This is a genomic window from Spirosoma flavus (assembly GCF_054778555.1).
In genome coordinates, this window is record NZ_BAAGZL010000002.1 from 1,384,116 (window position 1) to 1,499,458 (window position 115,343).

The 115,343-nt window shown below is 47.8% G+C and carries 112 protein-coding genes and 1 tRNA gene (2 of these 113 cut by a window edge); 60 read left to right on the forward strand and 53 right to left on the reverse strand.

The features are described from left to right. Both ACYVF1_RS14560 and ACYVF1_RS14565 read right to left on the reverse strand, forming a co-directional pair. Positions 1-1,232: the 5' portion of a sugar porter family MFS transporter gene (locus ACYVF1_RS14560; RefSeq protein WP_461079924.1), read on the reverse strand. Its footprint begins 151 nt before the window's first position; only the first 1,232 of its 1,383 coding nucleotides appear in the window; it begins with the start codon at positions 1,230-1,232; its stop codon lies off the left edge, out of view. A gap of 26 nt (positions 1,233-1,258) precedes the next feature. Then, positions 1,259-2,086 carry a phytanoyl-CoA dioxygenase family protein gene (locus ACYVF1_RS14565; RefSeq protein ID WP_461079926.1) on the reverse strand — a complete coding sequence of 276 codons (828 nt, stop codon included), beginning with the start codon at positions 2,084-2,086 and terminating at the stop codon, positions 1,259-1,261. Between the two features lie 124 nt (positions 2,087-2,210). On the opposite strand from ACYVF1_RS14565, the gene ACYVF1_RS14570 reads away from it, so the two are divergent. Continuing rightward, positions 2,211-3,089, forward strand: coding sequence for an AraC family transcriptional regulator (locus ACYVF1_RS14570; protein ID WP_461079928.1), 879 nt, complete (start codon positions 2,211-2,213; stop codon positions 3,087-3,089). A gap of 226 nt (positions 3,090-3,315) precedes the next feature. Here ACYVF1_RS14570 and ACYVF1_RS14575 read toward each other — a convergent pair whose 3' ends face one another. From ACYVF1_RS14575 to ACYVF1_RS14605, 7 genes are all read right to left on the reverse strand, one after another. After that, positions 3,316-5,055 (reverse strand): RagB/SusD family nutrient uptake outer membrane protein, encoded by a 1,740-nt coding sequence (locus ACYVF1_RS14575; protein ID WP_461079930.1) that lies wholly within the window; start codon positions 5,053-5,055, stop codon positions 3,316-3,318. A gap of 12 nt (positions 5,056-5,067) precedes the next feature. Further along, positions 5,068-8,340 (reverse strand): SusC/RagA family TonB-linked outer membrane protein, encoded by a 3,273-nt coding sequence (locus ACYVF1_RS14580; protein ID WP_461079932.1) that lies wholly within the window; start codon positions 8,338-8,340, stop codon positions 5,068-5,070. 720 nt (positions 8,341-9,060) lie between these two features. Next, positions 9,061-10,503 (reverse strand): efflux transporter outer membrane subunit, encoded by a 1,443-nt coding sequence (locus tag ACYVF1_RS14585; RefSeq protein ID WP_461079934.1) that lies wholly within the window; start codon positions 10,501-10,503, stop codon positions 9,061-9,063. After that, the gene (locus ACYVF1_RS14590) at positions 10,503-13,688 is read right to left on the reverse strand and encodes an efflux RND transporter permease subunit (RefSeq protein WP_461079936.1); all 3,186 of its coding nucleotides are present in this window, start codon (positions 13,686-13,688) and stop codon (positions 10,503-10,505) included. The genes ACYVF1_RS14585 and ACYVF1_RS14590 overlap by 1 nt, the downstream gene beginning before the upstream one ends. 60 nt (positions 13,689-13,748) lie before the next feature. Beyond that, positions 13,749-14,924 carry an efflux RND transporter periplasmic adaptor subunit gene (locus tag ACYVF1_RS14595; RefSeq protein ID WP_461079938.1) on the reverse strand — a complete coding sequence of 392 codons (1,176 nt, stop codon included), beginning with the start codon at positions 14,922-14,924 and terminating at the stop codon, positions 13,749-13,751. Between the two features lie 410 nt (positions 14,925-15,334). Further along, positions 15,335-15,904 carry a dihydrofolate reductase family protein gene (locus ACYVF1_RS14600; protein WP_461079940.1) on the reverse strand — a complete coding sequence of 190 codons (570 nt, stop codon included), beginning with the start codon at positions 15,902-15,904 and terminating at the stop codon, positions 15,335-15,337. A gap of 39 nt (positions 15,905-15,943) precedes the next feature. Beyond that, the gene (locus ACYVF1_RS14605; protein ID WP_461079942.1) at positions 15,944-16,078 is read right to left on the reverse strand and encodes a hypothetical protein; all 135 of its coding nucleotides are present in this window, start codon (positions 16,076-16,078) and stop codon (positions 15,944-15,946) included. A 68-nt stretch (positions 16,079-16,146) separates the two neighbouring features. Here ACYVF1_RS14605 and ACYVF1_RS14610 point away from each other — a divergent pair, with 68 nt between their 5' ends. From ACYVF1_RS14610 to ACYVF1_RS14635, 6 genes are all read left to right on the forward strand, one after another. Next, the gene (locus ACYVF1_RS14610) at positions 16,147-17,226 is read left to right on the forward strand and encodes a sensor histidine kinase (protein ID WP_461079944.1); all 1,080 of its coding nucleotides are present in this window, start codon (positions 16,147-16,149) and stop codon (positions 17,224-17,226) included. Positions 17,227-17,238: 12 nt separating this feature from the next. Beyond that, on the forward strand, positions 17,239-17,958 hold the full coding sequence (locus ACYVF1_RS14615; protein WP_461079946.1) for a LytR/AlgR family response regulator transcription factor: 720 nt from the start codon (positions 17,239-17,241) through the stop codon (positions 17,956-17,958). A gap of 213 nt (positions 17,959-18,171) precedes the next feature. After that, positions 18,172-19,467 carry an alpha/beta hydrolase family protein gene (locus ACYVF1_RS14620; protein WP_461079948.1) on the forward strand — a complete coding sequence of 432 codons (1,296 nt, stop codon included), beginning with the start codon at positions 18,172-18,174 and terminating at the stop codon, positions 19,465-19,467. Between the two features lie 557 nt (positions 19,468-20,024). Further along, positions 20,025-23,234 (forward strand): SusC/RagA family TonB-linked outer membrane protein, encoded by a 3,210-nt coding sequence (locus ACYVF1_RS14625; RefSeq protein WP_461079950.1) that lies wholly within the window; start codon positions 20,025-20,027, stop codon positions 23,232-23,234. 93 nt (positions 23,235-23,327) lie between these two features. Next, positions 23,328-24,767 carry a RagB/SusD family nutrient uptake outer membrane protein gene (locus tag ACYVF1_RS14630; RefSeq protein ID WP_461079952.1) on the forward strand — a complete coding sequence of 480 codons (1,440 nt, stop codon included), beginning with the start codon at positions 23,328-23,330 and terminating at the stop codon, positions 24,765-24,767. A 634-nt stretch (positions 24,768-25,401) separates the two neighbouring features. After that, positions 25,402-26,748: a tyrosine-type recombinase/integrase gene (locus ACYVF1_RS14635; RefSeq protein ID WP_461079954.1), complete on the forward strand. Its 1,347-nt coding sequence runs from the start codon at positions 25,402-25,404 to the stop codon at positions 26,746-26,748. A gap of 155 nt (positions 26,749-26,903) precedes the next feature. Here ACYVF1_RS14635 and ACYVF1_RS14640 read toward each other — a convergent pair whose 3' ends face one another. The 9 genes from ACYVF1_RS14640 to ACYVF1_RS14680 all read right to left on the reverse strand — a co-directional run bounded on the left by ACYVF1_RS14640 (position 26,904) and on the right by ACYVF1_RS14680 (position 35,255). After that, a complete protein-coding gene (locus tag ACYVF1_RS14640; protein WP_461079956.1) occupies positions 26,904-27,791 on the reverse strand; it encodes a S1 family peptidase in 888 nt (295 codons plus the stop codon). A gap of 52 nt (positions 27,792-27,843) precedes the next feature. Further along, positions 27,844-28,149, reverse strand: a complete 306-nt coding sequence (locus ACYVF1_RS14645; RefSeq protein ID WP_461079958.1) for a hypothetical protein — start codon at positions 28,147-28,149, stop codon at positions 27,844-27,846. Positions 28,150-28,317: 168 nt separating this feature from the next. Beyond that, the gene (locus ACYVF1_RS14650; protein WP_461079960.1) at positions 28,318-29,328 is read right to left on the reverse strand and encodes a hypothetical protein; all 1,011 of its coding nucleotides are present in this window, start codon (positions 29,326-29,328) and stop codon (positions 28,318-28,320) included. A 128-nt stretch (positions 29,329-29,456) separates the two neighbouring features. Further along, a complete protein-coding gene (locus ACYVF1_RS14655) occupies positions 29,457-29,834 on the reverse strand; it encodes a L,D-transpeptidase (protein ID WP_461079962.1) in 378 nt (125 codons plus the stop codon). Positions 29,835-29,900: 66 nt separating this feature from the next. Continuing rightward, complete coding sequence (locus ACYVF1_RS14660) at positions 29,901-31,622, reverse strand: hypothetical protein (protein ID WP_461079964.1); 1,722 nt, start codon at positions 31,620-31,622, stop codon at positions 29,901-29,903. A 65-nt stretch (positions 31,623-31,687) separates the two neighbouring features. Continuing rightward, complete coding sequence (locus ACYVF1_RS14665; protein ID WP_461079966.1) at positions 31,688-32,899, reverse strand: hypothetical protein; 1,212 nt, start codon at positions 32,897-32,899, stop codon at positions 31,688-31,690. Positions 32,900-32,945: 46 nt separating this feature from the next. After that, positions 32,946-33,722 (reverse strand): hypothetical protein, encoded by a 777-nt coding sequence (locus ACYVF1_RS14670; protein WP_461079968.1) that lies wholly within the window; start codon positions 33,720-33,722, stop codon positions 32,946-32,948. A gap of 15 nt (positions 33,723-33,737) precedes the next feature. Further along, the gene (locus tag ACYVF1_RS14675) at positions 33,738-34,232 is read right to left on the reverse strand and encodes a hypothetical protein (RefSeq protein WP_461079970.1); all 495 of its coding nucleotides are present in this window, start codon (positions 34,230-34,232) and stop codon (positions 33,738-33,740) included. Between the two features lie 72 nt (positions 34,233-34,304). Continuing rightward, positions 34,305-35,255 carry a hypothetical protein gene (locus ACYVF1_RS14680; RefSeq protein WP_461079972.1) on the reverse strand — a complete coding sequence of 317 codons (951 nt, stop codon included), beginning with the start codon at positions 35,253-35,255 and terminating at the stop codon, positions 34,305-34,307. A gap of 50 nt (positions 35,256-35,305) precedes the next feature. Here ACYVF1_RS14680 and ACYVF1_RS14685 point away from each other — a divergent pair, with 50 nt between their 5' ends. The 16 genes from ACYVF1_RS14685 (at position 35,306) to ACYVF1_RS14760 (ending at position 44,473) form a co-directional block, all read left to right on the forward strand. Then, complete coding sequence (locus tag ACYVF1_RS14685) at positions 35,306-35,560, forward strand: hypothetical protein (RefSeq protein WP_461079974.1); 255 nt, start codon at positions 35,306-35,308, stop codon at positions 35,558-35,560. 4 nt (positions 35,561-35,564) lie between these two features. After that, positions 35,565-36,344 (forward strand): phage antirepressor KilAC domain-containing protein, encoded by a 780-nt coding sequence (locus ACYVF1_RS14690; RefSeq protein ID WP_461079976.1) that lies wholly within the window; start codon positions 35,565-35,567, stop codon positions 36,342-36,344. A 12-nt stretch (positions 36,345-36,356) separates the two neighbouring features. Further along, complete coding sequence (locus ACYVF1_RS14695) at positions 36,357-36,575, forward strand: hypothetical protein (RefSeq protein ID WP_461079977.1); 219 nt, start codon at positions 36,357-36,359, stop codon at positions 36,573-36,575. A gap of 5 nt (positions 36,576-36,580) precedes the next feature. After that, positions 36,581-36,769 (forward strand): hypothetical protein, encoded by a 189-nt coding sequence (locus tag ACYVF1_RS14700; RefSeq protein WP_461079979.1) that lies wholly within the window; start codon positions 36,581-36,583, stop codon positions 36,767-36,769. Next, complete coding sequence (locus tag ACYVF1_RS14705; RefSeq protein ID WP_461079981.1) at positions 36,766-37,107, forward strand: helix-turn-helix domain-containing protein; 342 nt, start codon at positions 36,766-36,768, stop codon at positions 37,105-37,107. Before ACYVF1_RS14700 ends, ACYVF1_RS14705 begins: the two co-directional genes overlap by 4 nt. A 197-nt stretch (positions 37,108-37,304) precedes the next feature. Next, positions 37,305-37,505 (forward strand): hypothetical protein, encoded by a 201-nt coding sequence (locus ACYVF1_RS14710; protein WP_461079983.1) that lies wholly within the window; start codon positions 37,305-37,307, stop codon positions 37,503-37,505. A gap of 147 nt (positions 37,506-37,652) precedes the next feature. Continuing rightward, positions 37,653-38,441 carry a hypothetical protein gene (locus ACYVF1_RS14715; protein ID WP_461079985.1) on the forward strand — a complete coding sequence of 263 codons (789 nt, stop codon included), beginning with the start codon at positions 37,653-37,655 and terminating at the stop codon, positions 38,439-38,441. A 14-nt stretch (positions 38,442-38,455) separates the two neighbouring features. After that, positions 38,456-39,100 carry a DUF551 domain-containing protein gene (locus ACYVF1_RS14720; protein ID WP_461079987.1) on the forward strand — a complete coding sequence of 215 codons (645 nt, stop codon included), beginning with the start codon at positions 38,456-38,458 and terminating at the stop codon, positions 39,098-39,100. A gap of 21 nt (positions 39,101-39,121) precedes the next feature. After that, positions 39,122-39,487: a hypothetical protein gene (locus ACYVF1_RS14725; RefSeq protein WP_461079989.1), complete on the forward strand. Its 366-nt coding sequence runs from the start codon at positions 39,122-39,124 to the stop codon at positions 39,485-39,487. 12 nt (positions 39,488-39,499) lie between these two features. Beyond that, positions 39,500-39,997 (forward strand): DUF4494 domain-containing protein, encoded by a 498-nt coding sequence (locus ACYVF1_RS14730; RefSeq protein ID WP_461079991.1) that lies wholly within the window; start codon positions 39,500-39,502, stop codon positions 39,995-39,997. A gap of 34 nt (positions 39,998-40,031) precedes the next feature. After that, positions 40,032-40,619 (forward strand): PDDEXK family nuclease, encoded by a 588-nt coding sequence (locus ACYVF1_RS14735; RefSeq protein ID WP_461079993.1) that lies wholly within the window; start codon positions 40,032-40,034, stop codon positions 40,617-40,619. A 25-nt stretch (positions 40,620-40,644) separates the two neighbouring features. Further along, positions 40,645-41,571, forward strand: a complete 927-nt coding sequence (locus ACYVF1_RS14740; RefSeq protein ID WP_461079995.1) for a hypothetical protein — start codon at positions 40,645-40,647, stop codon at positions 41,569-41,571. Continuing rightward, entirely contained in the window at positions 41,456-42,343 is an 888-nt protein-coding gene (locus tag ACYVF1_RS14745) for a hypothetical protein (protein ID WP_461079997.1), read from the forward strand. Before ACYVF1_RS14740 ends, ACYVF1_RS14745 begins: the two co-directional genes overlap by 116 nt. A gap of 79 nt (positions 42,344-42,422) precedes the next feature. Continuing rightward, entirely contained in the window at positions 42,423-42,962 is a 540-nt protein-coding gene (locus ACYVF1_RS14750) for a hypothetical protein (RefSeq protein ID WP_461079999.1), read from the forward strand. Between the two features lie 12 nt (positions 42,963-42,974). Next, positions 42,975-44,276 carry a DNA-methyltransferase gene (locus ACYVF1_RS14755; RefSeq protein WP_461080001.1) on the forward strand — a complete coding sequence of 434 codons (1,302 nt, stop codon included), beginning with the start codon at positions 42,975-42,977 and terminating at the stop codon, positions 44,274-44,276. 17 nt (positions 44,277-44,293) lie between these two features. Then, positions 44,294-44,473 (forward strand): hypothetical protein, encoded by a 180-nt coding sequence (locus ACYVF1_RS14760; protein WP_461080003.1) that lies wholly within the window; start codon positions 44,294-44,296, stop codon positions 44,471-44,473. Positions 44,474-44,481: 8 nt separating this feature from the next. Here the strand turns inward: ACYVF1_RS14760 and ACYVF1_RS14765 are convergent, their stop codons facing one another. Next, positions 44,482-44,730 (reverse strand): hypothetical protein, encoded by a 249-nt coding sequence (locus ACYVF1_RS14765; protein ID WP_461080005.1) that lies wholly within the window; start codon positions 44,728-44,730, stop codon positions 44,482-44,484. A 140-nt stretch (positions 44,731-44,870) separates the two neighbouring features. On the opposite strand from ACYVF1_RS14765, the gene ACYVF1_RS14770 reads away from it, so the two are divergent. The 4 genes from ACYVF1_RS14770 to ACYVF1_RS14785 are packed head-to-tail and all read left to right on the forward strand — an operon-like array spanning position 44,871 to position 46,121. Next, positions 44,871-45,050: a hypothetical protein gene (locus ACYVF1_RS14770; protein WP_461080007.1), complete on the forward strand. Its 180-nt coding sequence runs from the start codon at positions 44,871-44,873 to the stop codon at positions 45,048-45,050. After that, the gene (locus tag ACYVF1_RS14775; protein ID WP_461080009.1) at positions 45,047-45,355 is read left to right on the forward strand and encodes a hypothetical protein; all 309 of its coding nucleotides are present in this window, start codon (positions 45,047-45,049) and stop codon (positions 45,353-45,355) included. Before ACYVF1_RS14770 ends, ACYVF1_RS14775 begins: the two co-directional genes overlap by 4 nt. 5 nt (positions 45,356-45,360) lie before the next feature. Beyond that, entirely contained in the window at positions 45,361-45,942 is a 582-nt protein-coding gene (locus ACYVF1_RS14780) for a hypothetical protein (RefSeq protein WP_461080011.1), read from the forward strand. Further along, a complete protein-coding gene (locus ACYVF1_RS14785; RefSeq protein ID WP_461080013.1) occupies positions 45,939-46,121 on the forward strand; it encodes a hypothetical protein in 183 nt (60 codons plus the stop codon). The genes ACYVF1_RS14780 and ACYVF1_RS14785 overlap by 4 nt, the downstream gene beginning before the upstream one ends. A gap of 1,431 nt (positions 46,122-47,552) precedes the next feature. Here ACYVF1_RS14785 and ACYVF1_RS14790 read toward each other — a convergent pair. Next, positions 47,553-47,753, reverse strand: a complete 201-nt coding sequence (locus ACYVF1_RS14790) for a hypothetical protein (RefSeq protein WP_461080015.1) — start codon at positions 47,751-47,753, stop codon at positions 47,553-47,555. A gap of 63 nt (positions 47,754-47,816) precedes the next feature. Here ACYVF1_RS14790 and ACYVF1_RS14795 point away from each other — a divergent pair, with 63 nt between their 5' ends. The 6 genes from ACYVF1_RS14795 (at position 47,817) to ACYVF1_RS14820 (ending at position 49,447) form a co-directional block, all read left to right on the forward strand. Then, entirely contained in the window at positions 47,817-47,999 is a 183-nt protein-coding gene (locus ACYVF1_RS14795) for a hypothetical protein (protein WP_461080017.1), read from the forward strand. A gap of 47 nt (positions 48,000-48,046) precedes the next feature. Beyond that, positions 48,047-48,235, forward strand: a complete 189-nt coding sequence (locus ACYVF1_RS14800) for a hypothetical protein (RefSeq protein ID WP_461080019.1) — start codon at positions 48,047-48,049, stop codon at positions 48,233-48,235. Next, the gene (locus ACYVF1_RS14805) at positions 48,232-48,429 is read left to right on the forward strand and encodes a hypothetical protein (protein WP_461080021.1); all 198 of its coding nucleotides are present in this window, start codon (positions 48,232-48,234) and stop codon (positions 48,427-48,429) included. Before ACYVF1_RS14800 ends, ACYVF1_RS14805 begins: the two co-directional genes overlap by 4 nt. Beyond that, positions 48,426-48,560: a hypothetical protein gene (locus ACYVF1_RS14810; RefSeq protein WP_461080023.1), complete on the forward strand. Its 135-nt coding sequence runs from the start codon at positions 48,426-48,428 to the stop codon at positions 48,558-48,560. Before ACYVF1_RS14805 ends, ACYVF1_RS14810 begins: the two co-directional genes overlap by 4 nt. 383 nt (positions 48,561-48,943) lie before the next feature. Next, positions 48,944-49,210: a hypothetical protein gene (locus ACYVF1_RS14815; protein WP_461080025.1), complete on the forward strand. Its 267-nt coding sequence runs from the start codon at positions 48,944-48,946 to the stop codon at positions 49,208-49,210. A 3-nt stretch (positions 49,211-49,213) separates the two neighbouring features. Beyond that, on the forward strand, positions 49,214-49,447 hold the full coding sequence (locus ACYVF1_RS14820) for a hypothetical protein (protein ID WP_461080027.1): 234 nt from the start codon (positions 49,214-49,216) through the stop codon (positions 49,445-49,447). Here ACYVF1_RS14820 and ACYVF1_RS14825 read toward each other — a convergent pair. From ACYVF1_RS14825 to ACYVF1_RS14870, 10 genes are all read right to left on the reverse strand, one after another. Further along, a complete protein-coding gene (locus ACYVF1_RS14825; protein WP_461080029.1) occupies positions 49,444-51,186 on the reverse strand; it encodes a hypothetical protein in 1,743 nt (580 codons plus the stop codon). The genes ACYVF1_RS14820 and ACYVF1_RS14825 overlap by 4 nt on opposite strands. Before the next feature lie 5 nt (positions 51,187-51,191). Continuing rightward, positions 51,192-51,392 carry a hypothetical protein gene (locus ACYVF1_RS14830; RefSeq protein ID WP_461080031.1) on the reverse strand — a complete coding sequence of 67 codons (201 nt, stop codon included), beginning with the start codon at positions 51,390-51,392 and terminating at the stop codon, positions 51,192-51,194. Beyond that, the gene (locus tag ACYVF1_RS14835; protein WP_461080033.1) at positions 51,389-52,789 is read right to left on the reverse strand and encodes a phage portal protein; all 1,401 of its coding nucleotides are present in this window, start codon (positions 52,787-52,789) and stop codon (positions 51,389-51,391) included. Before ACYVF1_RS14835 ends, ACYVF1_RS14830 begins: the two co-directional genes overlap by 4 nt. After that, positions 52,786-54,381, reverse strand: coding sequence for a hypothetical protein (locus tag ACYVF1_RS14840; RefSeq protein WP_461080035.1), 1,596 nt, complete (start codon positions 54,379-54,381; stop codon positions 52,786-52,788). The genes ACYVF1_RS14835 and ACYVF1_RS14840 overlap by 4 nt, the downstream gene beginning before the upstream one ends. Continuing rightward, the gene (locus ACYVF1_RS14845; protein ID WP_461080037.1) at positions 54,378-55,091 is read right to left on the reverse strand and encodes a terminase small subunit; all 714 of its coding nucleotides are present in this window, start codon (positions 55,089-55,091) and stop codon (positions 54,378-54,380) included. The genes ACYVF1_RS14840 and ACYVF1_RS14845 overlap by 4 nt, the downstream gene beginning before the upstream one ends. A gap of 126 nt (positions 55,092-55,217) precedes the next feature. Next, a complete protein-coding gene (locus ACYVF1_RS14850) occupies positions 55,218-55,937 on the reverse strand; it encodes a CHAP domain-containing protein (RefSeq protein ID WP_461080039.1) in 720 nt (239 codons plus the stop codon). Positions 55,938-56,086: 149 nt separating this feature from the next. Then, entirely contained in the window at positions 56,087-56,686 is a 600-nt protein-coding gene (locus ACYVF1_RS14855; RefSeq protein ID WP_461080041.1) for a hypothetical protein, read from the reverse strand. Then, positions 56,683-57,051, reverse strand: a complete 369-nt coding sequence (locus tag ACYVF1_RS14860) for a hypothetical protein (protein ID WP_461080043.1) — start codon at positions 57,049-57,051, stop codon at positions 56,683-56,685. The genes ACYVF1_RS14855 and ACYVF1_RS14860 overlap by 4 nt, the downstream gene beginning before the upstream one ends. Before the next feature lie 39 nt (positions 57,052-57,090). Next, on the reverse strand, positions 57,091-57,708 hold the full coding sequence (locus tag ACYVF1_RS14865; protein WP_461080045.1) for a hypothetical protein: 618 nt from the start codon (positions 57,706-57,708) through the stop codon (positions 57,091-57,093). Beyond that, positions 57,705-58,190 carry a hypothetical protein gene (locus tag ACYVF1_RS14870; RefSeq protein WP_461080047.1) on the reverse strand — a complete coding sequence of 162 codons (486 nt, stop codon included), beginning with the start codon at positions 58,188-58,190 and terminating at the stop codon, positions 57,705-57,707. The genes ACYVF1_RS14865 and ACYVF1_RS14870 overlap by 4 nt, the downstream gene beginning before the upstream one ends. Before the next feature lie 409 nt (positions 58,191-58,599). Here ACYVF1_RS14870 and ACYVF1_RS14875 point away from each other — a divergent pair, with 409 nt between their 5' ends. The 10 genes from ACYVF1_RS14875 (at position 58,600) to ACYVF1_RS14920 (ending at position 65,732) form a co-directional block, all read left to right on the forward strand. Continuing rightward, positions 58,600-59,235 (forward strand): hypothetical protein, encoded by a 636-nt coding sequence (locus tag ACYVF1_RS14875; RefSeq protein ID WP_461080049.1) that lies wholly within the window; start codon positions 58,600-58,602, stop codon positions 59,233-59,235. Positions 59,236-59,262: 27 nt separating this feature from the next. Further along, on the forward strand, positions 59,263-59,841 hold the full coding sequence (locus ACYVF1_RS14880) for a hypothetical protein (protein WP_461080051.1): 579 nt from the start codon (positions 59,263-59,265) through the stop codon (positions 59,839-59,841). 15 nt (positions 59,842-59,856) lie between these two features. After that, on the forward strand, positions 59,857-60,957 hold the full coding sequence (locus tag ACYVF1_RS14885; protein ID WP_461080053.1) for a hypothetical protein: 1,101 nt from the start codon (positions 59,857-59,859) through the stop codon (positions 60,955-60,957). Between the two features lie 15 nt (positions 60,958-60,972). Then, entirely contained in the window at positions 60,973-61,296 is a 324-nt protein-coding gene (locus tag ACYVF1_RS14890; RefSeq protein ID WP_461080055.1) for a DUF6706 family protein, read from the forward strand. After that, on the forward strand, positions 61,290-61,613 hold the full coding sequence (locus ACYVF1_RS14895; protein WP_461080056.1) for a hypothetical protein: 324 nt from the start codon (positions 61,290-61,292) through the stop codon (positions 61,611-61,613). The genes ACYVF1_RS14890 and ACYVF1_RS14895 overlap by 7 nt, the downstream gene beginning before the upstream one ends. Further along, on the forward strand, positions 61,604-62,077 hold the full coding sequence (locus tag ACYVF1_RS14900) for a hypothetical protein (protein WP_461080057.1): 474 nt from the start codon (positions 61,604-61,606) through the stop codon (positions 62,075-62,077). Before ACYVF1_RS14895 ends, ACYVF1_RS14900 begins: the two co-directional genes overlap by 10 nt. Then, positions 62,074-62,487, forward strand: coding sequence for a hypothetical protein (locus ACYVF1_RS14905; protein ID WP_461080059.1), 414 nt, complete (start codon positions 62,074-62,076; stop codon positions 62,485-62,487). Before ACYVF1_RS14900 ends, ACYVF1_RS14905 begins: the two co-directional genes overlap by 4 nt. 14 nt (positions 62,488-62,501) lie before the next feature. Beyond that, entirely contained in the window at positions 62,502-63,002 is a 501-nt protein-coding gene (locus ACYVF1_RS14910) for a hypothetical protein (protein WP_461080060.1), read from the forward strand. A 72-nt stretch (positions 63,003-63,074) separates the two neighbouring features. Continuing rightward, a complete protein-coding gene (locus ACYVF1_RS14915) occupies positions 63,075-65,162 on the forward strand; it encodes a chitobiase/beta-hexosaminidase C-terminal domain-containing protein (protein WP_461080061.1) in 2,088 nt (695 codons plus the stop codon). A 33-nt stretch (positions 65,163-65,195) separates the two neighbouring features. Beyond that, a complete protein-coding gene (locus ACYVF1_RS14920) occupies positions 65,196-65,732 on the forward strand; it encodes a hypothetical protein (RefSeq protein WP_461080063.1) in 537 nt (178 codons plus the stop codon). 544 nt (positions 65,733-66,276) lie between these two features. Here ACYVF1_RS14920 and ACYVF1_RS14925 read toward each other — a convergent pair. Then, on the reverse strand, positions 66,277-66,594 hold the full coding sequence (locus ACYVF1_RS14925; protein WP_461080065.1) for a hypothetical protein: 318 nt from the start codon (positions 66,592-66,594) through the stop codon (positions 66,277-66,279). Positions 66,595-66,600: 6 nt separating this feature from the next. Between ACYVF1_RS14925 and ACYVF1_RS14930 the strand changes: the two genes are divergently transcribed. Continuing rightward, positions 66,601-67,182, forward strand: a complete 582-nt coding sequence (locus ACYVF1_RS14930; RefSeq protein ID WP_461080067.1) for a hypothetical protein — start codon at positions 66,601-66,603, stop codon at positions 67,180-67,182. Between the two features lie 494 nt (positions 67,183-67,676). Here ACYVF1_RS14930 and ACYVF1_RS14935 read toward each other — a convergent pair whose 3' ends face one another. The 4 genes from ACYVF1_RS14935 to ACYVF1_RS14950 form a co-directional block, all read right to left on the reverse strand. After that, on the reverse strand, positions 67,677-68,693 hold the full coding sequence (locus tag ACYVF1_RS14935; RefSeq protein WP_461080069.1) for a hypothetical protein: 1,017 nt from the start codon (positions 68,691-68,693) through the stop codon (positions 67,677-67,679). Between the two features lie 67 nt (positions 68,694-68,760). Beyond that, positions 68,761-69,357 (reverse strand): hypothetical protein, encoded by a 597-nt coding sequence (locus ACYVF1_RS14940; RefSeq protein ID WP_461080071.1) that lies wholly within the window; start codon positions 69,355-69,357, stop codon positions 68,761-68,763. Continuing rightward, positions 69,345-69,695: a YegP family protein gene (locus ACYVF1_RS14945; RefSeq protein ID WP_461080073.1), complete on the reverse strand. Its 351-nt coding sequence runs from the start codon at positions 69,693-69,695 to the stop codon at positions 69,345-69,347. The genes ACYVF1_RS14940 and ACYVF1_RS14945 overlap by 13 nt, the downstream gene beginning before the upstream one ends. Positions 69,696-69,707: 12 nt before the next feature. Beyond that, complete coding sequence (locus tag ACYVF1_RS14950) at positions 69,708-70,382, reverse strand: HEPN domain-containing protein (RefSeq protein ID WP_461080075.1); 675 nt, start codon at positions 70,380-70,382, stop codon at positions 69,708-69,710. Positions 70,383-70,577: 195 nt separating this feature from the next. Between ACYVF1_RS14950 and ACYVF1_RS14955 the strand changes: the two genes are divergently transcribed. The 4 genes from ACYVF1_RS14955 (at position 70,578) to ACYVF1_RS14970 (ending at position 73,305) form a co-directional block, all read left to right on the forward strand. Continuing rightward, positions 70,578-70,790 carry a helix-turn-helix domain-containing protein gene (locus ACYVF1_RS14955; protein ID WP_461080077.1) on the forward strand — a complete coding sequence of 71 codons (213 nt, stop codon included), beginning with the start codon at positions 70,578-70,580 and terminating at the stop codon, positions 70,788-70,790. A 170-nt stretch (positions 70,791-70,960) separates the two neighbouring features. Further along, positions 70,961-71,365, forward strand: coding sequence for a hypothetical protein (locus ACYVF1_RS14960; RefSeq protein ID WP_461080078.1), 405 nt, complete (start codon positions 70,961-70,963; stop codon positions 71,363-71,365). 252 nt (positions 71,366-71,617) lie between these two features. Continuing rightward, positions 71,618-71,983, forward strand: coding sequence for an HNH endonuclease (locus ACYVF1_RS14965; protein ID WP_461080080.1), 366 nt, complete (start codon positions 71,618-71,620; stop codon positions 71,981-71,983). Then, entirely contained in the window at positions 71,971-73,305 is a 1,335-nt protein-coding gene (locus ACYVF1_RS14970) for a GIY-YIG nuclease family protein (RefSeq protein WP_461080082.1), read from the forward strand. Before ACYVF1_RS14965 ends, ACYVF1_RS14970 begins: the two co-directional genes overlap by 13 nt. A gap of 58 nt (positions 73,306-73,363) precedes the next feature. Here the strand turns inward: ACYVF1_RS14970 and ACYVF1_RS14975 are convergent, their stop codons facing one another. The 3 genes from ACYVF1_RS14975 to ACYVF1_RS14985 are packed head-to-tail and all read right to left on the reverse strand — an operon-like array spanning position 73,364 to position 74,183. Beyond that, positions 73,364-73,567, reverse strand: coding sequence for a hypothetical protein (locus ACYVF1_RS14975; protein WP_461080084.1), 204 nt, complete (start codon positions 73,565-73,567; stop codon positions 73,364-73,366). Positions 73,568-73,599: 32 nt separating this feature from the next. Continuing rightward, the gene (locus ACYVF1_RS14980) at positions 73,600-73,911 is read right to left on the reverse strand and encodes a hypothetical protein (protein ID WP_461080086.1); all 312 of its coding nucleotides are present in this window, start codon (positions 73,909-73,911) and stop codon (positions 73,600-73,602) included. Positions 73,912-73,919: 8 nt separating this feature from the next. Then, on the reverse strand, positions 73,920-74,183 hold the full coding sequence (locus tag ACYVF1_RS14985) for a hypothetical protein (RefSeq protein WP_461080088.1): 264 nt from the start codon (positions 74,181-74,183) through the stop codon (positions 73,920-73,922). A 414-nt stretch (positions 74,184-74,597) separates the two neighbouring features. Between ACYVF1_RS14985 and ACYVF1_RS14990 the strand changes: the two genes are divergently transcribed. From ACYVF1_RS14990 to ACYVF1_RS15025, 8 genes are all read left to right on the forward strand, one after another. Further along, a complete protein-coding gene (locus ACYVF1_RS14990) occupies positions 74,598-78,965 on the forward strand; it encodes a tape measure protein (RefSeq protein ID WP_461080090.1) in 4,368 nt (1,455 codons plus the stop codon). Between the two features lie 11 nt (positions 78,966-78,976). After that, positions 78,977-79,636 carry a hypothetical protein gene (locus tag ACYVF1_RS14995; RefSeq protein WP_461080092.1) on the forward strand — a complete coding sequence of 220 codons (660 nt, stop codon included), beginning with the start codon at positions 78,977-78,979 and terminating at the stop codon, positions 79,634-79,636. Next, positions 79,618-81,516, forward strand: a complete 1,899-nt coding sequence (locus ACYVF1_RS15000) for a hypothetical protein (protein ID WP_461080094.1) — start codon at positions 79,618-79,620, stop codon at positions 81,514-81,516. Before ACYVF1_RS14995 ends, ACYVF1_RS15000 begins: the two co-directional genes overlap by 19 nt. 4 nt (positions 81,517-81,520) lie before the next feature. Next, positions 81,521-83,998, forward strand: coding sequence for a hypothetical protein (locus ACYVF1_RS15005; protein ID WP_461080096.1), 2,478 nt, complete (start codon positions 81,521-81,523; stop codon positions 83,996-83,998). A 1-nt stretch (position 83,999) separates the two neighbouring features. Next, positions 84,000-85,067 carry a carbohydrate-binding protein gene (locus tag ACYVF1_RS15010; protein ID WP_461080098.1) on the forward strand — a complete coding sequence of 356 codons (1,068 nt, stop codon included), beginning with the start codon at positions 84,000-84,002 and terminating at the stop codon, positions 85,065-85,067. Between the two features lie 12 nt (positions 85,068-85,079). Then, positions 85,080-87,314, forward strand: a complete 2,235-nt coding sequence (locus tag ACYVF1_RS15015; RefSeq protein WP_461080100.1) for a hypothetical protein — start codon at positions 85,080-85,082, stop codon at positions 87,312-87,314. Positions 87,315-87,318: 4 nt separating this feature from the next. Then, positions 87,319-90,039 (forward strand): hypothetical protein, encoded by a 2,721-nt coding sequence (locus tag ACYVF1_RS15020; protein ID WP_461080102.1) that lies wholly within the window; start codon positions 87,319-87,321, stop codon positions 90,037-90,039. A gap of 146 nt (positions 90,040-90,185) precedes the next feature. Then, entirely contained in the window at positions 90,186-91,829 is a 1,644-nt protein-coding gene (locus ACYVF1_RS15025) for a hypothetical protein (protein ID WP_461080104.1), read from the forward strand. Between the two features lie 163 nt (positions 91,830-91,992). On the opposite strand, the gene ACYVF1_RS15030 is transcribed toward ACYVF1_RS15025, so the two are convergent. From ACYVF1_RS15030 to ACYVF1_RS15040, 3 genes are all read right to left on the reverse strand, one after another. Then, positions 91,993-92,256 (reverse strand): hypothetical protein, encoded by a 264-nt coding sequence (locus ACYVF1_RS15030; protein WP_461080106.1) that lies wholly within the window; start codon positions 92,254-92,256, stop codon positions 91,993-91,995. 225 nt (positions 92,257-92,481) lie between these two features. Then, a complete protein-coding gene (locus ACYVF1_RS15035) occupies positions 92,482-92,751 on the reverse strand; it encodes a hypothetical protein (RefSeq protein WP_461080108.1) in 270 nt (89 codons plus the stop codon). A gap of 366 nt (positions 92,752-93,117) precedes the next feature. Then, positions 93,118-93,191, reverse strand: a tRNA-Arg gene (locus ACYVF1_RS15040). 220 nt (positions 93,192-93,411) lie between these two features. Here ACYVF1_RS15040 and ACYVF1_RS15045 point away from each other — a divergent pair. The 3 genes from ACYVF1_RS15045 to yiaA all read left to right on the forward strand — a co-directional run bounded on the left by ACYVF1_RS15045 (position 93,412) and on the right by yiaA (position 95,508). Beyond that, positions 93,412-94,419, forward strand: a complete 1,008-nt coding sequence (locus ACYVF1_RS15045; RefSeq protein WP_461080110.1) for an ankyrin repeat domain-containing protein — start codon at positions 93,412-93,414, stop codon at positions 94,417-94,419. Between the two features lie 12 nt (positions 94,420-94,431). Continuing rightward, positions 94,432-95,040 carry a CbrC family protein gene (locus ACYVF1_RS15050; RefSeq protein ID WP_461080112.1) on the forward strand — a complete coding sequence of 203 codons (609 nt, stop codon included), beginning with the start codon at positions 94,432-94,434 and terminating at the stop codon, positions 95,038-95,040. Between the two features lie 78 nt (positions 95,041-95,118). Beyond that, positions 95,119-95,508 carry an inner membrane protein YiaA gene (gene yiaA / locus ACYVF1_RS15055; protein WP_461080114.1) on the forward strand — a complete coding sequence of 130 codons (390 nt, stop codon included), beginning with the start codon at positions 95,119-95,121 and terminating at the stop codon, positions 95,506-95,508. Positions 95,509-95,614: 106 nt separating this feature from the next. Here yiaA and ACYVF1_RS15060 read toward each other — a convergent pair whose 3' ends face one another. The 10 genes from ACYVF1_RS15060 to ACYVF1_RS15105 all read right to left on the reverse strand — a co-directional run bounded on the left by ACYVF1_RS15060 (position 95,615) and on the right by ACYVF1_RS15105 (position 109,687). Continuing rightward, positions 95,615-96,907, reverse strand: coding sequence for an enolase C-terminal domain-like protein (locus ACYVF1_RS15060; protein WP_461080116.1), 1,293 nt, complete (start codon positions 96,905-96,907; stop codon positions 95,615-95,617). 97 nt (positions 96,908-97,004) lie between these two features. Beyond that, positions 97,005-98,120, reverse strand: coding sequence for a mannonate dehydratase (locus ACYVF1_RS15065; RefSeq protein WP_461080117.1), 1,116 nt, complete (start codon positions 98,118-98,120; stop codon positions 97,005-97,007). Positions 98,121-98,138: 18 nt separating this feature from the next. Beyond that, positions 98,139-99,005, reverse strand: coding sequence for a 2-hydroxy-3-oxopropionate reductase (locus ACYVF1_RS15070; RefSeq protein WP_461080118.1), 867 nt, complete (start codon positions 99,003-99,005; stop codon positions 98,139-98,141). Between the two features lie 89 nt (positions 99,006-99,094). Then, positions 99,095-100,522, reverse strand: a complete 1,428-nt coding sequence (locus tag ACYVF1_RS15075) for a GntP family permease (protein WP_461080120.1) — start codon at positions 100,520-100,522, stop codon at positions 99,095-99,097. Positions 100,523-100,597: 75 nt separating this feature from the next. Next, entirely contained in the window at positions 100,598-101,365 is a 768-nt protein-coding gene (locus ACYVF1_RS15080; protein ID WP_461080122.1) for an HpcH/HpaI aldolase family protein, read from the reverse strand. 29 nt (positions 101,366-101,394) lie between these two features. Then, positions 101,395-102,924: a SusD/RagB family nutrient-binding outer membrane lipoprotein gene (locus ACYVF1_RS15085; RefSeq protein WP_461080124.1), complete on the reverse strand. Its 1,530-nt coding sequence runs from the start codon at positions 102,922-102,924 to the stop codon at positions 101,395-101,397. 45 nt (positions 102,925-102,969) lie between these two features. Next, the gene (locus tag ACYVF1_RS15090) at positions 102,970-106,470 is read right to left on the reverse strand and encodes a SusC/RagA family TonB-linked outer membrane protein (protein ID WP_461080126.1); all 3,501 of its coding nucleotides are present in this window, start codon (positions 106,468-106,470) and stop codon (positions 102,970-102,972) included. Between the two features lie 119 nt (positions 106,471-106,589). Further along, positions 106,590-107,705 (reverse strand): FecR family protein, encoded by a 1,116-nt coding sequence (locus ACYVF1_RS15095; protein ID WP_461080128.1) that lies wholly within the window; start codon positions 107,703-107,705, stop codon positions 106,590-106,592. A 38-nt stretch (positions 107,706-107,743) separates the two neighbouring features. Beyond that, on the reverse strand, positions 107,744-108,340 hold the full coding sequence (locus tag ACYVF1_RS15100) for an RNA polymerase sigma factor (RefSeq protein ID WP_461080130.1): 597 nt from the start codon (positions 108,338-108,340) through the stop codon (positions 107,744-107,746). Between the two features lie 171 nt (positions 108,341-108,511). Then, positions 108,512-109,687: a glycosyltransferase gene (locus ACYVF1_RS15105; RefSeq protein WP_461080132.1), complete on the reverse strand. Its 1,176-nt coding sequence runs from the start codon at positions 109,685-109,687 to the stop codon at positions 108,512-108,514. Positions 109,688-109,862: 175 nt separating this feature from the next. Here ACYVF1_RS15105 and ACYVF1_RS15110 point away from each other — a divergent pair, with 175 nt between their 5' ends. Then, the gene (locus ACYVF1_RS15110) at positions 109,863-110,819 is read left to right on the forward strand and encodes a nitrilase family protein (protein WP_461080134.1); all 957 of its coding nucleotides are present in this window, start codon (positions 109,863-109,865) and stop codon (positions 110,817-110,819) included. Positions 110,820-110,949: 130 nt separating this feature from the next. On the opposite strand, the gene ACYVF1_RS15115 is transcribed toward ACYVF1_RS15110, so the two are convergent. Continuing rightward, positions 110,950-114,720: a PVC-type heme-binding CxxCH protein gene (locus ACYVF1_RS15115; RefSeq protein WP_461080136.1), complete on the reverse strand. Its 3,771-nt coding sequence runs from the start codon at positions 114,718-114,720 to the stop codon at positions 110,950-110,952. 18 nt (positions 114,721-114,738) lie between these two features. Further along, on the reverse strand, positions 114,739-115,343 hold the 3' portion of the coding sequence (locus ACYVF1_RS15120) for a Gfo/Idh/MocA family protein (RefSeq protein ID WP_461080138.1). The gene runs 508 nt beyond the window's last position; 605 of the gene's 1,113 nt are visible here — the last part of the coding sequence; its start codon lies off the right edge, out of view — the gene reads right to left on this strand; the stop codon is at positions 114,739-114,741.

The window sequence follows — 115,343 nt, forward strand, 5'->3', positions numbered from 1 at the left end:
GGAAACGAAGCCGTTGTGAAGAAGTTCGCAATCCATAAAGCCAGCGTCGACAACGCCATCGCATTCCCGCGAATTCGATTTGGAAAAATTTCGGAGAGAGCAACCCACGTAACAGGTCCCAACGTAGCAGCATAAATGGCAATGAAGCCCAGTACGAAGGTCAGAATCCAGTAGCCCGGCCACCCAAAATAAAAAGCCGTTGCCAAGGCCAGCGCATCCACACAAAGCAGCGCAGAGCCGTATAGCAGCAATTTCCGACGACCAATTTTATCAATTGCCCCAATGGCAAAAAAAGTGAAAGCAAAGTTGATCAATCCAAGAATCACCGATTGCAGAAAAGCGGAATCTTCGGCCATACCGGCTTGCTGAAAAATAGCTGGAGCATACGAAAACAAGGAATTTTGCCCGTCTGCCTGCGAAAAAACCGCGATTCCGACGCCCAACATGACAATTCCAAACAATTCTTTACTGAACAGGTCGCGAATATTTTCTTTGATTTCCTGCGAAAAACTTTGCCGAATCGCTTCGCTTTCCTGGTTGGCGTAACCACTGCCCCCGATCTTGGTCAGCACCTGATTGGCGAGTTCGTTACGTTGTTTGCGGATGAGCCAACGAGGGCTTTCGGTTACCAGAAACAAGCTGCAAAAGAAGAAAATCGCGGGTAGTGACTGCGATGAAAACATCCAGCGCCAGTTGTTTTCGCCAGTATCCAGCAGCAGGTAATTGGCGAGATACGCCAGCAAAATACCTGTTGTAATCGCCAGTTGATAAACGGTAACCAGCCGACCCCGAAAACGAGCGGGCGCCGTTTCGGCGATGTACATAGGGCAAACCAACGCTGCCGCCCCGACCGCTACGCCACTCAACAAACGGAAGAAAATAAACGTAGTGAAACCTGTTGCCCAGCCCGTACCTACCCCCGAAACGGCAAACAAAAGTGCGCAGAGAATCAGCGTTTTCTTACGCCCCAACGTATCACTTAACTTCCCGGCAACCAATGCCCCAACCGCAGAACCGAGGTTAATACAGCCGACAGCCCATCCGGTTTCGATGTTATCCAGACGGAAATAGTCGCTGAAAAAGCGCACGGTTCCCGAAATGATAGCCATATCAAAGCCAAACAGCAGTCCGCCGAGGGCCGCTACAGTGCTGACCAGATAGATGTACGTGAGATTGTAAACGTGCGTACCACGGCTTACGGTGTCGAGTTGAGTAGGAATAGCGATTGCCATACGGTTAATGTTATTTAGGATACCTGCTACGTCAAGGATACGTCATTTTCCTTGTTTAGAAAATCCGTCTGGTCAGTTATTCCCGAAACTTGCCAGGTTAAAAGAGCCTCGTCCGGAACGGTTTCCAACGGCGTAACGCAGGACGTAGAGGGCTCATTATAAGGAATATTCCCCTGTCGATTGTAACAGGAAATAAGCGACCACCGGGCATTTTCAGACAAGTTTGCTTCGGAGCGATGCAGCAGGTTACTGTGAAAAAATAAGGCGTCGCCCGGCTTTAACTCCACGTAAACAAGGTCCATCGTTTTCAGCGCCAGATCAACGTAGTGCTGTGAAGCACCGACCTGCTCGCCCGCAAAACCATGCTCAACCCGACCCATTTTGTGAGAGCCTTTAATGACCTGTAAACAGCCATTTTCTTTCGTCGCTTTCGTGATCGCTACCATGACCGAAAACATCTGATCAGGTAGGAGAAACTCGTTTTTGTACCAATACCCATAGTCCTGATGCCACTCCCAGGCCCCGCCCACGCGCGGTTCTTTCTGCATCAGTTTCGAGTGAAAATGACAGACCGGCGACGTATCATCCAGCAATTTGTCTACGGATTGCACGATACGTTCGCTACGAGTTACCAAGCTATATAAATCGTTTCCCGGCGTGAACCAGAGCGCGAGTTTGGTTTTTTTTCCAGACTGATCATTTAAATCGTATGAGTTCCGGGAAATGGTTTTGTCGTCAATGGCTACCTGATAAAGCCTGTCTATTTCCTCAGACGAAAACAAGTTCGAGACAATCAGATAACCATCCCGATGGTACTGCGCAATCTGCTCGTCAGACAACTGATATACTGACATAAGGTTGAGGGATTAAATTTCTTCACTTACTGATAAAATAGTATTTTGACAGTGCAAAATGACACTAAGAAAAGCCGAATTTCTACTAGTTTTGTCTCAGAAGGCGATACGATTTTAACAGGCTATGAAAGCGTTATTAGAGAAACTTCCTGCCACTGAGCGATCCTCGTTTAAACTGTATAATTTCCACTTTCCATACTTCCCGACCCCCTGGCATTTTCATCCGGAATATGAATTGGTACTGGTGGTAAAGAGTCATGGGCAGCGCATTATTGGCAACGGCATTGGCGATTTTACGGATGGCGATCTGGTGTTTATCGGCACCAACGTACCGCATATCTACCGAAACGATCCTGTTTTTTACCAAAATTCGCCTGACCACCGGGCTGAGTCGCTTATTGTCCATTTCCTGGAAGAGTTTCTGGGCGAACCCTTTATGGAACTCCAGGAAATGGCACCCATCCGACAACTGTTTCAGCGAGCCGCTTTGGGTCTCGAAATCCTGGGGCCAACCAAAGAATACGTCATTGCTCGCATGATGGAAATGCCGCAAACGGAAGGCATGCGTCGACTGCTCCTGTTGCTGGACATTTTAACTACCCTGGCCGAATCTCCTCATTTGCGCACCCTATCTACCCAAATTATTGAAGGAAGCAATCCGGTTGAAAGCGAGAAGGTAAACTTGGTTTTTGATTACATTTCCAGAAATTACCAACGCCGGATTGCCCTACACGAAATCGCCGATCTGATGAACATGTCCGTTCCGTCGGTCTGCCGGTTCATCAAACGGCGAACCCATAAAACGCTTGTTAATTTGATCAATGAATTTCGCATCAGTCATGCGTGTAAACTGCTGGCAGATACCAATTTATCCATTATTGAAATCTGTTACGATTGTGGTTTTCAGAACCTTTCCAACTTCAATCGACAATTTCGTCTATTGAAAAATTGTAACCCGCAAACATTCCGCAAGCAGCTCTGGAACAATAATTTGCAGGACTAGAAACTTAGGAATCTGGTTGAGTAAGCTAATCGTCGCGTAGCGACCCAATGTTTGTAGTCGGAAAGAATCCTCCTTTATCTCCCGTCGCGTAGCGACCTAACAATTGAATTGCAGTTTGGTCGCTACGCGACGGGATCTGATTTAGTCATTCCTGATTTCTATAAACATTGGGTCGCTACGCGACGATTGGCTATCTCGATACGCTCACTAAGAAAACATCTACATATCAATACCCCGGATTCTGCTTCAACACGTTGTTACTCAGGTCAATCTGGCGCTGCGGGAGGGGAAAATATTCGTTCTTCCCGGCGGTAAATTTCGAGCCGACCATATAGGTACGTAGCGTACTTTCATACTGGATATATTTGTTGATCGTCGCTTCAGCCTCGCCCCAACGTACCAAATCGAAAAAGCGGTGACCCTCCATGCCTAACTCCAATTTTCGCTCGAAATGCACCGCTTTCCGGGCCGTCGCCTGGTCCCAGTTTTGCTCATACAACCCAACTTTGTAATTGGCCGCGGGCGTCGTAGTCCCATCTTTCACGACCCAACTGCTTGGCTTGGCAGCCCGAGCCCGTACTTCGTTGACGTAGGCGCGCGCTTTGGCTAAATCACCGGCTTCTACTTCGCATTCGGCCAGCCATAAAATGACATCGGAAAAACGTATCAGATTTGTGTTGATAGCCGTTACGGTACTTGCCCAGAACGAGCCATCTGTTAATGTTCCTTTTTGGGCTTTGTAATACACGTTCTTTTTCGTGTTATACGGCCCCCCATAAGCCTGATCGCGCTGCCAGCTAATGCCCTGATGGGGGCCATAATCGAGGTAAGGAATACCCCGGCGACCAACGGTCCAGTCTAAACGCGAATCCACAGTGCCGGCATAGGGCGTAAACGGATCGGTGATCGCAACGCCTTCATCGCTGGTGACCGGATTGGTATTATACGTATCAAGATCGGGTAAACCTGTCGCACCGACTTTGTAGGAATTGACTAAATCCTGCGAAGGTTGAAAGAAGCCGCAGCAATCGAACGGGCCACCGTAGGGAGCATTCAATACGTCACCATAGTTGGCATTGGCCGCTGCGGCTCCATCGTTGACCGAACTTTGCGTTGCGAATACGGACTCCTTTGAATTCTTCGTAGCCGCGTTGAAATTATCCTGATACTTATCCAGCAGGCCGTATTTCATGCCCAACGGATTTGTGCCTCGTTGGTAAACCTGATCCAGCACGGCTTTTGCTTCGGCGTATTTTTTCTGAAAGAGCAGACATTTCCCCAACATAGCCCCCGCCGACCACTTGTTCGCCCGTCCGACAGCGCCCTGTATTTCAGGTAAATTATCGTAAGCATATTGAAAATCAGCCTGTATTTTCGGCCAGATATTTTGATCATTTGCTATGTTCACTTTGACGTTCGGAACGGTGAAATCGGTCATCGTTTCGTCGATAAACGGAACCATGTTCCACATTTTCTTGGCTTCAAAATGATAATGACCGCGTAAAAACCGAGCCTCACCTTCGAGCCGCTTGCGGTCGTCGGCCGTAATATCGGTTGCTCCAGGAATTGTTTTCAGGACAATATTAGCTCGCGTTACGCCTTCATAAACAACCTTCCATTTGTCATTTAAAAAGCCGTTTGTGGGAATCGGAATATAGGCTTCTATCGCATTGACTTCCGGCTGATCGGTGCCGGTGCTGCCTTTGTGGGCGTCGCCACCCGCTATGCTCCCGTAAACCCAGTTGGATGCCGCACTTGACCAGGAACCGAGCGTTGTCGTGCCGACACTGTAGCCATCGAGCATGGAATAAGCGCCAATCAACAGCGATTCAAGTCCATTTTTGTTGGCCAGGGAGGTAGCGTCGAGTGTACCGTATGTGCTTTTATCCAGATAGGATTTCTCACAGCTAATTAGCCCACCGACGCCCAGGCAAATAAGGGTAAATGTGTATAAGAATTTGCGCATTTGAGTAGGTAATTAAAAGTTAAGACTAGCGCCGATAAGATATTGCTTGACAGCTGGATAGGCGTTTGCATCGATACCCGCAGCCCGATCGTCGGTACTGATAATTTCCGGCTCGAGACCCGTGTAGCGCGTGATGGTGAACAGGTTCGTAGCCTGTACGTACACTCGCAGCCGGTCAACCCCAATCCTATTTAACAAGGGCGTTGGAAGCGTGTAGCCGAGACTCAGGTTTTTCAGCCGCAGGTAAGACGCATCTTCTTTATAATAAGAATTCGGAATCGCGTTGGTACTGAAATTCCCAACTGTCTCTTGGATGGGCACTGTAGCGCCCAGGTTGTCGGGCCGCCAGGAATTATACAGCGCATCTTTACTTTTGTTGGTGATGCCCTGCGAATAAAAATCCGTGGTGAACTTGGCATAATTAATAGCATCTCTACCCTGAACACCATAGAAGAAACCCGTCAGATCGAACCCTTTGTAAGACAGATTCAGGTTTAAGCCATAGGTGAATTTTGGGTTCGGATTCCCGAAGAAAACCCGGTCATTGGCGTCGATTCTCCCATCGCCATTAGCGTCACGATATTTAAACCGACCAGGAGCCGCGCTTTGCTGCGTCGGCGATTTTGCTACGTCGTCCGCGCTTTGAAATAAGCCAATTACATCGTAGCCAAAGTAAGCGTTGATCGGGTGCCCAACTGCATTCCGGGTGAACGCACCGCCAATCCGGTTCTGTTCATTGAGCGGACTGTTATAATCAAAATACGAAATACCATCGGCAATTTTCGTGATTTCATTTTGATACGTAGTGAGCGTTAACGTAGCGTCGAGCTTTACGTCCCGAAGGTTTGCCCGCTGCGAAATCGCCAAATCAATACCCGTATTTTTCATACTCCCTACGTTGAAGAACGGCGGGTTTTGGGCGGCAATTCCGCCTGCGGTAGCCAGCTGTTCAACTGTGTACAGGAGGTTATTGGTTTTCTTCTGATACCAGTCGAACGAGATGTCTGTTTTGCCGCCGAACAACGTAGCGTCGAAGCCTATATTGGTCGATACGTTGGTTTCCCATTTTCCTGCGCTGTTGCCAATAAATGACAGGTAATAGCCCGATTGGGGAGTCGTGCTCGTTCCGCCAATGTCGTAGGAGGCAGCTCCCTTGCTGGTCGAAAACTGGGTGAACTGGTTGGCCGGATCGATACGTTGGTTCCCCATCAAACCGTAACTCCCGCGCAGTTTCAAATCCGTTAACCACGTTACGTTCTTCAGGAACGCTTCTTCGGAAATACGCCAGCCTAACGAACCTGCCGGAAAAACGGCGTACCGATTATCAACGCCGAAGCGGGAAGAACCATCGCGCCGGACAATCGCACTGGCGAGGTATTTGTTTTTAAATTCGTAATCGACCTTGCCAAATACGGAGAATAAAGAGACTGGCGTATTTGGGAAACCACTCACCAGTTGATTGGACGTACCCGAACTGAGCGTAATCGCATTAATATTGGTGTACAGGAAGTAATTACTTCGCGACCCTTCAATGCGGTCACCAGCCTCGTCGACCGCTTCGGTTCCTGCCAATACCTGAAGGTTGTGATCGCCAAATGTATTTTTGTATGTTATCTGATTAGTCCAGGTCCACGACCGGTTCTTGAAAAAGCCAACGGCCAGCGTCGGGTTCCGGTTGTTTTCGGCCCCCTCGTATTCAATCGTTGGGTAGTTTGTATAGTCGTTCGTACCGTAGTTGCCGCCGAAACTGGTACGTGCCGTAAAGTGCTTCAGAAAGTCAACTTCGAGGTACATGTTCCCAAAAATCCCGAACGTATTGGCTCGGTTGTTTTTGGTACGTTCCCGAACGGCAACCGGGTTATCGGCTGTTCCTAATCCGTTACCTTTCGTTCCGGCGAAATCACCGTCACGTATTGTGTAGACCGGCACAATGGGCAGAATGTAACGAGCCAGGGCTAATTCGCTGGCTTCGGTATTGTTCGCTGCCGTATTGCTCTGTGACGTATAAACCTGTAAATTTTCGCCAATTCGAATGTTCTTTTTCAGCGTAAATTCGGTGTTGATACGTGCCGAATAGCGCTTGTAAAAGTTGTTAATAACAATACCATCCTGGTTGAAATAGTTGAGACTAAATAAGTACCGACTCCTGTCGGGCGCGCCACCCGAAACCGTGAGATTGTGGTTGGTAATGGGCGCGTTACGGGTTACCGCTTTCCACCAGTTCGTGCCTTGTTTATTGGCTTTAACAATGAGATAAGGCGCATAATTGGAGTTGGCCAGATTAGCATAGCTCAAATCATACAGAGCCGGATTTGTAGCCGGATCACCTTCCTTTACGCCGGATGCCGTACCTGCTAACAGGTAATCGGGTAATACAGGCGTAGCACCTTTGCCATACTGGACACTCGTCTGCGGCTGGTTGGAATTTTTCAGAGCTAACCAGGTCAGGTCGGCGTATTCCTGCGGATTCAGCATATTGGTCCAGCCTTTTCCAGGATCCTGAATACCATACGATACGTCGTAAGCTACTTTCGCACTGCCCGTTTTCCCCTTTTTTGTCGTGACCACAATGACGCCATTGGACGCACGGGCGCCGTAAATAGACGCCGAAGCGGCATCTTTCAGCACTTGCATCGACTCAACGTCACTAGGGTTAATGCCTAACAGAGAGCCCGTTGGAACACCATCCACAATATAGAGTGGATCATTGCCGGTAAACGAAGCGAATCCACGAATCCGGACGGTTGATACACTTCCCGGCTGATTATTACTAATCACAGTCACGCCAGCAGCGCGCCCCTGAAGCTGATTTTCAGCGGTCGACGCGGGCAACGCCTGGAGGTCTTTTACTTTAACAATGGCAACTGAGCCCGTAATGTCTTTCTTCTGCTGCGACGAATAGCCCGTTACAACAACCTCTTCCAGCGCCTTGACATCATCGGAAAGCACTACGTTCAGGATCGATTGATTGTTGAGCGGAACTTCCTTTGTGGTGAAGCCAATAAATGAAAAGACCAGCGTTACGTTCCCGTCTGGTACGTTGAGTGAGTAATCTCCATTTGCATCTGTAACCGTACCGGTTACAGACCCTTTAATGACAACGCTAACGCCCGTCAGAGGATCACCTTTGGCATCCGATACTTTCCCTTTGACGCCAATATCTTTATTCTGAGGAAATTGGACTGCTGTCGCAATTGGCTTTACTGGAAAGGGATGGGCAGTTGCTACGTTCGTAAGCAGGCATATGAAGAGCGCAGGGTACGCACTTCGGTCAACAAGTCGCATTAGGAACCTGTAAATATTGCTATTCATAGTATACTTGATTTAGGAAAACGCTTACTATTTATTGAGTGATACGAATACTGCACTCACGTTTGGGCATTGAAATTCATTATAGAATACACGAAGAGAGATGTTAATTTCATTCTGTTTAGCAGAATCATTATTTCAATAATGCAAATAGACAGCGATATAAGCCAAGAAGCCACTTGTTTTGTATCATAAGGCGATACGATTTTAACAGGCTAGTCAATCAATAATTTTTAATCAATAGCAAGGTATCAGCACAATGGTTGGACCGTGTGAAATTGAGGCAACTGTGTGCCAATGAAAACATCTTGCTTGGTTAATTCAGCTTAGCTAAACAATAGGTATACCCTTTTATGCCCTTGATTCGGACACTTCGTCAATTTGGCCTTAGGCGGAGCTACTTTAACCGAGGGCAGACGGCGTAAACGATTTTTAACGGCGGCTGGCCAGTAAGTGTAGCGGGCGATACGTTAACTCCGGATGGGATTTTGGCAGAGGCTTTTTGTTGACTAAATCGGTTGTGCCAGCAGATAAAGTAATACGTTAGTTTGATAATTCTCTCCTAGATTTGATTCAAACACTTAACGCCTAATATTATGAAGTTTATTGGCCGACAGGCTAAATTTTCCATTTGCAACAGACGTAGTGCCAGCATCTGTTCACAACCTTTAGCGTCAGCAATGTGGCGACTTAGCTTTACTGCCAACCGCCCCCCACTGCCCGGTACACGCTGACCAGAGCGCTCAGTCGCTGCTGTTTGATCTCGGCTAGAGTGAGTTCAGCCTGCAAAGCGCTACTTTGGGCGGTAATAACTTCGAGGTAATTGGCCATACCACTAGTAAACAGCAGACGGGCGTTGGCGATGGCCCCTTTCAGCACGACGACCCGATTGGCAGCTATTTGCTCCTGTTCGCGCCGTTTCTCGACCATAATCAGTGCGTCTGATACCTCGCGTACTCCGTTGGTAATCGCTTGCTGGAATTGAATTTGGGCCTGTTCGCGCTGAATCTGAGCTACCTCACGCTGGGTTTTGAGCTGGTGACGGGCAAAAATAGGCTGGGTCAGGCCGCCCGCAATGCTATAAAAAAGTGATCCCGGAAACATAAACCAGGTAGCTGCCCGGAAGGCGTTAATACCACTGCTGCCCGTAATCATCAGCGACGGATACAAATTGGCTTCGGCCACACCGACACGCGCATTGGCGGCTACCAGCCCAAGTTCACTGGCCCGAACGTCAGGACGATTGGCTAATAACTGCGTTGGTACGCCCGCCAGCAACTTTTCGTCAATAGGCATCTGATCCAGTTGAGCTGAGCGAGGTATTTCGCCCGGCATATCGCCTAAGAGCTGACGAAGTCCGTTTTCCTCCATCGCGATGGTTTGTTGCAGTTGCGATTGGAGCAAAGCCGCCGATTGCCGTTGTGCCTGCGCCTGTTCAACGGCCAGTTCGGTAACCTCACCCGCATCTTTCTGTAGCCGAATCACCTGCACAATCGAGTCGCTTAGGGCTAGATTCCGCCGGGCGATACCCAACTGAGCGTCGAGCAGCAGCAGGCGGTAGTAACCATTCGCTACGTCGGCAATCAGGTTGGTTCGTACAGCTTTGACGGCTTCCTCGGTTTGAAGGTAAGTCGCCCGCGTGGCTTCGTTCTGCCGACGAATTTTCCCCCAGATGTCGGCTTCCCACGACACCACTACGTTAGCCGAGTAGTCTTCGAGGTGGCGAGTGCCAAGAAAAGTTTCCAGACTGACTCCATTCAGGCTGTTCCGGGAGGGCGTGAGGGTCGAAGCCGTCACTTGCCCGCTGACTGACGGAAGCAAGGCATAACGTGTCTGCCGAAGGTAAGTCCGGCTCTCGTCGATACGTTTAAGCGCAATCTGTACATCAAAATTGCCTGTTAACGCTTTGCTGATAAGTTGCTGTAGCTCCACGTTCGGAAAGAAATCGCGCCAGGGCAGTCGGGCCACCGTGGCGGAGTCGGCCGTTGGTGCCGACCGAAATTGGGTCGGCAACGTAACGGCAGGCCGCTGGTAATTCTGTCCCACCTTACAGCCTGACACCAGCAGCATCAGAAGCATGAATAGGACGTAGTAACGACCCGCATTAGGTCGGGATTTAAATGAGTTGTTACGTATCATTAGTTGTGGATTGTAGCGTGATTGGCGACCAATTCGCGGTCTTGCTCAAGTGAAGCAATCGATTTACGGCCGCTTATTTTTTCGTGTAGTTTCTGAAAGACGACGTAAAGGACCGGGATGATGAAAATGCCCAAAATGACACCCGTAAGCATGCCCCCAGCTGTGCCGATACTGATGGAGTGATTCCCTTTAGCCGAAGATCCCGTCGCGCTCATGAGCGGCACTAATCCAGCAATGAAGGCAAACGACGTCATCAAAATTGGCCTCAGTCGCAGACGAGCCGCTTCCAGTGCAGAACTGATTAAGGCCATGCCCGCCCGGCGTCGCTGCACGGCGTACTCGACAATCAGGATCGCGTTTTTGGCGAGCAGTCCAATGAGCATAATCAGCCCGACCTGCACGTAGATGTTGTTGTCGATATCGGCCAGCCCGATGGCCCAGAACACACCCAGCACACCCGTTGGCACCGACAGAATGACGGCAAAAGGCAGCAGGTAACTTTCGTACTGAGCCGCCAGCAGAAAATAAATGAATACCAAACTCAGCAGGAAAATTATACCCGACTGGTTTCCAGCCGCGATTTCCTCCCGCGTCATGCCCGTCCATTCGTAGGTATAGCCGGTGGGCAGATACTTCTGCGCGACTTCATCCACCGCCCGTATGGCGTCGCCCGAACTGTAGCCCGGCTTAGGCGTTCCGTTGATAATCACCGCATTGAACAGGTTGTTACGTGTAACCACCTCCGGCCCGTATACCCGTTTCAGCGAAGCCACTGTGGTAATGGGTACCATCTGGCCGCTCTGGTTCTTAACGTACATGCCGTTTAGCGATGCAGCGTCGGCGCGGTAAGCTTGGTCGGCCTGAGCGATAACGCGGTAGAATTTGCCGAACCGATTAAAGTCGGAAGCGAACGTACTGCCGTAATAAACCTGCATGGTTTGCAGAATAGCGCCCGTCGAAACGCCCAACTGACTCGCTTTTTTGGCATCGATCTCGAGCGAAAATTGCGGAGTGCCGGTATCGAACGTAGTGAAGGCCGCGCCAATCTCCGGACGTTTGCGCAGTTCTTCGATAAACCGCGTCGTGGTGGCGCTCAGTTTGTCTAACTGGCCACTGGTTCGGTCTTGCAACACCATCTCGAAGCCGTCGACATTCCCGAAACCCGGCACCGTTGGAAACGTAAATACCTCCGCCTGACCTTCGCTGATTTTTCCAATCTCGCTTGTGATCAAACCCATTACGTCCTCAAGCCGCTGAACTGCCCCCCGGTCCTTATAATCTTTCAGGTTGATAAACCCAACCGCATACGACGGACTGATCGAGTTGGTGATGATGTTGAAGCCGCTGATTCCGTAATGACTATGAACCGCTGGCATTTGGCGCATCATTTGGTCAATGCGGTTTGAGACAGCCTGCGTTCGCTGGAGGGAAGCGCCCGACGGAAGTTTTAGCGAATACACAATAAAGCCCTGATCTTCAGATGGAATAAAGCTCGTAGGCGTTGTACGTACCAGCCAGAACGTAACAGCAATGACCAGCGCCAGACCGCTCATGCTTACCCATCGGTGGCGGATCAGCAGGCGGGAAATGTTGACGTAGCGTTTGGTGGCAATATTGAAGCCCGCGTTAAAAGCCGTGAAAAATCGATTCGCAAGTCCACTTTTCTTCGCCGAATGACCGTCTGCTACGTGGTTGTTACGTAACAGCAACGCACATAGCGCCGGGCTCAGCGTCAGGGCGTTAACGGCGGATATAGCAATGGCGATGGCTAACGTAAAGGCGAATTGCTGGTAGAACACGCCCGCTGGACCAGTCATAAAGCCTACCGGTACAAACACGGCCGCCATGATGAGCGTAATCGACACAATAGCTCCCGAAATTTCCTGCATCGACCGGAGTGTAGCCGCCCGTGCCGACTGCTGGCCCCCTTCCATACGCGTATGCACAGCTTCGACCACTAGAATGGCGTCATCGACCACAATACCGATGGCCAGTACCAGCGCGAAAAGCGTCAGCAGGTTGATCGTGAACCCGAACAATTGCATGAAAAAGAACGTACCGACAATAGCAACCGGCACGGCAATGGCCGGAATAAGCGTCGACCGAAAATCCTGCAAAAACAGGAACACAACTAGAAAAACCAGCAGGAAGGCTTCAATCAGCGTGTGGGTCACCTGGTCGATGGATTCATCGAGGAATTTCTTGGTGCTGTATTCAACTGCGTAGTGAATGCCTGACGGAAACGATTTGGTGGCCTTATCCATAATGGCCTGAATGGCAATCTGAATGTCGTTGGCATTCGAGCCCGCTGTTTGAAAAATGGCGATACCCGTAGCGGATTTTCCATTGACGCGCGTATTTCCGCTGTACGTAAACGAGCCAAATTCCAGTCGTGCTACGTCCTTGAGCAGAATAGTCGAGCCATCGGTGTTGGCTTTCAGCACAATCTGATCAAACTCTTCGGGTTTGTTAAACTTGCCTTTGTATTTAATCGTGTACTCAAAAGCCTCCGCGCTGCTCTCGCCCAAACGACCAGGAGCCGCTTCCAAGTTCTGGTCGCGAATGGCCGCCAGTACTTCCTGGGGCGACAGTCCGTAGGCAACCAGCCGGTCGGGTTTGAGCCAGACACGCATGGCGTAATCTTTCACCCCAAACACCAGTGCCTGACCAACTCCGTTAATCCGCTGCAATTCGGGAATGATGTTGATTTTGGCGTAGTTCTGTAAAAACGTCTCGTCGTATACGTCTTTCGTACTGATCAGGTCCAAGAACATGATCATGCTGTTTTGCTGCTTCTGAGTGGCAATACCGGCCTGCACCACTTCGGTCGGAAGCAGACTCGTAGCTTTGGCAACCCGGTTCTGGACGTTTACAGCAGCCAGATCGGGGTTGGTGCCGAGTTTGAAGAAAACGTTGATGGCTACTGAGCCATCGTTACCCGCCGACGAAGTCATGTAGGTCATGTTCTCTACGCCGTTGATGGCTTCTTCGAGCGGGGTCGCTACCGAACGAGCCACCACTTCGGCGTTAGCGCCGGGGTATGAGGCCGTTACCTGTACGCTGGGCGGAGCAATGTCCGGGAACTGCGTAACAGGCATGGTTACCAGGGAAATGAGTCCCAGAATAACCAATAGAATGGAGATGACCGTGGAAAGAACCGGTCGTTCTATAAATACCTTAAACATGATGAATAGGGATCAATCAAACCACGTAGGTAGTTTGACACTTTCTCGTAAGAAATTGATTTACAGTGCAGCCGTCGCCTGGCTACTATCGTTGTCAACTGGTTTAGGCGCAATAACATCACCATCGTGTAGCCGGTCGATGCCGTCGCGGACGATACGTTCGCCGGGTCGGATTCCCGCTTCAACGAGGTAGAAGTTACCACTTTTGCCCAGGATTTTAAGCGGACGACTCTCCACTTTGTTGCTGTCGGCGAGAGCGAAAACAAACACCCGGTCCTGCCGTTCGAAGGTAGCTTCCTGCGGTACGACTACGGTTGTTGCGTGAGGTTGCGGAAGTCGGACGCGTCCTGTAATGCCCGAACGTAACAGCCCTTGCGCATTGGGAAACACTGCCCGGAACGTAATAGCGCCCATGGCTTTGTCGAACTGACCGGCTGCCAGTTCAATACGTCCCTTCTGACCATAAGGATTGCCATCGGCCAGCAGGAGTTCTACCGGTAAAAAACGCTTAATTTTATCTGTCAGACTACGCCCGGGCGACTGTTGGGTGAATTGCAGAAAGTCGGCCTCGCTCATGGAAAAGTAAGCGTACAGTTGGCGAACGTCAGAGATTGTTGTCAGCGCCTGGGGTTCGACTCTACCGACCAAACTACCCGGTTTATAGGGAAGTCGGCCTATGTAGCCGTTCACGGGGGCGGTAATCAGTGTACGACTTAGGTTGGTTTTAGCGGTACTCACCAGCGCCTGTGCCTGATCAATACTGGCCACAGTCGCTTCAAAAGCCGACTGAGCCGCCTTCAGTTGAACGTCGCCAACTACTTTATTCTGCACTAAAGGTGTTAGGCGACTTACTTCCAGCGCAGCTTTGTCGCGATTGGCTTTCGCCATCGCCAGACTGGCCTGAGCATTGCTGAGTTGCTCCCGGTAACTACGTTCGTCAATGCGGAACAGCGGCTGCCCTTTCCGGACTGATGCGCCCTCGTCGACATATATTTTTTCCAAATAGCCTTCCACCTGCGGGCGGATATCTACGTTAATGGTTCCTTCGAGCGTAGCCGGAAATTCCTGATACGTTGTCCTCGAAGCCGTTTTCACCGCTACGACGGGGATTGACGGAATCGCTGTTGCAGTGCTAGCCTGCTCCGCCGACGTTTGGCAGCCGAACAGGGCCAAGGTTAAGAGAACAGCCAGTGCTGTAATGGACAAAATGGGTTGATTTCGCTTGGATTGGTTCATTGTGTTTTGTTGGGATGGTTGTATGTAGAGGATTGCTTGTTGAGTCGGGTATTCCGAAAAGAAAGCGGGCATGATAGCGGCCAACGACGATTACGGGCCATTGGGTGCGCAAAACAGCAGACAATCGACGGGGCGGGCAACTTAAGATGACGTACAGCGGAGAATACCGGACGAATGCAATTGGTCATTAAAACGTAGGTACTTATACACAATGAGGCCGCCAACATCTTTAGGAGATATACGGCGACCTCATAATTGGATTGATAAGCGATTTATTACTAGTAATCCCTATCAGTATTGGAGAACCGAGCTGGCACTACGTCGGTATTCAACTAAAATTAGCGTGAATAAGCCCTTAGCGTCAGCAATACAACGTAAACAAATTAGCTAATCTAACGCCATTCAAACACTTAGCTATTTACTACGTAGTGAAGCGCGACAACTCCTGATTCTAGTACGTTCGATTCTACTAACTTGAGTGCTACGTTGTCAGTGATGTTTTTAAAAACCGGAATACCCTTTCCAATCAAAACCGGGTTCACGAACAGCCAATACTCATCAATCAGGTTGTGCTGCATCAGCGAATGAGCCGCTGAGGGGCTTCCGAATATAACAATAGTTTTACCCGGCTCCTGTTTTAGCGCCTGAATCGGTGTTGCTACGTCACCGCCGATAAACCGAACGTTGGGGTTTTCACTCTGCTTTTGCGTATTCGATAACACAACTTTCGGCACCTGGTTATACCAACGTGCGTGGATTTTGTCGTGCTCAGATGCGTCTGGCTGATCACCGGCTGAGGGCCAGTAGCTTTCCATCATATCGTACGTAACGCGCCCGTAGAGGGCGGTATCCGACTCAGCAGTGATTCGGCTGGCGTACTCAAATAGCGGTTCATCAGCATGAATCCAGTCCATCTCGCCGTTTGGCCCAGCTACGAAGCCATCGAGCGAGGTATGCAGAAATAACACTAATTTTCTCATGCGTTTGCGATAAATTTTAGGCAAAAATAATCAGGCAACCTACCCGTAAATAGAACATTTCCGACAAGGGCCGACGTTACGTAGGATAGCAGTCGGTGCCGACACGTAGCGTGTTACCGGATAAAGCCGTTGATGACGTAGCATAGCAAAATCCGGACGAATGCAATTGGTCATAAAAACTTGGCCGTTCCAGTAAGTCGCTCTTACTTTGTTTGTTCACTGACTTTTAACCGCCTGGTTGTATGCTGCAAAACATGCAAACCTGCCCCCGACAGCGCTGGCTTCAGGAAGCGTTGCTGTTTCTGGGCTTTTTTACGCTTAATTCGATGACGTCGTGGGAGCTCCTTAATTCGGGCTACCCGATTGCGCAGGAGTTCGCGTATTTCTGCCTGCTCTACGGCCACGCGCAGATTCAGCGCTTTTTCGTGCTGCCTCACCTGCTCGACGGTCGGCAGGTACGTCGATACGCTGGCATATCAGTCGGTATTCTGCTGCTCTTTTCGGTCATTCTGATGCAGTTTAACGCCTGGCTGTGCACTGAAAAGGCCGTTCGGGACTTTTCGCTGGTCATGATTTATCTCTACGCGGTGGCCTGTGCCACAGTGAGTTTGCTGCTGTTCAACGTACCACTGCTGGTACATCGTTTTTATGAGCAGCGCCAGCAACAGGAGAGCTTCAGTCTGTGTATGAAAGAGATGGAACTGAGCACACTACGTTCGCAATTGAACCCGCATTTTTTGTTTAATACGCTCAACAACCTCTATGGCATAAGTCTGCACGAACCCGGTCGTACCCCCGATCTGATTATGCAACTCTCGCAATTGCTACGTTATCAGCTAGATAGTACTCGCCAGATGTGGGTCCCACTGGCCGATGAACTACTATTTCTGGAAAGCTACGTAGCGCTGGAAATGGAGCGGGTAGGCAGCCGTTGTCGGGTAAACTTCTCCGGCCTGACGCACCCAACCGACAACTACGTAGTGGCCCCCATGATGCTGATGCCTTTTGTAGAAAATGCGTTTAAGCACGGTACGGCTGGTATTGGTCTCTGCGAGGTGAATATTTCCATCAAACTTGCCGATGAAAAGCTGCACTTACGCGTGAGTAATTCCGTACCCCGACGGGCCAAAGCGCCCATATCGACGGGAGTTGGTCTAGAAAATACCCGCCAACGACTGGAAATGCTTTACCCCGATACGCACCAGTTAATTATTCGCTCGTGGCCTGATAATCACGTAGTTGATCTGATCATACCGCTGCAACCTTGTTTTAAACCCCAGCCAGTATCGGTGGAAATGAATGAAGTTCCTGCTGAACAGTAAACGTAATAACGAATGCCAGAATCCATCCGCTGCCTGATTGTAGACGACGAAATTGCTGCCCACTACGTATTGGAAAACTACATTGAGCGGGTGGATCGGCTGGTGCTGGCGGGCCAGTCGTACAATGCCCTTGATGCGCTCAATTTTATGCACCGCCAGCCGGTCGATTTGCTGTTTCTGGATATCAACATGCCCGAGCTGAGTGGACTGGAGTTACTCAGTTCACTCACCTACACGCCCCGAACTATTCTGACAACGGCATACACCGAATTTGCCCTCCAGAGCTATGATTACGGCGTAACCGATTATTTGGTCAAGCCAATTCCGTTTCCTCGTTTCCTGAAGGCAGTTGACCGGGTGCTGGCCCAACCGCCGGGGCTTGTCAGCCCATCGGCTACCACTGCGTCAGTGTCAGCTCCGCCGACTGATTCAATTATGGTGAAGGTTGACGCCGACTGGGTGCGGGTCAAATTAGACGAACTGCTGTACGCCCAAAGCTGGGGGAACTACGTCAAACTGTTTCTGCCGAGACGTATGCTGCTAACCCCGCTGACCACCGCTGAACTGGAAAGCCGGCTACCCGGCGAACAGTTTGTCCGAATTCATAAGTCGTACATTGTCGCCCTCAACAAGATCGACCGGCTGACTGGTAATACGTTGCATATCGGCGATACAGAACTACCAGTGGGCATCACCTTCCGGCGTGAACTTACCGACCGACTGCACAGGTAAGCGCTGATTACGTATTGGCGACAATTGATTGATGCTGAAGCATGGCAATACCTTGATCAAACATTCTGTAGTGGATATTGGCCATTTGATTGAATGTGGTTAGGGTAGGAAACTAGGAATAAAACGTTTAATAGCTGTCCAATCTAGTCCTTAGCATATGTCCTTTGGCATTGGCCTTAAGTTGGCTAACGCACATGCTTTCCCGAAACCTCCATGTACACCCGTTCGATACGTTTTGCGTTTGTCCTTCTGTTAATATCGGTCAGACTGGTAGTTGCCCAGTCCCCTGGCGATAGTTTCATCAATGGAGATCTGCTGCCCAACGCCCCTGAGCTGGCTGCGCGGGGGAGCTATGGCGTAGGGGTGCGGACGATAAAACTGGTTCACCCGGCCCAACCTGATGTGCTCCACGGCAAAGATGGCAAACTCCCGCTCTATGACCGCCCATTGACGGTTGAAGTCTGGTATCCGGCGCAGGTTCCGGCCAACAAACAGCCTACCGTTACCTATGAATCCACCCTGGGCCGGGCCAATGACCCCAAACGCCCGCTTATTCCGTTTACATTTTTGGGACGGGCCGCTCGCGACGCTCAGCCCGACCCTAATGGAGGAGCTTATCCACTGGTGATTGTATCGCACGGCTATCCCGGATCGCGACTATTGCTGACTTACCTGACCGAAAACTTGGCCTCCAAAGGCTACGTAGTGGCGGCCATCGATCATACCGAATCGACCTATGGCGATCTGGCTGGCTTTCCCAGCACGCTGCTGAACCGCTCTCTGGATGATGGTTTTGTGCTGAACGAAATGGCCCGATTATCGGGGAAAACCAGTGGAAGTTTTCTGGCGGGCTTGCTTAACGCAGACAATACCGCTTTGATTGGTTATTCGATGGGGGGCTATGGGGCGCTTAACGTAGCAGGAGCGGGCTACAGTCCCCAGGCGTTGAAACTATTTGGGCAGATGACGGGAGGAAGTACGGCTCTGGAGCCACGTACGCAGGCATCACCAGCTTACAAAGCGTCGCTGGACCCTCGTTTTAAGGCAATAGTTGCGTTTGCGCCCTGGGGTATGGAACGAGGAGTTTGGGATGCCACAGGTCTGGCGGGACTGACCCTGCCCACTCTTTTGGTCGCTGGCAGTAAAGATGATGTGTCTGGTTACGAAAAAGGTATCAAAGCGATTTATGAAGGCGCTATGAACGCGGATCGGTATTTGTTAACTTACATTAATGCCCGCCATAACGTAGCGCCCAATCCGCCCCCATTGGCTTCTCTGCAACCCGGTGTATCAGCGGATGAATACATGCATTATGCGGAGCCAGCCTGGAACGAGCATCGGATTAACAATATAAATCAGCACTTTGTGACGGCTTTTTTAGGCATTCACCTCAAGGCTATGGATTATAAAAAGTATTTGGATTTACCAGCGGCCGAAGCGGCTGAGGGGTGGCCTGGTTTCAAACCTCGCATGTCGGTAGGGCTGGAAATGCGCCACGCCAAACCTTAAACCCAACTGCCAGATATTTATGGGTAATAAGATTTCTTCCTGAAAGGTGGTATCGTCCTTCATTCGGACGTTTATAAGGTCGAATTGTAGCCTGTTTAGGCTTTTGCTTAGAGGTTTTTTGTCATTCCGACGGAGGAGGAATCTTAATGTATCCTAACATTCAAGTAAGGATACATTAAGATTCCTCCTCCGTCGGAATGACAAAATCACTCATTTCCAACTTTGTTCTAAAAGTTTAAACAGCTTCTTGGGTGATGAATTAAGAATTATGGACAACTGGCCATCAATTTTCTGTCGGTTTCATTTGTAGATTGAATTTGGTTCGCCATTTTTGCCAGACCCTTACGCATTTCTCTTTCTTAACCTTCCCAAAGACAAGTCAGCTACGTACTGGCTTATTTATTTTCGCCTTCAATCTACTTTCTAGATAGAATAAAACTAGTTTAATTGAATTTCAACCGACACTCGTAAATGGCTTTCTTCCATTCCGTTTAACACGTACCGCTAACCCTGATTCAAAGCAAAATCTGAGAAATTAACTTTTACAACCTGTCAATATGGATTATTTACTACTTACTCGTCTACGTAGCAGTCAACACAAGCGATGGCTGCTTTTTGCTCTTTTTTGTCTGCTGGCCATTACCAGCCGGGCGCAAACCATCCTGACTGGTACGGTTAAAGATGCTACGTCGGCTGAAACGCTGGCCGGCGCTACCGTGCAGATTAAAGGCACAACTACCGGTACTACCACCGACACACGTGGGCAATACCGAATCAGCCTGCCTCCAGACGTAGCGTCTCCCGTACTGGTGTTTTCGTTCATTGGCTATCAGCCTCTTGAACAGACGGTTGGCAACCGTACTGTTGTGGATGCGCAGCTAGTCGCCACCGACAATGCCCTCAGCGAAGTGGTGGTGGTTGGTTACGGGGTTCAGAATCGGCGCGACATCACTACATCTATTGGGTCGGTACGGGCGCGGGATATTGCCAATCAGCCCGTTGTGAGTTTCGACAATGCCATTGCCGCTAAAATTGCCGGTGTACAGGTGGTGCAAACATCGGGAGCGCCCGGTGCCGCTCTTCAGGTGCGGGTGCGGGGAACCGGTTCCATCAGCGCGGGGCTGGACCCGCTCTACGTTATCGATGGCGTACCGCTCTCGCGAGATACCAAGTTTGCTACGGGCAGCACCAATACGCAATTTCCCGACAACCCGGTCAACGTACTGAGTACAATCAACACCGATGACATTGAGAGTATTGAGGTGCTGAAAGATGCCTCAGCCGCAGCTATTTATGGGTCGCGGGGATCGAACGGCGTGGTGTTACTGACCACCAAACGGGGAAAAGAAGGCAAGACGACGATCAGCTACGACGCGTTTGTGGGCGTTCAGCAGGTGAGTAAAAAATTAGACCTGCTCAACGCCTACGAATACGCTACCCTGAATGCCGAAGCCAAAAACAACGCGTATCTCGAACGAAATCCGACTGGCAAAATCACCGACTCCAACGATATTCGGAATCGTGGTGTAGGCGCTCCCAGTACGTTGATTCCCCCGCAGGTAACCCCCTATCTGACAGGGCAGCCTGGACTAACCAACACCGATTGGCAGGACGAAATCTTCCAATCTGCACCTATTCATAACCACACACTGTCGATTAGCGGAGGCAACGCCAATGCGCGTTACTACGTATCAGGCAATTACCTCGACCAGCGAGGGACGGTTATTAATTCGGGCTATAAACGCTACAGCACACGCGCCAACCTTGATGTGAAAACGGGTCGTCTATCGGTGGGTTTCAACTTTAACCCTACGTATTCGTATCACGACCTAATCAAAGCCGAAGGGCCTTATCTGGCCGATGGTGTTATCGGGCTGGCGGTGCAGATGCCTCCCCTTTTTCCCGTTTATAATGCCGATGGCTCTTACAATTTCGATGCGAACGGCTGGGGATATGGTGCTACGTCGATATTGAACCCGGTGGCTGTAGCCAAAGAAGTGAAAGATAAATTAAGTCAGCTGCGGCTTCTGGGAAATGCCTACGCACAGTATGACATCACGAAAGGGCTTTCGTACCGGCTCAGTGTTGGAGTAGATCTAAACAGCTTTCAACGAGATTATTACCGACCATCCACCGTCGAAATCCGCGACCGCAAGGGGCCATCTATCCCGACTGGATTTTCGCGAACGCAGAATTATATCAACTGGCTAATCGAACATACGCTGAACTATAGCCGGAGTTTCGGCCAACATAATCTCGCGGTGCTGGCCGGTTTCTCAGCCCAGAAAGACCGTCGAACCGCCAGTGAATTAACCGCGACCAACTTCCCCAACGACCTCGTACAGACGCTCAATGCCGGGCAGGTTACGGCGGGAGGCACCGACCTTCAGGAGTGGTCGCTGCTGTCGTACATTGGTCGGGCGCAGTACGATTATAACGGCAAATACCTACTGTCGGCAGCAATCCGGGCCGATGGCTCCTCTCGCTTCGGCGCATCCAACCGCTGGGGTTATTTCCCGAGTGTATCGGCCGGCTGGAACGTATCACAGGAGGCTTTTTTGAAAAATGTATCGTGGCTCAGCGACGTAAAAGTCCGGGCTAGTTATGGATTAACAGGTAATTTTCAGATACCCAATTACGGCTCGGTGAGTCTGCTCAACTACCAGAACTACGTGCTTGGGCCAGAAAGCATTGTCAGCGGACTGGCTCCCGGCAACTCGGCCAACGACAAACTGAAGTGGGAAAAAACGGCCATGCTTGATATAGGTTTCGATGCGGCCTTTCTACGTAACAGACTGACGTTGACCGTTGATTATTACAACGCCAACACCTCCGACCTACTGCTGAACGTACCGGTGCCTCGTACCTCGGGCTTTAGCACGGAGTTGCAGAACATTGGAAAAGTAAATAACGAAGGGTTCGAATTTACGCTCGGTACGCAGCAAACTTTTGGGCGGTTTGGGTGGTCAGCCAACGCCAACATCGCCACGAACCGCAACACCGTACGGGCACTTGGCGCATCAGGCGACCCGATTATTGTGTCGGGTGGAGTGGCCGGAGCACAGTTTATCACCCGCATTGGTGAACCCATTGGGCAGTACTGGACGATGAAGTACGACGGTGTGTTCAAAAACCAGGCGGAAGTGGATGCGTACCCGCACACAAGTACCACCAAACCCGGCGATTTCCGGTTTATAGACACCAACGGCGACGGGAAAATCGATTTCAGCAGCGACCGGACCGTAACGGGCAGTTATTTCCCGAAATACACTTTTGGCTTCACAACCCGATTCACTTTCGCTGGTTTTGACCTCGGCGCTACGTTGCAGGGTGTACAGGGTAACCAGATTATGAACCTGATCCGGCGGTATATTTATAACTCGGAGGGTAATGGTAATCAGTTCCGGGGGGCTTTGAATCGCTGGCAATCGCCGGAAAACGTTGGGAATGGCTTAGTGAACCGCGCCAACCGATTGGCAACCGGCTCGAACGGCGAGATTTCGACATGGCATATTGAAAGCGGTTCATACGTTCGCATCCGTACAATTACGCTGGGCTACACGCTCCCAACGGCCCTGTTGCAACGGCTCCGTTTGAGTCGGGCACGTATTTACGCCACTACGCAGAATCCGTTTACATTCACAAAGTATACCGGCTATAATCCAGATGTAAGCGCCCGCCCCGACAATGCGCTTTCGCAGGGCGAAGACTATGGAACGTACCCACTGGCACGTACTACGTCGATTGGAGTTAACCTCAGCTTCTAGATTTAAAGAGCGAAAGAATGAAAGAGTGAAAGAGTGATTTAGTCACTTCTACTTTCGCCTTTCGTTTTGCTCATTCATAAATTTCTATTTGACATGATACAATTACTCTCTTACTTTACCATACCTAAGCGACTCGCGGTTCCGCTAGCGGCACTCTTTCGCTCTTTCACACTTTCACTCTTTATCAGCTCCTGCCAGTCTGATTTTCTGAATCTGACGCCACAGTCGCAGCCGAACGCGGATAATTTTTATAAAACTGCCAACGATTTTAACAACGCCGTTAACGGAGCCTACGATGTATTGCAGTCGAGCAATCAGTATGGGGGTGATTTCAATACACTGCTCGAAGCACGTAGCGACAATGTGCTCGACAATGACCCATCATCCAACGCCGGACTACGGTATAACATAGACCGGTTCATTGAGCCAACTACCAATACCATTCTGCGCGATACGTGGGGTAGTCTGTATACAGGTATCAATCGCACGAACCTGATTCTGGATAAGATTGACGCGGTCAGTTTCGATGCGACGCTGAAAGCCCGTTACAAAGGAGAAGCCCAGTTTATCCGGGCGTTGTCCTATTTCAATCTGGTACGTCTGTGGGGCAAGGTGCCGCTGGTGCTGAAGGCAGGTAATACAACGGAGTCGCGTTCGTACATACGTAACGAAGTAGTTGACATTTATACGGCCATCGAAAAAGACCTGACCGATGCAGCCGCCAACCTACCCGCCAGCTATACCGGCGCCGATGTAGGCCGTGCTACGTCAGGGGCCGCCAAAGCATTGCTGGGCAAAGTGCTGGTGACCGAGAAAAAATTTAGTCAGGCCATAGCCCCGCTACGTGAGGTTATTAGCAGCAATACGTATCGGCTTCTGCCTAACGTAGCGGATGTGTTTTTGGTGAGCAATAAAAACAACGCCGAGATCGTATTTGCCGTTAAGTTTAAAAAAGGCGTGGGTGGTGCGCTGCCCGAAGGTCACGGCTTGTGGTACGGCACCAACATCGGCGACAATATTGAACCTTCGCTACGTGCGGCCTATCCAACTGGCGATAAACGGCAACCACTAACGGTGCAGATTCCGGTGCCGAGCAATGTGAACGTAGTACCGCGTAAGTGGTACGACGAGGTGTCTGCCACCAATGACGTAGGAAATGATTTTCCCGTGCTACGTTACGCCGACGTACTATTGCTGTACGCCGAAGCTTTAGGGGAATCGTCCATCCAGTTCAACGGTGAAGCGTTGGCATCGCTGAATCAGGTGCGAAGCCGGGCGGGCGCGCCACTCTACACCGAAGCGCAAGTAAATACTCAGGCTGCGTTTCGCAACGCTGTGATTGCCGAACGGCGGCTGGAACTGGCGCTGGAAAATGACCGCTGGTTTGATCTGGTACGTACCGGAACGGCCATCGATGCGCTAAAACTGACAAACATCACTGTTCCGGCCAACCGGCTTCTTTACCCGATCCCGCAGGCTGAAATCGATACGTATAACAACCCAACAGCTTTCCCACAAAATCCGGGATATTGAGCCTGCTTCTACTACGTTATACTGGACACTTTACGAACAAAGTGTCCAGTATAACGTAGTAGAAGCAATTTCATTAATAGTCGCAAAATTGACCAGATCTTTCACAAAATAAATCTTTTCTTTTTACCCGCATCTGTCCACTTCAGGCTGACAATGTACAGGATAGGGATGTGGAAGTTGTTCTAAGTATACGCAACCGAAATTCCATATCATGCTAAAATATAACGATATGACAAATATGTCCATTATTCTTAATTAAGTTACCTTACCAAAGGCATTACTTGTGTATGCTCAATAAACTTATCTCAGGTGTCTAGAAGTAACTCATTAGAAAGGTTGCTAAGAAACCCATTCCCTTTTGTAAACCATAACGTACACCAACAAAAAAGAGTTACACCATCTTTTAGTGTAACTCTTTGATTCCCTGAGTGATCCCGAAGCGACTCGAACGCTTGACCGTCTGCTTAGAAGTCACATGAGACGCCTTTTTGACTTATAGGTGTTTGTCTATAATTCCCTCATAAATAACCCCTTTACGATAAAAAAAGGAGGGTTTTATATAAACTCCGATAAACTATTTTTTCGGGAGTTTATGTATATTCGGGCCATTCTTCGGGCCATTTTATAGCTCCTTATGAACCCCCATCAGGCCAGTCTCCAGCTCAGTTACAATCAGACCAAAGATAAGCTCTACAGCGTTAAAATCCGCGTGTCGTATCAGGGTACCCGCATCCGGTTTGCGCTGCCCGAAAAAAAGGGAGTTATTCTCAAGCCCTCTGATTTTAACCGGATCCTGAACTGGCATAAAAACAAACCCAAAAATACGGGGGATGATATACGCAACCTGTACCGGGATAAGATCAAACCGCACCTGGAGCGGGCCGAGCGGATCCTGGCCGAACTAAAACCATTTAGTTTTGAGGCCTTCAAGGCCGCTTTTCAGGCGCCCGAAGGTCAGCTGTACCAAAAAACGGATGCCATTGCCATGCTGGACCATAAAGCCGAGCGGCTCAAAGCGGAAGATCGGGTCGGCAATTCCAAAAATTACACGACCACGGCCCGTTCCTTCGAGCGGTTTATGGCTAGTCTGACGCCAAAAGATCACAAAGACATCTGGGGCCAGCTTCAGCCCCTGGAGGGCCTGCCCTTTGCCCTGATTACGCCCAAACTGCTTCGGCGCTACGAGCAGTGGATGCTGCTTTACGGCATGGCCCCGAGGAGTAAACACTCGGCCCCTACCCCGGCTACGCTCACCTCGATCAGTATTTACTGCCGGAACCTACGCGCTGTTTACAATGAGGCAATACTGGCCGGTGTTATTGCGGCCGACGGGTACCCGTTTGGCAAAAAAGGCTACGTCATTCCGGCCAGCGTCAATACCAAAAAAGCCCTTTCCAAAGAAGAGGTACGTAAAATCATTGATTACGCCGTCGAGCCGGATTCCATGGCCGCCCGCAGTAAAGACTTCTGGGTCTTTTCATATCTGTGCAACGGGATGAATTTTGCCGATATGCTGCACCTTCGCTGGAAGGATCTGGATCTGGAAAACAAAACCCTGACGTTCGTTCGCCAGAAAACCACCCAGACCCGCAAAGCCAAACAGGTTAAAATTACGGCCAGTTTATTTGAGGAAAGTTTGGCCATTCTGGAGCGATGGGGTAATAAACGCCGGAGTGGGTCGGATTACGTATTTCCGTACCTTGAGCCAATCATGGACGCCACCCGGCAGCGATCCGTGATTAATTCAATCACCAAACTCACCAATAAGTACATGGCCGAGATTGGCCAGCAATTAGGCATCCAGAGTGAAATCACCACCTATGCCGCCCGTCACTCCTTTGCCACCATCCTGCTACGTAGTGAAGCGCCTTTAGCGTTTATCTCCCAATCACTGGGCCATACCAGCATCAAGACAACCCAGGATTATCTGGGTAGCTTTGAGGATGAGCAAACCAAGAAGTACTTGAGTAATTTATTGTAGATATTGCAAATAGTTGTTTTACTAACAATATTTGTATGACCCTCCGGGGTTTCGGGCCTGGGGTTCCAGATCGGCAGAGGGCCGGGCGACTGGATTCTTTAGCAATAAAATCTTTCAAAATAACCTATCCTGAACATTATAGCGAAGGCCGTTATTTACCTCTTGGAAGGACCAATAAATCGAACTAAATAGTCAATTGAAACGGCCCCACTTACCCCAATCGAATTAGCAGCTAAAGCATTGGCCAATGTATTAAATGTTTGCATCTGGCTAAACCCCTTATCTTTTTCATCAAAACGAAATCGGATATCATATCGGCTACCATAAATCTGGGATTCGTAAGATGCCCTCTGAAGCAGTTGTGCATAAGGAACTATAATAAACGTAGCTATTCCAATCACTAAATCTTCAGTTGCCGTTTTACCAAATTTTAGAACAGGTCCACCTGAATTTCCCTTATTCATTGTCAAGTCAAGTAAAGCGGATTGACGCAAAATTTTCTGTCCGTTTAATCCATTTAAGGTATCGACTGTCTTTACTGAAAACATACCTTGCGTGGGCACCTGATGCTCAATAGCTAATGGATAACCAGAAGAGTAGATTAAATCGCCTTCATTTATATCCTTCCATCTGCCAAGCTTTAACGTCACAAACGGAGTTTTGGGCTTTGTTTTTAATTTTAACAGGCAGTAATCTTTAGACTCAACTTCAGTAAAAGCACTTTGCGTATTAACTAAGCTTGCAGGTATTTCGGCCTCTATTCGCTCTTTTGAGGTTAATTCAATATCAATTTTCCTTACTTCACCGCGAAAAACTCCAAGTGAATCTAAGACAATAGCAGGCTGAATGACATGCCAACAAGTGGCTACCCATCCATTGCCATCATCAAGAACAAAAAAACCAGTCCCTGAACTTTGGCCATTAACATGAATTCGTACAACCGAAGATTTTAGCCGATCTATTCTGGCTTTGCCTAAAGGTATTTGCGCAAAAGAAAAATGAATAGTTAACAGTAGTAAAAAGAGAATTACAGAATGCTTCATTTTATCATTTATATAATTACCTAATTACTCATTTACATACCGAACTCAAATATTAACCTAGTTCGATTTCCTTCAAATTATACCACTGTGCTCCATCATACTCTGCTACGAATACAGAGTAATCCCTCCCCGTTACATCGGCAACCTCCCGTATCGCCTTACATGCTTCAGGAATAGTCAAATCTGAATAAGCCATGTACAGGCCAGGAGGCAGTAAATACCCTTTTTTCGTTATATTTTCATCGATTACAAATTTGAAAAATTTTATTTTAGCCAATTGTGCATCCAGGAAATCGTAATCAAATACAGGTACAATAAGCTCTCTATGAAATGTGTGGAGATGTACCGTCGCTATCATTCTAACCATTTGATTGTATTTATATAATTACTTCTTTATTTACCGCCCTTCCAGCTTCTCAATCCGCTTCTGCTGCTCAATCACATATAGCGTCAGCTCCTCCACTGCTGAAGCAGCAGCACATTCATTTTGATTAGAACTAATTCTGCATTAAACATTTACAGTTTATTATAGTATCCAAAGGCCTAAAATAATAGGAAGGCAAATGATTGATATTAAGAAAAACACACCCAATACTTTAACAACCTCATATAAGGAGTTTATCGAACCTAATTCTGGCGGCTTCTTGCCTTTAAAATTATTCCAAAATTTTGTTTGTGATCTTAATAAACGTGGATTTCTTTTAATTACTCTTGTGTCTATTAGATAGACTTCTCTAGGAATTCCGTTTAAGTAATCTTCAACATTTTCTGAATCGACAAAATCTATATATCGATCATAATATCTCCACCTCCAAAATAAGTATACCACATAAGGAAACAATTCACCAACAAAAACGTAAAGAGTAGTTAAAATAAATAATATAGAGGCAAATCCAATTCCCATAAATCTCAACATACCATTTAGTGGATTAGCTATAATATAATCAAGCATAGATTGATTTACTTTATTTTTATTTTGATTTTCAGTCAAATCAACTACTTTGATATCACCATCTTTTAATACACGTTCAGTTTTTGGTATTAATTGTACATCTTTTTGATTAGATTTGATGTACATAGAATATAATCCAAACTCATTCTTTCTCCATTGCTTAAACGAAAGAGACAGCTTATTGCTATCAATACGTATTAATTTATGATCGGGGAAATTATTTTGTTGCAAACTTATTTTATCCAAAATTTGAATACTTTTAGAAAACTCAAAAACGATACTTGAATCGATCAAGTTTTGGTTTGAACCTGCATGTGTTATTGTCTCATCTCCTGTATTTACCAATTTAAATCTAATAAGCCATAAGTTTTTTACAGGTATATCTGAATACTCATAATTAGCTTTTAATCCAGGTATATTGTTACTAGATGTTAAGTAATCCTGAGATATAATTTGATATTCTACTTGAGTGGTTTTAGATTGTAATTGAATGAATAAGCCAATTGCACCAATGATACCTGTTAATGCACCTATGACAATTGCGGTTCGTTCAAAATGTTTCCATGGTGTGTTTTTATCTTCCATTCAAATTAATTATTTCTGTGTTTTTGGGAATTTTCTTGTTACCTGCCGCTTCAACTGCTCAATCTCCTTCTTCATCTCAATACTGTACAGCGTCAACTCCTCCACCTTCTGAAGCAGTAACGCATTCATTAACTTTTCACCTCGACTTGCGTGCCTATTTCAGCCCAGTCAAAGAGCGTAGTGGCATCGGGAACAGATAATCGAACACACCCATGGGAGCCGAAAAAATCAGCACCACCAACTTTTAAATAGGAAACTAAACCAACCATTTGCGCTTCATGAATAGCTATACCGTGATTAAAAAACAAGGCATGATGCATAGGTACATGAAATTGTGAGCTTATGTGATACCTCTCTTTCCGATAGATGCGGAAAGCGGGACCAGGTGGCGTCGGGTTACTAGAATCGCCGGTAGCGCAGTGAAACGTGTATGTAGGATGGCCACTTGTGTAGGCTGTCAGCGTTTGGTGGCTTAAATCCACTACAATGCGTTTGGTGAGTGACATAGTAATATAGAAAGGTTTGGCGTGAAAGATTAGTAATGTTTATTTCGCTTAATCAATTCATTTAGCTCATCGATTTCCTGTTGATACTTTTTCTAGCCTCTCGATGCGCTTTTGCTGTTCAAGAATCTGTTTCTGCTGCTCAATACTATACAGTGTCAGTTCCTCCACCTTCTGCAAAAGCAACGCATTCATCTTCACAAGATCCACCCCATCCGCTTTCACCTGTTCCGCTGAGGGAACATCGGGTAAATGACTGTTCTGTTGAATGTACTGCTCGACCTGAGATAGTGGCTTTAACTGATACGTAGGCGAAAACACCTTATCGCTCCACTGATTCACATTGTCGATGCTGATCCGGTACCGGGCCAGTTCGGTTTCACCCTGCTCGTTCACCGTCAGGAACCGGTCAGTTGTGCCGTTACGTAGTGGGTTGCTGAGGTGGGCAAACTTGATGCGGCCATTGTTGCGTAGGTTGATTGTACCCCGTACGTCCAATGGATACTGGGGCGAATCAGTGCCGATGCCGACGGCAATGCTAGTGTTAGTTGGATCGCCTAGCACAATGGCGTTACTTAAAGCTACCGTAGCATTGGTGCCGATAGCCACTGCATTAGTCAGGGTGCTGCTGGTGGGTTGCGTGTTCGAACCCAGCATAATGTTGTTACTGCCGGTGGTGATGGCCGTACCGGAGTAGGGGCCAATTAATACGTTGTTGCTGGCGGTGGTGTTGCCATAGCCCGCCTGGTAGCCCATAAACACATTGTTGGCCCCGGTAGTGGCCTGATAGCCTGCTTTGGAACCGATGAAGGTGTTGCCCGAGATTTTGTTGTTATAGCCCGCCGAATCGCCCACAATGACGTTGAAGCTGCCAGTGACGTTGCTAAAACTGGCTCCTGAACCGACGGCTATGTTGCCCGAACCGGTCCGATTGGAAAAATTAGCATTTTGACCCAGCGCTGTGTTCTGCTGACCACTCCTGGTGTTATAGCCCGCCGAAAAGCCCAAAAACGTATTCTGGGATCCTGTCGCATTAAAGAGACCTGTCTTAAAGCCCACAAAGGTATTCCCTTCACCCGTCGTGTTAACATAGCCCGCTGACGAACCCAGAAAGACATTACTGCTACCCGTCGTGTTGTTTGAGCCGACATGATACCCCATGAAGACATTGTCGCTACCTGTCGTGTTGCCGATACCTGCCTCACCCCCCATGATGGTATTCTGGTAGCCTGATGAATTAGAATAGCCCGCCCGATAACCCACAAAGGCATTATAGTAACCCACTGTGTTATAAAAACCTGCCTGATGGCCCACAAAGGAATTATAACTACCTGTCGTGTTAGAAAAGCCTGCCTGATGGCCCACAAAGGAATTAACATTACCTGTCGTGTTGAGCGTTCCCGCCTGCCGACCCAAAAACGTATTGGCGAATCCAGTGGTGTTCTTTTCCCCCGCCTGACTTCCCAAAAACGTGTTCGCGCTGGCTGTGTTACTAAAGCCTGTATTATTGCCAATGAACGTGTTGTCATTTCCCGTGGTGATAGCCCGTCCCGCACTGGTACCATATAAGGTGTTATTAGAGCCGTTACTCAAGGCATTGCCCGCATAATAACCGCTGACCGTGTTGTATTGCCCGCTCAAGGTGGCGTTGCCCGCATTGATACCCACCCGTACGTTACCCAGACCCGGCGCGGGAGAGGCTGGTGAGGTGAGCATCAGATTATCCTGGGCAAAAGTAGGCCGGTAAAGCAGCACGAAAGAGCAAAGTAGAATGGCAACAATTCGTTTCATAAGTAATTGGTTAATAAGGATTTTCAGGAAATAGGACTGACCTGTTTATCAGATTACTCAGCAATTTATTTCTTCTCCAGTACCTGTTTCATCAGGGCTTTGAGCAGGGCTACATCCGATTTTAAGGATTGATTCTCTTTTTGCTGCTGGATACTGTACAGCGTCAGCTCCTCAACTTTCTGTAGTAGTAGCGCATTCATCTTGACCAGATCAACCCCCTCCTCGGTCACCTGCTGCGCCGATGGCATATCCGGCAATCGCTTGTTGTCTCTGATGTGCCGCTCAACATCGGAAAGCGATTGGAGTCTGTAGCCGGGTTCAAATACCCTGTCCGCCCAATCCGACGGCTTCTCGGTACGGAGCCGGTATCTGGCCATCACCGTCTCGCCGTTTTCGTTGACGGAGAGAAACTGATCGGTGTAGCCGTTACGTAGGAAGGGGTTGGAGAGGTGGCTAAATTTGATGGTACCGTTGTTACGGAGGTTAATGACGCCTTTTACATCGAGCGGGTAACGAGGGGATGCAGTGCCAATACCCACTTTAATAATACGAGTCGTATCCCCAAGTACTATAGAATTAGAAGTATTTACGATAGCATTAGCGCCAAGGGCAGTTGCATTACTCAAGTCCCCTGAACCACTTTTTGTGTGATAGCCAACAAATGTATTTTCTGCGCCAGATATACTTCCATCCCCAGAGTAAGTTCCTAGAAAGGTATTACTAACACCAAGTACATTTGACAAACCAGATTGGTATCCAATAGCTGTATTTAATGTGCCAATAGTATTATTTGTACCTGTTTCACTTCCAATAAATGTATTTCCAAAGCCAGCTGTATTTTTAAAACCTGATGTGGAACCCATGAAGACATTTTTATTCCCTGAGTCAGTAGAGTAGCCTGCCTGTAAACCAATGAATGTATTAAAGTTGCCATTATTGGTTGTTCCAGCGCCATATCCTAAAAAGGTGTTATATTCTCCAGATCTATTGTATAAACCAGCTTGGCTACCTAAAAAAGTGTTAAAGTTTCCTGTAGTACTGTAGTTCCCAGCCGAATTCCCAATAAAGACGTTATCTCTACCTGTAGTATATTGTATCCCTGTGCCAACGCCAATCATTACATTACTTTCACCGACTGCTTTGCTGTTTCCAGACAAATAGCCAATAATAACATTATAATCACCAGGCGTAAAAGAATTTGGCGAGGTATTAACTACGTTCGTCTGAGCCAGCGACAAAAAAGGCAATACGATGAGGAAGGTAAAAAGTAGTTTCATAGTATGAGGCTTAGGAAAGGATACTAATCGTCGTTAACCGACATAGCTAGTTGCAAAGACTTCGATCAACGTATTGTTTTCGTCCGCTGGCAGTTAGGTAATAGCAGCCGCCACGTGGCCCGCGGATATAATATTGGGAATAGGTGCGTGCTACTGATGTACGGCGTTTAGGGCTTTCCCAATTATACCCTCCATAGCTTTCTACACTACTCGTTTTTGACTCCGGTACCGGCTTTGAGGCAGCAATAGCCTCTTCCGGTGTTTTGCCTTTAAACGTGACAATAGCCCTGCCTATATAGCCAGAAAATCCCCCAACTTCGGTAGACCAATACATGTCGTTATAAGGCGTAAGTTTTAGGACGGTCTGTTCAGGTATGGTATAGATATTTTTGGCGCTATAGGCTGGCTTCTCTTTCAAATACCGCTCAACATTCACATAGCCATAGACAACAGTATCTTTATCAATCTCCTCTTCGTATAGTGAAATAGACCTATCTTTTGATTTTTCAAAGGTGTGTGCCTTAAAGGCCTTAAAATCCCCATCGATATAGAGAAAATGTACAAAGCCAAACTTGTGCCCGTATTTGGTGCGATAGTGTCCACGATCACGGTGTGTAATCGTTATTTGTGTGCCTTTGGGGATCGTAGCCAGAATTGACGCTCCCTGTAGTGTGCTCTCTCGTAATGGAGTTGCCTCTAATACATTAACTAGAACAGGAGCAGCAAATTTATACCGTTCATCCAATGGCGAAACAAATTGGGTTTCGTCCTGAGCAAGCGACATTACAGGCAACAAGAAGAGGAAGGTAAAAAGTAGTTTCATAGAGGAAATGAATAGTTATTTCTGGATAATGCAGTTATATATATTATATAGAAGATCGGATTCAGATTGAGTAAATTTATATGTTTGGTATCCCGATTCTGCCATTAATCTTAATCCTGATAGTTTTTGAGATTTCAGTTTATTTTTTATAGTATTCATATATTCTGGCTCAAGCCAAAATACCGACATACCATTACAATTATACTTATTGGTTTGCTGGGCGCTTTCAATTGACTTATCCTCAAACAGAAATTTCAACTCCGTGCCTTTATCTACACAAATAGTACTAACAGCCATTGCAAAAAAAAGGCCCATGTTAGACTTTGAGAGTACAATCATGGTGTTGTTGCCTTTATCGCTTACCAGTTTAATTTCTTTACTTTCAAACCCTTTTCGATCTGGTTCAAAATCATCTTTCATTGCAATCAATAAACTTGCACAGTCCTGACTTTTTGCAAGTGGACATAATAAATTAAATGCAATAAATAGCGGAAAGTAAAAGTATTTCATTATTAGGAGGTTTAGGGTGTGTTTTTATATTAATCGCAAAATGATCTAACCATCCGTTTTATTTTTCACCTATTATCGATTTTGTTCCACTTTTACCACTCGATATACCTCAAAAACTTCTTGAAGCGACACATCATAATCCGGGAAGGCTGATTTATCGGGGTTAAGCGAAGTCAGAGTAAGTGTGCCATTAACAACGTCATACCGAGCAATGCGCTTTATCACCACACCATCAGGGCCGGATATAATATAATCTTTACCTACTGTAATAAATGTTTTACTATTCCAATTGTCTGGCTCAATGAGACGGCCTGTAACAGTGTCACGGTTGCTGATTGATTGCTTAGAATCGTCGTCCATACTGTCGCCACTAACTTCAAAGGATCGGTAGCGATTATGGTCGCGTTTAGGTAGGATAATAGAATGTTTGGGCAACTTATCTAACCATTCAGGGTCACGCCAGCCGTGTGGATAACTAGCGTAAGCATATTCGGGTACAAACTCAATAGTGGCTAGCACATAGCCGTTTTTCAGATCTCTAAACTCAGTACCCTGGCTATTCGTAGTTACATCGGTTTCGTCAACGAAGTCAAGCGGAATAGCTTCAATTGTTTTTCGAGGTTGCCCAGGGTTCTCCAAATTGACTTCACTTAAGCGAATAGGGCGACCTGGATCCTTTTCAAACATCTCCCCTTCACCGGTCTCCCACCATAGCTTTTTAACACCTAAGAGCCGGATAACCTTTTCATCTATTATTTCCCCAATAGGCTTTTCGCCACTAAACACCTTGGAAATATGTGCTTGTGTTGACTTTATGCTCTGAGCAAACTCCTGTTGCGTATATTTTTTCTTTCCAGGCTCAGCTTTTCGTTTAGCCTTTAATGCTTCGAACACATCCCTAAGCCTCTGATTTTTAGGACTTAAGATAAATTCTTGATTGAGGTTTTCTATAATATCTTTACTGGGCATAAAAAAATATGCTCTATCGCTTGACATATTATGTCCTTGGACATAAATTTGCATAGTATTTGAATGAGATAAGATGAACACTCATAGCAAACCTATGAAGTACAATGATAAAAAAAGGCAGACAATTAACCAAACGGCAAAATGAATTGACTTTTCAGTTCAAAACGGCTTATGAGCGGCTGAGCTACAACCATCGGCGTATGGCCAAACAGCTGTTCTGTGAAGGTTTTTGCATCGTAGGAGGAACATTTGACAACAAAGTCAGTGGTAACAATCCTGTCGCTCAGAGCGAAGTAGACTGGATGGAGCGGATTGCCGCAAATCCGATTAAGGAATTAAGTCAATCAGCAACTGCTTAATGCTATGAGCAACATCATCCTACCTATATCCTACAATGCGCAAGGTCAGGCAGTAGTTAGTACGCTCGACTTCGCCATTGGACTGCACATTCAGCATCCCAGTTTGATAAAAACGATTCGGGATTATCTGCCAGCAATTGAAAAGGATTTTGGACAGGTCCGATTTGAAATCGGGACTGTCACCAACTCGGTAGGTGCTGTTAATGAACAGATTTATGCTTACCTGACCGAAGATCAATCACTGTTCGTCGGTACGTTGTCACGCAACTCGGAACGCGTCGTCGAATTCAAATCGGTACTGGTTCGCTCCTTTGCCGAGGCCCGACGGAGTATGCAGCAACGTTCGTTGCCCTCCTACCAGATCGACGATCCGATACGTCGGGCAGAAGTCTGGATTCGGGAGCAGAAGGAAAAGCAGGCGCTTTTATTTGAAAATGCCGAACTCCGGCCCCAGGCTGCCTATGCCCAGACGGTACTCTCCAGCGAGTCAACCTTAACGACTACAAAAATCGCTCAGGAACTCGGGATGAGTGCCGTTAAGCTCAACAAGCTGCTGGCTAGTAAAGGAGTGCAGTACAAACAGAGCGGCATCTGGAACCTGACGGCCAAATATACCGGCAAGGGATACGTCAAGCTGAAAACCTTCACGCATGATGGTAGTGATGGTACCCTGCGCTCGGAACATTTGCTGGTTTGGACCGAAGAGGGCAGGCAGTTCATTCATACGCTACTCAATCCGGCGCTTTCGCCCTCGTCTCAAGCCATTCAACCAGCTACAGCCTAACCCATAAATGTGATGAAAACGTACGCCAATTTGGAACAGACAGACCCGGTTACGCCACCTGCAAATTCTGTAGTAGAGGCCATGAACCATGTCAATCAGAGCGTGGCTCAATTGTCGGAGGCCATACGTGCCGCTCAACAGCTGGGCGTCCATGTCAGCCTGTCGAAAGCACCGAAGGAATCGGGCTGTCTGTTTCAGCTGGTGTATCTGATCAATTCCAGCCCCACCTGACTGCCATGCTCAAAACACCCGCCCGTCGAAAGCAGGAAACCACTGATCGCAAAGTAAACGACTACTATACCCGTCTGATCCAGCGGGGGGCCATGAAAGAGGCCGCTGTACTGAGCAGTATGAAAAAATTCAACGTAGCCCGCTCGACGGTGTATAAAATCAATAAACGGGTGCAGGCCCGCCAACTGGTATGACGAATCCCTTTGAAGAATTGCAGACCCAGCTAAACCGGGTAGAAAGCACGATGTCGCTCATTCTGGGGCTGCTTTCCAAGGCCCAGACGGCTCAGCTACAGGTTGACGAAAGTCAGCCGATTCAAATCGAAGAGGCTTCTAAGCTACTGGGCATAACGGTGCAGACGATCTACTGCAACATAGGCCGTATCCCTCATTTTAAGAAACATAACCGGCTTTATTTCTACCGGGAACAGCTAAAGGACTATCTGAGCGGAAAAGGAGCCGATTATTCAGCACTGCTCCACGAAAAAGGAGCAACGCGTTCCAGACGCAACCAAAAGACGTTGCCGGATTAATCACTGGCAATAAAGAGGGTTTTTAGGCTAAAGACCGGGGCGATAGTCCCGGATCTTTCTAAACCTTCTCTAAAGACAAAACCCCGGCTATGGCCAGGGCTCGTACTGCAACTTTCTAATTTATATACAAATCAATGAAAACAATGGCAAACTATCAAGCCCTACCAAGGGTAAGGGCAGTCTACACCCTTCGCCGGTTGAAGGCGCATCTTTTCGCGCTGGCCAAATACCCCAAACGTGCCTTTTACAAGGTGCAGCGCTCGCTGGTCTGGCAGTGGTTCGGTGTCCATAAGTACGAGCAGAAAACGGCGCGTGCCGCTTGGTTCTATACGTTGTATCTGTCCATTGGCTCGGTAGCTTTTGCCTACGGAATCGGCTATCTGCTGTTCGATCGATGAAAAAGATACGGTTCGGCGGTCTGACAAACGACCGACTGTTTTTTATCTGCACGGAGTATCTGCTACCGGTCCTGATGGTCATCATCATTGTCATCTGCATTGAAATGTACTTATACATACACAATAAAACTGTACCCCTCCCCGCTCATGCACCCACTCCTTACACCCACATCACACGCTGAACTGGATATTCTGGCCAATAATTTATCGCTGGCTGGTTATTACGATAACCATGATGAAGCGTATTTGAAAATGTTTTTAGGCGTAACGCTAGGCCTTACGGTACTGGAAAGCCTCAACGGAGTAACGGTCAACGGCCGTCAGTGTATAGTCGAACGGATCCTGATCGAACGGGTTATTCAGCGATCGGGGACGTACAGTTTTACCCTAAAACGTACCGATACCACCTGTGAGCTCAGTTTCGCTCAATCCGGCCGGAAGCTGGGCAGCGTAAAACTGGATCAGGCTGAATTCAATCCACCGGTTTCGGTGGATACGTTGTACGATCTGGCGCTGGCCAGAGGGGTTCGCCAATACTTTCTGGATCTGTTCGGCCATAAATTCTATTTGAAGGCTGAACTCGAAACCAAAGGCGTATCGGTCGGTGGCACTACGATTTCCGAAAAAGTGGCTCAGGTGAAACAACAGGTACCAGGATTGCTTTCGGGCAACGAAGTACCGCCACCGGACTACGTCCGTAAAGAAAATGAGCGACTACTTACCAACTGGCAGTCCTATGTGGAGGGTTTGGGTGCTGACAGTGCCAGCGACTGGGATGAACATGCGGCTAAGCTTGCCAAACTGACTTTTCTATCGGAGGCTGATATCAAAACCAATCTGGAAGCCCTTAAGAAACACGCGCTTACCAAGGGTATGGGCTATAACGCCACTACCAGCCGATTCTATCAACTCAATCGCCCACGGGCCATGGCCTAAATCAATCTATACGTATGAAATGGATAAAACTTACCGACCGTTTGCCGCAAGAAGGTAAACAGGTAGTTATCAAAGATTCGCAGGGCATTATGGCCCAATACACCCGCAACAATGACGGCTACAATGAATCGGCAACTGGCAACAATAATCAATTGGTAGAATGGCTGGATGAAGAGGCTGAATGGGTCGATCCTCAATTGGAACGCATCCTAAAAACCCATCAGGAAATTATTCATACGTATCACTGTGGCAGTTTAGCCGATAAAATCGGAAGCGTTCTACGTCACTACCAACGGGAATCGGCTTCGGCTATTGGTGAGCGTAAACGCATGACTGAGGATACGTTGGTGTATTTCCGGTCGGTGGTCATGATCACTGAATCAATTGGCCTAGCCGGAACGCATGGTGAAAAGAATGCCCGTCTGCGTGGATTAATTGAACTACTGAACACGGCCATCGATAAGCTACGTGATGAGCAGCTTAATGGCTTACTGCACAACTGGCCGGATTACTCCATCGGTGGTCGGTCCGACTATCCCTATCGATCCATTCTGGATGAGGTACGTAATCTGAAGCGCGAAAACGATGAGCTAAAAAAACAGCTCAATGGTAGTGAAGGGACTACTCAAGGTACTGACGATGACAATGTTAAATTTTAAGATAGCCTAACCCATATCTATATGGCTAAAGAATTTCAGCAAATGACTGTCGAAGCTGCATTGGTAGCTGGTTACACAAAGTGTATACAGGATGGCTACTCGCATGTGGAAGATATCGACGACGTAGCTACGGATGAGCTTGAAGAAGATACGTATTGGATTGTAGGCAAAGAATCAAAGGCTTATAGTATCACTGCCAAATGCATAAAGGACATGATAGCCGATCACGTTCGTGATCAGGATCAGTGTGCCGATGAAGATGATGTACTTGGCGAAACAATTGATAAGATACCTATTGAATTGTTTGCTCCACTGACCGCCCTAGTAAACGAAAAGTTGGCCGAGCATGAGTGGTGGCCGAATACAAACATTCAACTTATCCCTTAACCCTTTACAATTATGCCAAACTGGTTTTTAGGAAAAATCCGTTATCAGAAGCCAATCGACGAAGGTACTGTCGGTACTCGGTTACAGGAATTCATCAAACAGGAAACCATTACAGAAGCCTATCTGGTCGATGCAGTGAGTTTTACGGATGCCGAAGCACGGCTTTATCAGGAAATCGCGGCCAATACGCCCGACTTTGAGATTACGGCCGTCAACCGCATGAAGCTGGCCGACATATTTTCGCACGAAGACGGCGGGGAAACGTGGTTCAAAGTGAAAGCTGTCTTTATCACGGATGATGAACGGACGGGCAAACAAAAGAAAACGCCAAATCTCTTGCTGGTGAATGCCGAGAATCCCAAGCAGGCGTATGAACGCGTGGAACAGGCGTTGAAAACGGCGCTTGATCCGTTTGAAATCACGGACGTAAATACGACAAAGATTCTGGAGATTTTCCCCTACGTCGATGAGGCAGAATTGGCGCCCGTCAGTGAATTAGAAGTGCAATAAACGCACCTGCGTATATACCTAATCGTTAGTTGCTATGGAGATATCAGAAAAGGAGATTGAAACCATGATTTGGGAAGCAGCGGGCACGGAAGCGGGTCGTAAATTTCTTACCGAACGCGGTTTGGAAATTAGTGGTACCATGCTTCGGCAAGTTGGCTTAGGGAATTATGGCGTAGCTGACTTAATCACTATGTCATTTAACTGGTACGGCCATAAGCTTCCTAATGGTAGCCGGGAGTGTGCTATTGATATTTATGAGCTTAAAAAGGAAGCGATTGATGTCAATGCGCTTGGTCAGGCATTACGATATATGGAGGCAGTTCGGCATTTCCTCGGCGAATTGAATCTTAATCTGCATCTGTATTTTGGTATACACCTTATCGGGAAGTCTATCAATCACAGTCAGAATTTCTTGCCGCTAGTCCGTACGGTTTCCAATGCCCAGGAATTTGAATGCTCCACGGTGTTTTTGTATGAATACAAATTTGACTTTGATGGGATACGTTTTCATCGAACGGAAGGCTCAAATTACAGCATGTCAGACAATGGTAATCCTTCCCGTAAGCAGTTTTCATACAGCGCACTGAGAGCTATAGCTCGTGATTCCTTGCGATATAGTTAAGAAGTAGGTTTAATCAACGCGTATAATGGCGGGTCTGTGGATTGACGATGTGATATATAAAATGAAGCGCAAACCCGCTGAACGTATGCTATTGGCGCTCATTTGTTACAGGGCCGCTGGTAACGGCGGCACTTGTACCGATAGTAATAAAGAGTTAGCTAATGGTGTGGGCATTCACTTTCAAAATGTGTCCGAAATGGTCACCAAATTCAAGACCGAAGGTATTTTGAATGTGGTAGTTTCTCAGGCTGAATCGAATGCTCGCACCATTACCCCTATAAGTCATTTACTTATACCCTATACGGAAAACGCGCAGAGGTATAAGCAAAAAACGGATAGTCCTATAAGTAAAAAACGTAGAGGGTCTACGTCAGAAGCTCCGACCCCTATAAGTGGTTCACTTATACCCTCTACGCCAATGACTGATAGCTCTAGTATTACTAAGGATGAGAAAATAGAAGAAAAGGATAATGAAAATTTAGAAAACAATAATCAACAACAAAACGCGCCTGACGTCGCGGATGCTGTTGATGAAGAAACAAGTGATGAACCTAGTGACCAAAAAAATGAAGAGGGTGCCCCTCCCCCCAACCCCCTCCCCACGGCCGATGAGGTTCGGGTGGAACTTGGCAAATCATCCTCCCACTGGCGCTACGCTTACGAGCAGCTGAAAATAGCCAAAAGCCGCGATGACTATCAGGCCCTGATTGAGATGTTCATCACGCAGCAGGAAATGGATCAGCAGGAAGACAGACCCCTGTTCCCCAAAATGTACAGAGTACGTAACCACTTTAAAAACTGGCTCGGCAAACGACCCCTGATTAACCAGCAAACCAATGGAAACCTTACCAGCAATCAAGCCAACGGCCGAACAAAAAGCACTCTCCGCCCTACAGCCGTCGGTCAACCTAACTACCGCGGAACGGGAAGCCATTGCGATGTGGACCTCTGATCCGCCAAGGTACCCTCAACTAACCGAAGAAGAGTGTGATGAGCTGGTTCGCCGGGAACGGATCAAAAAGGGTCAGTTGCTTTACCAGCAGGCCTACGCCAAAAAGACGAAGGGCATTCGGGAGTTTCCTCAGTTTACGGCCAAAAGTTTCCGGGAGTTTATTAAAAAACGGGGTGACGGCCGGGCCGAGGATCTGCACTGGAAATCAGGTCAGTTCGACATCGATGCCGATAACGAAGCTGTTTTGAAGATTCTCTCGCTGTATTTCACCAAAGATGAACGGTTTTTGCAGCTCAATCCCGCTTATTCGCTCTACAAGGGCATTTACCTGGCGGGCAATACCGGTGTTGGTAAAACGCAGTTGATGTCGATCTGTGATACGAATCCGCATGTTTGTTTTACCCAGCATGATTGTCAGATCATCGCCAACGAGTATACCGATAAAAAGGAAGGCGGCCAGTCGGTGATTGATTATTACATCACCAATATGGGCGTCGCCAATACCGATTATTCGTTTGGTCAGGCGGTAACCGGCCGTTTCTTTGATGATCTGGGTCAGGAAGATATCGGCAACCACTGGGGCAATGTTCGTAACGTAATGGCGCAAATCATTGAAGGGCGCTACCGCATGGGTGCTTATAACCTCACCCATTTTACCAGCAATCACACCATCGACGAACTAGAAGCCCTGTACGGCCCCCGCGTTCCGGATCGGCTTCGGGAAATGTGTAATCTCATCGAATATCCATCCACGGCCAAATCGCGCCGGTAAATCCAATCCAATCACCTGCTGAACCGAATCCGCTGGGCCTAGCACCTGGGTAGGGGAAGCTCATCTCAAATCAATCAAAATGAACCTAAAAAACCACATTACGCCAAGTTTCGCACCCGTTGATTTCAAGCCCCGCGGTGAAAAACATCTGCCTAAATCGGATATATCCGGACTGATTCCCTGCCAGCTGACCGGGCCGGGCATCTACGTAGCCACTACGGTTTACGTAAGGCCTCACATGCTGGAAAAACAGATTGCCAAATACGCTGAGCTGGGCCAGAAGCTGGTTAGCCGCCAGCATGCTCAGGCCGCTACCCTGCGTGATGAACCTGCCACAGTTCCGCCCAAAAAGCCAGCCCGAAACCCCAAAGGCTCTTCCCGAATGGTGATCTGTCTGAACACGGGCCGCTATTATTCATCCGGCTACGAATGCGCCAAAGCGCTGCATACCTCCCAGCAGGCGCTCAGCGTGCATCTACGGGGCGTGGTCAAGCAAATGAAAGGTCGACGGCTTCGCTTTGCTACCCCCGAGGAAATTAAAGCGATTGAGGCCAATCCGGCATGGCGCTACAGTGGTGAGTTGTTTCCTATTGTTCCCAAAGGTACCTGCAAATTCTAAAGTAAGCCGATCATGACTGATTTTTCAGCAGCATTCGTCAATACCATCATCAATGAGAATTGCCTTACAGGCCTTGGTAAATTGCCTGATAGTATTGCGAATTGCTGCGTTACTTCACCACCTTACTTTGCGCTCCGGGATTATAGCAACGAGGAGCAAATTGGCCTGGAAGATACGCCCGAGCAGTACATTCAAAAACTAGTTGAGGTGTTTCGGCAGGTTCGACGGGTACTTAAATCCGATGGTACGTTATGGCTCAACATTGGCGATAGTTACTGGGGAGGCAAAGGGAAATCTGGCCAGAGCTATTCAGCCGAATATCAGAACGAACGCTACAATGCTGGCCGATCTTTCAACGGAGCACATCATCAAATTGGTGGTATTAATCAAACTAGACCGACGGATCGAAAGCATTCGCTTTATAAGCCAAAAGATTTGATTGGCATTCCCTGGCGGCTTGCCTTTGCGTTGCAGGCTGATGGTTGGTATTTACGGCAGGATATTATCTGGCACAAACCGAATCCGATGCCGGAAAGTGTTGTAGACCGCTGCACGAAATCCCATGAATATCTATTCCTGCTCTCAAAATCAGCAAAGTATTACTACGATGCTGAGGCTATCAAGGAGCCAGTTACAGCTTCGACGATCGCAAGGCTGGATCAGGATCTCGAGTCTCAAGCTGGGAGTAATCGAATACCAGGAAAAACCAACGGACCCATGAAAGCGGTTGGTGTTCGGCCACAACTCAAACGAGCTATTGAACTGGCTAACCAACACGGACTAACCGACGCTCATTTTGATGCGATTCGTTCGGTAGGGCTCAGCGACGCGGGACAATCCAAGCTGTTACAATCCGGTGCTGGTAAAAATTCGGAGGAGGTTATTCGATTGGCCGAGGAAGCCAAAGCTGCATTGGGAGGGTACTACCGGGAATTTGTATCGGCTCCTAAGAAATCAGGCAATAAAGAACGTAAGCCTGGTAGTGAACGGGGATGTCCGGAAAATTCGGGTTCGAATGTCTGTAGTTCTATACCCTGGGAAGGCATAACTCGTAACAAGCGTTCAGTTTGGACCGTGGCCACGAAGCCATTTAAGGATGCCCACTTTGCTACGTTCCCGCCTGAACTAATCATTGATTGTATAAAAGCAGGTTCACCCCCGGGCGGCTTAATCCTCGATCCGTTCATGGGTGCTGGTACCACCGCTATGGTCGCACGAAAACTTGGCCGAAACTATCTCGGCTACGAATTAAATCCTGACTACATCCAGATAGCCCAGCGTCGACTGCATGGCGAATTAGGCCTTTTTCAATAAACAAGTGTTAGTACACTATGAAACACTACACCTATCTTGGCGACCGCATGACCGACCCAACCCTAAAAGGTCAACCCTGTACTGCCGTAATGAACGGCGAAAAGTGTATTCGCGGCAAGAATGGCAGTATGCTCGTTCAGTTTGAGAATGGGCGAGTTGCGGTGGTGATTGGACGACTATTACGCAAAATAATCTGACCCGCTCCCTATGGATACACCGTAAAATAGTTGGTCATATACCGCTTTTGGTCTTTGTCCCAAGCTGCGTAGTACCCTTTGTCTCCGACTACGCCTAATCCAATAATCTCAGGTCGATACATTGGGGGCGCTGACTGCTGCTGTGGCCCCGCTGTAGCCCGTTGCAGGGTGAACACGAACAGGCTGGCTGATAGTAAGACGAGGGAGAAAGAAACAGCAATGACAAGTACACGTTTGGAGAAGGTATCGAGTTGCATGGAATGAGAAGATTTAGATTTATCAGACAAGGTACGAAAACAACCCACTCCCCGTAGCATCAAATGGAAACCATCAAACTGCCCAGCTTAAAACCGATTGCGATTGCTGAGATTCTGCATGTAGCTGACTCTGAAATTCCATGAAAAAGACCACACCTAAACCCATACCCGGCGAACGCACCGCTGCCTTCCTGATTCAGATGGGCATCGAGCAGCTTCGCAAAAGTCCCAGCCTACGTACCCAGTGCCAGATTAGCCTGGTCGATCTGGAGGCTGCGGGGAAAGTCAGACGTAAACTCCTAAAACAGATACCGAAGTGAGGTCGACCGTTGAAATCAATAATTTGTTCAATGTGGTTGCCCTGCGTTACAGGCGATTAATCGAACGCTACGAATCCTTCAAAAATGACGCTGCCATAGCATGGGTGAAGGATAGCGCTGAATTAGATCGATTTGATGCCAGTACGCTGATGGTTGCCGCCCAGATTCGGGAATGTGAGTTACAGATGGATATAATCAGCTGGTTCGAAGGGCGGAAGCCCAGATACCGGGACAAAGGCAACTCTTACCTAGATGAGCAGATGTTAGAACTGCTCGCAATTCCAACCAATAAACAGCTTTTATAATGAGAATGGCCAAAGCAACCAAGCAGGATATTGAAGTAATGCAGAAATTCTTCGATACGCTTGAGAATCACATTGAAAATGATGAAGAATATGTCTCGGATGAGGTATTAGCCCGATACGTTCGTTCGGCTATGAGAGGGCCTCTGGCCTCAGCCCGTAACCGGGTCATAATCGGCTGTGATCTGCTGATCGATACGGTTTGTGATCCTGATAAATCCTATCTGGAATATAACCCCGATCTAAAAAAGATTATGCCCGAAACCCAGAATGAGCAGGGAGAAAAGCTGTTTTATGTAATCAGCTATACCCATTCATCAAAAGGAGTACTGACATTCTGGGGGCCAAATAACGCCGGTTATACTACCAACGTCAGACGAGCTGGCAAATACACTGAATCCAAGATACGTGAGAATTTAAGCTACTATCATCAGGGGGAAAATGCTGTAGCTATATCGGTGGAGGAGCTACACAGCCGATTCAAGATTTCAGAAAATGTCTGGAACAATTATGATGAGAAATCGAAGCACATGGAACGGGTGAAGCTAAAGATTCTTAGTGAATCGGAATTAGATTCACACGTAAAATGAAACACTACACCTATTTAGGCGACCGCATGACTGACCCGACGTTAAAAGGTCAGTTATGCACGGCTGTACTCCGTGATGATGGTAAATGTATTCGCGGCAAGAATGGCAGTATGCTCGTTCGGTTTGAGAATGGACGAGTTGCGGTGGTGATTGGGCGGTTGCTGAGGAAGGTGAAATAATAAATCAGGCCACACCTAAAGAAAGTATGACCTGAGAGCATTTATCACATTTATTCTGCTCACTCAGTATTCACTTACCCTAAAGGCAAATAAATCATGAGCTTATTCCCTCAATCAAGCTGCACCTAACGAAAGCAGAGCGTGACAATTGTCCAGGAAAACTACACAATTAACTGAACTCATAACCCTCAAATAATCAAAAAGTTAAATAAAAGTTTAAATAATATTTCCCTCTACCGTAACACCAAATGGAAACCATCCAACTACCCGGCTTAAAACCGATCATTTAGATCTTTCTCGCAACAACTTATAAATAAACCCGACACTGAAAATCAGATGCCGGGTTCTTTCAAAACATTTGTTACTTTTTCTGGAAGGTATCACTCTTTTATCTCATGCCACTTGACTTTCCTTAAAATTTACAAAAAAGTAATAGTATTGAATCACATGGTATGGCCATTATTAAGTAAGCGTTGTTACTGCCTTAACCTACTGTAAGTTACCTTACCATTTAGCAAGAATATTGCTCAGGTGTTTACTTTGAGATGATTAGCCTATTCTGATGCAGAACAGTAGGAGCATGAGTTTTACTTGACTCGAGTGCCCGCCGGATTCGTTTAGCTTGTTTTTTTAGTCGTATCACATGCGAATGCAGGTAATTAATTGATAATGGAGTAGCCTTTTGATAGCTGGGTTTATCCATATCGGCCATCAGCTGGCTAAGTTCGTGAATCGTCTCTACAAAGATTTTTTTTAGTTCACTTATATGAGGTCGACTAACTGGATCGACTCCATGTTGGGTCAAGGCGAGGGTTTGCTGTTCACGTTTACTAATAGTTTCCATCAACTCCCTGGAGAGCTCATGAAGGGTAGTCATAGCTTGAACCCAATTGACTAAAGTAGCAGATGGGTCAGCTGAGGTTGACGTAACGTCGTTCTGAAGTTGCTTATGAGTAGCCATTGGTAGGACTTTGTTTAAGGCAGTTGGTTAAAAAGGTACTATTTTGACCGATTACCCAAAGCAAAGTCACAATTTATATAACAATATAAATAATTAATTGTGCTTATAGAATATGACTTATAGTCTAATAATGCTGGAGGCTTATAGTTTAAGTAGCCTACTTTTAGTTTATAAGGCCGTTAGCTAACTTCTGCAAACATTAAATCCTTATTGTTATTCTGTCCTACGACAAAAACGATCGTAGTTGAAAGATTACAGGAGACATGCTGATGAAAAAGGATCAGGAGCAATTCATCGCGCTTATAGAGAATTATGTGTTCAGGGTGGTTGAAGCTTGCATAGCTGAGGTGGATGCAAAAACGCAAGACAGACTTATCAGGTTATTTATTGATATAGGAGACGATTTGCCTGAACTTTTCGATATATAGAAGTGAGCACCCTTTCTCGTCTGTGTTATGTAAGTCAGTAGACTAATACTCGAATACATTGGGTGGTTTTGGCGTAAACTTCATCACCGTGAACTCGTCCAGTTTGAGCGTACGCCAGCCGTAGTTTTTGGCATCCTCTATGGTCTCGAATTCCAATGGCTCCCCTTCGATGTCCAGTACAGCATACTTCATATCTGGCTCAGTGCCTTCAATAATCGCATACTTCATTCTAGCCGATAACATAATTTACTTGCAATATATATAGCAAAGGTATAATATAGCGGTTCATCTTTAACAACCCGAATCATGACAACTAACGAACGTGCCCAGGTATGGGCTAGAAAAGATCAATTGTTCAAAGCCCTGGGTCAGCTATCTGCTTCCGATGGCAATCTTCGCGAGCAGATCAAAGAGCAGATCGAGCAGTGTAATCAGGCGTTGGTCCAGAATAAGGTTGAACTCATGCCTCAACTGGAAGAAATCGAATAAAAAGTATATTATACTATATTTTTTAAGCAAAAAACGTATCTTTGAGCATGACCTGGAAACAGCGCTACAACCGGATGAAAAAGCATTATAAGTGGACGAATGCGGATGTAGCGTTAATAACAGGTCATGCTCCAACAACGGTTACGCAGTTAATCAACAGCAAACAGCAGGAATTTCCGCGCTGGCTACGACTGGCCATCGTCATCTTTGAAACTGAGCAGCAACTGGAGCCATGAATTCTGTCATATCAACCGGTGACCGGGTAGTTGTCACGCCCTACGTGCGAGGCTATGCCCGAAAGCCCTACCGGGCTACAGTAATTGAATGGACGCCATTTGGACGACTAAAAGTGAAAGCAGACAAGACGGGCAAGGTGATTGCTGTTAGCCCTGAGCACGTTAAGAAGACAGCCGATGCTCCTACGTTATGAAGAACCTGTATACCTGCTGGCATTTTGATCATGCTACGTATCACCCGCGGATTCCGTTCCGGTTTATGGTTGGATCATTTTACGAGATTTACGGAACTAGTTTTGATCACTTTTATATCTATCTGAATTAGCTGGCTTTTCAAATGATACAAAGTTTTAATCAGGTACTGAGCGAGGCTTTATTGGGCAAACGCATAAAAGTGTGGGAGGTAACAGAACGTTCGGGAAGTACATACTTGACCTTAAGCTATTTTCCAGATTCTTATAACCAATATAAGGAGCATGAGGCAACCATTATCGAGGTGGGTCGATTTATTAAAAGTAAATCCTACATTATGCTTTATGTTCTGATTAATAATCACAAACAGTCTATTAGATGGGACTTGAGTTATGAGAGTATAGAATTTATTTAAAAAAAATCGCCTGACTGTATAACAATCCGGCGATCTGGACTACCCATAAATATTATCGAATTGATAATTAGGCGTTTAACCAATTTGTTCAGCGTATAAATATGAAACCAACTGAAGCACAAATCCAGCAGACCATTCGGGATATCGGCAAACGGCTGAAAGCCGATCAGATGGAGAAGCCCATCAACCGGGCCATAAAGGAAGGCTATACCGAAGTGTACAACGTACTCGTAGAGGGTCGAACCAACTATGATGGGATTGATTCACTTCGAACGGTTCAGGGCCGGGCGATTGCTGTGCTGGCGGTTGACTACCTGAACGGAGAAGTCGAAAAACACGTTTTATTGGGAGTGCCCTTCAAAAAATAGGCTATGGCAACAATTTCGACAAAAAACATGACGGGCGAGCAGTTGATGGATCATTACCTCGACCTGGGCGGTAAGTACTCGCAGACCATCGAAATGGCTATGCTGCTACTGAAGCCTAAAAAACTATACTCCTTACTGGAAGAGGCCGAACGAACGAATCAGCGACTTCAGGTGCGCCGTTCCAATCCTGATCTGATCACCGAGCCTGATATTGTGGAGTTGGTACCCATCGGTTAGGGTAATGCTTTCAGCCAATTTGCGACCAGCGCCTGCGATTCAGCATATAACCCCGGCATAGCGGACTGAAAATAGGCATTACCTTTGAAGTAATTTTCAAACGCATGGGCGATGAATTCGGCTTCGGGATGGCCGGCAATCTGCCAATACGCATCATCGTGACCAAATCCATACGTAGGGTTTAAGGCCATTAACGTATCCCTGGCCGCGGCTATCTTCTCCTGATGATCGTGCTTATTTTTCTTAAAGACGAGTCGGCTCTGATCCTTAAGTTTGCGGTCCAGCTGTTTATACAATGCATCGTTGGCCGCCGAAAATTCAGCCCGGTATTTGTCCATCAATTGTTTAACTTCTGGAGAAAAGCGCAGGTTTTGCTGCCAGTCAATGGCGTGGGCGTACTCGTGATAGATGACGGTTTCCGCTTTCCATTTACTTTGCTTATACCGGCTGGCATAATACCCCTTCACGTATTTGCGCATCGGGTCGTAGCCAAATAAGGCTTCTTTGGTTTCCATGCTCAGCATCACCGACTTATTGAGCATACTAAATACGCGCCGGTCGACCTTCACCCGCATCTTTTTCTCATAACCGGCCAGTTGGCCTGGAATGTTAGTAAGCTCCCGAATGATGGGTGGTGTTAAGGGTGCCTTGACAAACGGCTCGTTATCGACCACAAACAAGGGTTTACTAGCGCCGGGCTTCTCAAAGCGCTTCATGTTATCTTCCAGCCAGATATCCCAACCCGCAGGCGGCTCCTCGATCTGATTGTCCGAAACAAAGTTCGACGTATCTTCACCGGCCAGCGTTTTACGGGTCAATTCGCGTAGCTCCTCCCGCGTTGCCAATATTGAAATTACGTGGCATTTACAATTTGGATGCCACCCGACGAACTTAAACGTTTTTGGATACTTCCCTTTCAGGGCCTCGCAGACATCACAACCGACGGTGTTATTCGACCGGCGCACTTCGATACCCACCACGAAATCCAGCTTCTGCAACCGCAAATGGTCTGATTCCCGGTAGGCCATATTGATCTCCGTTCTGGCCAGCCGCATCGCATTTTTATACGAGGACCGGTAAACACCCCGGCCGGGATGATAGGCTTTAGCGGCTTTGGAGAGGGCCAGTTGCCCCCGTTTGTTACGTACCCGGCGAAACAACTGTTCGGGTTCATTGAGATACCCCCGAATATCCTGACTCATTCGGGTCGCCGATTTGCCTTCGCCAATGCCCAGATCGATGGCCAGCTCCAGTTCACTGCGTAGCTGCTGAGCATATTTAAATACGCGGTCCGATAGCGATAACCCCCCAACGGTTCGGGCCTGAAAGGCAGCCAGTGCCTGCTCATTTCGGGATTTATAAACCGGTGGAATAACCGGCTCGTCGGATGGCTGAGGATTCTGGCCCGGCTCAGTCGGTAGTTTATTGTCGTAAAATACCGAATCGACGAACGCATCATTTTTCTGATCAGCAAAGTCCCACTGCGCCCGTTGCCCCGCCTGAATCGTAAACAGCAGGTTCAGGGCTACCCGCTGGAAGAGATCATTTACCCGTTCTTTGGTTTTGGGGTACTTCTCAAAGCTGAATTCACTCTCCGGATCCGGTTTGGCCTGCGTAGCGATCTGGGTCGCTTCCCGAATGGCGGTGTAAATAATGAGTTGCACCCGACGGGCGTATTCTTCCACCTGTTTAGAATGGCGGTTATTCCAGTCTGTTGGGCTGAATTTACGAAAGCTCATATACGTTAGTTCGTGGAGGAAAGTAACACGTCAACCGATTCCGATATCTCAAAATCGTAATGGTACGAACTGGCCGTACCCTGGATTAGCTCATAGAGCAATCCATCCGGACAGATCTTTATAGCGGTTACCAGCCGCGGTAACTGTTCTTTATCCGTTTTGAGATAGACGGTCTGTTTTAAGGCAAATTCGTTATCGATTCTCATGCTGTTGGTTCGCGTATGTCAAAAGAGCGGCTTCTGGTTTCCTCTTCCTGAATCTGGGCAAACTCACTGTCGACATCTTCCACCAATCCCGACAACGTAACGGCCGTTTTCTGAGAAACCAGTGGTTTTCCGCCGGTAGCTTCCGAGAGCAGGTCGATAATGTCTTTTTCGTTGGTAATGATGTACGGCACAATCTTCGGCTTGATCACCAGCTTGGCGGCCTCCTTCGTCCATTTCAGATTGAGCACTCCTACAAACGCTTTAATGATATTGAGCCGTCGCTGTAGATAGGCGTCGAATATTTCGCGTTTATCCTGAACCTTCAGGTGCGCATCCATAAACAGGAATTTCATAGCGATACCCGATATATCCAACCCTTTGACCGAATCAAACGAAAGGTCCGGCGTCTGAGTCATACCGTATATGTCACGGCGCAAATCTTCGACTTCAAACTTGACAGCTTCGGGTCCGTTCTCCCATTCAATGTATTCGGCTTTGGCATCCTTCTCCATTTCGATCACCTTGCCTTGCGTACCTTTAGCTGCCAGCCCCGTTATTTTACCCGTAACGCCGAGGATGGGGGAGCCGAAGTAATCATTGGTATCAGCAAAGTTGGATTTAGTCTTTTCCAGCCGGTCGATCAGCGACTGTACATCATGCCATTCGACTTTATCCTGACGGCCGTACACAATGGGGATTTTCTTGAGAATATTTGCTTCCTTAACAAATTGCACCCACCCCTGATCGACTTTCTTCCAGCCTATTTTTTCTTCATCGGTATAAACCTCGAAATAGTCGACATCCTTACCATTTTCTTTCCGACGATAAGCCCGGCTAAAGGCAACCATATCGCCGGTTTCGTCATAAAATGGATATAGTTTATTGCCGTCCCAAGGCGAGAATTCCTGAACCCGAATTTTTAGTTTCGTAGTAAACCCATAGTGATCATGATCTTCGGCAAGGCTGACAGGAAACCAGCATTCAGCCGTTTCCGTGCACCGGGCGATATTACGAGCGATTTGCCGGTTGACGGTATCAATTTTATTATCTGTCAGAATCTGATTGACAGCGCCCAGAATCTGGCTCTCTACGGAGTCTTCTTTCACTTCACAAACCAGATCGACGGGATTGCCGAAGGTGAAGCAAACGCTTGAATTGACAATCCGTTTCTGCAGGGGCAACGCCAGCCGGTTGACTTTCTCAATCCGATTTTTACCCGCCTTTTCATCAACCACAACGACTTTATCGGGCCTGGTGGTTTTATCCATGATTTCCCGCTCATCAGTGATGTCATACTGATTTTTGTAGTCATTCACTTTTGAGTCAGAACCATATTGAGTCAGAAACTTGATCGACTCATCAACATTTTCGTTACCAGTGATGTCTTTGTATTTCATTGGAATAAACTTGCGATGGATGAAAGATTTTGGATTTGAGCTAGTTTGACTGGATAGAACGTATTGGCCATGGCGTCAAACTCATCGGTTGAGCGTTTGAGTCGCAGCTGTATATCCTCTTTGGGTTCAATGATGATGCTTCCGTTCGACTGAAATTTCCACTTGATTTCGGTCGCTTCTTCCATGAAGCCACCGCCCGGTGGCAGCATAGGGAGGTAGTTGTCTTCGGTGCCAGGCTTATAGTTTTTCGGATTCAGCCAATCCCGTACCGCCCAGAAGAGGTACGCTCGCATGTTGGCAAAGGTGTACTGGCCGGTAATGTCAGTGAGTGGATCGCCCGAGTCGTTGGTAGCCGATTCGCTGTATTTACAGGATAGCGCGCGATTCTCGTAGCCTAATTCTTTGGTTCTCGAATAAACTCCAGCCCCTTCGCCAATGGTATCGATCAGGGCAACGCCTTCCGGATTATTCTTCAGCACATGCACTACCCGGCCGGCGACTTCCATATGATCAGCCTCGCCACCTGAATTACTTTTCTCGAATTTGGGTACAATATTTCCGTGCCGGTAGGCGAAAACTGTGCTATCCCGCCCCATACCTGCTACGTCAACACCCAGATGCAACGCTTTCGGATACATCTCGTAGCGAACATCTTTATGGTAGCGTATCCACCGGGCCTGAGCGGCTTCAACCCACTGCTGAGGAATCAGCGCATCGTTGCCGACTTTGGGAAATTTGCCTAATACCTTAATCCGAAAGATATCCTGAGGCCGGTACCACTTCCCTTCGAATTCAAAGTCATCCTGAGCAATGTCGATCTGATGAGGTTCTATCGTCTCGCACCACGTATCGAGTTTGTCAACAATCCATTCGTAATCGACCTGGCCGGGAATAGCCTGCCGTTTCTCAATAACATTGGGCGCCGTCAGGGATGACAATCGAAACCTGTTCCAGCGCTCCATTTTCTGGGACCGTGCTGCATACCCTACTGACTGGTTTGGGTTAAATACGATCAGGATCCGGCTATTGCCCTGCAGGTTACCTTCAATAGCGCCAAACGTATCGTCACTGATCCCCGATGCCTCCGTAATGGCAAACATGGTATTGACCGCGTGGAATCCGGACCAGGCTTCATGGTTATGTTCAGACGCTTTGAAGCCAGTTAAAAACCACTCTTCACTGTCCGTACGAATGTCGTAAACGGTTAACCGTCCCGGCAATTCACAACCATTTCGCTTTGCTTTATTATATAACCGGGATATTTCCGGCATCATAATGTTTTTTACCTGCCTGTCGGTTGGAGCGGTCAGCGCTACTTTAGTATTATCGATTAAATCCCCCTCATCATTCCATTTTGGGGTGAGGTACATAAAGCACATGCAAGCCACCGCCGTTACGTAGTCTTTACCCCGAGCCGTTCCGCTGGCCACTGATGTACGTGGATTGAATTGAACGGACGACAGTATTGCCTGCTGCTCTTTATCCAGCCGGGCAGATAAGACATCGTAAGCGAACTTATTCCAGTCAGCTGTGTAGATTCGAATCTGCTCCTGTGCTTCTAACTCCAACTCTAATTCCTCTTCAGCTGTCATTTCTTATTTACTTTTTTGAGGAATCCGTAAAAACCTTTGTTCAGCGATTCGCCCTTGGTGGTATGATCCTGCCGGTCGATCAATTTGCCTTTCATTTTCAGAAGCGTTTCATTGGCTTTATCCGCTGCGTACATCTTCACCTTCGGGCCAAACTCGGTAAATGATAGTTCGAATACATTGCCTACATCTTTCGCTCTGGCGATAGCTACCAGATCAAGCTCAGCCCTCTCTATCCATTCGGCTTCGCCTTCAATATCCCGATATGCTTTCGGATTACGACGTAGCTCGATTTCGAGTCGGATGAGGCTTTGTTCCAAACCCTTAATCTTTACCTTCTGTCGCTTCAACTCGTTTTCTTCAAGTTCGACAGCTGACAAATACTCATTCTCAAATTCAATCTCTTCCTTCAACTTGGCAATGATCTCTTTCAGGGGCTTACGCACCATTGGCCGGTGGAGCACCTTCTTTATCACCATAAAGTCATTCACCCGCGTTCGGGCTATATCACTCAGATTTTTGGTAGCCTGAGCCGCCGTAATCGTTAATTCCTTCTGATGTTTACGAATAGCCTTTTTAATCTCTGGTTTTTTCAGCAGATCACAGGCGGTCTGTCGAGCTCGGCTTTTGGCGTAGCCTGCCCGGATCGCTGCCTGAGCCCCCTTACAGTCCACGCAGTACTCTTCAATAAACCGTTGCTCTTTAGCGGTCATACCGTTACAAAACGTTACACTTTTTTCAGTTTCAGGGCCAATTCAGTTACAGCTTTGACGATTGGCACTACTTCACGCAAAACGGCCAGCTTAAAAGCATCAATAGCTTTTTGCAATTTCTCCTGATCACTCATAGCTGATAAATCCCAGATTAATCGAATCAATGCGTCGTCGATTGAGTCGAAACACGCCAATCCCTTCCCGGCTCATACCGGGATTGGTATTGCCCTCGATGGTGGTCAATAGGCCATTTGGATCAACACGCTCTACAATACCGGTATGGCCAGTGGTAGCGCCCAGCTTAAGAAGGAACTGCATACCCGGTTTAATCAGCTCAGGGCTATCCTCGGCTTGAATTGCCGTGATCCGTTTCAGTCCGGATTCTTTGAAGCCTGCCAGACTCCACAGGTTCAGCACGCCTGCCGATTTCGGGCATGGGTTTTTAATCTGCATCTGCCTGGATGCCTGCATAAAACACCAGTAAATGAAGGCAGCGCACCACGCATAGCCGGGACCTAGGCCTACTGATTTTAGCACCAGATCAATCTGAGGTCCGCGGTTCGATCCGGGCGGTACCTCAGTGATGCCGATTTGCGATTTGGCGACAGCGAGTAAACGGTTGATGAGCGTTGCACTCAGCGGGGTATACGTTTTATAGATGGCCTCGAACGTATTCTGGCCAAATATGCCGTCGACTTCGAGCGGTTTGCCCGATCGGTCGAGGTGAGCCATCTGAAACCGACGTAACGTATCGGCTTCGGAATAGCCTGGTAGTGAATTATCAACAGCCCAGCCTAGATTCTTTAGACCAATAGCCACTGGAGTACGTATGGTGGGGGAGTTCATAGCAAAATCATCTGGGTAATTTTTGTTACCGAATTACTAAAACCGTTTATCGTACTGTATCGTATATACCAGCGTTATTGCCGAACTGGTAACTACATTCATTTATGGGTTAGTGTGTCCCCGTATGGTCATTGACGATACGGGGCATTTCATTTTCGGCCTTGTTTCAGCATCCGCTCCTGGTTACGTAGCGTTTTGACATTGGCTATCGAATCAGCGACGGCTTTCTTTCTAGCTTCCGTTTTCAGCTGTTTGACATCCGAAGTCAGGGAGTTTAGTGCTTCATGCAGCGCCTTCACCTCATCCGCTAGTCGGTACACGACGCCAGCTAAACCCTGTTGCACCCGGCTTTCGGCAGTCTGCCCTTTGGTAAATCCTACGCAGGTAGCTACGCAGATCGTTATGGCCAGACCAATCCCTATCTGAACTAAGGCCCGATGTTTGACCCCGGTTAGGACTTGCCGCTGCTCATCGGTTGAGGAGGCTGGAACCGGCTTGAGGTAGTAATCCAGCACTACGCAGGAAAGCATAATAGCTATTGACCCCATGAAGGTTAAGAAGGGGTAGAGCTCGATATCGGTCAGATCGTCGGCTGCCAGGGCGCTACCGGCATAGGCACTGCCAATCATGCCGATATACAAGCCAAATTTCCAGATACGATCTTTTGTGTCAAGATTGAGCAACAGGGTTCCGTACTGGGCTATACCAGCCACGCCAGCGAATACGATGTACATAGGGGTTACGTTCATGGTTCTTGAGACTTGTTTTCATTATTCGTTGAGTTAGTATCCATAGCTTTCCACGTACGTCGAAAGCGGTCAATGTATTGAATGATGTTGTTGGAAGAATTCTGACTGCTCATCCACAGCCAGATACCCCGCTCCATCACGGGGGAGAGTAGACAGGTAATTAAAGCGACTACGACAATGTGCCATTTCCAGAGCATTAGCCCGAGTCCAACGCATAACACGCAGGTGACCACCCAGGCGTAGAACTGGGCATAAATGCGCTGGGAAATCTTAGAACTGCTGTCATTTTTGCCCTGAGTCAATCGGTACGTAACACCGGCAAATGCCAAAAAGAGTATTAATCCGTATTCTGCCTTCCATTCCATGGGTATGCCTGTTGAGTGGGGATTGGTCGTTGATTACCGTTAGATGGGAGGCGAACGGCTGTGTTTACGTAGCTTCTTATTGCGACCGGTAAACCAGCCTTTCTGATCGGCAAGGGTCTGGCCTTTATCAGACCACTTGCGAAACTTCTGGATGGTATCACCCCGCAACCGGTAGCCTTCATTCACCAGGGCATAGGCTCTTTCCCGGTAGAACAGGCGGCTCTGTAACGTATCTGAGTAGCGAAGTTTGACCGCAATAGCCTCGTGAACGGGCAGGCTGTAACAGATCTGATCGCCAGCTTTAAACACCGTATCAGCGGGTTTTAACAGTTTATCCCGAACAAGACTTTCCAGTATGCCCGTACGCTGGGCAAGGCCTGATAAACCAGCCACATCCAGCTTGATGGTTGGCAGCACGGCTGACCGGCTGAGGACTTCCCGTTCCAAATCGCGTTCGATACGGGCAAATGATTCCGCATTCACAGCCAGCGAATTCTGGGCAACAATTAGCTTATTACCCACTTTCCGAAGGCTATCGGCCAGTTCGACGTTCGCCTTATCAGCCTTCTTGTTCCAGAAACGTAGGTCTGGAATGTAGACAAGTGCGCCGGTTATGAGCAAACCTCCCAGTAGCCCGGTGAGAATTTTCCAGATCATTTGATGAGCGGATCAGCGGTGGGCGGTTTAGGATCGGAAGGCTCCTGCGTAGTCCAGGGCGTGAACAGCTTACTGGCAGCACCCAGAAAGCCGATAACCGGTTGTGCCGATGGCCATATCTGGATGATCAGGCTACTGGTAGACAGATAATCCAGCACCGTGTATACCAATAAGATCCAGAATGAGGTACTGATAACCCGGTTCTTCTGCATGAACTGAGCCATCACCGCAATGACCCCTGAAATCAGCATGATAATCAGATACGTCTTGGGTGGATAATGGAAGAACTGACCCGATAACGTAATTAAAGAAGCGACAAAAACGAGATAGCCCGACAGCTTGGCCGTGGCGTTGTCTTTTGAGAAAAAGTCCTTCAATGCATTCATATGGAGATTAATTAAGGTGAGCGTTGTTGTGTGCGTGCTGGAATTCTCTACACTCTTTTTCAGTAGCAAAACAGACAGCTCCGATCTCTTTGCCATTTCGAAAAAACTTCAGTTCGTAGGGATTTTCAGCCCCTGTATTGTAGTATGGGCCTTGTGCCCAGCTGTGCGCTTGTATCATCGGTACTGAATTTTAAAGTTTTTCATATCCTTTTTCATGTCTCCAAGTATGTGGCCGTTTATGTCTCCAAACGTGTTTCCACTTATGTTTCCAATCTTGTTTTCGTGCAATTCTGCAATCAATTCTGGCTCAGTCGATTGCGTCCATTGGAAGGGCCTGTAAAAACAGAAAAAAGGCTTTCACTTTTCGTCTCATTTTACGTAAAACTTTCATATTAATCTTTAGCTAAATTATTGAAAAACAGTTATTTATGAAGAAATTTTTGTGCTTGCAATATAAGCACGTTCAATATATTTGTGCGAACCAATATATACTTATCACTTACCAATGAAGGACAAGATCATTGCCAAGTTGAAGGAGAAATATCCAAATATTAATCTTTCAAAGGCCAGACTGGACGCCATAGCGGACAAGCTGAAAGTCACTGAGGAGTCTGAAATTGAGGGTAAGCTGGAGGAGCTCAACGACATCTTTCCGTTCGCGGAAGTTGCCAAGCAGGATGATCGGATTCGGGGACTTGAAAAAAAGGACCAAAAGCCGGCAGACGAAAAGAAGCCCGACAATAAACCCGAAAAAGACGACTCAGCCGATGATGATGAGGGAATGCCGAAATGGTTCAAGGGCTACGCAAGCAAGGTTGATTCCTTAGTTGAGAAAGTCCTGAACATTGAAACAGGCAATACCACAAAGACTCGCAAGCAACAGCTTGAGGAGGCTTTGGCCGATGCACCGGAGAAGTTCAAAAAACTGACCCTGAAGAATTTCGAGTTGATGAATTTCGACACCGACGAAAAATTCACGGGCTTTTTGGAAGGGCTTAAAACCGACAAGGCTGAGTTTGCGCAGACAGAGACGAATGAAGTCCTGGAGACGCAAGGTAAGCCCTACGTACCGGGACTGGATGCAAAAAGCTCCTTCGTGGATATGATGAGTAAGATTGGGGAAACTGCTACCAAAAAATAGTCTTTAACACCTAACTCATCCTCATCGATGAAATACGAAATCACTCAACCCGGCGCTGTGCTCGAAGAGCTATGGCAGGAGAAGACGGTACGCGTATTGTCAGGTGGTTTTAATCTGAACCTGACGAATTACCCAGCTGGGCAAATTCATCTGAAAAAGGGTACACCCTTGTTTATTGATTTCGCCAACCGGACCGCTACACCTGTCAAAACCGCCCTGGTTAACGTTTCCATTGCCGATGGTGTGCTGACGTTCCAAACTCCGAAACGGTCCCTGCTCAAAGTAGGTGATATCATCGGTAATGGCACCAAAGCGGCTACCATCACCGCCATCGATACGTCCAATACGGCTTACGATTCGGTAACCGTAGACGCTACACTGGGCGCTCAGGCCGCAGGAGCGGTCCTGACAAGTTCGACATCCGCGGGAAACAACAAGGCGCTTTTAGCTCCGAATGCGCTGGCGTATGCAGACGTCAAACTGGAAGGCCAGCAGGCTGTTTCGGCCGTCTACGAAGCCCACGAAGTGAGCCTGAGCAAATTACCGTATCAGGTTACCGCTGCCATGCAGATCTCGCTCACCTCCCGCTTTTTGTTCGTTCCCTAACCCTTACAATCGACCATGAAATCTATTATCGAAGAAATTCTAGAGCCGGAAGGGTTTGATGCGTTCATCAACGAGCAGATGAAGCTGTCGACCTACGTGCCGGAATGGGAAAAAGAAATGGATACGGATTATTCCGAATCCAAAGCCTTCAACGAGGTAATTGGGACGTATTCGGCCGCTTATGCTGCTTCGGTTGTGGAGAAGAACGCTGACAAGCCTCTTCAAAACATGCCGAACCTGGGCGAGTTGAACGGTACGCTGGCCCGTATGGCTGACCGCTTCCAGCTGGATAACGATCGGCTGGACCGGGTACTGTTTCTGGAAGGTCGCTACCGCGGTCGGGCCGCAAATCTGACCGAAACGCAGAAGCTGTCGGAATACGGCAAGATCACCAAGTTCTTGTTTGATCCGTACGAAAAAGCGGCCATTGCTCCCCACAAACGGATTGATCAGCTGTATTTTCAGGGGCTATCCGATGGTAAGTTCACCGTTTCGCTGGCTAATAACCCGAAAGGTATTCAGTTTGAGCTCCCACTGGGCATTCCAACGTACCAGATTCAAAATGGTGGTGTAGCCTGGGTAACGGTTGCTACCTCAAAACCCGTTCAGGATATTCTTTACGTTCAAAATATCCTGCGTGGCAAGGGCAAAATCGTGACCAAGTTACAGATGACGCCCAATACGTTCCAGAAGATTGCGGGTAGTGCATCGGTAAAGAACCTGTACACGCTCAAGGTTCCGGCTGGTGAAATAGCGCCAGGAGGTATCGTGACGCTGGACATGATCAACCAATACTTTGGTGTGATTGGTTTGCCTGCCATTGAACTGATGGAGAAGTTTTTGGCCAAACCCGATGGTACAGCGGAAAACATGTTCAAAGAGGATCGGGTGGTATTCCGTACAGCTAATAAAGTAGCCAAGCTGCTGATTGCTGATACGGTTGAAAGCAAATTACCGCTACCAAACCGGGTGTACACGACCTATAAGGATAATCTGATCAGTCAATATCGCACGGAGCAGGGGCAGTTCATCGACTACGAAATGTGGGGCTTACCCATTTTCACGGGTCGCGATGATTTCGCAATCCTCAAAGTGGACGAAGTAGCCTCATCGTAGAATGTATCAGCATAGATGGCAACAGTATCTGCAATCGTAACAAGCCAATTAGCCCGATTTGGTCAAGCTCTTTCGCAAGATGAAATGGGGGTTATCATGGCTCAGGCCGGTTTGTCGCCTACCACTGAAGCAACAGGTACCAACTGGCAGCTTGGCCTTGCTTACGGGTTGCAGTTTCTGTTGCCAACTATACCGAAAAGCGTGAGCGAAGGCGGGTATTCGGTTACGTGGAATCAGGAGGCTATTTCTGCCTATATCCAATCGCTGTTCAATCAGGCAGGTGTTACCAATCCATTCAGTAACGCTCCCATCGTTAGGGACGCCAGCAACCGATGGTAAAGCAATATCCCTACGAGCTATGGGCGATGCAAGCCACGCAGGATTCTGTTCAGAATGGTCTGGGTGACTTTTCGGCTTCCAATCCCAACTGGACACTGCTTTCGGTATGCCGCGATGAACCAGGTTCACCGGGTCAAACCGTCACACTTGAGGATTCATCGGTTATCGGCATTAGCAGTCTGATTCAGCTACCTGTAGCCTGTCCGGATATTGCCCAAAACACGCCTGTTCAGGTTCGCGATGGTGTCAAGATTCGTCTGAATACCACGGCTAAACAATTCTCACGTGGTCAACTGCATTGCCGGTTATGGGTGTAGAAAACAGAGCTACCCCATCCAGTATCAAAGCGCATTTTGAAAACATTCGTCAGAACATCAGGCGAATTATTCTGAATAACCTCCGATATCTGGGTGAACAGTGCGTCAATATTGCCCGGTCTGTCAATACGTATCGAGACCAGACGGGCAATTTGCGCAACTCGGTGGGCTACGTAATCATCTATAACGGCCAGGTTGTCGAAGAGAATTTTGAACCAACAGCCAATCCAACATCTACCGGTGGCGGAGGGCCAAACGGTTTACAGGTCGGTCGGGATTATGCGATGAGTCTGATTGCCAACTTTCCAGCAGGCTACGTACTGATTGTTGTGGCGGGTATGGAGTACGCATCAGACGTTGAGGCCAAAGGTAAGGATGTACTGACATCTGCTGAATTGTACGCTGAGGCTGAACTGCCACGAATGCTGACAGAGCTTAAAATCGACATTCAATCGATTCGATGAGACTACCCTACGATTTAAGCAACATTCTGTATCAGGTCCTGAAAGGTTCTGAACTGGATACGGCGTTAACGGGCACTGTCTACAAGCAAGTAAGGCCAAACGGCTCGAAGCTAGAGGATTTAGTCATCAATCCACTGGCCATCGATGCCCGACAGTTCCAGCGTGGCAGAGCCATTGCCAACCTGTACGTACCGAATCTCGATGTGACGCTACAGGGCCAACCTCAACAGGTACCTGATATGGCCAGGCTGAAAGAGCTTGGAGATATAGCTGTCACTGTGCTGCAAGAGTACCATTCGCAGGAATATTCCTACTGGCTACACGAGCCAAAGGATATGCATGATGAAGCTACGGGGGACTATTTCCTACAGCTCACAATTGATTTTCGATTCAATCAAACAAGTCTTTAACGAATCACAATACAATGGCAAAAGTAACAACCTTGGGGATTACCTCGATTAAGATGGGCGCGATCGCTGTCGATGGAGGAGTCGGTACAAGTCTCACTGTCATCGGTAGCACTCGGGAGGATACGGCGGAAATGGTTCAGGAAGATCCAACCAAAACCGAGCTATTCACCGAAGAATCCGATACACCGTTTTATACCGCAGTTAAGCAGGGTAAAATTAGCTTCAATTTCTCACTCGCTGAGCCCGATGTTGATCAGCTGGCAAGGGTCTTTGGGGGAACGACCTCTGGCACACCCAAAGTATGGGATATGCCAACGGCTGTCGTGCAACTGGAGCAAACCTTGGAAATCAACCCAAAAGTCGGGATGAAGTTCCTGATTCCACGCGGTCTGGTTACGGCGAAAATGGGTGGCAAATTCTCTAAAAACGACGCCTTTGCGGTGGCTATTACGGTCGATGTGCTTACGCCGACCAAAGACGGTGTTCCTCCTTTGCGGGTAACCAACCCAGCTTAATCTATTGAACGATAGGCATTAGGGTAGGCCGTTCGGTCTGGCTTAATGCCTATTTTCTTAATCAGCCCATCCATGAAGCATCTATTATCCATCTGTCTGCTACTCCTGACGATGAGTGTACAGGCACAACTTATTGGGTTGCAACCAAAGGCCATGCGGGTTTACAGGGTCAATGATCAGGTCATGATCCGAGATTCTGCAGCGGCAAAATCCCCTGACGTTTTTTCTTCATCGGCCGTATCCGTCGGACCGGGCCGTAACAGCGTTCGGGTAACGGTTGATTATGCCGATATGTACTTCCCGATTACCAAGTTTCTTAAATCCGACGGTACGCCCTATTCCACCGTTTCAGTCGATGCCGCTGTCAACGCTTACGTAGCAAGCCTTCCAACAACCGGTGGACCTACCTCACTCACTGGCCTGGATAATTCAGTAACTAAGTTTACCAGCCTGAGCGATGTCATTTCCTTAATTACCAGTGCCACAACGACCAATGGCGGTTATGCAGCAAAATACGCAGGCAAAAAAGCTGTCTTTTTGGGAAACTCCATCGTTGCCCGAAACGACTGGACCGCGATGCTCAGTACTGCTCTGAACATGACGCCTGTGAATTTAGGGATTGGCGCGGGGGCATTAACGAACGGAGGTACCGTCTGGCAGAGTCTAAGCAACATTCCCAACGATGCTGATTTTATATTTCTAGTCGCTGGAGGTGCCGAATACCTTTTTAATCAGCCATTAGGTACGTCGAGCGATACCACAAATACGACGTTTCATGGAGCGCTGTTTGCGGCTGGGCGTAAAATCATGGCCGAACACCCAACGGCGAAACTGTTCTATTTATCCGAGTACCCCTTTGGGCAGGGAGCCTATTCGGTAGCGATTGGCGCTACGAATGCAGGGGGCAATACACAGCTGTCGTTTTTCAATGCCGTTCGCGATCAGGGTCGAAGGCTCGGTAATCCCTATATTCACCTAGGGGACGGACAGGTTGGCGATAACTTTCCCGGTACGCTGGCCGATAAGATTCACTTCACCAATACAGGAGCCGTAAAAGCGTATGCCTATGTTTATAACTGGCTACGTAACTACGATCCATCGCCTACGGCGCCAACACCTACGGCTGTGGCGACTCCACAGTTTTCACCGGATCCGCTCTATTCATCCACCAGTTCAATAACCGTTACCATTACCAGTGCAACATCAGGCGCGGAAATTCGATACACTACGGATGGGTCAACACCTACCGGTAGTTCAACGCTCTATTCCGCACCGTTTAGCCTGTCTACATCGACGACGGTAAAAGCCATAGGTATCAAGTCGGGATTGACGAACAGTGCCGTTGGTATGGCTAACTATACGATAAGTACCAGCGTAGCCGTACCGCAATTTTCACCCGTTGCCGGTACGTACAGTTCCAGTCTGAGTGTTGGCATTACCAACTCGACGGCAGGGGCAACGATGTACGTAACGACGGATGGCAGTACACCGACGACGAGCAGCCCGGTTTATAGTAGTGCAATTTCAGTCACGGCTACGTCAACGATCAAAGTACTGGCCGTCAAGTCGGGCCTAACCAGCACCACGGCCAGCGCTGCCTACACGATCACGACAGCCACGACGGGCACTTTCTCCTGTACCGACGTAACAGCCAGCGTATTGTCTGGCATGGGTACCAATACCTTCAGCGTTAACGGAGATGGATCAATAAACTTCACCCAATCAGGAGGTATCGGCGGGGTACTGATTAATTCAACCTACAACGCCATGCAGTTCGATGTGAAGGTGGCCGGTACCAACTCAGTAGCTCTTGTTATGGGAACGGGTAGTTCCGGATACCTGTACATAAACCTTCCTCCATCGGGCACTGCGGGTTATGGTCAGGTGTCAACATCCGGTGGACTGAGTGCAAACGGAAACCTTACGCCCTCTGCCAATACAACGGGGGCTGTTGATACCCAATTCAGAACGTACAGACAGGGTAACATCTTTACCGTTCTCCGCAACGATTCAGGTACCTGGACGCAGGTTTGGCAAGGCAACGTAACAAGTCAGGGAGCGCCAAGTACGTACTATTCGGTGGCTCAAACCGGATTTGCCTTTTATACGAACTGGTACCCAACTCCCTATCACGTCAAGTATTGCAACTATACTCCATAGGAGCACTATTACGGTTAAAAAACAGGTTTTCTGATGTCAGAAACGAAAAACTTTGATAAGCTACGGGCTGAGAAACAGGAGCTTGACATTCTCATTGATGCGGGTGTCAAGTTCAGTGTTCCTGAGTTTAGTCTACTACGCATATTCGGAAAGAAAACCAGAGACTTCGTTATTTCTGAGCCCTACCTCGGGACTATGGATCAAATGTCGGTGTATGCGTTGAGGTTAGCCAATGACTTTTCTGAGGAAAAGCTGAAGAGCAATCCAATTGGAGAAAGTAAACGGCTATATCCAAACTCCCGATTGTGCGCGAAAATCATCGCCATCGCCGTACTCAACAACTACTGGACGATCAAGCTCTTTTCCGGCATTCTCGCCCGGTATTTCCTGTGGGGCATCAAACCCAGAGTGCTGGCTGAACTTACGATGATCATCAATACGACGTCGAACATACCGGATTTTACGAACTCTATCAGATACCTGTCCGCCAACCGGACGACGAAACCGACGGAAGTAGAAAATCCAACGGAGAAGGAACCGATAGAGACTCCTCTGGTGGCGGAGGGCTAAAAAGTCCCTATGGACTAAGAGGTTCGATTTGTGCGCACTACGGCTGGAGTTGGCACTACCTGCACTGGGGAATCAAATGGGCTATTGTTCAACGGATCCTGATCGATGCACCCAGCTACAAAAAGCCCAAGAAGGAAAATGAAAATGGGCCGTCGCGAAAACTCGATGAAATGACGCCTGAAGCCAGGGCCGAATTGATGAACAGCTTAAATCAGTATATGCCACAGTGAGATGACGACACTAAAAACAACTTATCGACGCGATTTTGAGAAGCGCAAATTGGCTGTCATTACTTATTACAATAAGTTAGCCTCAACACCGGGGGCTATGAAAATGGCCTGTACTGAGAAAACGATGAAGAAGTTTGGTATCAAATCAAGGGTCACGGTGTGGCGGATGGTAGCTAATAAAGGGGGCTTTAATATCAGTTAGCACAAGCCAAAGTACGTACAAGTTACCATATTTTAGTGAGGGAGAAAAGCCCGATGATTGTCGGGCTTTTCTCCCTCTTTCCAGTTCTACTACCGCTTCTCTTCCTTCATTCTTACTTCTTCTCTTTGTCTTCATCCGGTTTAGGCATCACTGCTACTTTTAATACATCGAATAGGCTATTCTTTATCTTTAACTTTTTGTCGTAGCTTTCCTTCTCTTCTTGCTTCGCTCTTGTTTGCTCTTCATCTTTATAAGCATTAAGTATTGCTTGTAGTTTATTACACGCACTTCCCCCACCATCACCGCTACCTACAAGCCTCTTTGTAGTGGTTGTAGGTTTCTGAAAAGTTTTTTTTATAAAAACCTTGCTATTGTACTTTTTTCCATATCTCTTTGTATAAGGAAAGCTAAAAGGGCTTAAAGCATACACAAAGAGATGAACAATGAAGACCAATCAGCTATAAATGTCCTCCTTCAAGAGAAGGATGGTTTGCTTAGGGAGGTTGAATATATTAACCGTCTAATTGAGCGTATAAAGCTACGCTCTGGTTCGCCTAGCTATGTCCAGCCTCCTGCTTCACAGCCAAATAACTCAAATGGAGTCAACCACTTGCCTTCCTATAATGCCAATGGTTCGTACCTAAAACCCAAAGCTTCGCTTGCAAAGGCTCCCTTTGAACAGAGAATACGAACTGTATTTGAGGAAGTAATAAAACACCCTGTCCGTTTTCCTGAGTTAAAGGTAGCATTTGAAGACTTAAAGCTTCCTGTCGGCAATTTAAGGCATGATACGTCTGAATTGAGAAGAAAAGGCATATTAGTTGCAATCAAATTCAATAATAACGCTACTTCCGTTTATATAGGGCCAAAAGATTGGGTTGTTGAGGCAGACTTTGGGCCGACATTCAAGGAGGAATTTTTCAATCCTGTGGTTTTTGTTCCTAATGGAATATTCGTATCTGAAATAGCATCTTTTAATACAGAGACTAAAAAACAAGAAGGCCACCCAGAGGGGTAGCCTTGAAGATACTGCGTTTCGTTTCGTTGTGGCGACGTTTCGGGGCGCATAGGTGAGAGACAGCGCAACTATATTCGCTGACCGTAGGGTTGGTAAATTATGACCGGATTCATAACCCGGAACAGTAAACAACCATCCTCACCGAAAAAAAGTGGCCGGGGCGTTTCATTTCGCTTCGGCCCTTTTTCATTTGCAATAGTACATTAGATTCCGATAGATTCCAAATTTTGTAGACATACTATATTTTGCAGGCATAGTAAAGAATAGAGACTCAATAAATTTTAAGAGTATACTAAAGAATACCTATATCCTAAATCTTGCCTTGTTTATAAAGCTATAGTATAGCTTCTACCTTGGCAATTAACCTTTTATAGATAGAGCTACTTTCCAGCCTAGTTATCACTTACAAATGCCCCAATAAAGCCAGTTGGGTATAGGGTGGCTTAAGTGATGATGTCATAGGGATGGGAGAGAATTTAGTATCGGTTTATAAACTAACCAATACTTGAAAGCCAATTATCGAAAAGGTCATTACTATTACGTTCTTTTATTGAAATCCAATTTACATTTTCGTAAACAATAATGTTAAATTCGAAATCTTTATAGTTATTACTTAGCTTGCGTTTTTCACCATAGCCAAGAGCGGTTAATGCTTTATTAAGCATTTTAATATCGCTTATATTATGGATTAATAGTTCAATAATAGTTCGCGAAACAAGGAATTGCAATAATTCAGTATTCTTAATTAAATCTTTATAAATATCCTTCATATTCCCGCCGTGAACAATTTTACTTCTAATCCTATACATCTCATTTATATTTTCAAATATTATATTACAGTTGAATGGTTTTTCGCCACATAGTACGGAAATAAATCGTTTTAATCTATATGAAAGCTCTGATTCTTGCTCTACTACGCTTTCAAGAGCAAATAATAGTGTAAGAAACTGGTAATGATAATGAGACGCCTTGTAGCTTTGAATGTAGTTTTCTATTGCAACGCCAATATAGTTTTTGGCCTTCAATCTATTAAAGACTAGGCTAATAAATTCATTGATTAAACCAATGTCTTCTCCACGGTAATTTAGTAGCTTTTCTGAATCATTACCAGTTAGTTGTGTGTCAAAAGATTCCATGAGGCTGCTCTGAAAGAACCCCATATTATTGTCGTAATAAATAATGTGTTCAATTTGTAGATTACTGGGGAATATAATTAGTAGTAATTTCCAACAATTAAGAGCGTCTTCATAATTAAAGTTTTTTATATCAATAAATAATATTAAAAACTTTTGCTCATGATCAAAGTTTATTTCACTTCTTATCTTATTAATAAAAGTAATATTTGCGTCATACATATTTGGTTCTAGTTTCTTTATATAATCATCAACGAAAGAATCTTTAATATTTACAATGACAATATTTTTGAATGAGAAATCGAATACGCTCAAGTCTTTGTATGTACCTGATATTACCGGGATTTTTATAGTCATTTTTTTAATTTTTTTGTTCATTGTTTATAAACTGTTTGGTAGAATTGAATAGAAACAACATTATTATTTACGATAAATAATAATCCTCTTATAAATGCGCTAGCAACGCCAACTGGGTAGGGCGAAAGGTAATAATGTTGTGAGGTGTAGCTTTATAGTTTGGGTCGGTTTGGACTTGTTCGCGTTTAACTTCAACCTCTAAGCCTCCTTTTATCCAAATATCGGAAAGGCTTCTTTTGGATAGGTAGCGCAGCCCAAATTGCTTACTTAGGTAATCTTGAATAATTACCGTGCCTGTTCCCCTCTCCATTTCATAGGTGAGCATTTTTAATTGAATCAACTCTCCTTTGTCAAAAGTCGGAGTTAACACAGCATCAACAGAGAATTTTGAAAGTGGGGACTTTATTAGGTAGGAGTATTCGGTTTTACTAAACTGATGTAAGGTATCAGCCCGAATCAAACGGGAGTAGGTATAGTCGTACTCCTGTTTGGTCATCCCAAAGCGAAAACCCAAAACAATGCTGCTATCGTAAGAGGCTTTTATGTTTTCCCTCCTTATACTATCTACCTGAACACCTGAAACGGCTATGGTGGTTACGGGAGGTTCCTGTCTTTTCTCAGAACAGGAAAAGGCAGCATAAAACGAGAAGAAAAATAAACAGTATCTTATGTCTAGTTGAACCATATTAATTCTTTCTGCACAATCGCGCTTTCGGCTGTATGTTTTAATTCATCAATTGCTCTTTCTCTAGCTTCTCTACTAATGAATCGTTCGCTCATGCCGATTATTTGACCATTGCCCGCGACAATACGGAAATTATATGAAAAGCCATTATTACCCGCCTTGTCATTTCTAATATAACTAGAATCAAGTTTAGCGTTTTTTTTGACTGATGCAATTCCACTTTCAATTCCAGTAAAACTGGAATATCCTTCACTACTTAAGATGTTCTGACCATTACTACCTTTGAACTGGAAAAATAATTGGCCGTCTTTCCTCCTTAATATTACGAATCGCCCCATCGCTTTAGCTTTTTACATGTATGAACTCAACTCAGTAGAATAAAGACGCTCCCAAGCTGGATTATGGGTGCCTGCCATTGCCTGTAGTTTTAGCGCCATATTCGAATCCATTTCAATGACACTCTCAACTATTAAATCTTGATATAACCTTAACTGGTTCATCCTAATATAACCAGCCCTAGCCCCATTATGTGCTATCCCCCCTCGATCTGTCACAAATGCATCTATTTTAGCTGGCTTGGTAGCTGATCCCCATAATGTAGTACAATCTTCGATCCCCAAATATGCATTATATAGCAGCTTGAGATTACCAGCTTTAGGTGTATTCAACGATTGAGCATCCAATCTAGCATAAGCAAGCCATACATCTTTCCATCCATCGCCTGCCATAGCCAGAGGCTTAAGATCATGTTTATCCTCTTTTACTTTTTTGCTAATTGTCTTTTTTATTGAGTTATTAAGCAAGTTTACATCATTAACCGAGCTGTTCAGGTATTGGATCGACTCTATTATTAAATCCTCGTTATATCGCTCCCAAGCAGCACATAGCATAACGACCGCACTTCTGGTTAGGTGTCCTAAATTCTTACGCCCTCGTCTGTTTTGAGTATAGTAACTGTGTGTTTCAATTAACCTTAAAACATCAACTCGAATATATAGAAAATTGATATAAGCGTTCGATGGCATGGAATAACGAATAATTAAAAGGTAAAGTAATTTAGGAAGAACTGATGAGGCTGATTTTACTACCTTTCGCTATTGTTATAGCAACTAAAATACAGTCCCTGTAAAGTGACAAGCGTTTAAACTGTGCAAAATATTTTCAAACTTTAACTAGGATGCATTATAAAGTGCATATATTTAGCGACTGAAACTAAACTCATGGAAGACCTAAAGAAGCGGGTGGGGTATTTAATTAAACAGGCTCGTATAAGTAGAGGTATTACTCAAAAGGAGCTTGGGGAGCTAATAGGTGCTTCTGAATCTCAGATTAGCCGATACGAAAGCGGTAATATAAATATATCTGCTGATGCAATAAGCAAGATTGCAAATGCCCTAAACTATGACATTTCGATAAACTTTACTTTAAGGTAAATCATAGGTTTAATAATTTTACCAAATAACTTGCATCTCATTTAAAGTTAGATTAATATTGTATCAGCTAATGCAAGGGAAAGTCCCTTGTTAACATAAGAAACCCGTACCTCTGTCGCCAAACTTCGATACGGGTCTTATGTCCACTAGTTAAACAGGCATGTTTAAAAATGAACACGGAGCAAAGCTACGTGGGTAGGGGGAATTCTGCAAACACCCCTCCACAAACGGCCAATTCTGGCCTTCAAACCCCGTTTAATCGGGAAGACTGGCAAAGTAAACTCCTGCTGGATATTTACCAGGACGACGAAGCCAGAGACGATTTATTTACGCTGCTTTATCAGGTCTGGGACTTCAACGATTCAGACACTCCTTTCGAGTTAATAGGAGAGCTTTTTAGCTTCTGGATTTCTCGCTCCCAAAACGACCTAAACGAAAAGCAGTTTGAGGTACGCAATCTGTTTAGCCTGATAACCTTTTTGATTACACTCAAAAATAGGTTCGTGTGCTTTGATAACAATTCGGGCTATACCAATAAGTATAAGCTCAAGCAAAAGGAGGTGAGCCATGAATAATAGCAACCTTACTTTTCGCGCTCAAGCTAGTCAACTCGTTACCACCATAGCCGTAAATACGGGCGAAAATCGCCTACTAATTTGGCAACGTATATGGAGTAGGTTAGAATCTCATTTGGGGATTAACATACACCTTTTCCCACGTATCGAGGGTGAGTGTTTGCTATCGGTAGCTGAACGAAACGACCTACTAAACGAGGTTTACAGCCTTGCTTTTGCCGAACACTTATACCAGCAACAGTACGAAAGTTAATGGAGGCCGCTACTGTTAATAATCAAACGAGGGTTTCTTACTCTCGTTTGATTGCCTCCATTCGGCGTACCGAACAATACGAACAATGGAAACGAGCCGTATTCATTCGCGACCGCTTCACCTGCCAACAGTGCGGGAAACGCAACGGACGCAAGCGAATTATTGAAGCGCATCACATTATAGAGCTATCGGCTTTAGTTCGTGAAAATGGAATTAGCTCTATTGATGAGGCCAAAGAGTGCCTTCTATTGTGGGAGGTCAGTAACGGGCAAACGTTGTGTCACTCCTGCCATGAGCAAACGGACAGTTATCCAAAGAATTTTGTTAAACCAGTTAAAAAGAAACGAAAGAGATGCCTAAGCTAGTAAGCCTAAGTCAAAAAGATGTTGAGGTTATCATTGATGCCTACAGGCAAGGAGACTCATTAGAAACATTAGCACGTCGTTACCATTGTAGTTCAAGTCCGATTTATAAAATTATTGAGCAAGCGGGTATAACGCGCAAGCTAAAATTTAGCAACCTTTCTACTGAAACGCAGGCTGAAATTGTAAGAGCTTTTAGGGGTGGGGCATCTGTAAGCGACATTGGCAAGGCAATGACTTTGCCTTACAACTGCGTTTATCATGTCCTTAAAAAGGCTGACTGCAATCTCAGAGTCCGGCGAGTAAATAACCAAGATATTGAGCAAATGAGGGCCTTATACGATAAAGGTATTAAGGTTTATGAAATCGCCCAAACGCTTAATCTAAGCGATGCAACTGTTGGCAATTACCTTCAAAAATACCACCCCAATTATAAGGGAATATTTGCTTTATCTCCTGATGAAATTCAACAGGCAATTAAAGACTATGAAAGTGGTGAATCCTCGGAGTTGATCGCCAAAAATCTACGTGTTTCTGCTAGTAGCATCTGTAAAACCTTAAAAAGGCACGGCGTTAAAATTCGCCGAACTGTGCTTAGTCCCGATAAAGCCGAAAGGGACTTTGTTCCATTATTTGAACCAAGACCAATCCCCAAGTGCCAATACCCTGGTATATATAAATTCACCAACCTTGTTAACGGTAAGGTGTACATAGGCCAATCTCAAGATATGTATCAACGCTACCGAAATCATACCAAAATGCGGTTAGAGGATGGGCTATTCCCTCGCGCACTTAAAAAATACGGAGTTGGTAATTTTAACTTTGAGGTTTTGGAGCGAGTTGACGACCTTTCAAAAATCAACGAACGCGAGCAGTTTTGGATGGATTTTTATCAGTCATACAACAGGGCTAAAGGTTACAATTTGGCTACCATAGCCGCAAGTAATCGAGGGGTAAAACGCCCTCCTCACGTAGTTGAAGCAATGAGGGTTAGGGGTAAACTTATGTTTAATGGCCCCAACAATCCCATGTTTGGCAGGAAGCAGACAGAAGAAACAAAACTCAAAATCTCCGAAGTCAAAAAGCAGCGACTTATACCTACCGAATCGCAGGTAAGAGCAATTCAGGAAAGGCTAAAAAAAGTCAATCAGATTGATATAAAGACAGGGGAGGTAATTCGGGTTTGGGGGAGTGTCGATGAAGCAAGCCAAACCCTTTCGCTGTCAATCCATTCTATAAAAAGAGCCTGCATAGGGTATCGGAGCACCCCAAAAGGTCGCATCCCCAAAACCACGCACGGAGGCTTTAAATGGCAGTACGTATAAAAACAAGAAAGCCCGATTTAATAAGTCGGGCTTTCTTGTTAAGTAAAAAGTCTCGCAGCTACTTTTCCAACACAAAGGTGATAGCGAATGAAACAAAGAAATTATCGCCACTGCTTATGGCAGGAATCGTATTGACTATTTTATATTCTTCATCCAACAGTTTTTGCAATTCTGGGTAGACAGTCTCAATACCCCTTCCTTTGCGAGTTTCTAATTCATGCGTGGTGGGACCATGCCCCATAATTGTAATTACCTTTTGCATATAAGTTGTTTAAAGTTGCTCTATCGAAGTTTTTATTGTTGTTCGGGCCAAGTACGCTTGTAGTAAGCATAGAAAGCATTCCAAACCACTACAACACTTGCGCCAATCGTATATAAATGCTCGGTATCTAAATCAACGGTTGCGTATAGTTTTTCAAAGGTTTTTATTGCCATACGTAAGGCAACAAAAAACGACGCGCCGGAAAAGAAGCAGGTTGTGACGTTATCAAGTAAAACCTTGTTATGCTTACTCCTAATCTTTAAAATAACAGGATGCGAAAGGCATATTAACAAGGCTCCTCCAACAATGACAATAGGTGAGATAATTTTATAATAAACGGGCATTGTGTGAGCTACTTATGCTCGTGATAGAGTTTAATTACCTCAGGCACAGCAACGGCAACCAGTCCAATTGCGCCACCCCAGACGGCTCCCGTAAAGCTAATCAACGCCCCTATCCCTCCACCTCCGATTACCCCTAGCAAAGAAGAATTAACAATAGCAGATACCTCTTTCATGTTAGGTTCGGAACTGATTGTTTTGTGCGCTCTGGGGTACCGGCGATCTACCCGTTTTGCGTGACTTAACTTTGTTTTATGAGCCTTTTTCGTTTCCATAACCTTACCTAGTGTACGGCTGTGCATATATCGTGCAGATGCCGTGCAGTGATCGTTCACCAAATGAACAAAATTTAGGCCGGTTTTGGTAATAAACCAATAGATTTTTTTGCAAATTTTCTTGCAGATTTCCTTGTAAATTTTCTTGACAATAAAACGAACAGCCCTGTAAATCAATATAGGGCCGTTATAATTTCTGCTTCGCATCTTGTTGCATGGGCTGTTTCACTTCATGTTTTACACTTTGTTTAATACACTGATAATCAAGAAAATAACTTTTTAATATTGTCTTTTGAGGGCTTAACTTGTGGGAAAAAGTAACTCCTTTCCCCAAGTTTTAAGATGAGCCTAAATGGTCCCTTAGACTTCGACGCGGTAATTCGAGATGTTAATTTTAACTCTACCATCCAACAGATGGAGCGTAGAGTATTAGGATTGACCACTACAACTGTTCGGGAGTCAGCCAAAGTTGATAGTGCCCTTCAAAACATAGGCCGTTTAGCTCTTGGTGCATTTGCCTTTAGGGGGTTATCTGATTTACCTCAGCAGATAGTAAAAGTCCGGGGTGAGATGGAGCGATTAGAAATCTCACTCTCCGTTTTATTACGCTCCAAATCCCAAGCCGATGACCTTTTAGGTAAAGTTGTAAAATTTGCTGGGTCTACACCCTTTAGCGTCAAAGATGCAGCAGATGGAGCCAAACAGTTACTTGCCTATGGATTCTCAGCAAAAGAAATAATTCCCACCTTAAGCAAGCTTGGTGACGTAGCCGCCGGTATGGGGCTACCACTTGAAAGGCTTGTCTATCTTTTCGGCACGACTCGCACATCTGGCCGATTGATGACAAAGGATTTGAATCAATTTACGGATAGCGGAATTCCTTTAATAAAAGAGTTAGCCAAACAATTCGGCGTAGCAGAGGATAAAATTCGCGGCATGGCCGAAGAGGGCAAATTTGGCTTTAAAGAAGTCAAAAAAGCCATTGAAGATATGACTTCGGGTACTGGGTTGTTCTCTGGTACGCTAGAAGCTCAAAGTAAATCAATTAATGCTCTAAAGGAGCGTTTAGGCGATGCTTACGAGCAGATGCTTAATCAGATTGGTAAAGACAATCAGGATATAATAGCCGGAATACTTAACGGAGCAACAGAAGCCGTAACACAATACGACTCAATTCTGGACATCCTAAAGATACTGGTGGCTACGTATGGAGCCTACCGCGCAGCCGTGCTTGCAACAAGCGTAATTGAGCAAGCTGCTGATTTAGCGAAAACGCGAAGAGCCGCGTTGCTTACTGCTGAGATTGCGTTAGCACAATCTAAGGTTATTATCACCAGAGAACAGGCTATTGCCGAAGCGCAGGCGGCAAGTGCAACAGGATTCCTTACTTTATCTCAAATAAAGTTAGCGGAGGCTACTGCTTTAGCCTCAGAAGCACAAGCGGCCTCTGCTGCCATTGCTGCCACTAATGCAACAAAAGTAGCCGCTTCGGCAACCCTTGCAGCTAGGGCACAAGCATTCTTGAATTCAACTATTCTAGCCAATCCGTATGCGTTGGCGGTAGCTGCTATTGTTGCCGTTACAACTGCTCTTGTTATTTATAAAAGCGAGTTGACAGGTGTTGAAAAAGCAGAGGAGGCACTAAAGAAAGCACGTGAGGATGCCGCTACGGAAACTGACAAGGAAAGGGCAAAAGTTGAGTTGTTAAGAAGCACAATCAATAATGAAAAACTAACAAGGGAGGCACGCAATAAAGCCCTAAAAGAATTAATTGACCTTTCACCTGACCACCTAAAAGCACTCACTCTTGAAAACGTAAAAACGACAGAGGGCACTACAGCGATTAACGACTACATAGAAGCCCTTGCTCGTAAGATTGAAAAACAGAAACTAGATGCCGAATTAGTCGAACATTTGTCTAGACGTAACGACGCGCTTAATAATAAGAATGAGACCGGTTTTTTCTCGAACTTATTGACCGGGGCGGCACTATCCGAAGGGGCTTATAATGGCGATGTTCAACAGGCACAGGCTGACAAAAAAAGGCGATTAAACAAAGAAATAGCCGCCGAAGAACAGGTTATTATTGATAAAATTCTTGAACGAAATAGGGCACTTGATGAAGCAGGAAAAGCGGCTGTTAAATCTGAAACGGCTGCTCAGGCCGCAAAAGGCAAAACCATTGAGCAAATTGACCAAGAGATTGAGGAGATTAAGAAAAAGATAAATACCGCCAATACTGATGCTCAGAACGCAAGGTATCGGAAGGATATTGACGCGCTACTCAAGCAAAAGCGTCGTTTAACGGGCGAATTAACGACCGAAGAAAAAAGACAACAACGTGAGGCTGATAAGGTTGGCCCGTTTGGGTCTATCTCCTATTTTGAAAATGTCGCCAAGAAGAGTGACGAAATTCTGCAAAAGCTAGTAGCGGGTAAGGATGATGCCAAAATTGCCGAATACCTAGCCAAAAAACAGGCGGCTGAGTATCAGGCAGAGGAGTTAAGAAAGAAGCAGGCTATCAAAAGCTTTGAAGAAGAATTATCGGAGAAAGAAACGAAGTATCTGGTTTATGAAAATCTCTTAACCGCTTACGGCAAAGAGTCGGCTGACGCGCAATTTCAAGACCTATTGAAATCGGGGACATCCTATCTGGATTTTCTTAATAATCAGATTTCGCAACTTGAAGATCAACGTACTAATGTCGGCTTGACCGATAAGGAAGCGGGTAATTTAAGTCAGTTAATTGAGAAACGTAATGCCGTAACGGGCCAAAAAACCTCGCTGGATTTATTTGTTGAGGGTTTGAGAAAAGCTCAGGTTGAATCGGTTTCCTTAACTGATTACTTGAACAAACTTTACGAAAAACAGGAGGCATTAAATAAAACCAGCCCTCTTGCGCCGGATTTCTTCAAAAAGAAAGAAGCCGTTGCCACTGAAATTGTCCAAGCCGAACAGCAACTTAAAGATTTTACTAACCAGTTTCTGCAATCCTCAGCTAGTAACGCAGAGGCTGAGTTGGCTATTAAACGCAAGTATAACGATCTGAAATTAGGTCTGGACAAAAAGTACAATAATGAAACTACGGCTGACTATTACAAAGCATTAGCCGATATAAATACAAAGGAAGCCGAAGAGTTAGAAGAGTTCAAGAAACGAAAGTTTGAGGAGGGGGAAGCCTATAAAGCTACTACCAAGATTATTTTAGAGGAAGGTCAAAAAGGGCTAAAAATCCGAATTGCCAATCAGCGCGCCGTTGTTGAGGATGCTAAAAGTAACGGCGGCATCAACACTGAATTTTACAAAGAACAATTACGCATACTTCGTGAACTTGAAAAAGAAGCCGAACAGGGTTCTTCTAACATCCTTAACGTATACGTAGGGGCGGTTGGTCAATTTGGACAAGCATTGTCTCAATTAGGTGGCGATGCAGCCGTAGCAGGTAATCTACTGGTAGGGCTATCCTCAACAATTAGTACGGTGGTCAAAGCCATGAAAGAAGGCCTGAAACCTTCGGAACGCTTGGCGATTGGTATACAGGGGCTAATGAGCCTCATCAATGATTTTAACACAGCCTCAGAGCAGCGCAAAAAAGTTGATGAGGACTACTATAATTCTATCATTTCTCGCCAGCAGCAGTATAATCTACTCCTCAATGAGCAATTAGGTCTCACTACCCAGAACAGAAACAACATTTTTGGTGAAGACTATTTGGGTAAAATTAATAATAACTATAAGAAGCTCAATGATGCGCAGGTAAAGTATCAGCAGTCCATTCGCAAGCTCGCCGAAGGACAGGCTAAGGTTGGAACCCGCGATTCCTTAAACGCTGGTAAGGCCCTGTCCGGTGCTTTATCCGGCGCGGCCATCGGCACGGCAATACTCCCCGGCGTAGGTACTGTCGTTGGTGCTGCAGCTGGTTTTATTGGGTCACTTTTTGGGTCGGCTAAGGAAAAACAGGAGGAGTTTGCTAGCCTATTACGAGTGTACCCCGACTTAATTAAAGAAGGGGAAAAGGGTGTATATGAATTAAATTCAGCCTTAGCGGAGAGTTTAGTTAAAAGCGCAGCGGTAGATGACAAAACCAAAGAACTGATTCAATCGACGCTGGATTGGAAGAAGCAGATTGATGAAGCGAAAGTGGCTATTAAAGATATTGTCAAATCACTGGTTGGTGATTTGGGCGGCAAACTGGGCAACAGCTTAGTTGAAGCCTTTAAACTAGGTCAGGATGCTGCTGTAGCGTTTAAGGGTACGCTGGAAGAAATTTTGGAGGATTTCACGGCGAAACTCATCTACTCCAAAGTACTTATGCCGTATCTGGAAAAATTCGGCGATGAGGTAGCGGAATCGCTAGGGCCGAATGGTGACGGGCGGATTGATGATGATACGGCTCGGTTGTATGAAAAAGCACCCCAAATCATCAAGGCAACAAACGATTTGTTGCAACAGGCTATGGATGGGGCCAAACAAATGGGCTTTGATATTCTGAAAAACAAAAATCTTGCCCCCAATACGGGTTCCGGACCGAATAGCGCCACGAATGCCATTCGAGGTGTGACTGAAGAGACGGCGGGATTGCTTTTGGGCCAATTCAACGCCTTTCGAATCGGTCAGGCTGATGCCACTATCGTTATGCGTCAGCAACTACTATCGCTCAACAACATCGAGACGAACACAGCCCGTCTGGAGCGAACCAATGAGCTGTTGAGCTCGGTGGATAATCGGTTAAAAAATCTGGAAAGCAACGACCCGTTACGGGGTATTGGAATTCCGAAATAGCATGTAAGATTATGGATTTAAACTACAGCATAAACGGCGTTAGCTTCAAAAGTCTGGGCATCATCGTCACTAGTTCAGACGGTGTACTGGATGGCTTGACGCTAAAACCGCCCTTCTCGGTAAACTGGCCGGATGGACACGGTGAAGTAGTCGATCTGGCCAGGCCCCGTTACGAAGCCCGTAAAATAGCCCTGAAATGCTATCTGGTGGGTGCGAGTAACGATAGCTTTCTCACGCAGCTAAATGCCCTGAAAGCCGAGCTTATCAAACCCAACACCCAGCGATTGCATCTCGATCCGACCTCCAATGGTAAACCATTAGTATTTGAGGTCTATTGCCCGAGCGGTATTGAGATCGATAAAAAGTGGCGGGAAGCCGGGAAGGTAATTGGTGAGTTCACGCTAAATCTGGTTGAGCCTCAGCCGGTGAAATGGGTAATGAGAGCCGAGGGGGGGCGAACATCTACCCTGCAGCTATCCGCCGTAACGCCCGTGACGGTTTACTGGGGCGACGGAACCCGTGACACGGCGATGGGTCCAAGCACATCGCTGTCCCACACCTACGCGGGGACAACTAGCAAATCGTATTACGTCATCGTGTGCGGAGAACTGGAGCGCATGCAGGAACTATTTAAAACCTGGTTGTGGGAAGTATGGCCCCGTTTACTTTAATAAAGCCCGATTTTACCCAAATCCCCCTGGTCAAAGCGGGGCTGAGCGGTATTGAGTCCGGTGAACAGCGCGTCGACCTGTTGACCGGTGATACGGTGACGCTGAAGGTCAAATCCGTCTCGCCCATCAACTTCGGCATTGGTGATTCCATTTCCGTATATGGGCAACTGTATACGTTGAATAAGATTGCGCCCGTAACCAAGGATGGTGATCGACGCTACATCTATGATTTAGTGCTGGAAGGCCCTCAGTACCATCTGATACGGCCTATTTACTTCGATACGTCGACAACGGGGGTTTCACTGGCTTCAAGTTTCTCACTGACGGGTAATCTGGCGCTTTTTGCCCAGGTGCTCATTACCAACATGGCCCGAGTATTTGGCGGAGCCTGGGGGCTGGGTGATGTGTACGGCACGGCACTGGGCGAATCCGGCTGGATAGCTGGTAATCAGACAGAAACCAAAACACTCTCGTTTGATAACGAAACCTGCCTGGGTGTACTCCAGCGGCTCTGTACCGAATTTAATACCGAATTTGTCATTGACTACCTGCCCGGTCAGGCTCCTAACCGATTGTTGCACATTAAGCCAGCCGGAAATGTAAAGCCTTGGGTATTCAAATACGGCTATGGGAATGCACTCTATCAGCTGGTTCGACGGCCGGTTGATCAAACGCAGCATTACACCCGCATTTACGTGTTTGGGGCTCAGAAGAATCTACCCTATGGCTACCGCGGTTTTTCGGATCGGCTGCAACTGCCCCTGCCAGTAGGTTCGCCACCTCCTGAACACCCTAAACCGCTGGATTCGTACGTCCAGAATCAGCAGGCCATTAGTACGTATGGGCTGATTGAAGACACGAAGATTTTCGAGGAAATCTATCCATCGCGAACCGGAACGGTCACCATACCCTATGGCAATTTGGGGTTTATTGATTCGACCATTGATTTTAATCCCTTTCAGATTGAGGGCACCAAAAAGGTAAACGGCCAGACGGTTCCCAATTATAAATACCTCATACCGGGCCTGACGCCGAAGATCAATTTCACCTCGGGCGGTCTGATGGGGTATACGTTTGATTTAACCGAATTCCATACCGCTAACAAATCGCTGTTTTTTAAGGCCTTCAAAAATGAACAGGGCTGGGAATTCCCGTCATCCGCTCCGGATTCGCCCTTTCAGGTTCGCGCGGGGGATACCTACGTACTCATCGATATCCGTTTGCCGGATGAATACGTTGAGGCAGCTGAAGCGAAGTTATTAGCCGCGGGGCAGGCTTATCTGGATGAAAATAGTACGCCCAGAGCCGAATACCAGTTAACCATCGATCAGATCTACCTGCGTAAACTGGCGGGTGACACGGGTCCTATTCCCGCCGATGTACCGTCCATTTTCTTCGCCGTAGGGGATCAGCTTCGCATCGTTGATGCTGATCTGGCCATCGATCGATTCGTTCGGATTCTCTCCTTTGTCCGTAATGTGCTTGATCCGTATGAGTACGCGCTGACGCTGGGCGACGTTCGGCGCGTATCGCTGGTCGATAAGATTCTGCGTACCCAGGCGAAGGTGAACCGGACGCTCGATAACGCAGGCCTGAGTGATACAACGCCCTCAGTCGTGCCGCCTGCCGAAGCGACCAGCAAAGAAGACTTGATCGACCTGGTTAAAAAGGGCCTGGGTGCGCTGGGCGGTGTACTAGGCGGGGGGCGGTTAACGGCCTCGACCGGTCTGCCACCGGGCTACGTCGAATTAAAATCGGGTACACCCGTCCGGAATCAGCTGGAGGTCGGTGTAGTCGAAAAAACAGATCAGTTAGAACAAATTCTGGGTCGGGTGAAGGCGATTGGCGTCCGACGGCTACCCGATATTTTATCTCAATAACGATATGGCAAAAGTCATTAGACCCTTCGTTGCGACTGGCCCAGGCTGGCAATACCAATTGGAGCGGGATGGTCAGTTTACCGACTGGGTAGACTGGGATGAGGATTTTGAGTTTTCGCAGGATCCGGACGGAGGAGACATACGCATCGATACAACCTACTGGCTGTATGCGCGCAATGCCTTATTGCCGGTTATTGAGGCTGGATCGTTTGAGCGGCCTCAGGCGGCTTCCTTGCAGGTAAACGCCCATAATCGGGTAGTACCGGTCTCACCGGCCGGCGTAGTGACCGAAGGAGCGGCCTATCTGATGGAGCTCGTCAACAGAACCTGTGCCGATGATCTGAACGTCATTTTACGCATTCTCTTCAACAGCATGGACGATCAAACCCAGGCGGTGCTCTGCCAGAAAGTAAGCCTGTGCGATCTGACGCCGGTCAATCCCGTTCCCAACTTTGTGGGGAGTAGTGACTTTATTGAAGTCGATACACCGGAAAATTTACCACCTTCCTACGTACTTCGGTTTGATGGCAATGACTGCGTGAACTTCTTCGGCTGGTGCGTGGATAAGAACCATCCGAACCAGGCGCCTGAAATACGTATCGAGCGCGATGGCGTAGAAGTCGATACCGTTACGGCAACCATTCAGCGCAATGACGTACGGGATTATCTGATTGCTCAGGGCCTTATTCCGCAGGGTACGACCTTTGCCACCTACGGCTGGCGGTACGATAAACCATCGGGTGATGCCGATGGCCAGTCCCATACGTACCGGGCGTTCGGCGGTGAATCTGATACCGAAGCAACCAGCGATGTCGGCGCAACCAACGAAGTAACGTGCGGGGGCACTACGTCGAATCCAGCCGTTCGCATTGTGGATTTATGGGTACTGACGGCTGAAGGCCCAACGCCTACCAATGATTTCCGCATTGCCAAAGCCGACGGTACTACCTCGCTATCGGTCAATGAAGGAAGCTCGATTACGGTCGAGTTGCAGCGCCGATTCTCCGACAATACCTGGCAGGCGTATGCCGACAGTAAAGCGTGGTCGCTGCTCAATCAGCCTACCGGTACGGCAATCAATTCGAATGGTACTATCGCGGTAACGGCCGACTCGATTACGGCCAATGCCAGTGCTACGATTAAGGTGGTCATTCTGAATAATCTGGAAATTACGGCTCCGCTGGCGATTCTGAATCAGGGTGCTACGGCGACCAACAACTTCCGGATTGTCAAGGATGATAATAACTTAACGCTGTCGACTACGGAAGGCACTGACCTTCAGGTGAAGCTCCAGCGGCAATATTCGGATAATTCATGGCTGGATGACAATACGGCACGTGTATGGCAGGCGACCAATGGCCTACCGACTGGTATCAGCATGAATTCGGGTACCGGCAAATTGACCGTCGGTGCGGATACCATCACCGCGGACTATGCACTAACCATCTATGCGACCGTCATTCTGAGCGGTGGTAACGTAGAAATTTCAAAACCGGCGACCATTGTCAACGTAGGGAGTGCAGAGCCCACGCCGACCAACGAGTACATGATTGATCGTATGCCCTCGTTTGGCTTCTACGGCGAAAACTTCGTCATACCGGGTGCGCTGTCCCAGTTGCTCCTATACCGGAAATGGTCGGATAATAGCTGGCGGCAAGCCAACGTAGCCCGCAGCTGGAGCATTGTCGGCAATCCGCCGGGCGTCACCATCAACAGCCGGGGCCGGGTAGCCGTGGCCAGCTCAGTGACGACGGCTCAATACGTAACGGCCAAGGCTACACTGGCCGGTGGTGTGGAGGTGTCGATTCAGCTGAACGTAAGTATCAAAGGAACCAGCAACTCAGACAAGTCCGTAACGACCGATTACCGCCTGGGTTCAGGTGCCTCAGCCTACAAAGGCCGAACGTCGCAATTGCTTGTCGTTGAATCCTATTACGGGGTAGGTGGCGCGCTAACAAACCGGGTCAATCCAGCCTATGAGTTTGCGCTGCATACGACCGTACCCGCCGATATCACGGTAACCTCAGGTGGTTTACTGACTGTTCCTCAGGGTAGCACGGCCGATAGTATCAGCGTCAAATACCGTCCGGCAGGCAGTAGCGCGGCCTATGATTTCTACACCGTTTATCTGGATGCCTACGTAGCACCGCCATCGGCTCCGCTGAAAGTGGACTATCAGATAGCTGTTAGTGAACAGGATAGCAGTCAGGTGCAAGCGGCCTTCTTTGTTAATTCGCCGGTCGTGGTGATCGAGCGCATCTACGAAAGTAACGTACTCTACATCGAGCAGGGTATGGTCGATGACGCTGGTAGCTTGGCGGGTGTTGGCTACAACCGGATTGGCGGTACGCGCATCACGCCACGGAGCACGGTGCTCAAACATGAGTTTTATAAAGTCGGTGCCCAAACACCATTCTTCACCTACACGCCTACGATACCAGCCAGCGGTACCGTAGCCCGTACAAACGTCTATACCCAGTAACATGGCCATCGGAGATAAACTTGCCCAGATCGAGCGGCAGAATGGTGAATACGCCTTTGTGCCGATATCCAATACAGCCACGTGTGGCACGATGCCCACGCTTGCCCAGATTAACGCCCAGATCGGCTCCGCGCTGGCGAGTAAACCGGTCGTAGCCGGAGCCGTCTGGCTTGCCCAGAACTGCCCCTTGTTACCACCGCCGTTTTCGGTTACCATTCAAGCCGAAGACGTAACGACGGGTACGGGTAGTTCCTATCCGGATTCGGGGGCCTCCGGTGGACAGATTCGCGGTAATTACGGCTCGGCCAGTGACTTTTTGGCCTATACAGTAACTACTGACAGGGCGGGCAATCACCTGGCCTTACTGAAATACCAGACCAACTATACGGACGGCATTGCGACCGGTACCCTGCTGGTTAATGGCACCTTACTTACTGATTTTACGCTGCCAGCATTGGGGGGAGGAAAAGGCGAAATCCGCTTTATTGTGCCGCTTCAGGCGGGAGCAAACACCATTCGCATTCAGGGAAAAGATACCGGTAACGGCCATTCGTTTTTGCAGGATTCACTGACTGTTTCTGTCTCCAATCTGGCAGCGGCCGCGGCTGGATCAACCATTACGGCTAGTTCGACATTGGCCGGTTATAACCTCTCACCGGATTACCTGATCAACAGCTACCGGATGCCTAAACATGGCTCTGTCGGATGGGGGGCTGGCGAAGGCTGGAACAGTGCAAATGGTGCCGTCAGTCAGCAGTGGCTGGAGATCAATTTCAATGCAACCCGTGCACTAAGCTCGGTAACGTTGTACGGCGTTCCGGATCAGCTACAGACCCGAACGACCGAACCCGGCGACTCCGAAACCTTTACCAGCTACGGCGTCACCGGCTGGCGCATTCAGGTACCCAATGGCTCAGGCGGCTGGACTACCGTAGCCACGGTAACGGGCAATACGCTGGTGAAAAAGTCGGTCAGCTTTTCTACCGTTCAGACGGATCGGTTCCGCGTCCAGTTCGATTCAACCACCAATACTACCAGCGTATTGCTGGTCGAAGTTGAAGCTAATTAATCCCCGTTTATCATGGCAAAACGAACCTATAGAGCGTATACCAATACCGGTGATTCCGTGGACGGCTGGCTGAATGGCCAGACCCGTTACGATATCTATGATGATACGAAGACCTGTGAGGCCCGTGATGCTGAGTTTGAGACGCTGAGCCCGGCTCAGAAGGTCGCCCAGACCCAGCCGAATCCACCAACACCCGCGGCTAATAAGCAGTTTGTCAACCGGGACTGTTCGCCGTTGGGGGATACGTTCGTCGATATTGAAAATGCTGCCTTTGAGCCAGGCTCAACCGGTGGCGGCACAACCCAATCCGGTTTTGATACGTCGTATGCCTTCAGCCGGTCGGGGACCGACGTAAACAACAAACCGTTTATCAGCACACCTGCCCCCATTCTAACGGCCGTCAATCAAACCAAGCCGCGGCTGAAAGGAAATTCGTACAATTTCACCTGGCAGGATGGTCAGAACGTAGCGCTGTTCAAACGCTTTTCGACGTTCAACACGCTCAGTAAGGTTATTGTCTTTCCTGGTGGATTGTATACTACCTCAGCCGATAACGATCTGATTGGGAGGGGTTTCACCCATCTGGCGGAAAGTACCAAGTTTCAGGGTGAGTCGGTATATCCTACCCAGTATAAACGGGCGATTGAAGCCGCCTATTACCACGAAGCCTGGCTGGCGGGTAAGGACCTGGAGGCCGCTGGCGGTTCGGCGAATCTGGCCGCGGCTCAGCAGCTGTTCAACTGGTCATCCCGTCAGTCGAACGGGCCGGACAATGGCTATAATGGCCTGCATTACTTTATGGATAACCAGCTGGCCTTCCAGAAGTATGCAGAGAAAATTTACGCTACGTTTCAACAGGATGACTGGAAAGGCGGTGGTGTGGAGTACTTCTCCATCAATCAGGAAGTTTTCGCGGAACAAGATAATTCCTATGCAAAATGGTACACCCAGATTGGCGGTATTGCCAAAGCGCTGATTGATTACGCAGCGGCTTCTCCCCGCAATAAAACCCTGAAAACGTGCCTGACTGATCACGGCGGCATCTGCCATCCGAGCCCGTATTTCTTCTGCTATCCCTACAATGGCGATAACAGCCTGCCCGAATACATGCATTACAGCAAAATTCTGGAAGGGCTCAGGGGCACCTCCCAGAGCGATCCCATCAGCAACAGTACGGTGATCGGGCAACTCCTGAGAGCAGGCAAAGCGTTCGGAGGGGAGAATTCCTACCTGCGACGTACCAGCGACGGTCAGACCCTGTTTCAGAAAAGTGGCGCTGACTACATCGTGCAGAATGGGGAGCTGGTCTGGCGAACCGATAAACGGTACGTTAATCTGCACGGGCAGAATACGCTGATTTATAAGGGTGATTACTACCGGGCTATGGTTGAGCTCTATGCCAACGAAGCCCAGCACGTAGCCAATCACTTCTTTCGGGCGGGTGGTCAGCATCTGGCGCCGTCTACTTTCAGAAAAACGGGCTACGAAAACATTCATTTCAGTGCCGCTTTCCGACTCGATACCGAAGTGGAGCCGGGGGTTGACATGAGTGCCAATAACCTGACCAATGACGACGTAACCGAGCTCAACAACCGGCCGTTGTACGGACCCTGGACGGAAAACTACGCCATGAGCATTTACTTCTTTACCGAAGATGCAGGCTACATCCGCGGCTGGATGGAAACCCAGCTACGGAGTACCATCGGCGGACCGCTACCGGCCGAAATGAATCAGCGGTCCAAATACCGGGGTTCGGTTGAGATGTACCAGAAGGGCTTCCAACGGGCGGCAAACCTGAATTTTATCATTCAGAACGGCTATCAGCCCCTTGAATTCAAACTCTGGATTTTCAAAAACGAACTGGATCAGACCACGGATAAGTATGAGCAGTTTACCCGCAAGCCGGTGGTTCGCGGGGGGCTGTTTGTCTACCAGAGTGACACGTATATGTGGGTGCGTATCTGCTATTTGTGTCAGGATGAAGATAAATTCACGGACTTCAAATTCTGGGTCGATAAGGGCTCAGGGCCTGCCACGCCCAGCTATCAGCTACGGGCCGAAGGCCGCAATCCGGTGCTGGAGTACTGGAAACTAACGGCCGGTGCCGCCGGTGCCGTGCCCAAAGATGTGTACTGCCAGTTCAACGACATTTTACCCGCCCCCTATCAGGAAACCCACACCTGGCGGGGTGATTACCGGGAAGCACGTATCACCTCAAATCCCACTCCTCCCGCTTTAGCAAGTTAATTTTATGGCTACCATTGGAAAACAACCCGTTAAAATCAGGCGTCGGGCCGCTCCTCAGGAAGTGTTGTACGTCGGTTATGCCAGCCGGGATATCGATTTGTATCCACTGACTACGCAGGGCGAAGCTGCTTTTGAAGCCGCGGCCAGCGCCGGGGCCTTTACGCTGACCGTACCCGATCCTAACACCGGTACGTTGTATACGATTCCCGCGGGAACCCGGCCTCCACTTCAGCCGCCGTACCCAACGGGCGGAACTGGAGGTGGCGCTACGTCAACCGCTTCAGCGATAGGCTTAGCGGCCCGGTACACCTATAGTTCAGGGAACGGCGGTTCACTCCAGATCAGAGCGAGTGGAATTGGTAATTTCCAGATGAAAATCGAGCGTCAGGATGGGCAAGCGCTTACACTGTCCAATTCGCAAAACCCTACTCTGCCAACGGGTGTATTTCTGGGGTCAGGTCAAGTCCCTGAGGCCACCGACGGGTATAGTCTGGACTGGACATTATGGGGCGTTCCATCGGTGCCCATTCGGGTTACGTTTCAGCTCAATGGCGTTCCCGATGCCAAGGAATTTACGCCGACGGTAACCACAAACCCGGTCCAGCTGTTTACGACGTCAATCACCAATCCACCGACTCAGACCACTACGTATCGTTCGTTTAATCGGATGCTGGTGATCGGCAACTCGTACACCAAAGCGGGTCGGGTACCGACGACGGACTGGTTTCCGGTAAACAATGCAGGCGATGAGGAGCCGCGGGGTATGGCCGCGATGAGCCTGCTGGCGGATTATGCCCATAAGATATGGACAGAACTGAAAACAGTCAGCCCAAACCTAAAACTTCGGGTCATGGGCGATTATGCGTCCTTCGAGCGGTGTCAGCCGGGTTCGCCTGGCTGCTACCTGAACGCCTTCAATTACGACGGCTTTTACAACGGCATCGGCCATGAAGGTTTTGGCTATGAGCCGGTCGATCTGATCATCATCAGCGGGGGCGAAAACTTCGACGATTCCCAGTGGAATCAGGCGGTGTTCGAACAGGAGATGACCAAACTGATTAATGGTATCAGCAAGACATCGAACTGCGTCATCATGTTCCGTAATAGTACGTGGAGCGGTAACAGTAATTCGAATGCTGGCCAGCGTCAGTATGCCCAAAGTAAGGGGTATGAGTTTATCAATCTGGATGATATTCGCGATAAGCCTGAATACGAAAACCACAGCTTCAGCAATCCGTTTATTGCCAAACACTGGAACGACGCTGGCCACGCCGAATTAGCCGCTCGTTTCTTGGAAAAACTGAAGGTAACTACTACTACGCCGGGTGGTGGAGGCAGTTCGGGCAACGTCGATGCGGATGGTTTTCTGAATTATGAGGATCAGGGCTGGATTGGTGCCGATGAGAAGCAGATCGAGAATACGCAGGTGATCATGAAGTTCAAGAAGTCGGTCGGCGGTTGTCCAACCTGGGCGGCTCTGAAAACCAACAACCGGAACGTCATCTGTGATCAGCAGGTCAACAATCAGTTTTCGGATAAAGGCGTACAATGGCAGGTTAGTTTGTACGCCAACCCGAAACGAGTCTTTACCATCAATGGTGTTACCAAAGTGGGTACCGGTGCCAATCCCGTACCGGGCGGCTCCGATGCGCCGTGGTACACGCCCGGTATCGTAATCAAATCGGCGGTTCTAAACGATTCTGCGCGCGGTCAGGTGTTTTGCGTCAAGCAACGGGGCTTATTCTGGAACTGGCAGAATGAGCCGGGTAATATCGTTGTCGATCTGGAATGGTGGTTAGTGGGTAAACGGATCTGCTACAAAGCCCGAGCGGTCGTCGAAGCCAGAGCCAGCTACATTACCGAACAACGTATCTGGCATGGTCAGGAGCAGGAAAAGCAATCGCTTTACAACATTGGCGACTTTAACCAGCACCGCACGAAGATCAATGGCAGTGAATATGATATGCGTACCGGACTTGGCACGAGTGCGCCGGGTGTCGAAAACTTCAGTGATACGTTCCTAACCGATGCCTGCTGGGCAGGTACCTACAACGGTGACTTTTCGCAGGGCGTTACGTATTTCACGCCTCAAAACTCAGCGTTCAAATCCTGGCAAAAATTTGGCGAAGGGGGTGAATGGAACAGCGGGGTATCCGCTTATCTGGTCGCCTGTCCCGAAAACAACTATGATGATGTCGGTACCAAAACCATCGATACCGGCTATATGATTCTGGGTAGTAAATCAGACGCATTGGCTGAGATTGCTACGTTGGGTGGAGCCGATCAGAGTTTTGATTTCGTGTTTGGTGGGGCCGTCGATCCGCAATGGTTTTCGAAAGATGCTGCTATGAAGAAGGTCGGCAGTGATATCGTGTTTGAAGTCGGTACACCTAACCACGATAATGCGGCTTACAATACAGCGCGGGTGAACTCACCGCACCGGGCCTGGCAGGCATCGGGCATTACTCAGATTCAGTTCACCATCGCTGTACAGGGCAACGGCGGCAATCAGGACCTAAAATTCATCTGGGGCAAACCCGGCAAGAAAGGTCAGTATGAGTATTTTAAATACTTCACGGTGCAGGCTGACGGTGTCGAACGTACCTATACGGTAAATACGGCCGATGCCAACTGGAACGGCATTATCAGCCACGTAGCCATTGGCGGTAAAGATGGCATGCCGACCAATACGACAATTAAACTGAAACGGATTAAGAAGCCTTAAAATGGGTTGACCCAGATATAGTAAAAGCTCCTTCCAGCTGGTTGGGGCTTTTTTTAGTCAGCCTGCCAGTTCGTACCGGTAAATAAACAGAGTCTGAACTAGACTGATTATAAGCTAGATTTGATAAAGACTAACTCTTTGGCTTTATGAAACCAACTCTTCTTCTTCTTGGGGCAGCTATCTGCGCCACACCCGTCCTGGCTCAGCAAACCCAAAGTATCTACTACACAGGATCGACTAATGCCGATGGTCAGTCTAACATTACCCTAGGTGCCTATGCCGGTACGAGCGGAGGGTTCCATACCGTAACGCTGGGCGCTTTTGCCGGCCAGCTCAACAGGGGTAATGCTAATGTATTTGTGGGTTATGCAGCAGGCCAGCAAACCACCTTTGCGAGTGGTAATGCCTTTATTGGCGACCATGCGGGTTACAATAATACTACGGGCACCAATAATTCGTTTTTGGGCGTTAATGCGGGATACTTTAATACTACGGGCACCAATAATTCGTTTTTGGGCGCTAATGCGGGATACAATAATACCACCGGCAGTTATAATGCCTTTGTGGGCGCTGGTTCAGGCGGCTACAATACCACGGGGGACCAGAATTCCTTTCTGGGCTATTACGCGGGCGTTTCCAATACAAGTGGTAGCAATAACGCCTTTCTGGGGTATTACGCGGGCTTTGCCAACACGACTGCCAAAGCCAATGTGTTTGTAGGGGCGCAGGCTGGTTTCAGCAATACGACTGCCAGTAACAACGTTTTTATCGGCTATCAGGCGGGCTACACCAATACGACCGGCATTGGCAACCTGTTTATAGGCAACGCAGCGGGAGCCAGCAGTAACGGCTCTTATAATCTCTTCATGGGCAATGGGTCGGGCCAGAATAACACCTCGGGACTGGGTAATACGTTCATCGGCGATGGCTCGGGCTTCAGTAACGCCACCGGCCTGAACAACACGTATATCGGCCGGGGGGCTAACTTCTCTGGCAATGCCTTAGGTTCTCAGAATACGTTCATCGGTTTTCAGGCCCGTACACCCGGCGGAAACATCAACAACTCAACAGCCATTGGGGTGAATGCCGTGGTATCGCAGGATAATTCCGTGGTGCTAGGCTCACCCGATGCCAGAGTCGGTATTGGCAACTCGGCCCCTCAGAATAAACTGGAGATTACCCAGGGGCTTGCCAACCAGTCAGGCTTGCGGCTCACCAACTTAACTAGTGGCTCTCCAGCGTCGGTGACGAATCAGTACAAGTTCCTCACCGTCAATTCAGCGGGTGACGTGATCTTAGGCAGTGTAAACGGTTCAAGCCGTGAGGGAATAAGTGACTCTTTCTGGCAACGCAAAGGCTCGTTTCTACAAAGCACCCAGAACGATGCGGTCATTATTGGTAGTAACGTAGCCCGTACGCCATCGGGTTACAAGTTATTTGTCGAAGAGGGTATTCTGACCGAGAAAGTAAAAGTAGCCGTAAAAAATACTTCAGATTGGAGCGACTACGTATTCAAGTCAAGCTACTCGCTGAAACCTCTCTGGGAAGTAGAACGGTACATTCAGCAACATGAGCACCTGCCGGGTATTCCTTCCGCTAAAGAGATGGTGGAGAAGGGCAATGATCTACACCAGACCGACGCTAAACTGCTGGAAAAGATCGAAGAACTGACACTTTACAGTATTGAGCAGGATAAAAAAGCAAAACAGCAGGAAGAAAAACTAAAACAACAGCAGAAACGTATAGACCACTTAGAGCAGCTTGTCAACCAGTTGCTGGATAAGAAGTGAAACAGGTAATATGCCTTAAAAGGCCATTCTCAATAGAATGGTCTTTTTTATGCCCGTTTGGGTATTTGTAACTTGTTAAATTCTTTGGTGTAAAATTACGCCATGAAACACCTACTCACCTTCATCCTGCTAGTACTTTCAGTTTCGGGGGTGGTTTGCTAGGTTACTGGCGCAGTAAACGGTCGATTTCAGCGGCAATGAATGCACCGGCAACAATCAGACTTTCCAGGTGCGTTTTGGCGTTTATTTTGTCGGCAAACTCGTAACTCCAGGTTTCAGGCCAATAATCACCGTCACCTGTAAGCGCGAAAATGGCGGCCTCTGTAAGCTGACCCTTATCGTTCGCGTCGTCGCGCTCTGCCGACCATCCATGTTTATTGATTTGCTCGTCTCGCTCCTCAGCGATTAATTCAACTCCTGTTTTCATGTTGTTTATTTTTCTTCTTTATCGGTGTCCTTATACAACTTGATTAGTTTAGCCTGAGCCTTAGTGTCAACTCGATCAATAAACCTTTCTGTTACTCTAAAAACGTACAACTCCAATATTTTTTCGAACTTCAGTTTGACTTGTAGCATTAGAATATATGGAAAGGATTAACCTATAACCGTCTAAGTTACATTTAATTAATGGCTTAATCGGTAGGGTAGTGTCTCAGTTTGAATTTTTATTCGTAAAAAGTATTGCTTCCCATTCCCGTTGAAGAACTTGTATTGCTTCTTCCATTGGCTCACCGTCGAAGGCTTCAATAGGTAAAAATGTCAGGCAGTCTTCGCCCAACGATAGCTTAACGGTAATCAATTGACATCCCAGACTAACAAATTTAGAAAGTAACCCAAAGCACCCTTCAATGCTATTGCCTCCAATAATAAAGTCATCTGCGTCTTGATTATCCCTGATTGCGGTAATGTGTATGAAGGGCATATAACTAGCTGTTTAAAGGGAGCTTTGAACAAAACTCTTTCACCACTAGTATTCTCTTATTTTCCATATCAAAAGTAAGCATCCGGCACTTACAAGTCGGTTAGCTCAACAATCTGCTGAATGCTCATCGGGCGGCTAGCTAAACCCCTTCCATTGTGACGGGTAACTATTACTTATTCGGTCAAGCATTAAAATTTAAACGGAGGCACTACCAGTGGTTGACCCAGATTTCTCGAAAAGACCATTCTAACTAGGATGGTCTTTTTTAGTACAAAAAATGCTGATTCAGTAAATAAGTGGGCCATTACATGGGCCATGCAAATAAAAAAGAGTTACGATTTTTGTCGTAACTCTTTGAAAATCAAGTGATCCCGAAGCGACTCGAACGCTTGACCGTCTGCTTAGAAGGCAGATGCTCTATCCAACTGAGCTACAGGACCGTATTACATATTAATAGCCATACCATCACCAAACTACGTAGCGCCGAAATAAGCTGTACAGCTAACGTACCTGTTTGACAGCCCAAAATTAGGCTTAATAGAGCATTATTCCAATATAGGACGCTGGGATTCATATGCACGGTACGTTAACTGTTTACTCATTTCTACCGGTTATTGATTTTAGATCGCTTTCTAAACGCCGAAAAATCAATTTTGACGAATGAAAGTCATTAACATCTCCAACTGGTCGCTGATCGGACTCTATGGCTTAGTTATACTCTTTTCAGCCCTCAGACTTAAACAAACAACAGACGCTGCTGGCTGGGCTTTAGGTTCTGTCTACCTGATAGCTGGCACATTCATATTAATTATACTACTTGGAGCCAATTTGTTACCGTTTCGCGCTGTCAAAATTATAGTATTTATTTTACTGATCGTGCCTACTCTATATGGAGCAATCCACTCAATTAGTGAGCTTTACGAAACGTCAGCGGTTCACAAAAGAGAGGAACAACGGGCGAATGGTAGTTATTACTTCGAGGATTTACCCCGTCAACAAATTGCTAACGCAATCGCCAATCTGGATATGGCACGTTTACAAACGCTGCTAAACCAACCGACGCCTTTCCTGAACGAAGTCGGAAACGAAAACACTACGTTGCTTGATTTTGCGGCTATCAAAGCGGTTAATAATGATAACCCAAAAGCTGCTATACAGTGTGTTTCTCAGCTTCTTCAAAAAGGGGCTTCTGTCCAAATCAATACGCCTGACCATATTCCAACTCACGCGCTGGTCGGCCGTGAATGTTCAGCCCAACTGCTTTCGCTATTGCTTGAACATGGCGCTAGTCCAGATGAGCAAACCGCTTCGGGTCTTCCTTTATTATTGGCCGTTCTGGATTATCCGACCGATCGCACGGAGAAAATAAATGTATTACTCACACATGGGGCCAATCCAAACTGCGAATTTCCGTCTACGGATACAAGTTGGCTTCGAGGACACAGCGCGTTGCTAGCTGCCGGCCGAATGGAGTTGTGGGACATTTGTCAACTATTGCTAGCGAAGGGAGCTGACATTTCATTTAAAAGTCCTCAAAATTTAACTTTTACTGAATTGATTGAGCAGAATACCAGGACTTATGAGCAAATGCGTTCTACTCCTCCAGAGTTTTTGCAATTGAAAACGTTTCTTCAGGAAAAGGATCCAAAGGGTAAAAATCGATTATAAAATATATCCCTTATGGACTTCAAATATTTCGCGAATCCAGAATTGTACGTAGGTTTTATAACGAATAAAGTTGCCTGCGCTACCTGCGGACTCGTTAAAGATTGCTTCGATGCAGCTGGTTTTTACGGGGAAGAAACGATTGACGCAATATGCCCCGACTGTTTAGGGAATGGCAAACTGATGGGTCGTTCCATTTCCACCTGCGAGGGGGATACTGCCCGTCTGAAGCAGCAACTTCGCCAGTTGAATCCCAGCTTGAGCTGGCCAGATATCGCGAACGTAGTAAACCAGAAAACAAATGAGCTTGAGAAAACCACCCCTCAACTTATAAGCTGGCAAGACTGGCTGTGGCCCTGTTCAGATGGCGATTATTGCCGGTTTATTGGCTATGGCTCTCAGGCACTTTACAAAAAACTAGCTCCCGATGGCCGGGGAAAACGGCTCTTCATTCAATCAATCACAACGGATTCCGACGATATGGATGCGGATGAGTTGTGGAATGAGTATCTGCCGGAGAAAGCGATTAAAGACTATCAGGACAGCAGCGAGTACGGCACACTTTTTTACGTGTTCAAAAGTCTGCATTCTGATAAAATCAAAACCATTTGGGACTCAGAATAAGCCCCTTTCTCAATACGTATCATTTTCCAAATCATAATAATTCACTACCCGCTTCACTTACTTAATCACTACAAAATAATGAATCAAAAACCCTCAATGGCGTTTATCGGCGCATCCTGGTTAGCGCTGGGCGCCGGTATGTTTGGCTTTCTGATTGGCCTGTGGCGGTCAGATATGCAGCTTAATGAAAAATGCTTCTATTTCACGGTGCTGATGTATGGTCTTTTTGCGGTCGTGTCCGTACAGAAGAGCGTTCGCGACCGATTAGACGGGGTACCTGTTACGGATATTTATTACGGTATCTGCTGGTTCTCAACCATTTTAGCCATTGTCTTACTCACGGTCGGGCTTTGGAATGCTACGTTATTACCAAGCGAAAAAGGCTTTTACGCATTCGCGTTTCTATTAGCCTTGTTCGCGGCTATCGCCGTTCAGAAAAATACTCGCGACGGACAATCGACAACGTAGCAGGTTCGATTCCAGTGCAACGTAGTAAGCCCACTACGTTCCTCCAGAACTACAGGAGGAACGTAATGGGCTTACTACAAATACTACGTTGCTGTCAAATAACGTATTACCAACGTACCGTTTCGAATTTCCAACCGGGTTGCACTTTCTGCATTTCTGTCTCGTCGTCGCGTTTGGTCAGGCCGCAGTCCAGATACGTTTGATGCAATTTAGCCAGCGCTTCCCGGTCTAACTCTACGCCGAGGCCGGGCTCCTGCGGAACCTGCACCATTCCATCTTCAAATTTGAACCGGCCCGACGTAATGACCTCATCCGACTGCCAAGGGTAATGTGTATCCAGCGCATACGGCACTTGTGGTAAGGCTGCGCCCAGATGCACCATAGCCGCCAGCGAAATACCAAGGTGACTATTCGAGTGCATGGACAAGCCCCGGCCAAACGTATCACAGATGGCGGAAAGATTCATGGACGAACGTAGGCCACCCCAGAAATGGTGATCGCTCAGGATAATATCCTCTGAACCAAGGGCAATACTATTGGGAATATCCTCAAACGACGTAGTACACATGTTGGTAGCCAATGGTGTTTTCAGGGCACTACGTACCTTCGCCATATTGGCCTGCCCCCGAACTGGATCTTCCAGATATTCCAGAATCGGTTCCATCATTTTGCCATAATGGATGGCCGTTTCTACTTTCCAGATGGCATTCGGGTCGACACGTAGCGGTACGTCTGGCCCAAAGGCTTCGTGTAAGGCAAACATCGCGTCGACTTCCTGCTGAGGTTCAAAAACACCCCCTTTAAGCTTAATCGACTGAAAACCAAACTCGGCGCACATGGCTTTGGCCTGAGCCACTATTTCAGCGGGAGTTAATCCGCTGGCTTGCCGGGCTGCGGCCCAGCCTGTGGCATTCGGGTCGGTACCGAAACCGAGTTCACCACCAGCACCTTCATATTTATAAAAGAGGTAGGCCGAAAACGGAACACGGTCCCGCATTTTTCCGCCTAGTAAATCAACTACCGGTCGGCCCGTCACTTTGCCAATAATATCCAGGCAAGCCACTTCGATGGAGCTGAAAACATGCACCAGTTTGCGCTGATCCCAGGGCGTTTCGCCCCGTTTCACCATCCCTTCTGTCCCGAAATGGTTGACCAGTACCTGCCGAATGTCGTTGAGCTGAAATACGTCTTTCCCGACCAGCAAACGGATCGATTCTTCCAGTGCTACGTCGATATCTTTATTTCCGGGAATCTCGCTGATACCTGAAATACCATCGTCAGTCACCAACTCAACGATGGTACGTAATGCATACGGCGCATGAAGGCCGGCCGCATTCAGCAAAGGCGGGTCGACAATGGCAATGGGCGTAATATGAATTTCCTTAATCTTTGGCCCCATAGTTTATAGAAAAATGTATGATGTTTGAGGTATGATATATGAAAAGTCTGAAGAATCTACTTTCTCATACATCATACCTCAAACATCATACATAAATTTAAGCGGCTTCGTCGCTAACGGTCTGAATCAGTCCTTTGATATAGCCGTAGCAGAACGAGAATGCCTGCAAATCGCTGCCGGCTGCGGCATGGTGCGGTACGTGATCGGGCATAACCATGCCTGAGTAGCCCACATCACGTAACGCCCGTACTACGTGCAGAAAGTTCATGTCGCCATTGTCGGGGTAAACTTCCTGAAAATTGTTCCAGCCGCCTTTGATGTTACGCATGTGGATGTTGAAAATCTGGTTGCGCTCCCCTACCCATTTGATGATCGGCAAAATTTCAGTTTTCGGGTCTTTCAGCCCTTCAGCGATGGAACCGAGACACAAATTAAACCCGTGGTATTCAGAATCATACAGTTTAGCAAAACGCTGAATACCTTTAAATACGTCCGGACTATTCCAACGCGTAATACCCCTGTATCCAACCGGTGTTGGAGGATCAGCAATGTGGTTGGCCATTTTCACTTTATACTCTTTGGCAACCGGCAGAATTCGGTCGAGCAGGTAGGTGATACGTTCGAACATCTGCTCAATGTTTACGTCACCTGCCACCGTTTTTGGGTGATTTTGCTTTATTGCTTCTTCGTAATTCCAGGTACTATACGTAGCATTACCCCGTTTTGGATCGGTAGTGCGTCCGGTACGTAGCACAGGCAAAATGGTTGTGTTGTAATTCAGGACTTTAATCCCGGTTTTGCCCGCCACCTGAATCATTTGCTGAAGAATTTCGATTTCGCGATCGCGTTCCGGGCTTTTACCAAGCATGATGTTTGGATACTCAGCTCTGTCGATGCCCGAGGAAGCCAATGGAAAATGGTACGCATCCAGACTGATACTGTACTTTTCGCAGGCTTCTTTCTTACGTAGCGAATCTTCCAGATCCCACCCTTTGCCCGGAATGGTTTTAGGCGCTCCACCGTCCAGATTATAGACGCCATGACGCGCCTTAAATTCCAGATTTTCAATGGATGTTCCACCAGATTGACAGCCGACTTTCATCAGCACTTTCTTCGGTTTCGCTACGTTCCCGGCTTTGGCAGCTTCCGGTTCCCAAACAACCGCTCCGACTGAGCCAGCCGCAAGTGTTCGAATAAAATTCTTCCGTTTCATCGTGTTAAGCGTTAGGTATTATTCTTTTTTCTCCAGCAATAACAGCAGCGAGCTATGGTCTAATTCGCCGTTTCCGCCCTCGACAGCGGCTTGCATCTGATTGGCAACCAGGGCTGTTGCCTGAAGCGGCACCGAAAATTCGTCGCCGGTTTTCAAGGCAATACCCATATCTTTTTTGTGCAGTTTAATTTTGAATCCAGGCGCAAAATTTCGGTCGATCATGCGTTTTCCGTGCAGGTCGAGAATGCGGCTTTGCGCAAAACCGCCCAACAGCACTTCCCGCATTTTCTCCAGATTGACGCCCGCTCTTTCGGCCAAGGCAAACGCTTCGGCAACTGCCTGAATCGTAATACCAACAATCATCTGGTTGCAGGCTTTGGTAGTCTGACCAGCACCAGGTTCGCCAATATGTATGATGTTTTTGCCCATCGCTTGAAACAACGGCAACGCCCGCGCAAAAGCCACTTCACTCCCACCCACCATAATTGACAACGAAGCGGATTCTGCGCCGACCTGACCACCTGATACGGGAGCGTCCAATGCTTCGACGCCTTTTTCCTGCATGAGTTTGTAAATGCTACGTGCCGTAGCTGGCGCAATCGTCGACATATCGATGAACAAAGCGCCTGATTTGACGCCTTCCAACACGCCATCGGGACCGCTTACCACTTGCTCCACATCGGGCGAATCGGGCAGCATTATTATAATGATATCGCACTGTTGAGCTAGCTCTTTACTACTCTCAACTACCTGTGCACCAGCCTCCACCAACGTATCGGCCGCTTTGCTTTGACTCAAAACCGCTACGTCGTAGCCTGCTTTCCGCAAATTCAACGCCATGGGTTTTCCCATGATACCCAAGCCAATAAATCCTACTTTTTCCATTCGATTACTATTTTGTTCTAGTTCCAGAATACAGACGTAAAAGCTGATACTTTATACTTAGCCCTGAAATCTTGAACGTTCACTTCTTTCTATACCAGCGGAAACAGTTGTGCCGCTATCATAATGACAATCAGGCCCGTTAGTCCCATCACCACGAGCAAAGGCGAGATGGTTTTCAGAGCTTCTTTTTCCGTTAGGTTACTGAGTTTGCAGACAATCCAGAAACCGGCGTCGTTCATCCAAGGAATCAGTTTGGAACCGCAACCAATAGCTAATCCCAGATAAACCGGGTGAAACGCCAGTTGCGCATTCGTCGCCATTCCCGACAAAATTCCTGAAGCGGTGATCAACGCCACCGTTGCCGAACCCTGCGCCGTACGGACCACAGCCGCGATGAAAAACGCCATCGGAATCAAAGCCATCTGGTACCCTTTCGTCAATTCGGCGATACGTCCGCTAATACCCGATTGTTGTAACATTCCGCCAAACGCGCCACCAGCCGCCGTAATCAGAATAATACCTCCCCCACTCATCAGAGCCGCCTGCACAAACGGTGTCAAACCCTCTTTACCACCTTTTTTCTGGCTCACCAGAATCAGCAGAGCCGCAACTCCACCGGCAATAACGGCCAGGTTTTTTTCGCCCAGGAAATGAAACACACGGGCAATTGGCTTCATCGAGTCGGACACCGAGTCCATCGCACCAAACGCCGTATCGACGCAGATAAATACCAGCGGAATCAGAATCGGCAGCAACGATACGCCTAATGGAGGCAGACTTGCGTCTTCTTTGGCGGCAATGGCTTTGATGTCTTCCAGTTTGGCATCGAGCGAATCACGTAGCGGAATGGGCCATTTTTTGTTCGCCCACAGCGCAAAAAAGTAACCCGACGTAATGGTAAATAGCCCCACAATCGTACCGGCAATCATCATCAGGCCGATGGGAATTTTCATCTCGCCGATGAGGAACAGCGGTCCCGGCGCGGGTGGCACCAGCGAGTTGGCCATGGCAGCACCGGCCATGATACACAGCACCAGCAGCAGGTAATTTTTACCGATACGTAACGTCATGGCTTTGGCGAGCGGCATCATCAGAAAAATGACCGTATCGAAAAACACGGGAATGCCAATGAAAAAGCTACTAATCAGAAACGCAATCGGTGCTTTTTCGATACCGGTCAGACGTAGCATCGACCGGATGATACGTTCGGCGGCCCCGCTTTCGAGCATGCATTTTCCGATGATCGCGGCCATGGCTATCAGGATACCAATTTTTCCGCAAGTGTTGCCAAACTCCGTAGCGATACGTTCACCGACACTCTTTTTAGCCAGTGCAGCAGCTGCGGCCGGGGCGGTTCCTTTCGAGATGGCAAATGCTTCGATGACCGATGCGGGCGTCATCAGTGCCACCACGAAAGCGCCAAGCAGCAAGGCCAAAAACGGGTGCAGTTTCAACCCAATAATACCCCCGACAACAATGATTACACCAACGGCTAAAATAAAAAGTGGGTCTGTCATATTGTAACGCGGACATTATGTCCGCATAGTCTCTTATTTGAAAACTACCTTAACTATGCGGACATAATGTCCGCGTTACTTAGCCCGGAATCCGTTCAGCTTTTGGGCCATGCTTCGGGCGCCATCGGCCACGAACGTAGCGTCGGCCCCACAGGCAATCAGTTGAATACCTAAATCGTGATACGTTTTGTAATCATCGGGGTTAAAAAATAGAATTCCAGTTGCTTTGCCGGCTCGCTTCGCGGCATTAACCGTTTCGTGAAGGGCTTCTTTGAAACGAGGGTGGTTGAACTGACCGAAAATCCCCAGCTCCATCGATAAATCTGCCGGCCCGATAAACAGTACGTCAACCCCATCCATATTCGCTACGGCGTCCAGATGATTCAGCACTTCCATAGTTTCAATCTGCACAACACCTAAAATTGTGTCGCGGGATGCTTCATAATACTCGTTGAAATTCTGCGCAAAGTTTGTGGCACGTACCATCTTCGCGACGCCCCTACTTCCATGTGGTGGATAGTGCAGGCCGTTCACTACTTTCTGCGCATCGTCCTGATTCCTGATTTTAGGGCACATAATCCCTTCGGCACCCATATCCAATACGCGGTGAATACGCTGACTTTCGGCACTTTCTACTCTAACAATAGTTCCAACGGCCGTATGAGCCAGTGCCTGAAGCTGATAGAGCGCATCTTTTTCCGAACCAGCGCCGTGTTCGAGGTCAATCAATACCCAGTCGAAACCGGCCTGACCAACAATTTCGGCGGTGAGCGAACTTCCCAGATTTAACCAGCACCCGTTGAGGGTTTCTCCCTGTTGCAGTCGTTTTTTCAGATTTTTCATGTACAGGTAAAGGCAGGCAGATGAAGGCTTTACTTTTTATCCCACCAAATGCGGGTGTCTAATAGATTCGGTCCCTGGCGGCTTATGGCCTGCTGTACGTTCGTTTTATTGACGTTCAATTCGGCGTCTGTGTACGTCAGTCGGCGGATGAACGGCTCGGTTTTCAGGTCGCTGCCGGGGTATGGATTAGGCGTCAGAACCGGAAAACCGCTACGTCGGAAATTGGCCCATGTTTCGGGACCGATCAGGAACGACGCCACCCAGTACTGTGTGTTGATTTGCTCCAGTTCTTTACCCGCCGTCAGCGGATTAGCCGTTACGTAGGTATTGATAGCCGCATCGGAAATGGCCGTGCTGGCGCCATAACTAGCGAACTGCCGCATGTGCGACCGAATACCATTGGCGAATAAAGCAGCCGCATCACCAGTTGTCCATTTCCGAAATACGGCTTCAGCCAGAAGCAGTTGAGTTTGGGCATACGTAACGAGGAAGCTAGGCGCGAGCAAACTAGCCATGCGGGTCCGGTCGAGCTGGCTGTAGTCCCACAGGCTAGCCAGTTTGCTCGCCGTTACTGCCGAACTGATGGTTGTGTTATCGAAGCCCAACGGCGCGCCAATCTGAGCGGCTGGCGTGCGATTGGCTCTGGACTCAACCTGCTGTGCACCACTGGTAGCACCGACGTAACGAACGGCAATGGAAGCAAGTCGAGGGTCATTGTTTTTGCTTAGGTACGTAACGAAATCTTCAGCCAGATAAAAGAAAGCCGACTGGCCGCCATTCAACTGAGAACCAACAGGATTTGTAAAACTTGCCGTATGCCGGATGACCGCATTATCGTCGTTCGACTGCATCAAGCCACCCGCAACAGCTTTCGTTACGTATTCAGCCGCTTTGGTCGGGTTTACTTTCGATAGTCGCATGGCGGCACGTAGCAGCAGCGAGTAACCCAGTCGTTTCCACTTCACTACATCTCCATCGTACATTACGTCGGTGGCAACTTTCGCCTTTGCGGCATCCATTGCGGCCGAAGCGCCATCCAGTTCGGCCAAAATGTCGTTGTAAACCGACTCCTGCGTATCGTACACGGGCGTTACGACACCTTCGAGATAACTTTTTCCGGCCTGTGTATACGGAATGTCGCCATACGTATCGGTCAGGAGCATGAACGTGTACGCCCGCCAGATTCGGGCCATGTTGTACAGGTTGCTACGTGCCGCATCCGACTTGGTTTTGGCGATCACGTCCGTCAGTTCCTTGATGTTGGTCTGGTAATACGAATTCCAGTTACCAGCCGCCACGCTTCGGTTATCCTGATTGAAATTAGCCGCCGAACCCTGCCCACTGAACGGCGTAATCATCTGTTTTACAATGGTAGTCTCATAACTCAGATTGCCGTAAGCGGGGGCGCTGTTCACGATAGCCGTGTTCAACTGAAAACCGGGATCTACGGCCGTCAGGGCTATCGGGTTGACGTTCATCTGATCGAAACCTTTATCGCAGGAGCTTAGCAGAAACGCACTCAGCACACCCACAGAAAGGTATTTATGGAAAGTTTTCATGATAGTCTGTTTTAGATATTCACAAAATAGTCTGCCGAAGTGCTGTTAAAATTTGACGTTCAGATTGAAGCCGATGCTACGTGTGACGGGCAAGCCAGTTGCTTCCAGTCCAATCAGGTTATCGGAGGGAAAGCCGAATTGTTCAGGATGAATATTGGGCACCCATTTCTTGATGACCGCTACGTTGTTCGCCACCGCATTCAGGCGAATGCCTTTGATAAACGGAACTGTTGAGGGCAGAAATTTCGAGAAATCGTAGCCGATGGTTATCTGCCGCAACTGCCACAGACCAGCGTCGTAAACAAATTCTTCGGCGATGTTTTGCGAACGTACTGTTTCGTAATAAGCCTGCACACCCGACTTCGTTTTGTTGACTTCGCCATTTGGATTTACACCATCCCCAATCACAAAATTTTCAGCCCGGCCCACCAGCGTTGCCTTATGGAGGCCGTGTCGCCAGGCATTGTGGTTCGTGCCCGAAATCATTTTACCACCTAGTTTGAAATCAATCAGGAACGACAAACTGATGCCTTTATACGTAAAACTATTCGTGATACCACCTACCCACAACGGTAACGCACTTCCAAATGGAATCTGGGTGGCCGTACGCAACGGTCGTCCATTCCCAGCGTCGAACACCTGACGTCCCTGCGCATCTCTCAGATACCCAAAGCCGTAGAGTTGACCCATCGGCAGACCTACTACTTGCCGAAGTTCACCGGTAAATTCGCCGGTTCCAACGGTTATCATGTTATCAGCGACGCTGGGGCCTAAATCAAGTACTTTTGTTTTGTTGTAAGCCGCGTTTAGGTTCACGTCCCACAGAAAGTTTGGCGTTTTCAGGGGCGTAAACGTCACCAGCATTTCCAAGCCCTGATTCCGGCTTTGTCCTACGTTGATGAGTTGCGACAAATATCCTCCCGCGTCGGAGGTTTGCGCGCGCAGAATCTGGTCTGACGAGAGTTTATCGTAGTACGTAAAATCAAAACCTACCCGGTTGTTGAAGAGCCGCAACTCCAGCCCGAACTCTTTTTCAGAGACGCGCATCGGGCGAAGATTCGCGTTGGGAACCGTTGAGCCGCTGATGGTTGCCAGGGGCTGAGCCGCCCCGCTTGGCGACGGAAACTGCTGGGCATTGATGCCGTAGAACAGGTTATTGGAATACGGCTGCACGTCAGTATCACTACCCACTTCGGCATAGGCGGCCCGGATTTTTGCAAACGAAATCCAGTTCGGCAAGCTCTGTGCAAACGCCTGTGAAACCACAAAACTCGCCGTTACCGATGGGTACAAAATGCTCCGATTGGCGGGCGAAAGCGTTGAGAACCAATCGTTACGTACCGTTCCGTTCAAAAACAGAAAGTCTTTGTACGATACTTCGGCAGATCCATATAACGAGTTTACCTGACGCTCCGAAAAATCATACGTAGCGTCGCGCTGGCGACCGTTGCCGATGGTATACAGGCCGCGCGTGTAAAAATCCTGCACAAATACGTTATGCCGACTGATACGTCGGTACATCTGGTTCCCCCCTGCGTTCAGATTGACGCCGATTGACCCAAAGGTGCGATTGGCCCCAATCAGGAAATCGGTGTTGAGTTCGCGAACCATCCGCGAATCCTGCGTGTACTGTCCATTCACAAAACCCGCCGGGGCTGCTGGCTGACGCTGACTTCCGGTTGGCAGGTTATAATCCTGCTCGCGGGCGTAATAGTCCTGCCCTACCCGAGCCTGCAAAAACAGCCAGTCGGTGAAATTGTAGCGGGCGGTCAGGTTACCGAAAACCCGGTCGTTACGTATGTTATCGAAGCGTTGGAGGGCAAAATACGGGTTGGTTCGGTTGGTAAAACGCGACCAGACCACCTCGTTTCCGTTGGCATCTGTCGCATATTTTTGCAATAAATCCAGCGGCATTGAGTTCGCCATATTGAAGATTACCACCGGGCTATAGTCCTGCTCTGCGATATTCGGCGGGTTTTTCCGGAATTCGTTCGAATAGTTGACGTTTCCCGAAATGGTCAGTTTTTTAGCCAGCGTCTGTGTAAACCCCAAGTTAATGGTTTTGCGATTATAGCTCGAACCAGGGAGAATAAGCCGGTTGTCGAGATTGGAGATGGACAGGTTGAAACCGCCAAATTCGCCCCCAGACGACAGACTAATGGTGTTGGTCCAGGTTTGTCCTTTCTGATAATACTTCGTTATCTGATTTCGCTGCGGTACGTAGGGAACCTCTACCCCATCGAACAAAATTTGGGTCATACCCGGCTGAAACTTCTCTCCGAAGCTCCACTGACCCGACGTAGGAAATGGTGCCGTTGGCCGAACGCCGTTTTCACCCTGACCGTATTCGTATTGATAATCCGTATAATCGAGCGGGGTTTCGCTGGTGAAATTGGAGTTATATTCCAGACCAATCCCTGAGCCAGAACCGCGGTTTTTGGTCGTAATCATGATAACCCCATCCTTCGCCCGTGAGCCATACAAAGCCGAAGCTGCCGCCCCTTTTAGCACCGTCATCGTTTCGATGTTGTCGGGGTTGATGCTGCTCAAACCGTCGCCACCGTCGGAAGTACGGTTGCTGCCTTTTTCTGATACGTCGCCCCGCGCACCGTAGTTTGTATTATCAATCGGAACACCATTTACCACAATCAGCGGAGAGTTATTGCCACCAAACGACGACTGCCCCCGAATCCGAATTTTGGACGTACCAGCCGGGCCGGTTCCCAGCGACGTAATGTTTACACCCGGAATCTTCCCCTGAAGTGAATTCATAAAATTCGCCGTCCGGTTCACCGTAATCTGGTCCGACGTAACGGTGGACGTAGCGTAGCCAATGCTTTTTGCCTGCTTTTTGATGCCCAATGCCGTCACGACAACTTCACTCAACGCTTTATCAGCGGGCGTCATCAATACCTGAAACGTCGATTGATTGCCCACCGTCATTTCTTTGGTTTCGTAGCCAACGAAACTGAAGACCAGCACCGGATTGCCGCTATCGGGAACATCAAGTTGAAACGTACCTTCAGATGACGTAGTAGTCCCCCGTTGCGAACCTTTTATCAGTACGCTCACGCCCGGCAAACCCGCTCCTTTCTCGTCGGTTACTTTTCCCGACACCATCCGTTTAGGATCGGTAACCAAATCCGGTTCAATCGATTCAATCATGCCCGTTTGGGACGTAGCGGGAGCAATAGCCGATAAAACCAGCTTGCGTCCGACTAGTTCGTAATTCACTTTCAGAGGCTTGAAGAAACGTATTAACACTTCCTCTAACGTAGCGTTATTGGCTTGAATGGTGATTTTCTGCTTCGGCTCTATCACTTCCGTACTGTACACAAACTGCACACCTGTCGCTTTCTCGATATCAGTCAGCACTTTTTTAATTTCCTGATTATCTACGTGAAGCGTTAGGCGTCGGCGCAGATAATCCTGCGCATTTGACGGATAGGCATACGATACGCCTACCACGAAGAGCATTACTAAACTTTGGGTTAGTGAAAACCTCATGATCGTAGCCCAGATTTGTCTGGAGAGGATTTTTTTCATGAGTATGGCAGAGGTTAAAGGTTCAGGGTATTAATGGTCCCGACAGGCTCCGGCTATCGGCGTCGCGCTAGCGACTAATTCAGTAGCTACAACCGACAGCCAGAGCCTGTCGGGGCCTTCTACCGAAAGCTTTTGCGGCTAATAACAATCTGGCCATCAGTGATTTCGTAGCTAGCCGAAGCCGCCTTACACAAGACGTCCAGTTTTTCATAAAGCGACTCATTTGTCAGCGTCGCCGTAATTTTACAGGCCTCAAAACTTTGCTCATCAAACTGAATCGGGATGCCGTAACTCAGTTCAACGTCCCGCAAAATGACAGGTAACGCCACTTCATCGTATACAAACTGGTTTTCAGCGATTTTCGGCGTCGTCAGCGTTGGATTGGCCACTAGTGTTTTAGTCAGATTACCATCGCTTTTCTCGAAAATAGCGGCCTGGTTGGCGTGTAGAATCAGGCCGTTCACCTCCTTGGTGTTGGGCGATCGATCAGGCGACGGCTTATAAACCGAAACCTTACCTGACAGCACCTGCACCGTAAATTTTTTATCGAGGTCGAACGCCCGGACCACAAATTTTGTACCCAGCACTTTCGTCACCATATCGCCGGTATATACCATAAAGGGCTGATTACGACGCTTTACCGCGAATTGAGCCTCCCCTTTCAGGTACACCGTCCGGGTAGCGCCCGTAAACTGCGACGGGTAACGTAGCTGGCTTTTCGGACTTAACAAAACCTCGGAACTATCGCCCAGCACCACACGTAACGGTTGCTGCGTATCATTTGCGGTTTCGACTAATTGATTTGTAACCGAATGATTCGCCAAACGGGGTAAGAGCGGGGTCGGACTATCATGGGTAACGTACCAACTCAAACCGACCAGCACAACCATCAGCATCGCTAATACAACGCGTTTACCTGTCCGTTGGCGGCTTATTAGTGGATTCTTAACACTACGTATCGACAAATCGCTACCCTTACGGTGTGGTATATACGCAGCCGCTTTTTCCAGAAACTGTTCGGTCTCTTTACGAATTTCGGCTTCACCGATTTCGTCGGACGTAACGGAAGCTGCCCGAATGAACCGTTCGGCCAACTGAAAAGCTTCTTTTTGGCGTGGATAGAGTTGGAGAAACGAAAGCCAGAACGTTTCCTGACTGCTACGTCCCTGGACCCAGTCGCGAAAATCTTCGTCCTGAATAAAATCTTCAGTCCCGTATGCGTCGTAATTTTTCATCTCCGTTTACAATGTTCGGTTTCGCATGTGCGGTGATACTACGTAGTGAGCCAGTACATCGTGAACCCCAGGAGGCTGGCAGTCCAGTTTTTGCGGAGGCTGTTCAGGGACTTTTGCAGCAGATTATAAACCGATTGCCGACCAAGCTGCATCACTTCGGCAATCTGTTCGAAATTCAGGTTCTGGTAAAACCGAAGATAAATGAGTTCTTTCTGACGTTCGGGCAGGTGATTGATAACGTGCTCCAACCGACGGATTTGATAGATTTCGTGTTCCTCTTCAATGAGCCGAACGTCAGCGGCAAACTCAACCGAAAATTCATATTCGTCGGGTAATGCCGCCTGATACGTAGGCTGTTTAGCCGATAATTCGCGCAGAATTCGTGTTTTGAGCACTACCAGTAAATACGACCGCACATTTTCAACCGGCCGGATCGATGCCTGCATTTTCCAGAGATTCATGAACATCTCCTGAATACAATCTTTCACAAATTCCCGGTCGGCGTGGAGCCGCATTCCCCAATGAAACAGGTCGGGATAATACCCCTGCATGAGCTTCGCCAGGGCATACATATCGCCCGCCTGATAATCCTGCCAAAGTTGTTGTGCTTCGAGTTGGGGTAACCGTCTGCTCATATTCGTACGGTGGCTTTATACGTATGAGCGGATTTTAACCGAAACTTAACCCTCGTTTTAAGATTATTTTTTTAAAAAATTAGAAAATAGCTTGAAAAACGATTATAAAGCCACTGAGCAAAGTGATTCGTCTAAGCTAAAATCCAGCTTTGTATAGACAGAAGCTCCAACTCATAATGCGTTAAAAATCGTTTCGGCAAAGCACGTATCGGAATTTTGGTAGGCCAGTTTTTGAAGATTTTCATCTGAATACATAATACCTTCAGTCAGCACTTTTTCCAAAAGTTGACTAATAGCTTGTGGTGAAGTCGAGTCGACTACGGCACCTAGTTTATCCTGTTCAACGAGTTTTCCGACGTAGCCATAATCCGAAGCCAGTATGGGTTTGCCCGATACAGCCGACCGAATAATTACCGAAGCCATCCCCACATGCCGCTGATACAACGCCAGCGCATAATCGGCCAGCTCAAAAAAAGCCTGAATACGTTTGCCCCGCACTTCACGGAACTCACAAATGATCTGAATAACAGGGCTAACCTCCGCCATTTTCTGCTCAATTAGCTGCTGGTAATCGCTACGTATTGCCCCCGCCAATACCACACAAACGCGCGAATACAATGCCGGATCAAGAAGTTTAAGTGCATCCAGCAGGGGCTCTATTCCTTTGCGATCATCCAGATAGCCGAATAGGAGAAATACCTTGCGATCAGGCTTGATTTGAAGTTCACTACGTAGCGTATCAATTTCTGTAGCCGGAATGGAATAAGCTTTTACGGGGTCAGGAAGCGGTACTACGTTGACGCCAGCGTGTATCGTTCGGAGCATGGCTACAACCGAGTGATCGAGGCAGAACAGGTTGGTGAGCACACCCCGACGTAGCATGCCACGTAGCGTCAGTTTCTTCCGTAGTACGTTCAGTCGGGCTTTCAGGCCGGGGACAGTTTTGTAGTGAAAATCGGGTCGGAAATAAATGCCTGATACTTTACAGGGAACTTTACGACCCAGCCACAACCCCATCTGAAAAATATCGAAATACATCAGCAGGACGTGCGAGGGCTGGTATTCCTGAACGTAACGACGTAGCAAATTCCACTCTTTGAACGCACGAGCCAGCATCGACGCCTGGTGCGTCTGCTCAATATCGGCCTGAGGAATTGGGATAAAACGGACCGCAGCGCCCGTTGGTGCTACGTCGACCAATTGCTGAAATGTTGGCTCAAAAGACGCTTGTGTGACAACAAGTAACTCGCCTTCGGGCCGTTGGTGAAGCCAGTAATTAATAAGATGAGACAGATAATCAGCGTGATGCCCATCAATGATCGTGTCAAACAGCAGAATTCGTTTCATAATAACCGCTACGTTACCTCTTTCAGGCAAGCAGCGTTCGCGTACACACAAGCCAGATTTTTAGTCAATGAAAGATCAAAGTTATCGAAAAACGACTGGACTACGTGTTTACTTCCTTCACCACTACGTATCATTTCTTTTTCTTATACCTTTGTTAGTCACCTTCTTCTGAGTCATGCAGAATCTTAAGATTGCGACAGCACAGTTCGAAAATGCCAGCGGAGACAAAGCATACAATCTCCAGGTGATTAGCCAGTTAGCGGCTAAAGCAGCTCAACAGGGCGCTCAGGTTATTGCCTTTCACGAATGTTCCATTACGGGTTATACGTTTGCCCGTCATCTGTCGGAAACGCAGCTGCTGGCCATTGCCGAGCGAATTCCTGATGGAGAAAGCATTCAACGGCTCACCGAAATTGCTCGTGAAAATAATATTGTTATTCTGGCGGGTCTGTTCGAAAAAGATGAGCAAAATCGTCTTTTCAAAGCCTACGTTTGCGTCGACAAAAACGGTTTAGTAGCTAAATATCGGAAACTGCACCCCTTCATCAATCCGCATCTGTTACCCGGCGATCAATACGTTGTGTTTGATTTATTTGGTTGGAAATGTGGCATACTGATTTGCTATGACAACAATGTAGTTGAGAATGTACGCGCGACGGCGTTGCTCGGAGCCGATATTATTTTCATGCCACACGTTACGATGCTAACGCCTTCTACCCGCCCCGGCGCTGGCTTCGCTGACCCGGCGCTGTGGCAAAATCGCGAAAATGACCCAACGTCGCTACGTCTGGAATTTGACGGTATGAAAGGACGCGCCTGGCTCATGAAATGGCTACCCGCCCGCGCTTACGATAATGGTATCTACGCCGTATTTTCCAACCCAATCGGTATGGACGACGACCAGCTTAAAAATGGCTGTTCCATGATTATTGACCCGTTTGGCGATGTCATTGCTGAATGCCGCGAACTTGGCAACGACATCGCCATTGCGACTCTTACTCCCGAAAAACTGCAACAAGCCGGCGGCTACCGTTACCGTAAAGCCCGTCGCCCTGACTTGTATCGGGATATTTTAGGCCAGGAACATACGCCGGAGCAGAAAGTAGTCTGGCTGAATTCGGATGTTGAGTAGCAAATAACGAGTTAGGAAAACAACTTTGTTATGCTGATGAAGCCGGGCCGCCGGACTGGAATCATAATAAAAACAAAAACCGGCTCTAAGCCGGTTTTTGTTTTTATTGACATCAAACACCTTTAGGCAATTACTTCATATTCATAGCCTGGCCAGCTTTCACCACTTTCATGACGCCATTCATAATGCGCCAGTGGCCGGGGAACGTGCAGACGTACGGATAATCACCGGGGGTAGTGGGCGCTGTGAATTTTAGCCGGTAAGTCTGGTCAGGGTTGACGAGTGGCGTGGCAACAATGACCTGCGAAATCGACGGTACGTAGTTTTTCTCGGCACCATCTTTCGCCGTAATCAGTTTGTCAGCAGCCGCACCGATAGTTTCCATGCTACGTGGTTTCCCGATAACGAGGTTATGCTGCATGGCGTCGGGGTTTTCCAGTACAATTTCGATCTGCTTGCCCGCCGTTACGGTAAATTCTTTTTTATCGAAACGCATCTCCTCCCGAACGGTTTTCATACGTACCACCTCTACGTTCGGGTCTTCAGGTTCAGCCTTTTTCATACCCCAAACTTCGTAAAGTCGGGCCAGCCGCTCGCGATTGTCGGTTGAAACGCTGTTGCTCAAACTTACCAGGAACGACTTGTTTGCTTCTGCTACGTCGGTTTTTTGTTTCATGTTCCAGCCTTCCGTAACGCCTTTCACCAAAGCCTCGCTTTCGGTAGAAGGCAGCTTCTGCGCCCAACGTAGCAGCGCCACCACCGAATCGACCGGGGCTACCGATACGTAGCTACGGGTTGCACGTTCGAGAGCGTAGGTAGCCAGGCTCTGCGGGCCGCGGTACGTTAGTTTGTGCGTAGCATTGTTATTCTGCTCGTTACCTTCCGCAATTTTGTTGTCGCGATCAAGCATGGCCGTGATGGTGTATTGACCAGCTTTTTCGAACGAAACGCCCATATCACCAACCCAAGGGCCATTGTTCGATTTGGTGATGGTTACCGTTTCGCCAGGAGCGATACCCGACTCGTGCGTTACGCTCACAAAATCAATTTTAGCTTTCTCGCCTGGTCCCGAAGGCCCTTCGACACGTACCGACAATGGAATCGGTGTTCCGGCCGGAATAGCTGCACCACCCGCGTTTTTCACATCGACAAATACCTGTGCTCTTTCCCGAACGGCTGGTGAAGCGGGCGTTGTCCGAATGGTTGCCACAACCAGATCCGGCTTATTGCCCGACGAAGATTGAGAATTATTTGAATTCGACGTAGTAGCCTGTTGTTCAGCATGGTTATGGGCACTCATGTCGTGCTGCATGGATGACGACGTAGCAGGACCTTTCTTCGCCAGCTCAGCCATGTATGCTTTTAGCAGCTCACCATCATCTCCGCTTAATAACAGAGCGTATGCTTCAGGTATCCAGCGGTCTGAGACGTAGTTATTGCTCTGAAGCTGAGCCAGAATTGCCTCTTGTTCAGGCCGTTCAAGTGTTGATTTTGAGAGCGCTAACAGGGCTTCCAATACAACTAATGGTTCTTTATCTTCCAGTAATTTCTCCCGGAAAATATATTTCGCCAACCAGCCATCCTTATCGTTTGGCAACATCCGAATCACCGCCCGACGTACTGCCGGAGCCGGATGATGCAGCACTTTTGTGACTGCCCCTGATACGTTCGGATCGGTTAAGGCACCTAAACCGTGGAGCGTCCAGAGGGCGTGAAGAACACCCGGCGCATTGCCAATTTCATCGAGCGACGGATCGTTCAGCAGCTCCAACAGTTGCGGCACTACGTCCTTGTTGTTCCGTTCGATAAGCAGCCGCTGAGCCGTCATGCGCCAGAACATATTCGAATTTTTCAACGCGGCCACCAACTGATTCGGCTGGTCTTTGCTCAACGTCATAGGCGTGTATGAAGGCGCGCCTTTGTAACCGACGCGATAAATCCGACCGTGCGTAAAATCACGTAGCGGTGTCTCGTAAGCATTTCCCGAACCATTGGTAGCACCTTTAGGCGTTGGGTTATGCTGAATAATGTAGCTGTACCAGTCAACCACCCAAACAGCTCCGTCGGGTCCAACTTCAGCAAAAACGGGCGCAAACCATTCGTCGGCTCCGGCCATCAGGTTAAATCCATCGACGTCGGAAAAATCGGTTCCGCTTTTCTGCATTACGTTCTGGTGCAGAATGTGGCCCGTTGGTTCGGCAACAAACGCTACGTTGTTCCAGTATTTTTTGGGGAAGGCGCGGGCCGTGTAAAAGTTATGTCCAGCGGCCGCCGTAAATCCGCCAAACACGTCCACCTGCCGAACTTTCTCGGTGATGGGTTTCATGTCTTTGTGCGTATCCGTACTGCGACTGCCGTTCTCGCGAATGTGCGGAGCGCCGTGAAAATATTGGTTCGGGATGGCCATGTACCAGCCGTGCGAATTGTTGGCCGTCGAGCCGAAAATATCGCCGGTTTCGGTGAAGCCAAGGCCCCAGGTGTTGTTCGACGTACCTGTTACGTATTGAAGTTCAGAACCATCGGGTTTAAACCGAAAAAAGCCCTGGCTAAATTTAACGCTGTCGGCACCCACTTTCCCTTTGAAACCCGAGTAGCCAACGCTGCCCCAGATCCAATTGTCGAAACCGTAGTGCAGGTTACTCGGACCGGCGTGCGTATCGAACGTACCGAAACCGGTAAACAGAATCTTCGTTAAATCAGCCCGGTCGTCGCCGTTGGTATCCTGCAAAAAAAGCATGTGGGGTGCCTGCGATACGTAGAGGCCTCCGTTTCCAAACGCCATCCCCGTCGGGATGCTCAGCCCTTCAGCGAAATTGGTGAACTTATCGGCCTTACCGTCTTTGTCGGTATCCTCGCAGATAACAATATAATCTGACCCTCCTCCCGACTTCCGTTCGTTGGGGTAATCCTTGGTAATCAGCACAAACAGCCGTCCGCGCTCATCCCAGGTCATCGCGATGGGGTGCAATACGTTAGGCTCATGCGCAAACAGTTCGAGCGTAAAATCGACCGGCACCTGAATATGCTTCATCGACTCCTCAGGCGACAGCGGCTCCTGCTCCATTTGAGGGCCAGGCCGTTTTTCGTAGTTCGGCAGATTGGCTTCGTGATACGCAAACGGCTGCGGATTCAGGTCGTCGTGCAGTTTTTTGACTTTATCACCAACTGCCCAAAGAATACCACGTTCCAGTAACTGCTGAAAACCGGGCTGGCTCCAGGTACGCTCGTCGTGGCCATAAGCCGTGTAGAAAACGCGCCCTTTGCCGTACGTCCGAGTCCAGGTATACGGTTCTTCGGTCTTGTCGGGGCGGTCCTGCCGCTGGTCGGCTTTAATTTCGCGAACGGCCAGTACGTTATTATCCTCTTGCAGATGGCTGTGCAGGTACGTTTCATCGAAAGCTTTGAACGACTGCAAACCCATTACCAACGCATTTTCGGGTTGCGTGAAACGCGTTTGGATGGTGTCCATTTTGTGCCGCCAGAATTGCCCACCAACTACTTTGTCGACGTATTCGGTCGAGTTGCGGAAGCAGTATGATGCACAGTGTACCGGAATCACGCCATGCCCCGACGATACGTAATCAAGTAACGCTTTTTCCTGCGGCTTCGGCAGGCTGTCCCAGTTGGCGTAAATCAACAGGCCGTCGTACTTGTTCAGGTTGTCGGCGTTGAGGTCTTCCAGCTTATCGGTATACGTAATGTTGATGCCCCGGTTTCCCAGCGCAGCCATGAGTTGCGGCACCCGCTCGATGGGCCGGTGATGTCCGTTATCGCCCAGAAAAAGAATTTCGGTCCGGCGAGCCCGCGATGACTCCTGCCGGACGGTCGTTTGTGTACCCGACAGGCGGGCGCACTGCGCAAAAAGGGCGGCTAACCCAAGGAGAGTGAGTAATTTTTTCATGGCCTTACGACCGTCTAGTTATAGGTTAAAATCGGGCAATTCAATCAATTTTCCACCCTGAAGCGCTGACTCGTGCGCCAGAATTCCAACGCTGGTCCAGTTGGCCGACTGAGCCGCATTCGGGAACGGATCGCGATCTTCAACAATGGCCGACACAAACTCGTGCACCATGTGCGGGTGCGATCCACCGTGACCACCGCCCTGTGTGAACGACAGGTGTTGCGTTTCATCGGCATCGTACACGCCTTTCGTCGTAAAACGCTGAATTTCTTCCGGTAGATAATGCGCGTAATCGGGAACAGTTACTTTCTCAGGGATTTCTGGTTCCGGCTTTTTGGCCGTGTGAATCACTGGCTGCTCGTCCTCGATCAACTGCCATTCGAACGATTTTTTATCACCGTACACCTCGAAGCTTTCGCGATACTGCCGTGCTACGTCGAACAGCGACCGGTATACATAAGCCGATAAATCGCTGTTTCTGAACTTGATATGCGCCGATTCCACAGCAAACGGCGAGTTGTGAATTTTTGCCAGTTCTTCGCGGATAGTACCCGAACCGAAGCATGATACGTACTCAGCTTCCAGTTTAAGCAAACCCGCAACCGGACCAACGCAGTGCGTAG

Excerpts from the sequence above, each read along its gene's own strand:
- ACYVF1_RS14980 (WP_461080086.1), bottom strand. The coding sequence starts at position 73,911 with ATGCCCGTTTATTATAAAATTATCTCACCTATTGTCATTGTTGGAGGA.
- ACYVF1_RS14740 (WP_461079995.1), top strand. The coding sequence starts at position 40,645 with ATGGCGGGTCTGTGGATTGACGATGTGATATATAAAATGAAGCGCAAA.
- ACYVF1_RS14620 (WP_461079948.1), top strand. The coding sequence starts at position 18,172 with ATGTACACCCGTTCGATACGTTTTGCGTTTGTCCTTCTGTTAATATCG.
- ACYVF1_RS14735 (WP_461079993.1), top strand. The coding sequence starts at position 40,032 with ATGGAGATATCAGAAAAGGAGATTGAAACCATGATTTGGGAAGCAGCG.
- ACYVF1_RS14635 (WP_461079954.1), top strand. The coding sequence starts at position 25,402 with ATGAACCCCCATCAGGCCAGTCTCCAGCTCAGTTACAATCAGACCAAA.
- ACYVF1_RS14835 (WP_461080033.1), bottom strand. The coding sequence starts at position 52,789 with ATGAAATACAAAGACATCACTGGTAACGAAAATGTTGATGAGTCGATC.
- ACYVF1_RS14900 (WP_461080057.1), top strand. The coding sequence starts at position 61,604 with ATGGGTGTAGAAAACAGAGCTACCCCATCCAGTATCAAAGCGCATTTT.
- ACYVF1_RS14945 (WP_461080073.1), bottom strand. The coding sequence starts at position 69,695 with ATGGGGCGATTCGTAATATTAAGGAGGAAAGACGGCCAATTATTTTTC.
- ACYVF1_RS15100 (WP_461080130.1), bottom strand. The coding sequence starts at position 108,340 with ATGAGCAGACGGTTACCCCAACTCGAAGCACAACAACTTTGGCAGGAT.
- ACYVF1_RS14700 (WP_461079979.1), top strand. The coding sequence starts at position 36,581 with ATGCTCAAAACACCCGCCCGTCGAAAGCAGGAAACCACTGATCGCAAA.
- ACYVF1_RS15045 (WP_461080110.1), top strand. The coding sequence starts at position 93,412 with ATGAAAGTCATTAACATCTCCAACTGGTCGCTGATCGGACTCTATGGC.
- ACYVF1_RS15095 (WP_461080128.1), bottom strand. The coding sequence starts at position 107,705 with ATGAAAAATTACGACGCATACGGGACTGAAGATTTTATTCAGGACGAA.
- ACYVF1_RS14795 (WP_461080017.1), top strand. The coding sequence starts at position 47,817 with ATGACAACTAACGAACGTGCCCAGGTATGGGCTAGAAAAGATCAATTG.
- ACYVF1_RS15115 (WP_461080136.1), bottom strand. The coding sequence starts at position 114,720 with ATGAAAAAATTACTCACTCTCCTTGGGTTAGCCGCCCTTTTTGCGCAG.
- ACYVF1_RS14820 (WP_461080027.1), top strand. The coding sequence starts at position 49,214 with ATGGCAACAATTTCGACAAAAAACATGACGGGCGAGCAGTTGATGGAT.
- ACYVF1_RS14865 (WP_461080045.1), bottom strand. The coding sequence starts at position 57,708 with ATGATCTGGAAAATTCTCACCGGGCTACTGGGAGGTTTGCTCATAACC.
- ACYVF1_RS14715 (WP_461079985.1), top strand. The coding sequence starts at position 37,653 with ATGCACCCACTCCTTACACCCACATCACACGCTGAACTGGATATTCTG.
- ACYVF1_RS14880 (WP_461080051.1), top strand. The coding sequence starts at position 59,263 with ATGAAATACGAAATCACTCAACCCGGCGCTGTGCTCGAAGAGCTATGG.
- ACYVF1_RS14640 (WP_461079956.1), bottom strand. The coding sequence starts at position 27,791 with ATGAAGCATTCTGTAATTCTCTTTTTACTACTGTTAACTATTCATTTT.
- ACYVF1_RS14990 (WP_461080090.1), top strand. The coding sequence starts at position 74,598 with ATGGAGCGTAGAGTATTAGGATTGACCACTACAACTGTTCGGGAGTCA.
- ACYVF1_RS14565 (WP_461079926.1), bottom strand. The coding sequence starts at position 2,086 with ATGTCAGTATATCAGTTGTCTGACGAGCAGATTGCGCAGTACCATCGG.
- ACYVF1_RS14660 (WP_461079964.1), bottom strand. The coding sequence starts at position 31,622 with ATGAAACGAATTGTTGCCATTCTACTTTGCTCTTTCGTGCTGCTTTAC.
- ACYVF1_RS14845 (WP_461080037.1), bottom strand. The coding sequence starts at position 55,091 with ATGACCGCTAAAGAGCAACGGTTTATTGAAGAGTACTGCGTGGACTGT.
- ACYVF1_RS14970 (WP_461080082.1), top strand. The coding sequence starts at position 71,971 with ATGCCTAAGCTAGTAAGCCTAAGTCAAAAAGATGTTGAGGTTATCATT.
- ACYVF1_RS14680 (WP_461079972.1), bottom strand. The coding sequence starts at position 35,255 with ATGCAAATTTATGTCCAAGGACATAATATGTCAAGCGATAGAGCATAT.
- ACYVF1_RS14595 (WP_461079938.1), bottom strand. The coding sequence starts at position 14,924 with ATGAACCAATCCAAGCGAAATCAACCCATTTTGTCCATTACAGCACTG.
- ACYVF1_RS14800 (WP_461080019.1), top strand. The coding sequence starts at position 48,047 with ATGACCTGGAAACAGCGCTACAACCGGATGAAAAAGCATTATAAGTGG.
- ACYVF1_RS14855 (WP_461080041.1), bottom strand. The coding sequence starts at position 56,686 with ATGAACGTAACCCCTATGTACATCGTATTCGCTGGCGTGGCTGGTATA.
- ACYVF1_RS14745 (WP_461079997.1), top strand. The coding sequence starts at position 41,456 with ATGGAAACCTTACCAGCAATCAAGCCAACGGCCGAACAAAAAGCACTC.
- ACYVF1_RS14860 (WP_461080043.1), bottom strand. The coding sequence starts at position 57,051 with ATGGAATGGAAGGCAGAATACGGATTAATACTCTTTTTGGCATTTGCC.
- ACYVF1_RS14755 (WP_461080001.1), top strand. The coding sequence starts at position 42,975 with ATGACTGATTTTTCAGCAGCATTCGTCAATACCATCATCAATGAGAAT.
- ACYVF1_RS14655 (WP_461079962.1), bottom strand. The coding sequence starts at position 29,834 with ATGTCACTCACCAAACGCATTGTAGTGGATTTAAGCCACCAAACGCTG.
- ACYVF1_RS14965 (WP_461080080.1), top strand. The coding sequence starts at position 71,618 with ATGGAGGCCGCTACTGTTAATAATCAAACGAGGGTTTCTTACTCTCGT.
- ACYVF1_RS15010 (WP_461080098.1), top strand. The coding sequence starts at position 84,000 with ATGGCCATCGGAGATAAACTTGCCCAGATCGAGCGGCAGAATGGTGAA.
- yiaA (WP_461080114.1), top strand. The coding sequence starts at position 95,119 with ATGAATCAAAAACCCTCAATGGCGTTTATCGGCGCATCCTGGTTAGCG.
- ACYVF1_RS14675 (WP_461079970.1), bottom strand. The coding sequence starts at position 34,232 with ATGAAATACTTTTACTTTCCGCTATTTATTGCATTTAATTTATTATGT.
- ACYVF1_RS15105 (WP_461080132.1), bottom strand. The coding sequence starts at position 109,687 with ATGAAACGAATTCTGCTGTTTGACACGATCATTGATGGGCATCACGCT.
- ACYVF1_RS15110 (WP_461080134.1), top strand. The coding sequence starts at position 109,863 with ATGCAGAATCTTAAGATTGCGACAGCACAGTTCGAAAATGCCAGCGGA.
- ACYVF1_RS14670 (WP_461079968.1), bottom strand. The coding sequence starts at position 33,722 with ATGAAACTACTTTTTACCTTCCTCTTCTTGTTGCCTGTAATGTCGCTT.
- ACYVF1_RS14605 (WP_461079942.1), bottom strand. The coding sequence starts at position 16,078 with ATGACCAATTGCATTCGTCCGGATTTTGCTATGCTACGTCATCAACGG.
- ACYVF1_RS14615 (WP_461079946.1), top strand. The coding sequence starts at position 17,239 with ATGCCAGAATCCATCCGCTGCCTGATTGTAGACGACGAAATTGCTGCC.
- ACYVF1_RS15020 (WP_461080102.1), top strand. The coding sequence starts at position 87,319 with ATGGCTACCATTGGAAAACAACCCGTTAAAATCAGGCGTCGGGCCGCT.
- ACYVF1_RS14960 (WP_461080078.1), top strand. The coding sequence starts at position 70,961 with ATGAACACGGAGCAAAGCTACGTGGGTAGGGGGAATTCTGCAAACACC.
- ACYVF1_RS14890 (WP_461080055.1), top strand. The coding sequence starts at position 60,973 with ATGGCAACAGTATCTGCAATCGTAACAAGCCAATTAGCCCGATTTGGT.
- ACYVF1_RS14830 (WP_461080031.1), bottom strand. The coding sequence starts at position 51,392 with ATGAGAATCGATAACGAATTTGCCTTAAAACAGACCGTCTATCTCAAA.
- ACYVF1_RS14875 (WP_461080049.1), top strand. The coding sequence starts at position 58,600 with ATGAAGGACAAGATCATTGCCAAGTTGAAGGAGAAATATCCAAATATT.
- ACYVF1_RS14940 (WP_461080071.1), bottom strand. The coding sequence starts at position 69,357 with ATGGTTCAACTAGACATAAGATACTGTTTATTTTTCTTCTCGTTTTAT.
- ACYVF1_RS14665 (WP_461079966.1), bottom strand. The coding sequence starts at position 32,899 with ATGAAACTACTTTTTACCTTCCTCATCGTATTGCCTTTTTTGTCGCTG.
- ACYVF1_RS14570 (WP_461079928.1), top strand. The coding sequence starts at position 2,211 with ATGAAAGCGTTATTAGAGAAACTTCCTGCCACTGAGCGATCCTCGTTT.
- ACYVF1_RS14580 (WP_461079932.1), bottom strand. The coding sequence starts at position 8,340 with ATGCGACTTGTTGACCGAAGTGCGTACCCTGCGCTCTTCATATGCCTG.
- ACYVF1_RS14910 (WP_461080060.1), top strand. The coding sequence starts at position 62,502 with ATGGCAAAAGTAACAACCTTGGGGATTACCTCGATTAAGATGGGCGCG.
- ACYVF1_RS14650 (WP_461079960.1), bottom strand. The coding sequence starts at position 29,328 with ATGGAAGATAAAAACACACCATGGAAACATTTTGAACGAACCGCAATT.
- ACYVF1_RS14985 (WP_461080088.1), bottom strand. The coding sequence starts at position 74,183 with ATGGAAACGAAAAAGGCTCATAAAACAAAGTTAAGTCACGCAAAACGG.
- ACYVF1_RS14625 (WP_461079950.1), top strand. The coding sequence starts at position 20,025 with ATGGATTATTTACTACTTACTCGTCTACGTAGCAGTCAACACAAGCGA.
- ACYVF1_RS14950 (WP_461080075.1), bottom strand. The coding sequence starts at position 70,382 with ATGCCATCGAACGCTTATATCAATTTTCTATATATTCGAGTTGATGTT.
- ACYVF1_RS14685 (WP_461079974.1), top strand. The coding sequence starts at position 35,306 with ATGATAAAAAAAGGCAGACAATTAACCAAACGGCAAAATGAATTGACT.
- ACYVF1_RS14575 (WP_461079930.1), bottom strand. The coding sequence starts at position 5,055 with ATGCGCAAATTCTTATACACATTTACCCTTATTTGCCTGGGCGTCGGT.
- ACYVF1_RS14785 (WP_461080013.1), top strand. The coding sequence starts at position 45,939 with ATGAAACACTACACCTATTTAGGCGACCGCATGACTGACCCGACGTTA.
- ACYVF1_RS14805 (WP_461080021.1), top strand. The coding sequence starts at position 48,232 with ATGAATTCTGTCATATCAACCGGTGACCGGGTAGTTGTCACGCCCTAC.
- ACYVF1_RS15030 (WP_461080106.1), bottom strand. The coding sequence starts at position 92,256 with ATGAAAACAGGAGTTGAATTAATCGCTGAGGAGCGAGACGAGCAAATC.
- ACYVF1_RS14885 (WP_461080053.1), top strand. The coding sequence starts at position 59,857 with ATGAAATCTATTATCGAAGAAATTCTAGAGCCGGAAGGGTTTGATGCG.
- ACYVF1_RS14610 (WP_461079944.1), top strand. The coding sequence starts at position 16,147 with ATGCTGCAAAACATGCAAACCTGCCCCCGACAGCGCTGGCTTCAGGAA.
- ACYVF1_RS14920 (WP_461080063.1), top strand. The coding sequence starts at position 65,196 with ATGTCAGAAACGAAAAACTTTGATAAGCTACGGGCTGAGAAACAGGAG.
- ACYVF1_RS14995 (WP_461080092.1), top strand. The coding sequence starts at position 78,977 with ATGGATTTAAACTACAGCATAAACGGCGTTAGCTTCAAAAGTCTGGGC.
- ACYVF1_RS14955 (WP_461080077.1), top strand. The coding sequence starts at position 70,578 with ATGGAAGACCTAAAGAAGCGGGTGGGGTATTTAATTAAACAGGCTCGT.
- ACYVF1_RS14705 (WP_461079981.1), top strand. The coding sequence starts at position 36,766 with ATGACGAATCCCTTTGAAGAATTGCAGACCCAGCTAAACCGGGTAGAA.
- ACYVF1_RS15070 (WP_461080118.1), bottom strand. The coding sequence starts at position 99,005 with ATGGAAAAAGTAGGATTTATTGGCTTGGGTATCATGGGAAAACCCATG.
- ACYVF1_RS14790 (WP_461080015.1), bottom strand. The coding sequence starts at position 47,753 with ATGTTATCGGCTAGAATGAAGTATGCGATTATTGAAGGCACTGAGCCA.
- ACYVF1_RS14645 (WP_461079958.1), bottom strand. The coding sequence starts at position 28,149 with ATGATAGCGACGGTACATCTCCACACATTTCATAGAGAGCTTATTGTA.
- ACYVF1_RS14905 (WP_461080059.1), top strand. The coding sequence starts at position 62,074 with ATGAGACTACCCTACGATTTAAGCAACATTCTGTATCAGGTCCTGAAA.
- ACYVF1_RS14895 (WP_461080056.1), top strand. The coding sequence starts at position 61,290 with ATGGTAAAGCAATATCCCTACGAGCTATGGGCGATGCAAGCCACGCAG.
- ACYVF1_RS14600 (WP_461079940.1), bottom strand. The coding sequence starts at position 15,904 with ATGAGAAAATTAGTGTTATTTCTGCATACCTCGCTCGATGGCTTCGTA.
- ACYVF1_RS14815 (WP_461080025.1), top strand. The coding sequence starts at position 48,944 with ATGAAACCAACTGAAGCACAAATCCAGCAGACCATTCGGGATATCGGC.
- ACYVF1_RS14720 (WP_461079987.1), top strand. The coding sequence starts at position 38,456 with ATGAAATGGATAAAACTTACCGACCGTTTGCCGCAAGAAGGTAAACAG.
- ACYVF1_RS14975 (WP_461080084.1), bottom strand. The coding sequence starts at position 73,567 with ATGCAAAAGGTAATTACAATTATGGGGCATGGTCCCACCACGCATGAA.
- ACYVF1_RS14760 (WP_461080003.1), top strand. The coding sequence starts at position 44,294 with ATGAAACACTACACCTATCTTGGCGACCGCATGACCGACCCAACCCTA.
- ACYVF1_RS14750 (WP_461079999.1), top strand. The coding sequence starts at position 42,423 with ATGAACCTAAAAAACCACATTACGCCAAGTTTCGCACCCGTTGATTTC.
- ACYVF1_RS14825 (WP_461080029.1), bottom strand. The coding sequence starts at position 51,186 with ATGAGCTTTCGTAAATTCAGCCCAACAGACTGGAATAACCGCCATTCT.
- ACYVF1_RS14630 (WP_461079952.1), top strand. The coding sequence starts at position 23,328 with ATGATACAATTACTCTCTTACTTTACCATACCTAAGCGACTCGCGGTT.
- ACYVF1_RS14585 (WP_461079934.1), bottom strand. The coding sequence starts at position 10,503 with ATGATACGTAACAACTCATTTAAATCCCGACCTAATGCGGGTCGTTAC.
- ACYVF1_RS14870 (WP_461080047.1), bottom strand. The coding sequence starts at position 58,190 with ATGGCAAAGAGATCGGAGCTGTCTGTTTTGCTACTGAAAAAGAGTGTA.
- ACYVF1_RS14690 (WP_461079976.1), top strand. The coding sequence starts at position 35,565 with ATGAGCAACATCATCCTACCTATATCCTACAATGCGCAAGGTCAGGCA.
- ACYVF1_RS14725 (WP_461079989.1), top strand. The coding sequence starts at position 39,122 with ATGGCTAAAGAATTTCAGCAAATGACTGTCGAAGCTGCATTGGTAGCT.
- ACYVF1_RS14915 (WP_461080061.1), top strand. The coding sequence starts at position 63,075 with ATGAAGCATCTATTATCCATCTGTCTGCTACTCCTGACGATGAGTGTA.
- ACYVF1_RS15060 (WP_461080116.1), bottom strand. The coding sequence starts at position 96,907 with ATGGGGCCAAAGATTAAGGAAATTCATATTACGCCCATTGCCATTGTC.
- ACYVF1_RS14840 (WP_461080035.1), bottom strand. The coding sequence starts at position 54,381 with ATGACAGCTGAAGAGGAATTAGAGTTGGAGTTAGAAGCACAGGAGCAG.
- ACYVF1_RS15090 (WP_461080126.1), bottom strand. The coding sequence starts at position 106,470 with ATGAAAAAAATCCTCTCCAGACAAATCTGGGCTACGATCATGAGGTTT.
- ACYVF1_RS15050 (WP_461080112.1), top strand. The coding sequence starts at position 94,432 with ATGGACTTCAAATATTTCGCGAATCCAGAATTGTACGTAGGTTTTATA.
- ACYVF1_RS15005 (WP_461080096.1), top strand. The coding sequence starts at position 81,521 with ATGGCAAAAGTCATTAGACCCTTCGTTGCGACTGGCCCAGGCTGGCAA.
- ACYVF1_RS14770 (WP_461080007.1), top strand. The coding sequence starts at position 44,871 with ATGAAAAAGACCACACCTAAACCCATACCCGGCGAACGCACCGCTGCC.
- ACYVF1_RS14590 (WP_461079936.1), bottom strand. The coding sequence starts at position 13,688 with ATGTTTAAGGTATTTATAGAACGACCGGTTCTTTCCACGGTCATCTCC.
- ACYVF1_RS14935 (WP_461080069.1), bottom strand. The coding sequence starts at position 68,693 with ATGAACAAAAAAATTAAAAAAATGACTATAAAAATCCCGGTAATATCA.
- ACYVF1_RS14730 (WP_461079991.1), top strand. The coding sequence starts at position 39,500 with ATGCCAAACTGGTTTTTAGGAAAAATCCGTTATCAGAAGCCAATCGAC.
- ACYVF1_RS14930 (WP_461080067.1), top strand. The coding sequence starts at position 66,601 with ATGAACAATGAAGACCAATCAGCTATAAATGTCCTCCTTCAAGAGAAG.
- ACYVF1_RS15035 (WP_461080108.1), bottom strand. The coding sequence starts at position 92,751 with ATGCCCTTCATACACATTACCGCAATCAGGGATAATCAAGACGCAGAT.
- ACYVF1_RS14765 (WP_461080005.1), bottom strand. The coding sequence starts at position 44,730 with ATGCAACTCGATACCTTCTCCAAACGTGTACTTGTCATTGCTGTTTCT.
- ACYVF1_RS15015 (WP_461080100.1), top strand. The coding sequence starts at position 85,080 with ATGGCAAAACGAACCTATAGAGCGTATACCAATACCGGTGATTCCGTG.
- ACYVF1_RS15000 (WP_461080094.1), top strand. The coding sequence starts at position 79,618 with ATGGCCCCGTTTACTTTAATAAAGCCCGATTTTACCCAAATCCCCCTG.
- ACYVF1_RS15085 (WP_461080124.1), bottom strand. The coding sequence starts at position 102,924 with ATGAAAACTTTCCATAAATACCTTTCTGTGGGTGTGCTGAGTGCGTTT.
- ACYVF1_RS15065 (WP_461080117.1), bottom strand. The coding sequence starts at position 98,120 with ATGAAACGGAAGAATTTTATTCGAACACTTGCGGCTGGCTCAGTCGGA.
- ACYVF1_RS14810 (WP_461080023.1), top strand. The coding sequence starts at position 48,426 with ATGAAGAACCTGTATACCTGCTGGCATTTTGATCATGCTACGTATCAC.
- ACYVF1_RS14850 (WP_461080039.1), bottom strand. The coding sequence starts at position 55,937 with ATGAACTCCCCCACCATACGTACTCCAGTGGCTATTGGTCTAAAGAAT.
- ACYVF1_RS15080 (WP_461080122.1), bottom strand. The coding sequence starts at position 101,365 with ATGAAAAATCTGAAAAAACGACTGCAACAGGGAGAAACCCTCAACGGG.
- ACYVF1_RS14695 (WP_461079977.1), top strand. The coding sequence starts at position 36,357 with ATGAAAACGTACGCCAATTTGGAACAGACAGACCCGGTTACGCCACCT.
- ACYVF1_RS14780 (WP_461080011.1), top strand. The coding sequence starts at position 45,361 with ATGGCCAAAGCAACCAAGCAGGATATTGAAGTAATGCAGAAATTCTTC.
- ACYVF1_RS15075 (WP_461080120.1), bottom strand. The coding sequence starts at position 100,522 with ATGACAGACCCACTTTTTATTTTAGCCGTTGGTGTAATCATTGTTGTC.
- ACYVF1_RS15025 (WP_461080104.1), top strand. The coding sequence starts at position 90,186 with ATGAAACCAACTCTTCTTCTTCTTGGGGCAGCTATCTGCGCCACACCC.